At 60.1% G+C, this 110,353-nt stretch carries 111 protein-coding genes, 1 tRNA gene and 1 riboswitch (1 of these 113 running past the window's edge); of the genes, 63 read left to right on the forward strand and 49 right to left on the reverse strand.

The window, feature by feature from the left end:
- Window positions 1-38, forward strand: partial view of a hypothetical protein gene (locus J7394_RS06360; RefSeq protein WP_209251692.1) — the end only. The gene continues 328 nt to the left of window position 1, outside the view; the window shows 38 of its 366 coding nt (coding positions 329-366); its start codon lies beyond the left edge, outside the window; its stop codon occupies window positions 36-38.
- A 251-nt stretch (window positions 39-289) separates the two neighbouring features.
- Window positions 290-478 (forward strand): hypothetical protein, encoded by a 189-nt coding sequence (locus tag J7394_RS06365; RefSeq protein ID WP_209251694.1) that lies wholly within the window; start codon window positions 290-292, stop codon window positions 476-478.
- On the opposite strand, the gene cobO is transcribed toward J7394_RS06365, so the two are convergent.
- From cobO to J7394_RS06390, 5 genes are all read right to left on the reverse strand, one after another.
- Window positions 472-1,071 carry a cob(I)yrinic acid a,c-diamide adenosyltransferase gene (gene cobO / locus J7394_RS06370; RefSeq protein WP_209251696.1) on the reverse strand — a complete coding sequence of 200 codons (600 nt, stop codon included), beginning with the start codon at window positions 1,069-1,071 and terminating at the stop codon, window positions 472-474. The genes J7394_RS06365 and cobO overlap by 7 nt on opposite strands.
- Window positions 1,072-1,127: 56 nt before the next feature.
- The gene (locus J7394_RS06375; RefSeq protein WP_209251698.1) at window positions 1,128-2,063 is read right to left on the reverse strand and encodes a DMT family transporter; all 936 of its coding nucleotides are present in this window, start codon (window positions 2,061-2,063) and stop codon (window positions 1,128-1,130) included.
- A 54-nt stretch (window positions 2,064-2,117) separates the two neighbouring features.
- Window positions 2,118-2,780, reverse strand: coding sequence for an HD domain-containing protein (locus J7394_RS06380; RefSeq protein WP_209251700.1), 663 nt, complete (start codon window positions 2,778-2,780; stop codon window positions 2,118-2,120).
- Window positions 2,764-3,864 carry a chorismate synthase gene (aroC, locus tag J7394_RS06385; RefSeq protein ID WP_209251702.1) on the reverse strand — a complete coding sequence of 367 codons (1,101 nt, stop codon included), beginning with the start codon at window positions 3,862-3,864 and terminating at the stop codon, window positions 2,764-2,766. Before aroC ends, J7394_RS06380 begins: the two co-directional genes overlap by 17 nt.
- A gap of 140 nt (window positions 3,865-4,004) precedes the next feature.
- Complete coding sequence (locus J7394_RS06390) at window positions 4,005-4,442, reverse strand: 6,7-dimethyl-8-ribityllumazine synthase (protein ID WP_209251704.1); 438 nt, start codon at window positions 4,440-4,442, stop codon at window positions 4,005-4,007.
- A gap of 75 nt (window positions 4,443-4,517) precedes the next feature.
- Window positions 4,518-4,672, reverse strand: a riboswitch (FMN riboswitch).
- 54 nt (window positions 4,673-4,726) lie between these two features.
- On the opposite strand from J7394_RS06390, the gene J7394_RS06395 reads away from it, so the two are divergent.
- A complete protein-coding gene (locus J7394_RS06395) occupies window positions 4,727-5,356 on the forward strand; it encodes an FMN-binding negative transcriptional regulator (protein WP_209251706.1) in 630 nt (209 codons plus the stop codon).
- Between the two features lie 56 nt (window positions 5,357-5,412).
- Window positions 5,413-6,021, forward strand: a complete 609-nt coding sequence (locus J7394_RS06400) for a glutathione S-transferase (RefSeq protein ID WP_209251708.1) — start codon at window positions 5,413-5,415, stop codon at window positions 6,019-6,021.
- A gap of 3 nt (window positions 6,022-6,024) precedes the next feature.
- Here the strand turns inward: J7394_RS06400 and J7394_RS06405 are convergent, their stop codons facing one another.
- Window positions 6,025-6,468 carry a c-type cytochrome gene (locus J7394_RS06405; RefSeq protein ID WP_209251710.1) on the reverse strand — a complete coding sequence of 148 codons (444 nt, stop codon included), beginning with the start codon at window positions 6,466-6,468 and terminating at the stop codon, window positions 6,025-6,027.
- A 461-nt stretch (window positions 6,469-6,929) separates the two neighbouring features.
- On the opposite strand from J7394_RS06405, the gene petA reads away from it, so the two are divergent.
- Genes petA through J7394_RS06420 form a run of 3 tightly spaced genes read left to right on the forward strand, consistent with a single transcriptional unit; the run spans window position 6,930 to window position 9,666 of the window.
- A complete protein-coding gene (gene petA / locus J7394_RS06410) occupies window positions 6,930-7,514 on the forward strand; it encodes a ubiquinol-cytochrome c reductase iron-sulfur subunit (protein ID WP_170555266.1) in 585 nt (194 codons plus the stop codon).
- Window positions 7,515-7,528: 14 nt separating this feature from the next.
- A complete protein-coding gene (gene petB, locus J7394_RS06415) occupies window positions 7,529-8,860 on the forward strand; it encodes a cytochrome b (RefSeq protein WP_209251711.1) in 1,332 nt (443 codons plus the stop codon).
- A 17-nt stretch (window positions 8,861-8,877) separates the two neighbouring features.
- On the forward strand, window positions 8,878-9,666 hold the full coding sequence (locus tag J7394_RS06420) for a cytochrome c1 (RefSeq protein WP_209251712.1): 789 nt from the start codon (window positions 8,878-8,880) through the stop codon (window positions 9,664-9,666).
- A 140-nt stretch (window positions 9,667-9,806) separates the two neighbouring features.
- On the opposite strand, the gene mtaB is transcribed toward J7394_RS06420, so the two are convergent.
- Entirely contained in the window at window positions 9,807-11,063 is a 1,257-nt protein-coding gene (gene mtaB / locus J7394_RS06425) for a tRNA (N(6)-L-threonylcarbamoyladenosine(37)-C(2))-methylthiotransferase MtaB (protein ID WP_209251713.1), read from the reverse strand.
- Window positions 11,060-11,902 carry a diaminopimelate epimerase gene (gene dapF / locus J7394_RS06430; protein WP_209251714.1) on the reverse strand — a complete coding sequence of 281 codons (843 nt, stop codon included), beginning with the start codon at window positions 11,900-11,902 and terminating at the stop codon, window positions 11,060-11,062. Before dapF ends, mtaB begins: the two co-directional genes overlap by 4 nt.
- Window positions 11,903-12,114: 212 nt before the next feature.
- Between dapF and J7394_RS06435 the strand changes: the two genes are divergently transcribed.
- Window positions 12,115-12,190 (forward strand) — tRNA-Lys (locus tag J7394_RS06435).
- A 574-nt stretch (window positions 12,191-12,764) separates the two neighbouring features.
- Here the strand turns inward: J7394_RS06435 and J7394_RS06440 are convergent.
- Genes J7394_RS06440 through J7394_RS06460 form a run of 5 tightly spaced genes read right to left on the reverse strand, consistent with a single transcriptional unit; the run spans window position 12,765 to window position 16,971 of the window.
- Window positions 12,765-13,307, reverse strand: a complete 543-nt coding sequence (locus J7394_RS06440; RefSeq protein WP_209251715.1) for a DUF3833 domain-containing protein — start codon at window positions 13,305-13,307, stop codon at window positions 12,765-12,767.
- Window positions 13,304-13,921: a DUF3833 domain-containing protein gene (locus J7394_RS06445; RefSeq protein WP_209251716.1), complete on the reverse strand. Its 618-nt coding sequence runs from the start codon at window positions 13,919-13,921 to the stop codon at window positions 13,304-13,306. Before J7394_RS06445 ends, J7394_RS06440 begins: the two co-directional genes overlap by 4 nt.
- A complete protein-coding gene (locus J7394_RS06450) occupies window positions 13,918-15,141 on the reverse strand; it encodes an MFS transporter (protein ID WP_209251718.1) in 1,224 nt (407 codons plus the stop codon). Before J7394_RS06450 ends, J7394_RS06445 begins: the two co-directional genes overlap by 4 nt.
- Window positions 15,141-15,686 carry a hypothetical protein gene (locus J7394_RS06455; RefSeq protein ID WP_209251720.1) on the reverse strand — a complete coding sequence of 182 codons (546 nt, stop codon included), beginning with the start codon at window positions 15,684-15,686 and terminating at the stop codon, window positions 15,141-15,143. The genes J7394_RS06450 and J7394_RS06455 overlap by 1 nt, the downstream gene beginning before the upstream one ends.
- Window positions 15,640-16,971 (reverse strand): NAD(P)/FAD-dependent oxidoreductase, encoded by a 1,332-nt coding sequence (locus J7394_RS06460; protein WP_209251722.1) that lies wholly within the window; start codon window positions 16,969-16,971, stop codon window positions 15,640-15,642. Before J7394_RS06460 ends, J7394_RS06455 begins: the two co-directional genes overlap by 47 nt.
- A 228-nt stretch (window positions 16,972-17,199) precedes the next feature.
- Between J7394_RS06460 and J7394_RS06465 the strand changes: the two genes are divergently transcribed.
- The gene (locus J7394_RS06465; protein WP_209251724.1) at window positions 17,200-17,925 is read left to right on the forward strand and encodes an SDR family oxidoreductase; all 726 of its coding nucleotides are present in this window, start codon (window positions 17,200-17,202) and stop codon (window positions 17,923-17,925) included.
- Between the two features lie 16 nt (window positions 17,926-17,941).
- Here J7394_RS06465 and J7394_RS06470 read toward each other — a convergent pair whose 3' ends face one another.
- The gene (locus tag J7394_RS06470) at window positions 17,942-19,594 is read right to left on the reverse strand and encodes a DUF6504 family protein (RefSeq protein WP_209251726.1); all 1,653 of its coding nucleotides are present in this window, start codon (window positions 19,592-19,594) and stop codon (window positions 17,942-17,944) included.
- Window positions 19,595-19,655: 61 nt separating this feature from the next.
- Complete coding sequence (locus J7394_RS06475; protein ID WP_209251728.1) at window positions 19,656-19,943, reverse strand: I78 family peptidase inhibitor; 288 nt, start codon at window positions 19,941-19,943, stop codon at window positions 19,656-19,658.
- 130 nt (window positions 19,944-20,073) lie between these two features.
- Between J7394_RS06475 and J7394_RS06480 the strand changes: the two genes are divergently transcribed.
- Window positions 20,074-21,186, forward strand: a complete 1,113-nt coding sequence (locus tag J7394_RS06480; protein WP_170379545.1) for an S-(hydroxymethyl)glutathione dehydrogenase/class III alcohol dehydrogenase — start codon at window positions 20,074-20,076, stop codon at window positions 21,184-21,186.
- 54 nt (window positions 21,187-21,240) lie between these two features.
- On the opposite strand, the gene J7394_RS06485 is transcribed toward J7394_RS06480, so the two are convergent.
- From J7394_RS06485 to J7394_RS06495, 3 genes are all read right to left on the reverse strand, one after another.
- Entirely contained in the window at window positions 21,241-22,179 is a 939-nt protein-coding gene (locus J7394_RS06485) for a DMT family transporter (protein ID WP_209251729.1), read from the reverse strand.
- 142 nt (window positions 22,180-22,321) lie between these two features.
- Entirely contained in the window at window positions 22,322-22,735 is a 414-nt protein-coding gene (locus tag J7394_RS06490) for a group III truncated hemoglobin (RefSeq protein ID WP_209251730.1), read from the reverse strand.
- A 48-nt stretch (window positions 22,736-22,783) separates the two neighbouring features.
- A complete protein-coding gene (locus tag J7394_RS06495) occupies window positions 22,784-25,702 on the reverse strand; it encodes an error-prone DNA polymerase (protein WP_209251731.1) in 2,919 nt (972 codons plus the stop codon).
- Between the two features lie 110 nt (window positions 25,703-25,812).
- Here J7394_RS06495 and J7394_RS06500 point away from each other — a divergent pair, with 110 nt between their 5' ends.
- Window positions 25,813-26,277 carry a DUF1203 domain-containing protein gene (locus J7394_RS06500; RefSeq protein ID WP_209251732.1) on the forward strand — a complete coding sequence of 155 codons (465 nt, stop codon included), beginning with the start codon at window positions 25,813-25,815 and terminating at the stop codon, window positions 26,275-26,277.
- Here J7394_RS06500 and J7394_RS06505 read toward each other — a convergent pair.
- Complete coding sequence (locus J7394_RS06505; protein ID WP_209252058.1) at window positions 26,274-27,266, reverse strand: ABC transporter ATP-binding protein; 993 nt, start codon at window positions 27,264-27,266, stop codon at window positions 26,274-26,276. The two genes, J7394_RS06500 and J7394_RS06505, sit on opposite strands and share 4 nt — an antisense overlap.
- A gap of 87 nt (window positions 27,267-27,353) precedes the next feature.
- On the opposite strand from J7394_RS06505, the gene J7394_RS06510 reads away from it, so the two are divergent.
- The 3 genes from J7394_RS06510 (at window position 27,354) to polA (ending at window position 30,948) form a co-directional block, all read left to right on the forward strand.
- The gene (locus J7394_RS06510) at window positions 27,354-27,530 is read left to right on the forward strand and encodes a zinc-finger domain-containing protein (protein WP_170459503.1); all 177 of its coding nucleotides are present in this window, start codon (window positions 27,354-27,356) and stop codon (window positions 27,528-27,530) included.
- Window positions 27,531-27,611: 81 nt separating this feature from the next.
- Entirely contained in the window at window positions 27,612-28,082 is a 471-nt protein-coding gene (locus J7394_RS06515; protein WP_209251733.1) for a hypothetical protein, read from the forward strand.
- Between the two features lie 70 nt (window positions 28,083-28,152).
- On the forward strand, window positions 28,153-30,948 hold the full coding sequence (polA, locus tag J7394_RS06520) for a DNA polymerase I (protein ID WP_209251734.1): 2,796 nt from the start codon (window positions 28,153-28,155) through the stop codon (window positions 30,946-30,948).
- 43 nt (window positions 30,949-30,991) lie between these two features.
- Here polA and J7394_RS06525 read toward each other — a convergent pair whose 3' ends face one another.
- Together J7394_RS06525 and J7394_RS06530 are read right to left on the reverse strand one after the other, a co-directional pair.
- Window positions 30,992-31,222 (reverse strand): DUF2798 domain-containing protein, encoded by a 231-nt coding sequence (locus J7394_RS06525; protein WP_170472889.1) that lies wholly within the window; start codon window positions 31,220-31,222, stop codon window positions 30,992-30,994.
- 49 nt (window positions 31,223-31,271) lie between these two features.
- Window positions 31,272-32,051 carry a hydroxypyruvate isomerase family protein gene (locus tag J7394_RS06530; protein ID WP_209251736.1) on the reverse strand — a complete coding sequence of 260 codons (780 nt, stop codon included), beginning with the start codon at window positions 32,049-32,051 and terminating at the stop codon, window positions 31,272-31,274.
- 217 nt (window positions 32,052-32,268) lie between these two features.
- Between J7394_RS06530 and J7394_RS06535 the strand changes: the two genes are divergently transcribed.
- Window positions 32,269-33,168 carry a DMT family transporter gene (locus J7394_RS06535; RefSeq protein WP_247748097.1) on the forward strand — a complete coding sequence of 300 codons (900 nt, stop codon included), beginning with the start codon at window positions 32,269-32,271 and terminating at the stop codon, window positions 33,166-33,168.
- Here J7394_RS06535 and J7394_RS06540 read toward each other — a convergent pair.
- Complete coding sequence (locus J7394_RS06540; RefSeq protein WP_209251738.1) at window positions 33,165-33,743, reverse strand: DUF1285 domain-containing protein; 579 nt, start codon at window positions 33,741-33,743, stop codon at window positions 33,165-33,167. The genes J7394_RS06535 and J7394_RS06540 overlap by 4 nt on opposite strands.
- Window positions 33,744-33,807: 64 nt before the next feature.
- On the opposite strand from J7394_RS06540, the gene J7394_RS06545 reads away from it, so the two are divergent.
- From J7394_RS06545 to J7394_RS06560, 4 genes are read left to right on the forward strand one after another with little or no spacing between them, the layout of a single operon-like run.
- The gene (locus tag J7394_RS06545) at window positions 33,808-34,815 is read left to right on the forward strand and encodes a MoxR family ATPase (RefSeq protein WP_170667281.1); all 1,008 of its coding nucleotides are present in this window, start codon (window positions 33,808-33,810) and stop codon (window positions 34,813-34,815) included.
- The gene (locus J7394_RS06550) at window positions 34,812-35,687 is read left to right on the forward strand and encodes a DUF58 domain-containing protein (protein ID WP_209251739.1); all 876 of its coding nucleotides are present in this window, start codon (window positions 34,812-34,814) and stop codon (window positions 35,685-35,687) included. Before J7394_RS06545 ends, J7394_RS06550 begins: the two co-directional genes overlap by 4 nt.
- On the forward strand, window positions 35,684-38,446 hold the full coding sequence (locus J7394_RS06555) for a DUF4159 domain-containing protein (protein ID WP_209251740.1): 2,763 nt from the start codon (window positions 35,684-35,686) through the stop codon (window positions 38,444-38,446). Before J7394_RS06550 ends, J7394_RS06555 begins: the two co-directional genes overlap by 4 nt.
- Entirely contained in the window at window positions 38,443-40,485 is a 2,043-nt protein-coding gene (locus J7394_RS06560) for a hypothetical protein (protein WP_209251741.1), read from the forward strand. Before J7394_RS06555 ends, J7394_RS06560 begins: the two co-directional genes overlap by 4 nt.
- A 43-nt stretch (window positions 40,486-40,528) precedes the next feature.
- Here J7394_RS06560 and pbpC read toward each other — a convergent pair whose 3' ends face one another.
- Both pbpC and J7394_RS06570 read right to left on the reverse strand, forming a co-directional pair.
- Window positions 40,529-42,589, reverse strand: coding sequence for a penicillin-binding protein 1C (gene pbpC, locus J7394_RS06565; protein WP_371811962.1), 2,061 nt, complete (start codon window positions 42,587-42,589; stop codon window positions 40,529-40,531).
- Window positions 42,586-48,009, reverse strand: a complete 5,424-nt coding sequence (locus tag J7394_RS06570; RefSeq protein WP_209251742.1) for an alpha-2-macroglobulin family protein — start codon at window positions 48,007-48,009, stop codon at window positions 42,586-42,588. The genes pbpC and J7394_RS06570 overlap by 4 nt, the downstream gene beginning before the upstream one ends.
- Window positions 48,010-48,125: 116 nt before the next feature.
- Here J7394_RS06570 and J7394_RS06575 point away from each other — a divergent pair, with 116 nt between their 5' ends.
- Window positions 48,126-50,315: a response regulator gene (locus J7394_RS06575; protein ID WP_209251743.1), complete on the forward strand. Its 2,190-nt coding sequence runs from the start codon at window positions 48,126-48,128 to the stop codon at window positions 50,313-50,315.
- Between the two features lie 126 nt (window positions 50,316-50,441).
- On the opposite strand, the gene yaaA is transcribed toward J7394_RS06575, so the two are convergent.
- From yaaA to J7394_RS06590, 3 genes are all read right to left on the reverse strand, one after another.
- Window positions 50,442-51,212, reverse strand: coding sequence for a peroxide stress protein YaaA (yaaA, locus tag J7394_RS06580; protein WP_209251745.1), 771 nt, complete (start codon window positions 51,210-51,212; stop codon window positions 50,442-50,444).
- Window positions 51,213-51,345: 133 nt separating this feature from the next.
- Window positions 51,346-53,385: a DNA helicase RecQ gene (recQ, locus tag J7394_RS06585; RefSeq protein WP_209251747.1), complete on the reverse strand. Its 2,040-nt coding sequence runs from the start codon at window positions 53,383-53,385 to the stop codon at window positions 51,346-51,348.
- Window positions 53,386-53,463: 78 nt separating this feature from the next.
- Window positions 53,464-53,751, reverse strand: a complete 288-nt coding sequence (locus J7394_RS06590) for a YggT family protein (RefSeq protein WP_170472916.1) — start codon at window positions 53,749-53,751, stop codon at window positions 53,464-53,466.
- Between the two features lie 130 nt (window positions 53,752-53,881).
- Between J7394_RS06590 and J7394_RS06595 the strand changes: the two genes are divergently transcribed.
- From J7394_RS06595 to smpB, 10 genes are all read left to right on the forward strand, one after another.
- The gene (locus J7394_RS06595) at window positions 53,882-55,249 is read left to right on the forward strand and encodes an MFS transporter (protein WP_209251749.1); all 1,368 of its coding nucleotides are present in this window, start codon (window positions 53,882-53,884) and stop codon (window positions 55,247-55,249) included.
- The gene (gene mepA, locus J7394_RS06600; protein ID WP_209251751.1) at window positions 55,246-56,109 is read left to right on the forward strand and encodes a penicillin-insensitive murein endopeptidase; all 864 of its coding nucleotides are present in this window, start codon (window positions 55,246-55,248) and stop codon (window positions 56,107-56,109) included. The genes J7394_RS06595 and mepA overlap by 4 nt, the downstream gene beginning before the upstream one ends.
- Window positions 56,082-56,966 carry an esterase-like activity of phytase family protein gene (locus tag J7394_RS06605; protein WP_209251753.1) on the forward strand — a complete coding sequence of 295 codons (885 nt, stop codon included), beginning with the start codon at window positions 56,082-56,084 and terminating at the stop codon, window positions 56,964-56,966. The genes mepA and J7394_RS06605 overlap by 28 nt, the downstream gene beginning before the upstream one ends.
- A 91-nt stretch (window positions 56,967-57,057) precedes the next feature.
- On the forward strand, window positions 57,058-57,705 hold the full coding sequence (locus J7394_RS06610; protein ID WP_209251755.1) for a queuosine precursor transporter: 648 nt from the start codon (window positions 57,058-57,060) through the stop codon (window positions 57,703-57,705).
- A 263-nt stretch (window positions 57,706-57,968) separates the two neighbouring features.
- On the forward strand, window positions 57,969-58,388 hold the full coding sequence (arfB, locus tag J7394_RS06615; protein WP_209251757.1) for an alternative ribosome rescue aminoacyl-tRNA hydrolase ArfB: 420 nt from the start codon (window positions 57,969-57,971) through the stop codon (window positions 58,386-58,388).
- Window positions 58,389-58,448: 60 nt separating this feature from the next.
- Window positions 58,449-59,195 carry an SDR family oxidoreductase gene (locus J7394_RS06620; protein ID WP_209251759.1) on the forward strand — a complete coding sequence of 249 codons (747 nt, stop codon included), beginning with the start codon at window positions 58,449-58,451 and terminating at the stop codon, window positions 59,193-59,195.
- A gap of 81 nt (window positions 59,196-59,276) precedes the next feature.
- Window positions 59,277-60,290: a P1 family peptidase gene (locus tag J7394_RS06625; RefSeq protein WP_209251761.1), complete on the forward strand. Its 1,014-nt coding sequence runs from the start codon at window positions 59,277-59,279 to the stop codon at window positions 60,288-60,290.
- Between the two features lie 109 nt (window positions 60,291-60,399).
- Window positions 60,400-60,813: a cytochrome c family protein gene (locus J7394_RS06630; protein WP_170472935.1), complete on the forward strand. Its 414-nt coding sequence runs from the start codon at window positions 60,400-60,402 to the stop codon at window positions 60,811-60,813.
- Window positions 60,814-61,017: 204 nt separating this feature from the next.
- A complete protein-coding gene (idi, locus tag J7394_RS06635; RefSeq protein WP_209251763.1) occupies window positions 61,018-61,560 on the forward strand; it encodes an isopentenyl-diphosphate Delta-isomerase in 543 nt (180 codons plus the stop codon).
- Between the two features lie 47 nt (window positions 61,561-61,607).
- A complete protein-coding gene (gene smpB / locus J7394_RS06640; protein ID WP_170379480.1) occupies window positions 61,608-62,084 on the forward strand; it encodes an SsrA-binding protein SmpB in 477 nt (158 codons plus the stop codon).
- Window positions 62,085-62,147: 63 nt separating this feature from the next.
- Here the strand turns inward: smpB and glpK are convergent, their stop codons facing one another.
- The 3 genes from glpK to panB all read right to left on the reverse strand — a co-directional run bounded on the left by glpK (window position 62,148) and on the right by panB (window position 65,383).
- Entirely contained in the window at window positions 62,148-63,626 is a 1,479-nt protein-coding gene (glpK, locus tag J7394_RS06645; protein WP_209251765.1) for a glycerol kinase GlpK, read from the reverse strand.
- Between the two features lie 72 nt (window positions 63,627-63,698).
- Entirely contained in the window at window positions 63,699-64,550 is an 852-nt protein-coding gene (gene panC, locus J7394_RS06650; RefSeq protein WP_209251767.1) for a pantoate--beta-alanine ligase, read from the reverse strand.
- Window positions 64,547-65,383: a 3-methyl-2-oxobutanoate hydroxymethyltransferase gene (gene panB, locus J7394_RS06655; protein WP_209251769.1), complete on the reverse strand. Its 837-nt coding sequence runs from the start codon at window positions 65,381-65,383 to the stop codon at window positions 64,547-64,549. Before panB ends, panC begins: the two co-directional genes overlap by 4 nt.
- Window positions 65,384-65,554: 171 nt before the next feature.
- Between panB and J7394_RS06660 the strand changes: the two genes are divergently transcribed.
- On the forward strand, window positions 65,555-67,042 hold the full coding sequence (locus tag J7394_RS06660; protein ID WP_209251771.1) for an ABC transporter substrate-binding protein: 1,488 nt from the start codon (window positions 65,555-65,557) through the stop codon (window positions 67,040-67,042).
- Window positions 67,043-67,051: 9 nt separating this feature from the next.
- On the opposite strand, the gene J7394_RS06665 is transcribed toward J7394_RS06660, so the two are convergent.
- The gene (locus tag J7394_RS06665) at window positions 67,052-67,378 is read right to left on the reverse strand and encodes an SH3 domain-containing protein (protein ID WP_209251772.1); all 327 of its coding nucleotides are present in this window, start codon (window positions 67,376-67,378) and stop codon (window positions 67,052-67,054) included.
- 105 nt (window positions 67,379-67,483) lie between these two features.
- Between J7394_RS06665 and J7394_RS06670 the strand changes: the two genes are divergently transcribed.
- Genes J7394_RS06670 through J7394_RS06685 form a run of 4 tightly spaced genes read left to right on the forward strand, consistent with a single transcriptional unit; the run spans window position 67,484 to window position 72,327 of the window.
- Entirely contained in the window at window positions 67,484-68,431 is a 948-nt protein-coding gene (locus J7394_RS06670; protein ID WP_209251773.1) for an ABC transporter permease, read from the forward strand.
- A complete protein-coding gene (locus J7394_RS06675) occupies window positions 68,428-69,243 on the forward strand; it encodes an ABC transporter permease (RefSeq protein ID WP_209251774.1) in 816 nt (271 codons plus the stop codon). The genes J7394_RS06670 and J7394_RS06675 overlap by 4 nt, the downstream gene beginning before the upstream one ends.
- Window positions 69,240-70,838 (forward strand): ABC transporter ATP-binding protein, encoded by a 1,599-nt coding sequence (locus J7394_RS06680; protein ID WP_209251775.1) that lies wholly within the window; start codon window positions 69,240-69,242, stop codon window positions 70,836-70,838. Before J7394_RS06675 ends, J7394_RS06680 begins: the two co-directional genes overlap by 4 nt.
- 37 nt (window positions 70,839-70,875) lie before the next feature.
- The gene (locus J7394_RS06685; RefSeq protein WP_209251776.1) at window positions 70,876-72,327 is read left to right on the forward strand and encodes an aldehyde dehydrogenase family protein; all 1,452 of its coding nucleotides are present in this window, start codon (window positions 70,876-70,878) and stop codon (window positions 72,325-72,327) included.
- Window positions 72,328-72,422: 95 nt separating this feature from the next.
- On the opposite strand, the gene pncB is transcribed toward J7394_RS06685, so the two are convergent.
- Window positions 72,423-73,715, reverse strand: a complete 1,293-nt coding sequence (pncB, locus tag J7394_RS06690; RefSeq protein ID WP_209251777.1) for a nicotinate phosphoribosyltransferase — start codon at window positions 73,713-73,715, stop codon at window positions 72,423-72,425.
- A gap of 165 nt (window positions 73,716-73,880) precedes the next feature.
- Here pncB and J7394_RS06695 point away from each other — a divergent pair, with 165 nt between their 5' ends.
- The gene (locus J7394_RS06695; RefSeq protein WP_209251779.1) at window positions 73,881-74,378 is read left to right on the forward strand and encodes a hypothetical protein; all 498 of its coding nucleotides are present in this window, start codon (window positions 73,881-73,883) and stop codon (window positions 74,376-74,378) included.
- Here the strand turns inward: J7394_RS06695 and pncA are convergent.
- Window positions 74,375-74,971, reverse strand: coding sequence for a bifunctional nicotinamidase/pyrazinamidase (gene pncA / locus J7394_RS06700; protein ID WP_209251781.1), 597 nt, complete (start codon window positions 74,969-74,971; stop codon window positions 74,375-74,377). The two genes, J7394_RS06695 and pncA, sit on opposite strands and share 4 nt — an antisense overlap.
- Window positions 74,972-75,065: 94 nt before the next feature.
- On the opposite strand from pncA, the gene J7394_RS06705 reads away from it, so the two are divergent.
- Both J7394_RS06705 and J7394_RS06710 read left to right on the forward strand, forming a co-directional pair.
- The gene (locus J7394_RS06705) at window positions 75,066-75,971 is read left to right on the forward strand and encodes a rhodanese-related sulfurtransferase (RefSeq protein ID WP_209251783.1); all 906 of its coding nucleotides are present in this window, start codon (window positions 75,066-75,068) and stop codon (window positions 75,969-75,971) included.
- 64 nt (window positions 75,972-76,035) lie between these two features.
- Entirely contained in the window at window positions 76,036-76,536 is a 501-nt protein-coding gene (locus J7394_RS06710; RefSeq protein WP_170379453.1) for a potassium channel family protein, read from the forward strand.
- A 3-nt stretch (window positions 76,537-76,539) separates the two neighbouring features.
- On the opposite strand, the gene J7394_RS06715 is transcribed toward J7394_RS06710, so the two are convergent.
- Window positions 76,540-76,869 carry a hypothetical protein gene (locus tag J7394_RS06715; protein WP_170555375.1) on the reverse strand — a complete coding sequence of 110 codons (330 nt, stop codon included), beginning with the start codon at window positions 76,867-76,869 and terminating at the stop codon, window positions 76,540-76,542.
- A 164-nt stretch (window positions 76,870-77,033) separates the two neighbouring features.
- Between J7394_RS06715 and betB the strand changes: the two genes are divergently transcribed.
- On the forward strand, window positions 77,034-78,488 hold the full coding sequence (betB, locus tag J7394_RS06720; protein ID WP_209251785.1) for a betaine-aldehyde dehydrogenase: 1,455 nt from the start codon (window positions 77,034-77,036) through the stop codon (window positions 78,486-78,488).
- Between the two features lie 198 nt (window positions 78,489-78,686).
- On the opposite strand, the gene J7394_RS06725 is transcribed toward betB, so the two are convergent.
- Genes J7394_RS06725 through fliL form a run of 5 tightly spaced genes read right to left on the reverse strand, consistent with a single transcriptional unit; the run spans window position 78,687 to window position 83,340 of the window.
- Window positions 78,687-80,837 carry a hypothetical protein gene (locus J7394_RS06725; RefSeq protein ID WP_209251787.1) on the reverse strand — a complete coding sequence of 717 codons (2,151 nt, stop codon included), beginning with the start codon at window positions 80,835-80,837 and terminating at the stop codon, window positions 78,687-78,689.
- Window positions 80,834-81,703 carry a flagellar motor stator protein MotA gene (motA, locus tag J7394_RS06730; protein WP_170472986.1) on the reverse strand — a complete coding sequence of 290 codons (870 nt, stop codon included), beginning with the start codon at window positions 81,701-81,703 and terminating at the stop codon, window positions 80,834-80,836. The genes J7394_RS06725 and motA overlap by 4 nt, the downstream gene beginning before the upstream one ends.
- Before the next feature lie 45 nt (window positions 81,704-81,748).
- Entirely contained in the window at window positions 81,749-82,333 is a 585-nt protein-coding gene (locus J7394_RS06735) for a MotE family protein (RefSeq protein ID WP_209251788.1), read from the reverse strand.
- Window positions 82,330-82,833 carry a DUF6468 domain-containing protein gene (locus J7394_RS06740; RefSeq protein ID WP_209251789.1) on the reverse strand — a complete coding sequence of 168 codons (504 nt, stop codon included), beginning with the start codon at window positions 82,831-82,833 and terminating at the stop codon, window positions 82,330-82,332. Before J7394_RS06740 ends, J7394_RS06735 begins: the two co-directional genes overlap by 4 nt.
- 9 nt (window positions 82,834-82,842) lie before the next feature.
- Window positions 82,843-83,340: a flagellar basal body-associated protein FliL gene (fliL, locus tag J7394_RS06745; protein WP_209251790.1), complete on the reverse strand. Its 498-nt coding sequence runs from the start codon at window positions 83,338-83,340 to the stop codon at window positions 82,843-82,845.
- A 119-nt stretch (window positions 83,341-83,459) separates the two neighbouring features.
- Between fliL and fliF the strand changes: the two genes are divergently transcribed.
- From fliF to fliP, 4 genes are read left to right on the forward strand one after another with little or no spacing between them, the layout of a single operon-like run.
- Entirely contained in the window at window positions 83,460-85,052 is a 1,593-nt protein-coding gene (gene fliF / locus J7394_RS06750) for a flagellar basal-body MS-ring/collar protein FliF (RefSeq protein WP_209251791.1), read from the forward strand.
- Window positions 85,052-85,648 carry an ABC transporter ATP-binding protein gene (locus tag J7394_RS06755; protein ID WP_209251792.1) on the forward strand — a complete coding sequence of 199 codons (597 nt, stop codon included), beginning with the start codon at window positions 85,052-85,054 and terminating at the stop codon, window positions 85,646-85,648. The genes fliF and J7394_RS06755 overlap by 1 nt, the downstream gene beginning before the upstream one ends.
- Window positions 85,641-85,919 (forward strand): FliM/FliN family flagellar motor C-terminal domain-containing protein, encoded by a 279-nt coding sequence (locus tag J7394_RS06760; RefSeq protein ID WP_209251793.1) that lies wholly within the window; start codon window positions 85,641-85,643, stop codon window positions 85,917-85,919. Before J7394_RS06755 ends, J7394_RS06760 begins: the two co-directional genes overlap by 8 nt.
- Entirely contained in the window at window positions 85,919-86,650 is a 732-nt protein-coding gene (gene fliP, locus J7394_RS06765) for a flagellar type III secretion system pore protein FliP (RefSeq protein ID WP_209251795.1), read from the forward strand. The genes J7394_RS06760 and fliP overlap by 1 nt, the downstream gene beginning before the upstream one ends.
- A 181-nt stretch (window positions 86,651-86,831) precedes the next feature.
- On the opposite strand, the gene J7394_RS06770 is transcribed toward fliP, so the two are convergent.
- Together J7394_RS06770 and J7394_RS06775 are read right to left on the reverse strand one after the other, a co-directional pair.
- Window positions 86,832-87,440, reverse strand: a complete 609-nt coding sequence (locus J7394_RS06770) for a phospholipid-binding protein MlaC (protein WP_209251797.1) — start codon at window positions 87,438-87,440, stop codon at window positions 86,832-86,834.
- Entirely contained in the window at window positions 87,430-88,200 is a 771-nt protein-coding gene (locus tag J7394_RS06775) for a VacJ family lipoprotein (protein ID WP_209252062.1), read from the reverse strand. The genes J7394_RS06770 and J7394_RS06775 overlap by 11 nt, the downstream gene beginning before the upstream one ends.
- Before the next feature lie 333 nt (window positions 88,201-88,533).
- Here J7394_RS06775 and J7394_RS06780 point away from each other — a divergent pair, with 333 nt between their 5' ends.
- The 4 genes from J7394_RS06780 to J7394_RS06795 are packed head-to-tail and all read left to right on the forward strand — an operon-like array spanning window position 88,534 to window position 91,276.
- On the forward strand, window positions 88,534-88,989 hold the full coding sequence (locus J7394_RS06780) for a RidA family protein (protein WP_170459597.1): 456 nt from the start codon (window positions 88,534-88,536) through the stop codon (window positions 88,987-88,989).
- Window positions 88,986-89,753, forward strand: coding sequence for a glycerophosphodiester phosphodiesterase family protein (locus J7394_RS06785; protein ID WP_209251798.1), 768 nt, complete (start codon window positions 88,986-88,988; stop codon window positions 89,751-89,753). The genes J7394_RS06780 and J7394_RS06785 overlap by 4 nt, the downstream gene beginning before the upstream one ends.
- Window positions 89,754-89,798: 45 nt before the next feature.
- Window positions 89,799-90,986: a GNAT family N-acetyltransferase gene (locus J7394_RS06790; RefSeq protein WP_209251799.1), complete on the forward strand. Its 1,188-nt coding sequence runs from the start codon at window positions 89,799-89,801 to the stop codon at window positions 90,984-90,986.
- Window positions 90,983-91,276, forward strand: a complete 294-nt coding sequence (locus J7394_RS06795) for a 4a-hydroxytetrahydrobiopterin dehydratase (protein ID WP_170379422.1) — start codon at window positions 90,983-90,985, stop codon at window positions 91,274-91,276. Before J7394_RS06790 ends, J7394_RS06795 begins: the two co-directional genes overlap by 4 nt.
- 155 nt (window positions 91,277-91,431) lie before the next feature.
- Here the strand turns inward: J7394_RS06795 and J7394_RS06800 are convergent, their stop codons facing one another.
- The 4 genes from J7394_RS06800 to J7394_RS06815 all read right to left on the reverse strand — a co-directional run bounded on the left by J7394_RS06800 (window position 91,432) and on the right by J7394_RS06815 (window position 92,913).
- The gene (locus J7394_RS06800) at window positions 91,432-91,641 is read right to left on the reverse strand and encodes a hypothetical protein (RefSeq protein WP_247748098.1); all 210 of its coding nucleotides are present in this window, start codon (window positions 91,639-91,641) and stop codon (window positions 91,432-91,434) included.
- Between the two features lie 83 nt (window positions 91,642-91,724).
- A complete protein-coding gene (locus J7394_RS06805) occupies window positions 91,725-92,069 on the reverse strand; it encodes a hypothetical protein (protein ID WP_247748099.1) in 345 nt (114 codons plus the stop codon).
- Window positions 92,070-92,080: 11 nt separating this feature from the next.
- Window positions 92,081-92,326 carry a hypothetical protein gene (locus J7394_RS06810; RefSeq protein ID WP_209251801.1) on the reverse strand — a complete coding sequence of 82 codons (246 nt, stop codon included), beginning with the start codon at window positions 92,324-92,326 and terminating at the stop codon, window positions 92,081-92,083.
- A 101-nt stretch (window positions 92,327-92,427) separates the two neighbouring features.
- Entirely contained in the window at window positions 92,428-92,913 is a 486-nt protein-coding gene (locus tag J7394_RS06815) for a peroxiredoxin (RefSeq protein ID WP_170379412.1), read from the reverse strand.
- Between the two features lie 99 nt (window positions 92,914-93,012).
- Here J7394_RS06815 and J7394_RS06820 point away from each other — a divergent pair, with 99 nt between their 5' ends.
- The 4 genes from J7394_RS06820 (at window position 93,013) to J7394_RS06835 (ending at window position 95,487) form a co-directional block, all read left to right on the forward strand.
- On the forward strand, window positions 93,013-94,224 hold the full coding sequence (locus J7394_RS06820) for an NAD(P)/FAD-dependent oxidoreductase (protein ID WP_209251802.1): 1,212 nt from the start codon (window positions 93,013-93,015) through the stop codon (window positions 94,222-94,224).
- On the forward strand, window positions 94,221-94,787 hold the full coding sequence (gene rsmD, locus J7394_RS06825) for a 16S rRNA (guanine(966)-N(2))-methyltransferase RsmD (RefSeq protein WP_209251803.1): 567 nt from the start codon (window positions 94,221-94,223) through the stop codon (window positions 94,785-94,787). The genes J7394_RS06820 and rsmD overlap by 4 nt, the downstream gene beginning before the upstream one ends.
- A gap of 130 nt (window positions 94,788-94,917) precedes the next feature.
- Entirely contained in the window at window positions 94,918-95,265 is a 348-nt protein-coding gene (locus J7394_RS06830; protein WP_209251804.1) for a hypothetical protein, read from the forward strand.
- Window positions 95,266-95,307: 42 nt separating this feature from the next.
- The gene (locus J7394_RS06835; protein WP_209251806.1) at window positions 95,308-95,487 is read left to right on the forward strand and encodes a hypothetical protein; all 180 of its coding nucleotides are present in this window, start codon (window positions 95,308-95,310) and stop codon (window positions 95,485-95,487) included.
- On the opposite strand, the gene map is transcribed toward J7394_RS06835, so the two are convergent.
- Complete coding sequence (gene map / locus J7394_RS06840) at window positions 95,475-96,287, reverse strand: type I methionyl aminopeptidase (protein ID WP_209251808.1); 813 nt, start codon at window positions 96,285-96,287, stop codon at window positions 95,475-95,477. The genes J7394_RS06835 and map overlap by 13 nt on opposite strands.
- 508 nt (window positions 96,288-96,795) lie before the next feature.
- Between map and J7394_RS06845 the strand changes: the two genes are divergently transcribed.
- Together J7394_RS06845 and J7394_RS06850 are read left to right on the forward strand one after the other, a co-directional pair.
- Window positions 96,796-97,458, forward strand: coding sequence for a sulfotransferase (locus J7394_RS06845; protein WP_209251810.1), 663 nt, complete (start codon window positions 96,796-96,798; stop codon window positions 97,456-97,458).
- A 161-nt stretch (window positions 97,459-97,619) separates the two neighbouring features.
- Window positions 97,620-97,985 (forward strand): hypothetical protein, encoded by a 366-nt coding sequence (locus tag J7394_RS06850; protein ID WP_209251813.1) that lies wholly within the window; start codon window positions 97,620-97,622, stop codon window positions 97,983-97,985.
- Here J7394_RS06850 and sfsA read toward each other — a convergent pair.
- On the reverse strand, window positions 97,982-98,689 hold the full coding sequence (gene sfsA / locus J7394_RS06855; RefSeq protein WP_209251816.1) for a DNA/RNA nuclease SfsA: 708 nt from the start codon (window positions 98,687-98,689) through the stop codon (window positions 97,982-97,984). The genes J7394_RS06850 and sfsA overlap by 4 nt on opposite strands.
- Window positions 98,690-98,740: 51 nt before the next feature.
- On the opposite strand from sfsA, the gene J7394_RS06860 reads away from it, so the two are divergent.
- The 4 genes from J7394_RS06860 to J7394_RS06875 are packed head-to-tail and all read left to right on the forward strand — an operon-like array spanning window position 98,741 to window position 101,658.
- Window positions 98,741-99,463, forward strand: coding sequence for a molybdopterin-binding protein (locus J7394_RS06860; protein WP_209251818.1), 723 nt, complete (start codon window positions 98,741-98,743; stop codon window positions 99,461-99,463).
- A complete protein-coding gene (locus J7394_RS06865; protein WP_209251820.1) occupies window positions 99,460-100,170 on the forward strand; it encodes a GNAT family N-acetyltransferase in 711 nt (236 codons plus the stop codon). Before J7394_RS06860 ends, J7394_RS06865 begins: the two co-directional genes overlap by 4 nt.
- A gap of 16 nt (window positions 100,171-100,186) precedes the next feature.
- On the forward strand, window positions 100,187-100,759 hold the full coding sequence (locus tag J7394_RS06870; protein WP_371811967.1) for a peroxidase-related enzyme: 573 nt from the start codon (window positions 100,187-100,189) through the stop codon (window positions 100,757-100,759).
- On the forward strand, window positions 100,756-101,658 hold the full coding sequence (locus tag J7394_RS06875) for an OmpA family protein (protein WP_209251823.1): 903 nt from the start codon (window positions 100,756-100,758) through the stop codon (window positions 101,656-101,658). The genes J7394_RS06870 and J7394_RS06875 overlap by 4 nt, the downstream gene beginning before the upstream one ends.
- Window positions 101,659-101,719: 61 nt before the next feature.
- On the opposite strand, the gene J7394_RS06880 is transcribed toward J7394_RS06875, so the two are convergent.
- The gene (locus J7394_RS06880) at window positions 101,720-102,625 is read right to left on the reverse strand and encodes a LysR family transcriptional regulator (RefSeq protein ID WP_170473069.1); all 906 of its coding nucleotides are present in this window, start codon (window positions 102,623-102,625) and stop codon (window positions 101,720-101,722) included.
- A gap of 227 nt (window positions 102,626-102,852) precedes the next feature.
- Here J7394_RS06880 and J7394_RS06885 point away from each other — a divergent pair, with 227 nt between their 5' ends.
- Both J7394_RS06885 and J7394_RS06890 read left to right on the forward strand, forming a co-directional pair.
- The gene (locus J7394_RS06885; RefSeq protein ID WP_209251825.1) at window positions 102,853-103,293 is read left to right on the forward strand and encodes a DUF4399 domain-containing protein; all 441 of its coding nucleotides are present in this window, start codon (window positions 102,853-102,855) and stop codon (window positions 103,291-103,293) included.
- A 113-nt stretch (window positions 103,294-103,406) separates the two neighbouring features.
- Window positions 103,407-104,339 (forward strand): glycosyltransferase, encoded by a 933-nt coding sequence (locus J7394_RS06890; protein WP_209251827.1) that lies wholly within the window; start codon window positions 103,407-103,409, stop codon window positions 104,337-104,339.
- Between the two features lie 12 nt (window positions 104,340-104,351).
- Here the strand turns inward: J7394_RS06890 and J7394_RS06895 are convergent, their stop codons facing one another.
- A complete protein-coding gene (locus J7394_RS06895) occupies window positions 104,352-106,379 on the reverse strand; it encodes an NADPH-dependent 2,4-dienoyl-CoA reductase (RefSeq protein ID WP_209251829.1) in 2,028 nt (675 codons plus the stop codon).
- 137 nt (window positions 106,380-106,516) lie between these two features.
- Here J7394_RS06895 and J7394_RS06900 point away from each other — a divergent pair, with 137 nt between their 5' ends.
- The 4 genes from J7394_RS06900 to J7394_RS06915 all read left to right on the forward strand — a co-directional run bounded on the left by J7394_RS06900 (window position 106,517) and on the right by J7394_RS06915 (window position 110,344).
- On the forward strand, window positions 106,517-107,002 hold the full coding sequence (locus J7394_RS06900; protein ID WP_209251831.1) for an RNA pyrophosphohydrolase: 486 nt from the start codon (window positions 106,517-106,519) through the stop codon (window positions 107,000-107,002).
- Window positions 107,003-107,115: 113 nt separating this feature from the next.
- Window positions 107,116-108,042: a glycosyltransferase family 2 protein gene (locus tag J7394_RS06905; RefSeq protein ID WP_209251836.1), complete on the forward strand. Its 927-nt coding sequence runs from the start codon at window positions 107,116-107,118 to the stop codon at window positions 108,040-108,042.
- Between the two features lie 92 nt (window positions 108,043-108,134).
- On the forward strand, window positions 108,135-109,508 hold the full coding sequence (locus tag J7394_RS06910; protein WP_209251838.1) for a radical SAM protein: 1,374 nt from the start codon (window positions 108,135-108,137) through the stop codon (window positions 109,506-109,508).
- Window positions 109,505-110,344: a DUF547 domain-containing protein gene (locus J7394_RS06915; protein WP_209251840.1), complete on the forward strand. Its 840-nt coding sequence runs from the start codon at window positions 109,505-109,507 to the stop codon at window positions 110,342-110,344. Before J7394_RS06910 ends, J7394_RS06915 begins: the two co-directional genes overlap by 4 nt.
- Window positions 110,345-110,353 lie beyond the last annotated feature (9 nt).

Here is a 110,353-nt window from a genome sequence, read left to right on the forward strand (position 1 = left end):
TCTCGCTCAGCGCGCCGGAACAGACCGCAGCAGCCTGAGTTCTGTCTATCCCTCGCTACTGAAAGCCGCGCTGTCCTGCGCGGCTTTTCCTTTATTAGGGTCTGTTTTGTTGGGCAAAACAGGCTCACTGGCTTGCCCGGACGTTTTACCTTGCAAAAACCGACAAAAACAGTCAGAAAATAGCAACGCCAGATGAACCGATCAAGCACATGGTTCCGGGGCGGTCAGTGGGCTCAGCAAGTTCAGTCGTGATGGCCTGCCACCGTTCCGGGAACGACCGAGGGAACCGATGCGTACCAGATTTGAAGAGCTGCTATCCGACCCGTGTTGCGCGTCCTGCGATTGCGACGCGCTGGCCTCGGATGTCGAGGCCTATCTAGATCGCAAAACCTGCGACGCAGAAAAATGCCGAGAGCTGAACCAACAGCCCTCGGACGATGTTGTCAGAGAAACACCCAAAAGGGCGCGCGATCAGTAGTCCACGCCGCGCTGGGCTTTGATCCCGGCTTGGAACGGGTGCTTTTCTTCGGTCATCTCGGTGACCAGATCGGCATAATCCCGCAGCTCTTGCGGGGCATCGCGGCCCGTCAGGAATACGCTGGTCTTGTCCGAACGGCCATTCAGCCCCTCGATCACACGCTCAACCGACAGGTATTCGTAGCGCAGCGCGATGTTGATCTCATCAAGCACAACCAGATCGTAGTCCCCGCTGGCCATCAGGTCGCAGGCCTTGTCGAACGCGGCGGTTGCGGCGGCGATGTCGCGTTCCCGATCCTGAGTGTCCCAAGTGAAGCCTTCACCCATTGTGTGCCATCTCACGAGGTCGCGTTCTTCGAAAAAGCGCCGCTCGCCGGTTTTCCACTTGCCCTTGATGAACTGTACAACGGCCACCTTCTGGCCCCAGCCAAGCGCACGGATGACCACACCAAAAGCGGCAGAGGATTTGCCCTTACCCTTGCCGGTATTGATCAGCACCAGGCCACGATCAGGGTCGACCGCTTCGGACACTTTCTTGCGGTGCTTGGCCTGCACCTCTTGCATCTTTTCCTTGTGGTCTTGTGCGTCACTCATGTTGGGCCCTCATTGATTGTTGCGCTCAAACTAAGCGAAGTTGGCGAAAGGTAAAGTCACGGTTTGTGGTCGGTCAGAGACCGCGCCTTGCCGCGCTCCAACCCCAGCTGATGTTCGCGCCAGACCACGACCACATTGCCTGCAATCACCAGCGCAGCCCCCAGCAAGATTGCCAGCGTCGGCAGCTCATCGAACCAGAAATAGCTGATCGCAATGGCGAACAGCATGGTTGTGTAGTCATAAGGCGCCAGCATCGACGCCTGACCAAACCGATAGGACGAGGTGACAAGGATCTGCGCAACCCCACCGATCAGACCCAAAACGACCAATAACAGAGCCTGATCCAGTGTTGGCATGGTCCAACCCCAAAACACGGTCAGCGATGACAGGAGCGTTGCCGTGATCGAGAAATAGAACACGATGGCGGCGGGGTGGTCGACCTTGACCAATTGCCGGATATGGATCTGCACAAAGGCCCGCGCGATGGTTGCAGCCAGAACGCACAACGCTCCAATCGTTGCCGCCACCTCCATTTCAGTGCTGCCGAGCCGGGGCCAGAGCATGATCAGAACCCCCACCAGCCCCAGCATCACCGCACCGATGCGGATCATGCGAATGCGCTCACCCAACAGCAGGGCGGCCAGGACGAGGGTGAAAATCGGGGTCGCATAGCCTATGGCGGTGACCTCGGGCAAAGGCAGCAGGCTGAGGCCAGTAAAGGTCAGGCCCATTGCGCTGGTGCCCAGAACGCCGCGCCAGAAATGGCCCATGGGTTTCTTGACGACAAAACCCTGCGACAGCTCTCCGCGCCAGATCAGCCAGGCGATGATGACGGGAATCGCCAGGAGAGACCGGAAAAAGACCAGCTCACCCGGTGGAAAATCTTCGGACAACGCTTTGACCAAGGCCGACATCGAGGTGAACAGCATCAAGGCTGTCAATTTCAGGCCCACAGCAAGAGCGGGGCGGTGCGATGTCAAGGGTTGTGCCATTGGCCGGGAACCTGCGCTTTTGGCGCGGAAAGATCAACGACGGGATTGTACCAATCAGGGGGTTTCCCATGACGCGGGCACGGGGTGGCCGATTTCATCCGCGAAGGCCCTGAGGAATTCGAGCATCTGCGCCCGGCGTGTTTGCGCCAGAGCATGGCCCGCTTCGGTCAGCATATCGTCGGGCAAGCTCAGCAGCTTTACTTTCCAGTGGTCGATCGAAAAATTCAGGTCGTCCAGATCGCGCGCCTTGGCAAAGGGATCCTCGGGGTCGTAGAGATCCCGGCCCAACGCACCCGCGACCGCAAAGGTGCGCGCAATACCGATGGCCCCCAATGCATCAAGCCGGTCCGCATCTCGCAGGATGCGCGCTTCGGATGTGCGGGGCGGGATGTTGGCCGAGAAGCTGTGGGCCTCGATCGCATGTTGGGTGGCTTGGATCTGTCCGTCAGAAAAGCCCAATTCCTCCAGAATAGGCTCTGATTCCTGCGCGGATCGGCGTGAGGCCAAGTGGCGGTTCGGGTCGTTCTTTGGCAGGTTGATCAGGTCATGCAGATAGCTGGCAGCCAGCAACACAGCCATGTCCGCCTGATCATCTGCAATCGCCTGAGCATTCCGCCAAACCCGATCCAGATGGGCCAGATCATGTGCGGGATCGGTTTGCATACGCTGCGCGACGATGCCGCGCAGGTGTGTGCGCAGATCAGCCAATTTGTCCACGGTTTTCACCGATCTGACCCCGGTGCAGCAGCAGATGGTCAAGGATCACGCAAGCCATCATCGCCTCGCCCACCGGCACCGCGCGGATACCAACGCAAGGGTCGTGGCGGCCTTTGGTGATGATCTCAGTTTCCTCGCCGGATTTGGTGATCGTCTTGCGCGTGGTCAGAATTGACGAAGTCGGTTTGACGGCAAAGCGCACCACGACATCCTGCCCCGTGGAGATCCCGCCAAGGATGCCACCGGCGTGGTTCGAGCTGTATTGCGGGCCGTTCTGACCCATGAAGATCTCATCCGCATTGGCTTCACCGGTCAGTTCAGCGGCGGCCATGCCTTCGCCGATCTCGACGCCTTTGACCGCGTTGATCGACATCATCGCGGCGGCCAGATCAGTATCTAACTTGGCGTAAATCGGTGCGCCAAGCCCGGCGGGGACGCCACGCGCGACGACTTCAATGATCGCACCGACCGAGTTGCCGGATTTGCGCAGGTCATCCAAATAGGCGGCCCAGTCCTCGGCGGCTTGGGCATCGGGTGTCCAGAACGGGTTCTGTTCGATCTGCGACCAGTCGAAATTGGCGCGGTCGAATTTGTGCGGGCCGATCTGGGTCATGTAGCCGGTGATCTGCACATTGGATGCGATTTGTTTGATCGCTTCACGCGCCAGCCCTCCTGCCGCAACGCGCGACGCGGTTTCACGGGCCGAGCTACGCCCTCCGCCGCGATAGTCGCGGATGCCGTATTTCTGCCAGTAGGTGATATCGGCATGTCCCGGACGGAACTTCTCCATGATATCACCGTAGTCTTTCGAGCGCTGATCGGTGTTCTCGATCATCAGCTGAACCGGCGTGCCGGTGGTCTGGCCTTCGAACACGCCCGAGAGGATTTTGACCTGATCAGGTTCGCGCCGCTGCGTGGTGAACTTGTTCTGCCCCGGTTTGCGCTTGTCCAGCCAGTGCTGGATCATCGCCTCGTCGATCTGTACGCCCGGAGGGCAGCCGTCGACCGTCGCGCCCAAGGCGGGCCCGTGGCTTTCGCCCCAGGTGGTGACGCGGAAGAGGTGTCCAAAGCTGTTCATCGACATGGGGCGGGCTCCTTTGCGGGTTGTGATTAGCGGGGAGAGCCTTTGGCCTCAAGTGGATTTGCGTTTGAAATGGGGGAAGGGGGCTCTGCCCCCGTCGCGCAAGCGCGCCTCCCCCGAGGTATTTTCAAACAGAAGAAGGATCAGGTTGCCTTGATCGCTTGGCGGGTTTTCGTGATGTTGAGGGCGGCGTTGGCAGCCTCGCGCCCTTTTTGCACGAAGTGGTCGCGGTAGATGGCGTTGTGGTGGTCGGTTTCCTGATACTGATGCGGGGTGAGCGAAATCGACAGGACCGGAACGCCGGTGTCGAGGCTTGCGCGCATCAGGCCGTCAACCACGGCCTGGGCTACGAAATCGTGCCGGTAGATGCCTCCATCAACCACGAAGGCTGCACAAGCGACGGCTGCGTATTGGCCGGTTTGGGCCAGATCACGTGCGATCAGGGGCATTTCAAACGCGCCGGGGACGTCGAACACGTCAACCTGATCGGCGGGGATGAGTTCCAGAAACCCTTCGAGCGCGCGGTCGACGATATCGGAATGCCAGTTGGCTTTGATAAAAGCATAGCGGGTGTGTGTCATCGTGATCTCCTTAGCAAAACAGACACTTCACCCAAGGCGATCACGAGCAGACACGCCGTATCACCGACGCATCTGGCACGTTCTCTTTCATCCGGACTTTAACCGTCGGCTCTGGCCTCTCACCAGATCTGCTGACACCCCTTCGTGAACACGGCGAGGCCGCTCGCGGGCTTACGGATCATCGCCCGTATACCGCCGGTGGGGAATTTCACCCCGCCCTGAGAACGAGGCGGACCTTGCATAGAATGGACCTCCTCTGCAAGAGATTTGGCAGGAGGAATCTCATGCACCCGAATCCCGCCTTCCGCGCTGAGGAGATCAGCCGACATATCGCCTTTGCCCGCGACCGCGGTTTTGGCGTTTTGGCCGTGTCGACTGATGCCGCGCCTTTGATCAGCCACGTGCCGTTTCTGCTGTCTGAAGATGGCGTGGTGGCTGAGTTGCATCTTGTCCGGTCGAATCCGATTGTTCGGCTGCTGAAGGCGCCGCAGGCGGCCCGGATCGCGGTTTTGGGGCCTGACAGTTATGTCTCGCCCGATTGGTATGAGGTGAGCGATCAGGTGCCGACATGGAACTATGTCGCCGTTCATCTGATCGGCGTTCTGGAACTGCGCCTGGCGGAGGAAATGCGGGACCTGTTGGACCGGCAGTCGGCGTTTTTCGAAGAAAGGCTGCGCCCGAAGCCGCCCTGGCACAGCAGCAAGATGGAGGGCGACGCGCTTGAGCGGATGATGCGGATGATTCTGCCCTGCCGGATGCAGGTTGAGGATATTCAGGGCACGTGGAAGCTGAACCAGAACAAACCTGATGACGTTCGGATGCGGGCGGCGGAGCAGGTCGGGACGTTTGGAATCGGCTCGGAGGTGCAGGCCCTGCAGGCGCTGATGCGCGCTGTGGAGCCCTCAGGCAAATGACGGCTTTTGTTTTCTGCACCCTGCTGTAAGGTCGGCTCAAACAAAGGAGTGCGCGCATGAAACTCTATCACAGTCTGACTTCGCCCTATGTCCGTAAAGTCATGGTTTTGTTGCATGAAACAGAGCAGCTAGAGGATGTTGAGTTGGAAACGGTGGCGGGTACGCCAGTGGCGCCAGCCGCGCCCTTGATCGGCAAGGCACCTTTGACCAAGGTTCCTGCGTTGGAGCGCCCCGATGGCCCGACCCTGTTCGACAGTCGTGTGATCTGCGCCTTTCTGGATGACCGTGCCGGGGGACGGCTCTACCCCGAAGGTGCGCGGCGCTGGGATGTTCTGACGCTTGAAGCGCTGGCCGATGGCGTTCTGGATGCCGCGCTGTTGATGACCTATGAAAGCCGGCTGCGTCCCGAAGACAAGCAATGGGATGAATGGGTGGATTCGCAATGGGTCAAGGTTGAGCGCGCCTGTGCCGTGTTAAACCAGCGCTGGATGGCACATCTGTCGGGTCCGCTGGACATGGGACAAGTGGCCGTGGCTTGCGCGCTGGGCTATCTGGATCTGCGCCACGACGCACGTGGCTGGCGCAAGGGCAATGATGCCCTCGCAACCTGGTTTGCCGAGTTTGACGCGCGTCCGAGCATGGTTGCCACGCGCCCTGTGACGTAAACCTTACTGGCTGAACGTCGCCAGATAGGCGGCGATGTCGTCCGCACCTTTCTTGAGCTTCACGCTCATATTCGGGCGGGCGGTATCGTCTTGCAGGAACTCTTTGATGAACCCGATCGGGTCCTCGGAGTATGCGGCGATGTTTTCCTCGGTCCAGACCAGACCTGCGTCACCGGCGCGGATCATGTCGTCGGTGAACATGCCGATGGGCAGGCGTTCGCTGCCATTGCGATAGTCGTTCTCGGATCCGGCGGTGCGGCCCACGACCCCGTATAGGTTGGGGCCTGTGATGCCGCCTTTGACCAGAACCTCGCCATCCTTGATGATAGCGTGGCAGGCCGAGCAGCGGTTGTAGAGTTTTTCGCCTTTGGCGGGGTCTCCGGCCGCGGCGGCTTGAGTCGACACAGAAATCGTTAACAGAATGGCGGCCAAGTGGGTCTTTGACATGGGGGTCTCCTGATCGGCGTTCGCGCGAAACCGGGCATCAGGTATTCGCGCAATAAGTGCAACAGGAAACAGGCCCGTTCGCGGCGCGAGAAATCGTCTATTTCAGGCATATGATTTGTTGCTGAACAAACCCGGTTTTGTATGTCGGATTTTCCAGATTTTCGCACCAATGAGACCCGCTTGTGCTTTCGGCCCGGGTTCGCTGGTCCCGGTCAGATTGGGGTCACAGGGTGCGAATCAAGCGGGGCTGATTCGACGCGTCATCGAAACATGAGGGCGAGAAACATCAAAAAGACTGCCCCGCGCGATGATAAATTACGCAGATGCGGCGTATTGCGCATTCAACACCGCTGGACGAATACTATTCTGCTCGGTAGAGAATTCCGCTAAGACCCGGCATCCGTGCCGGGTTCCAGCTATTGGCCCGTTCGCACGGGCGCTAGACAATCGGAGAAAACCTCGTGTCCCACGTAGAAGACCACGAAGGCACCCGCAGAGATTTCCTGTACTACGTCGCGGGCGGCGCAGGGGTCGTAGCGACCGGTGCTGCGGTATGGCCTATGATCAATCAGATGAACCCGTCGGCGGATGTGCAGGCTCTGTCCTCGATCCGTACGGATGTAAGCGGGGTTGAGCCGGGTACACAGCTGACGGTCAAGTGGCTGGGTAAACCGGTCTTCATCCGTCACCGCACCGGCGCTGAAATCGCCGAAGCGCAGCAGCAGGACGAAGAAGCGGTGGGCAACCTGCCTGACCCGCTGGCCCGGAACTTCAACATCAACGCAGATGCACCCGCGACCGACGCCAACCGCGTCATGCCATCGCCCGAAGGTGAGGCAGCAGGCGCGTGGATCGTTCAGATGGGCGTTTGTACCCACCTGGGCTGCGTGCCTCTGGGTGATGCAGGAGACTTTGGCGGCTGGTTCTGCCCCTGCCACGGCTCGCACTACGATCTGGCAGGCCGGATCCGTAAAGGCCCCGCGCCTGAGAACCTGCCGATCCCACCGGTTGAGTGGGTCGACGCTTCAACCATCAAACTCGGCTAAGGGAGACCCAACTTATGTCCGGCATTCCCCACGATCACTACGAGCCGAAGTCAAACGGCGAAAAGTGGCTGCACAGCCGCCTTCCCATTGTCGGCCTTCTGTACGACACCCTGATGATCCCAACCCCCAAGAACCTGAACTGGTGGTGGATCTGGGGCATCGTTCTGGCCTTCTGCCTGGCGCTGCAAATCATCACCGGCATTATGCTGGTTATGCACTACACGCCGCATGTCGATCTGGCCTTCGCCAGCGTCGAACACATCATGCGTAACGTGAATGGTGGTTATTTCATCCGCTACCTGCACATGAACGGCGCGTCGCTGTTCTTTGTCGCGGTCTACATTCACATGTTCCGTGGTCTCTACTACGGCTCATACAAGGCCCCGCGTGAGATCACGTGGATCATCGGTATGCTGATCTACCTGATGATGATGGGCACCGCCTTCATGGGCTATGTTCTGCCTTGGGGTCAGATGTCCTTCTGGGGTGCGACCGTGATCACCGGCCTGTTTGGTGCGATCCCGTTTGTGGGTGATGCGCTGCAGACATGGCTGCTGGGCGGACCCGCCGTGGATAACGCCACGCTGAACCGCTTCTTCTCGCTGCACTATCTGCTGCCGTTCATCATTGCGGCACTGGTTATCGTGCATATCTGGGCCTTCCACACCACCGGCAACAACAACCCCACGGGTGTTGAGGTGCGTCGTGGTTCAAAGGCCGAGGCTGAGAAAGACACGCTGCCCTTCTGGCCGTATTTCGTGATCAAGGATCTGTTCGCTCTGGCGGTCATCCTGGTCGTGTTCTGGGCCATCGTGGGCTTCATGCCGAACTATCTGGGTCACCCCGATAACTATATCGAGGCCAACCCGCTTGTGACGCCTGCACATATCGTGCCCGAATGGTACTTCCTGCCGTTCTACGCGATCCTGCGTGCCTTCACCGGCGAGGTCTGGGTTGTTCAGTTCGCCAGCTTCATCACCGGCGGTATCGTTGACGCGAAGTTCTTCGGTGTTCTGGCGATGTTTGGTGCGATCATTGCCATGGCGCTTGCGCCCTGGCTGGACACGTCGACTGTACGTTCGGGTCGGTATCGTCCGATGTTCAAATGGTGGTTCTACCTGCTGATCATCGACTTCTTTGCCCTGATGTGGCTGGGGGCGATGCCTGCGGAAGAGCCCTATGCGACCTTCTCGTTGATCGCATCTGCGTACTGGTTTGCGTATTTCTTCGTGATCCTGCCGCTGCTTGGCGTGATCGAGAAACCTCTGACCCCGCCCGAAACGATCGAAGACGACTTCAACGCGCATTATGGCAAGGCTGACGCCGACGCCACGCCGGCCGAGTAAGAAGAGGGACCGGAAACATGTTCAAGAAACTTGCAATCGGTGCCGCGTTTGCTCTGGCCCTTGCGCCCGCCTCGACCTTTGCGGCAGGTGGCGGTGAGCAGCACATCGAAGACTTCCAGTTCTCGTTCGAAGGGCCGTTTGGCACCTGGGATCAGAACCAGCTTCAGCGCGGCCTTCAGATCTACACCGAGGTCTGCGCGGCCTGTCACGGCCTGAAATACGTCCCCCTGCGCGATCTCGAAGCGCTGGGCTATTCGGAAGAGCAGGTCATCACCTACGCGGCCGACAATTTCGAGGTCTTCGACCCCGAGCTTGACGACTTCCGCCCGGCGATCCCGACCGACCATTTCCCCGAAAACAACGGGGTTGGCGCACCTGACCTGAGCCTGATGGCCAAGGCACGTGCGGGTTTCCACGGCCCTTACGGTCTGGGGATCAACCAGCTGGTCAAAGGTATGGGTGGCGCGGAATACATCGCCTCTCTGCTGGACGGCTACACCGGTAAGGAAAAGACCGAAGCCGGCGCGACACTGTACGAAAACACAGCTTTCCCCGGAGGCTGGCTCTCAATGGCGCCGCCTCTGGCGGATGAGCAGGTCGAGTTCGCCGATGGCCACTCGAACAGCGTCGAGCATATGTCCGAAGACATTTCGGCCTTCCTGATGTGGGCGGCTGAACCCAAGCTGACAGACCGCAAGAACGGTGGTTTTGTTGGGGTGATCTTCTTGATCGTCCTGTCGGTGCTGCTGTATCTGGTCAACAAGCGTCTGTGGGCGCCGCATAAGGGCAAGCTGCGCGAGCAGTGAAGCTTTTGAGCTATTGAAATTGGAGACCCCCGCGCCTTTCAGGATGCGGGGGTTTTTCTTTTTGAAGGGGCAGAGGGGCCAGCCCCTCTTGGGCTGCGGCCAATTCACCCCGAGATATTTTTGGCCAGATGAAGAGCGGATCAGGCTCGCAGTAGGGTTGCTGTTTGCCCTGTGATCGTCGCGGTGACGATCTGGCCTTCGGGATGGGGGGTGTCGAAACTGACCTCAGTGAATTGTTCGGTGCGGCCCATATGCGGGTTTTCCATCAGGATGTGATGGGTTTGGCCGATCTGGGCTGAGAGGTGTTTGGCAACCTGCGCCTCTCCGGCTGTGCGCAGGCGGGCGGCGCGATCCTTGATGATCTTGCCGTTGACCTGCTGTGGGATTCGCGCTGCTGGCGTGCCTTCGCGTTTGGAGTAGGGGAAGACGTGCAGCCAGGTCAGGTTGCACTCCGTGACCAGTTTGAGGGAGTTCTCGAAATGCGACTCGGTTTCCGTGGGGAAGCCAGCGATGATGTCGGCGCCAAAGGTCATGTCGGGGCGCAGGCTGCGCGCCTCTTCTGTGAAACGGATGGCGTCATCGCGCAGGTGGCGGCGTTTCATCCGTTTCAGGATCAGGTCGTCGCCATGCTGCAGGGACAGGTGCAGGTGCGGCATCAGGCGCGGCTCGGTCGCGATGGCCTGCATCAGGTTTTCGTCCACCTCGATAGAATCGATCGAACTGATGCGCAGGCGCGGCAGATCCGGCACGAGTTTCAGAATGCGCATGACCAGATCGCCCAGCTTGGGCTGTGCGGGCAGATCCGCGCCCCATGAGGTCAGGTCAACGCCGGTCAGGACGACCTCGTTATAGCCTTTGTCGACCAGCCGTTTGATCTGATCCACGACCACACCAGCGGGCACGCTGCGTGAGTTCCCGCGGCCATAGGGGATGATGCAGAAGGTACAACGGTGATCACAGCCATTCTGGACCTGCACATAGGCGCGTGAGCGGGTTCCGAACCCGTCGATCAGGTGCCCTGCCGTTTCAGTGACCGACATGATGTCATCGACCTGAACGCTTTCGGTTTCGCCGATGAAGTCCGCCGCCATGCCTTTCCAGGTATCAGGCTGCATCTTCTCGGTATTGCCGATCACCGCATCAACCTCGTCCATGGCCGTGAAGGTCTGCGGTTCCGTCTGCGCAGCGCATCCTGTAACGATCAGGCGCGCTTTGGGGTTTTCGCGGCGCAGCTTGCGAATCTCTTGTCGGGCCTTGCGAACCGCCTCTGCCGTCACGGCGCAGGTGTTCACGATCACCGCATCTTGCAGACCCGCTTGCTGAGACAGCTCTTTCATTGCCTCAGTCTCATAGGCGTTCAGGCGACAGCCCAGAGTGGTAAATTTCGGGGCGCTCATCCCAGTGACCTCAGGAATTCCGGGGTCAGAGTGCCCGAGAACACATGGCAGGTCGGTCCGGTCATCCAGACGCCATCATCGCGCCAATCGATCCAGATTGTGCCGCCGTCCAGCTCGATCTGCACTTTGCGCCCCGTCAGGCCGCGTCGGGCCGCAGCGACGGCTGTGGCGCAGGACGAGGACCCTGAGGCCAGCGTGATACCCACGCCACGCTCCCAGACGCGCATACGGATGTGGTCCGGCCCGATCACCTGCGCCACCTGCACATTGGTGCGTTCGGGGTAGAGGGGATGGTGTTCGTACCGCGCGCCGAACTCGGCCAGTGGAATCGCCTCGGCGTCCTCCACGAAAAACGTGCAATGGGGGTTGCCCATGCCGGTTGCCGAGGGCGCGCCCTCAATCGGCAGTTCCAGCGTGTCCATCTCTTCAGCCAGCGGTACGTCCTGCCAGTCCAGTTGGGGCTGCCCCATATTGACCGAGGTCAGGCCGTTGCCTGCATCCTGCGCGTATAACGTGCCGCGTTCGGTCGTCAGGGTCAGGTTTGTTTTGCCGCTCTCTTCCATCAGGAAATGGGCGATACACCGTGTGGCATTCCCGCAAGCTGCCGAGGTCGACCCGTCCGCGTTGTAGAACACGAGATGCGCGTCGGCCGCTCCGTTTTCGATCACGGCCAACTGATCGAATCCCACACCAAACTGCCGGTGTCCGATTCCCTTCGCCAATGCAGCGCTGATCGGCGTCGCCTGCGCACGCGCGTCGACAATAACGAAGTCATTGCCCAGCCCGTGCATCTTCATGAAGGGCAAACCGGTATCGAGTCTCTGTTGCATGGCGGGCATATAACGTTGGTCCTGCGATGAATCCACCCTGTGGCGTCGATTCCTGAAAAAAGGGCTTGACCCCCCTGCGCCACCTGCCTAATTAGGCCGCCTATCGGGTCGCCAGAAACACTGATTATTCTGGCGAAACGAGGTGCAAAATAAGGTCTTGAACCCGGTCGGGAAAATGCCTTAAAGAGCGCCACGGATCGTAAGGATCCAGACAAAAGAGTGGGCCGTTAGCTCAGTTGGTAGAGCAACTGACTTTTAATCAGTGGGTCGCAGGTTCGAATCCTGCACGGCTCACCACTTTTTTCAGAGAGATCGAAGGACTGGATGAGAGTGCTTTTCGCCTATCGCGGAAGGCTTGTATCCAGGCGAAACTTTTGTGCGTCCATGCCGGTTTTTTGTGGATCGGCATTTACTCCTCTAAAACGGAAAGCACCTAGGTGGCGGTGCCCGTCAGCAGCACCACCTTTGGTTGCTTGCGAGAATTTCACTTATATTCAAACGTGTTAATTGGCGACTTTCTAGTGGATTTCCGCCTGCGCGCTTCGAAAAAATTGGCAGATTCACCTAGATTTGCTATCGTTTAGCTAAAGGGCGTTAGAAACCCGGGGGCTAAAATCGAGCAGAAATCCGGAAAATCCTCACAGGTGGTGTGGGTCAAAATACCCGAGGATCTCAACGGCACGCGGCGTGGGTTGTTCTTCTTGTGGGCCGAGGTCGAGCGGGCGCAGGTGAAAGCCAAAGCTGCGCCTCCGCCCTCTGAGGCGCGTCAGCCCGAGTCGAACAAGACGTTCGGTTGGGTTGATGAGTTTATCTTCTATGAACGCGACAGAGCAGAGCAGCCGGATCAGCGCGCCGAGGCCCCGTCGGGCCGTCACAGTTTTTCGAAGAACAGGATGACCTCGCCTATACGGACGCCAAAACGCGAAACATAGGCGCGGTTCAGCAGGCGGTCATCTTCCAGAAGCCACATCCAATCGTCGAAGTTTACACGCATGGTGCCCTCTTTGATCGGCAAGTCGATCTTGTATTTCCAGTTGAAGGTATCGCCGCGCTCGATCCCTTCGGCCACACCAAGAACACCCGGAGCGGTGCCGGTCCAGGTGTCTTCGCCGGTTTTGGTCAGGGTCCAGATGCGCTGTTCGGTTGCGCCGTCATCGTAGACGAAATCCTCGACCAGGGTCAGGGTTTCGCCGTCCCATGTGCCGTCAATCTCAACCGTGAAACGGCGCGGCACATTGCCCAGAATGTCCTGGAATTGACCATAGGCCACGGTCTTGCCTTCGAAGAACTCCTCGAGGTTCAGTTGCCGGTCGGACAGAAAGCTCTTGGGCACCCGTGGCTTGGCCGAGCAGGCCGCAAGCAGTGTCAGGCTGGCGATTGCGACCAGTGAGATCAGAAAACGCAACCGGGTCATTGCAGCGGCCTGTTTTCAGCGTCCGCATCATACCCGTTTGCGCCTGGTACATGAGCGGTCTGCACCTCAGGCGCTGGGCGCATGGTTGCCACCAGTTCCGCCACCTTGAGGCCGAATTTGCGCATCTCTGAGCGGTTCATGATCGCTCCGTTTTCGGTCAGGTACATCCAGTCGGTCACGTCCAGCGTGTGCCCTCCGGCGTCTTCGGGCAGGATGATCCGGTAGGTCAGCTTGACGGTCGAGCCCGAGATCACGCCCTTGCCCTCACCGACGATATCGTCTGCTTTGGCCGTGAATGTGTTGCCGGTGCCCAGTGTCAGATACCATTTGCGGGTCATTTGTTTGCCGTTGGAATAGGTGAAATACTCGGCCAGAGTGCCGGTGTTGCCGTCCCATTCACCGACCATGCGCGCAACAAAGCTGTTCGACATCTTGCCGTTGGGGCCATAGATCAGCCCCTCGGACAGGATATCTCCGTTCAGGTGTTTGGTCAGGGAAAACTCCGGCCCCGTTCCCGAATAGTCAGCCGGGGATTGTGAGCGAAAGCTCAGGAACCGTCTTTTGATCGCCACGATAACGAGGATGGCGAGCAGAATCACAACAAGCGTATTCATTTGGCTGGGACCTCCGTCGGCAGGGTCAAGACCATCCCGAATGCGCCCAGCTTTAGGATGCAGGGCAGCAGGGCATAGGCGAATGTGAGCGTGTTTAGCGCCTGTGCTGAGTTGGCTTGACCGGGTGAAAAGCCGCTGCGTTCCAGCAGGGGCAGGGTGAAAAAGGCAGCGAGCGCGAGGCCCAGTTTGCCAGCGAAAGACCAGATGCCAAACGCGGCCGAGGCATTCAGCCCCGCGCGTGTCAGAACCACGGAAAACATGGCGGGCAGGATGACGATATCGGCTCCTGCTGCTGCGCCCGAGGCCAGGCAGATCAGGGCAAAGGCGGTCAGCTCTCCGGCCGAGAGGGTGGCCGCGCCGATGAAGGAAGCGATGCCAAGCGGCATGGCGATCATCAGGGTCTGTTTCGGGCCGATCCGATTGCTGAGCCGCGCCCAGAGGGGCACGCTGGCCCCGGCGCTGAGGAAGAACAGGATCAGCAATGGGCCGGCCATGCCGGAAAGCTGCAGTTTGTCCTCGACAAAGAACAGAAACAGCGTGGCGGTCAGGGCGACCGGCAGGCTGTTGATCAGCGCCAGAACCAAAAGGCGGAGGGCGCCTGATTGTCCGAGCGCGGTGAACGAGATGCCTTCGCCCGTGATCGGTGTGCGTCGCCAGATCGGGGTGGTGACGATCAGGGTTAGGAGCGCCAGCGCGCCCAGAAACAGGCCAAAAGCGGGATAGCCCTGTCCCTGCGCACCGAAGGCAACGAACAGAGCCGGGGCACTGGCAGCCAGAACGACTCCGGTCAGTTGCCCGCCTTCGCGGAAGGCGGCAAGGCGCATCAGCTCTTGCGGGTCGGCCTGTTTGGCCAAAGTTGCGCTGCGGCCGTACAGCAGGATGGTGCCCAGGCTGTAGGCCGAAAACAGCAGGACTAGGATGGCGACCAGCGCGCCGACGCTGGCCCCCTCCGGCAGGCCGAACAGCAGCGGAAACCCAACAGCCAGCCCAAGCGCCGCCAGAGCGGCAAACATCAGCTGCGCGCCGGGCCAGCGGTCGATGGCCCAGCCGATCAGCGGGTCTTGCACCAGATCGACCAGCCGGATCACCAGCAGCACGGTTCCGATCACCCCAAGGCCAATGCCCAAATTCACCGCCGCAAAGCGCGGCAGATGAATATAGAGCGGGATACCCGCCGCAGCGAGCATCAGCGCATAGAGGCTGACCCGGGGATACAGCATCACTGCCCCTTCAACTGCCGTGTAAAGCTGGCTGATCGCGTGTTGTCGCCCAGAAAGACCGACATGAAGGCCCGCTTGATGCCCGGATACTTGATAGTGCAGGCCTTCTGGCCGTTGCGCCAAAAGGCGACCTGATCCGGCCCCTGCGATATCGCCAGATATTTGTCACCATTGCCGACGCCCTCGAAGCATTTGTTCAGCTCGGGGCCAATGGGCAACGGGTTGCCCTGACGCGACATCTCCTCCAGCGTCGAGTCGACGATGGCCTTTTTCTTGATATTGCGACGGTAGGTGAGTTCCAGACCGAAATCCTGCGACCAGTTGAAGGGCGCACCGCCGGGTGTATAAAGCCGTGCGTCATACATCGCTAACCCCAGAAAACGGAAGGTCGCGGTGCCGCGCAGCTGAGGGTCGCTCAGGCTGGCGGATTGCGGCAGGGCCTCGGCCCCGCCCGGCATCAGCAGGGCGAGGGACAGCAGGGCTGCGGATACGGTTGTTCTATTCGGCGGCCACATGGATGGCCGGATCTTTTTCAAGAATGCCATTGTCAGCTCCGGTAATGTGCGGGGCGCCGCGCAAGCGGTCAACGACATGCATCGCGCTGGCGATCCCGTCTTCGTGAAACCCGTGCCGGTTATAAGCTCCGGCGTACCAGGTGTGATTCTGTCCCTGCATATCGCGGATTTGCCCCTGGGCTTTCAGCGCGGCCTTGTCGAAAACCGGGTGGGCAAATTCGACCTGATCGTAGATCTTGTCCTCGGCAATTTGCGAAGACGCGTTCAACGATACAAAAAGCGGATCGCTGTCCGGGATGTTCTGCAAGCGGTTCATCCAATAGGTCACGCCGACATCCCCGGCTTGTGAGCGATAGGTCCAGCTGGACCAGCAGGCGCGCCGCTTTGGCATCTGGCTTTCGTCACAATGCAGGATCGCGTGATTGGGCTGATAGCGGATCGCGCCAAGGGCCGCGGCCTCATCCGCCGTGGCGTTGTCGCCCAGAATGGCCAGCGACTGATCCGAGTGGGTCGCTAGAATGATCTCGTCAAACTGATCGGCATGGCCCTGGCTGGTGACCGTGACGCCGGTCTCATGACGCTGTACGTGATCTACCGGAGCCGCCAGACGGATGTCGCATCCGCGCGATCGCAGCGCGGCATCAATTCGGCGCACATACTCGATACTGCCGCCTTTAACCGTGTACCACTGATGCTGGTTGGCGCGGCCGCTGGCCAGCAGGGCATGGTTGCGGAAGAACTGCACCAGCGAGCGGGCTGGGAATTGATCCACAAACTCAACCGGCGTGGACCAGATCGCGCCGCACATCGGCATGAGGTAGTTGTGGCGGAACCAATGACCAAGACGCATTTGATCCACCAGTTCTCCGATGGTTGTGTCGTCATCCTTCGCCGCATCCGGGGCTTCTTTACTAAAGCGCAGGATATCCGAGATCATCTTGTAATAAGACGGGCGCAGCAGGTTGCGTTTCTGAGCTGTCAGGGTGCGCAGCGTGTTCAACCCGTATTCAATGCGGCCATTATCGATGGTCGCGCCAAAGCTCATCTCGCTTTTCTCAACGGGGACGTTCAGCTCATCAAACAGCTTGGTCAGGTGGGGGTAGGTCGCGTAGTTGAAGACGATAAAGCCGGTATCGACCGGTTGGTCTCCGTTCGTACCCGCCATCACTGTTCGGGCATGCCCGCCTAGGCGCGGTTCAGCCTCGTAAACGGTAATATCGTGCTGTTCTGAAAGGTAGTAAGCTGCGGAAAGTCCTGAAATGCCTGCACCTATGACTGCGATTTTCTTGCGCTCGCCTCGCGTTTCGTCGAACATGTGATCCCCTTAAGTGCGACATTTATCTAGGGATACGTAGCAGGTTCTGACGCGGATCAATCAGGTTAGATTATATTTCCCAACGCACTATATTGTGACTTCGTGGCAAAATTCACTCAGCTGGGGATGATCCGACCGGTTGGCTTGGTCGTAAAATACACATGATGGCAAAAGCAGAACCGAAACCGCGCATGGGGCGTTGTGCCATGGTTCCACGATAGGGCAGGCATGACCGGTTTCGAAGGAAAGACTTATTGGATTGTTGGCGCGAGCGAAGGTCTCGGGCGCGCTTTGGCCCAAGGGCTAAGCGAGCGCGGTGCGCATCTTGTCCTGTCGGCGCGCAATGCGGATCGGCTGGCCGAGATCTGCGCAACCCTTCCCAATGCGCGTGCGGTACCTTTTGACGTGACCGACCTTGAGGCCGTGCGCCGCGCCCTGGCTGAAGTTGGAGAGGTTGATGGTCTTGTCTACAACGCCGGAGCCTATGAGCCGATGCGCACCGGTGATTGGGATACCGAGGCGGTCTTGTCGATGACCGACGTGAACTACACCGGTGCCCTTCGGGTGTTGGGTGAAACCGTGCCTGGCTTCGTTGGTGCCGGACGTGGGGATATCACTCTGATCGGTTCTCTGTCCGGCTATCGCGGTTTGCCTGCGGCGGTGGGCTATGCGGCCAGCAAGGCGGCCTTGGTCTCGCTGGCCGAGACCATGCGGTTTGATCTGGCGGGTACGGGCGTGACGGTTCGGATCGTCAATCCCGGCTTTATCAAAACCCGCCTTACCGAGAAGAACAACTTCAAGATGCCCATGCTGATGTCGGCTGAAGACGCGGCAGAGCGCGTGATCAAAGCGATGTCGCGCCGCCGGTTCCGTACTGATTTCCCGGCCCCGTTTTCCTGGGTGATCCGGTTGCTGGACTATCTGCCGGATATCCTGATTTATCGCGGAAAATAGACCCTAATTAGGGCTTCTAGCCAAATTGCCCCTGGCAGAACCAGCCTGCAGACATGGTGCCTCCGTGGCCATAAAACAGCCAGAGCCTCTCGCCCTGTTCGGTCACCACAACCCAGTAGTCGCGCACGCCGCTGCGCCAGTTGGGGTCATCCAGCCACCATTCCGGCGCGATCCGTTCGGGGCCGGTGGCTTGTGCCAATTGCCAATCCCGCCCGCGCCAGCGAAAGGCGGAGGGCACATCCGGGGTTTCCGGGGCCATCACCGGCTCGGGCTGCCACATCTGCAGGGGGCGCGGGCGTGGCGGCGCAGGCCAGTCTCGCGCCGGTTCGGACCACGCCGCCGCGAGCACCTGCGCGGTTTTCTCGGGGATATGCGATGCCGCAGGGTGACGCCGAGTGATGACCTCTAGCCCCACCCGTGCGCCCAGTTTGGCCATAAGGTCTTCGACAGCGGTGTTGCCCTCAAGCCGGTTGCGGGCCACACGGCGGGCCTCGGCATGACCGGCGATGGTGCGGGCGTGGATGGGTTCCGTCTGCACCGCCTCCAGCCGCAGCATGTCAATGCCATAGCCCGCGTCGATCTTGTCGATTTTCATCTCTAACAACGGGCGAATGCGGTGTTTGTCATGAGTTGGCCGGGCCAGCCCAACCTCGATGACCTCGGCCGCCTGATCGGCACGATGAGCCTCAAGCCGCAGGGTTCGGACGCCGCGCCCCTTTTCTTCCAGCTTGGCACACAGCGTCGGCAGAACCCGGTCGATGGCGGCCATCACATCTTCGACCAACCCAATCGGATTGGGCAGAGTCATCCGCACCGCGAAGTGATGTGGCGGACGGGCCGGAGAAACCGGCTCGGGCGCGCTGCCCATCGCCTGATCCAGCCGCAAGACCAGCCCACGTCCGAACCTGCGGGCGAGGGAGGCGCGGGGCTGCCCCAGCAGATCCCCGATCCGGCGCAGGCCCAGACGGTTCAGCTGCGCGACCACCTGATCCTCTAGCCGCAGCGCCGCGATGGGCAGCGGGCTGAGCGCCCCATAAGACTGCCCCGGCGCGGCGATCCGCGCCCCGCCACCCAAGGCCACCACCTGCGGCGCGGCCCCGCCCTTGGTCCAGTGTCGTCGCTTGCTGGCCCGGGCACGGGTGGCGCGGGCCTCTTGACTGATGGCGTCGCCGTTGCGGTCTGATATGGCCTCTTGCCCGGCATAGCGCGCCAGTGCCCAGGCCGCGCCCAACGTGTCGGCAATGCCCATCTGCACGCTCAGGCCCATATCGGAGCAGTCGACCTCAAGCACGCGCAGCAACGCCTCTTCCCCACCAAACAGATGCGCGCAACCCGAGAGGTCAACGATCAGCCCGTCCGGAGCCTCTTCGGCGACCCAAGGGCTGAACTTGCCTGCCCAGCGGCGCAACGCGGTCAGGAACGCGGCCTCGGCCGGGGCATTGCGGTGACGCGTGATCAAGGACGCACACATGGCATGGGCATCGCGCACTGGCTGACCCACCTGCAGCCCGGCGGCCTGAGCCTCAGCGTTCAGAGAGGTGATCACCTGCATGTTCGACTGCTCGGCCACTACAGCCAAAGGCCCGACATGCAGCCCCCGCGCGGCGCGGATCAGCCGTTCAGCCCCCAGACGGGGGAACCAGAGTGAGAGTATTCGGCGTTTTGGCATCGGCAGATATCAAAATGTTCCCATTTTGTTCTTGCCCGAGAATCAGCGCCCGAGTCCACCCCTACCCGCAAGTCAGGCGCTGAATGATGCCCGCCTCGTTCACGAAGACATTCAGCCGGTCGATGCGGTAATCCTGAGTCGCAATGTCATTGGGTCCCAATACCCGCGCGCGCTCGGGCAGGCTGGCCTGAATGGTCGAAACCGGCTGGCCGATGGCCTCTGCAAACGGATCGCCTTTGCAGAAGGCCAGATCGACAGGCGCGGCCTCGGGCGACAGGCGCGCCTCTTCCGGGGGAGGGGTCTCGGCGCAGGCGGCCAGAAGGATCAGGATCGGGATAAATCGGTGCATTGGCGTTCCCCAGTATGACAATGTCGTTTCTGCAATATCAAATGTTTAGCCAATCTGCCATGAAAGTGCAGTTGAAAACACCCTGCATTTGACGCAGGGTCGGGTCAAACAAGACTGGGAGACAAGCACCATGCGCACCCGTGCAGCCGTCGCCGTTCAGGCTGGCAAACCTTTGGAAGTGATGGAGGTGAACCTCGAAGGCCCCAAGGCGGGCGAGGTTTTGGTCGAAGTGAAGGCCACCGGCATCTGCCATACCGATGAATTCACCCTATCCGGCGCAGATCCCGAAGGCCTGTTCCCGGCCATTCTGGGCCACGAAGGCGCAGGCGTTGTGGTCGAGGTCGGCCCGGGCGTCACCAGCCTGAAGCCGGGCGACCATGTGATCCCGCTCTACACACCCGAATGTCGTGAGTGTGAGTACTGTCTGCATCCAAAGACCAATCTGTGTCAGGCGATCCGTGAGACACAGGGCAAGGGCTTGATGCCCGATGGCACCTCGCGCTTCTCGACTTTGGATGGCGACCCGATCCTGCACTACATGGGCTGCTCGACCTTCGCCAACCACACTGTCCTGCCTGAGATCGCGCTGGCGAAAGTGCGTGAGGACGCACCCTTCGATAAGATCTGCTACATCGGCTGTGGCGTCACCACCGGCATCGGCGCTGTGATCAACACCGCCAAGGTGGAAATCGGCAGCCGCGCCATCGTGTTCGGTCTGGGTGGTATCGGTCTGAACGTGATCCAGGGCCTGCGCCTTGCCGGAGCCGATCAGATCGTTGGTGTCGACCTGAACCCATCGAAGGTCGAAATGGCCACTAAGTTCGGGATGACCGATTTCGTGAACCCGAAAGAGGTTGAAGGCGATCTGGTGCCCTATCTGGTCAACCTGACCAAAGGCGGCGCGGACTATACGTTTGACGCGACTGGCAATGTCGGGGTGATGCGCGACGCACTGGAATCAGCGCATAAGGGCTGGGGTGAGTCGATCATCATCGGCGTTGCACCTGCCGGCGCCGAGATCTCGACCCGTCCGTTCCAGCTGGTCACCGGACGTTCCTGGCGCGGCACCGCCTTTGGCGGCGCGCGGGGCCGGACCGATGTACCCAAGATCGTCGACTGGTACATGGAAGGCAAAATCGAGATCGACCCGATGATCACCCACACCATGGGTCTGGACGACATCAACCACGGTTTCGATCTGATGCATAAAGGCGAGAGCATCCGCTCGGTGGTGGTCTACTAAGGCTCTAAACCAATTGAATTCGCTTAAGCGGCGCGCTGTATGGCGCGCCGTTTTTCATTCGCCGGGTCGCGATGCGCCCGTATCCGATCGTGGTGACCGCACTCGCAGCACCGGCGTGTTGACCGAGGTGGTGTTCGACCGGCTTTCGCGCCAGACGACGAAGATGCCCGAGGCGATGATGACGCTTGCGCCGACCGCGACCCAGCCGTCGGGTCGTTCGCCAAAGAAGATCATGCCGAACAAGGTGGCCCAGATGATCTGGCTGTATTGGCTCGGGGCCACGACACCCGCCGGGGCCGCGCGATAGGCCAGAATGATCAGATGTTGTGCGATGACCGAGAACACGCCGACCAGCGCCATCATCGCCAGATGCAGCAGTGATGGCGGTTGATAGACTGCCGGTTGCATCAAGCTCATGACCACGATGGCCAGCAGCATCGGGTATAGGATCAGCACGGCCGAGCGTTCCTCATTCCCGATCTTGCGCACCAGAACAGAGCCTAACGCGCTGCAAAACGCGGCTGTCAGGGCGGCCATGTGGCCGAGCGTGATATCCGTCGCGCCGGGGCGAAGAACGATCAGAACACCGATCAAGCCAACGCCGACCGCGGCCCAACGTTGGAAACGCACGACCTCTCCTAGAATCGGAATCGATAGCACTGTGACGAACAGGGGGAAGGCAAACAGCAGCGAGTAGACCTCGGCCAGAGGCAGAACCGAAAAGGCATAGAAAGCGCAGACCATGGATGTGACCATCAGCGCGGACCGGAGCAGGACCAGCCATGGGTGGTGTGGCAGGAAATTCCCGGTTGTGCGGTCTGTCAGGATCGTCACTGCCATGGGTACAAAGGAAAACAACGTGGCGAAGAAGATGATCTGCATCACCGAATAGGTCCCGCCCAGCACTTTGATCAGCGCGTCATGGCTGGCAAAGACCGCGAATCCCAGAAACGCGAAACCAAGTCCCCTGAGGGTGGTGTTTTGAGTGCTCATGATCTGGCCTCAGGCGATGTCGGTGTGGTGGCTTTAAGCCGGCGCAGCCAAATGGGCTGTCTTTTCCCTGAGTAGACGCATTTTCCCGGACCGTATAGCCCCTATTTTACCGCTAACACGGCAAAGCCGCCATGTTGTGAGGTCAACGCAGGATCGGCGGCGTGTCCTTGGGCTGTCGGGCGGATTGCACGCCCGCTTTCATCCCCACACCGATCCGCCGTGCCAGCGCGACCCAAGGGGTGGCGATCTCAGCGGGTAGGGTTTGGGTGGCGACCTCCTCGAACAGGTCCAGCCAGTGCGCGAACATCTCGGGCTGCACGTCGGGCCTTTCGCTGTGGACGCGCTGCGGATTGCCGTTGTAGCTGCGCTCATAAAGGATGGCGTTGCGCCAGAAGGCGGCGATCTTGTCCTCATGCGCGGGCCAGTCGTGGACGTGCTTGTTGAAGACGGGTCCCAAAACAGCATCCTCGCGCACGCGGGCATAGAAAGCGTGGACCTGCGCGTTGATCTGGTCCGGCGTCGCGGGAAAGCGCGGGGGCAAGATGGGTCTGGTCATGGCGGTCTCGGATTTCGACTCTAGCCCGGGACATATCTAGGGCGGAGGTCAGGCAACAGGTGTGGTTTTGTCGCGCGGCTCGGGCGTCAGCAGATGCCGGATCAGGGCCACAGGATGCGCCTTCAGGCTGAGGCGTGTGGCGACGTAATCCTCGACCACTTGTTCGCCCAATGTCATCTGCGGCAGGTAGGCTTCGGGTTCATCCAACGTCTCGCCTTCCAGATCCTGTGAAAACAGCGGCAGAGGCTTCGCGGTCGCAATCGCCTTGGCCTGCCACAGAGCCTCGCGCCGGGTCAGATCGCAGGCAGCGAAGGCATCGGCCTCGGCCAAACGTTCGATCACCGATGGCCCCAACCCTGCGCGACGCCAGACGTCATCCACTTGGGTGTAGCCGTTGCCCCGTGCGGCGGTCAGCCAACTGGCGTCTTCCTCGCTGAGGCCCTTGATCTGGCGGAACCCCAGCCGTAGGGCCAGCCCACCATGGCCATCAGGTTCCATCACATTGTCCCAGAAACTCGCATTGATGCAGACTGGCCGCACCTGAACCCCGTGTTCGCGGGCATCCCGCACGATCTGGGCCGGAGCATAGAACCCCATCGGCTGCGAGTTCAGCAGCGCGCAGGCGAAGATGCCCGGATGGTGACATTTGATCCAAGCCGAGGCATAGACCAGCAGCGCAAAGCTGGCCGCGTGGCTTTCGGGAAAACCATAAGATCCGAACCCTTCGATCTGGGAAAAACAGCGCTCCGCGAAATCCTGTTCGTAACCGTTGCGTTTCATCCCGCGTAAAAAGAGAGCGCGGAACTCGCTGACATTGCCGTGCTTTTTGAAGGTCGCCAGGGAGCGTCGCAGCCGGTCCGCCTGTTCCGGGGTGAAGCCCGCGCCGACAATGGCGATCTGCATCGCCTGCTCCTGAAACAGCGGTACGCCCAGTGTCTTGCCCAGCACATCCCCCAATGCGTCCGAGGGGAAGCTGACCTCCTCCTCTCCGTTCCGGCGGCGGATGTAAGGGTGGACCATATCACCCTGAATCGGGCCGGGGCGGATGATGGCGACCTCGATCACCAGATCGTAGAAATTGCGCGGCCGCATCCGGGGGAGGAAGTTCATCTGCGCCCGGCTTTCCACCTGAAATACCCCAATAGAGTCTGCTTTGCACAGCATATCATAGACCTCGGGATCCTCGGGCGGCAGGGTGGCGAGGGTATAGCCGGTCTGATGATGCTGTCCGATCAGGTCGAACGCCTTGCGAATACAGGTGAGCATCCCGAGGCTGAGGACATCGACCTTCAGTATACCAAGGCTGTCGATGTCATCCTTGTCCCAGCAGATGACCGTGCGCCCCTCCATCGTGGCGTTTTCGATGGGGACAAGCTCGTCCAGCCGCCCCTCGGTGATGATGAAGCCGCCCACGTGCTGTGACAGATGGCGGGGGAAGCCATCGATCTCATAGACCAACATTAGAGTCTGTTTTAGCCGTCGATCTTCAGGATCGAGGCCGATTTCGCGCATCCGGTGCGCCTCAAGCCCTTTGGTCGAGAAGAAGCCCCAGAGCTGTGAGGACAGGGCCGAGATCGTGTCCTCGGTCAGACCCATGGCGCGGCCGACCTCACGAATGGCACGCTTGCCGCGATAGTGAACAACCGTGGCGCAGAGGCCCGCGCGTTCGCGGCTGTAGCGGTCATAGATATGCTGGATCACCTCCTCGCGGCGTTCGTGTTCGAAATCGACGTCGATATCGGGCGGCTCGTCGCGGGCCTCGGAAACGAAGCGCTCAAAAACCATCGTGCCCATCTCGGGGCTGACCTCGGTGATGCCGAGGCAGAAGCAGACCACCGAATTGGCCGCCGAGCCACGCCCCTGACACAGGATGTCGCGCGAGCGGGCGAAATGGACGATATCTCGGACGGTCAGGAAATAAGGTTCATATTTCAGCTTACCGATCAGCCTCAGCTCATGGGCCAGCATCTTTTTGGCTTTGTCCGAAGCACCTGCAGGATAGCGCCATTTCAACCCCTCATGCGCCAGGCGGTGCAGGCGTTGGGTCGGGGTTTCCTGTTCGCTACCTTCGCTGGGGTATTCATAACGCAGCTCATCCAGCGAGAAGGTGAGCTGTTCGCTGAGGTCATGGGCGCGGGTGACGGCCCCTTCATGACCCTTGAAGATCCGCAACATCTCACCCTCGGAGCGCAGCCGCTGTTCGCCATTGGCCAGCGCGTCGCGGCCCAGCTCATCCACCTTGCGGCGCAGGCGGATGGCGGTCAGCACATCGGCCAACTTGCGGCGCGCGCCGTGGTGGATCATAGGCGCGGCACTGGCGAGGGTGGGGATATCGAGTTGCTTGGATTCAGTCTCTAATAATGAGAAATACGTACCATCTGCGCCATCATAGCGAGGGTGCATTAGCAGATGTATCCGCCCACCAAAGCGGCGCGTCAGCTGTTGCGCCTGTGTCCGCCACGCGCTCGCGCCGCCCTTTGACCGGTCTGCTTGTGGCCAGAGCAGAAGATGGAGACCGTCGGAGAATTCAAGCAAGTCGGACAGGTGCAGGATGCAATCGCCTTTTTCCGCACGCAGGCGGCCTGCCGATAGAATGCGGCACAGGTTCGCCCAGCCCTGCCGGTTCAGGGGCAGAGCGGTGACGGTGGGCGCGTCGGTGAAGATCAGCCGCGCTGCCGGGATCAGGCGCGGCACCGCGTGGATCGGATAGGACGGCGGTTTGGGAATGTGATCGGGGCAGGGCGGGCCCAGGCGCGTGTTCTGCGCCTCCCACTCCAGCCGTTCATGCACCTTGCGTGCGATCTCGCGCGCTTGGGTATGGGCGCGAACGATCCCGGCGACCGAGTTGTCATCGGCAATCGCGATTGCGGGCAGGCCCAGGGTCACGGCACGCTCCATATACTCCTCGGGGTGAGAGGCCCCGGTGAGGAAGGTGAAGTTTGATGTGATCGACAGCTCGGCATACATGGCGATTCCTCATTATATTCACGTTTTGTTCTTTTTCGAGTCCTTTGCGCAGGAACCGGGTCGCTTGTGGCTGATTGGGCGGGCATGGTCGGGAAAAAAGGAGACCTGAAATGTTCAAGATCACCGCACTCCCCACTGAGGAAGTCCGCGCCTTGCAGTCGGGAGAGCCAGATGCCTACGGTGCCACGCCTGAGCGGGCTGTTTCCACCGGCGCAGGCAATCCCTGTCGTCACTGCTTGCAGAACATCCCAGAGGGGCAGGACATGCTGATTTTGGCGCACAGACCCTTTTTAGAGCCACATCCCTATGCAGAAACCGGCCCAATCTTCCTGTGCGCCAAACCATGCGAGCGGTACGAAGGCGATGCATTGCCTGAGATCCTGACCTCTTCCCCCGACTACCTGATCAAGGGCTATGGTGAGGATGATCGGATCGTCTACGGCACGGGTGCCATCACGCCAACGGACCAGATTGGGGCCAAAATCGCTGATATCTTTGCCAGACCGGACATCGCTTATATTCACGTTCGATCAGCGCGGAACAATTGCTATCAGGCGCGGATCGACCGGGCCTAGAGCTTGACGCGATGCATGCCCCGGCGCGGCTGATCCTGATCCTCGGCCGGGGTATCATCCGCACGTGATGAAGTCAGCGCAAGGAACACATCCTCGAGGTCCGCTTCTTCGGTTCGAACGTCGCGGATGCGGATATTGGCGGCGCGTACCGATTCCAGAACCTGCTCGGCACTGGTCTGGGCGCTGCGGTACTGCAACACAAGGCTGCCATCGTCCCGCAAAGTGGCCTCGACACCATCCGTCATGGGCAAATCGGTGACGGGGCTGTCAGGGGCGATCACCATCGTCCGGCTGTCCATGCGGCCCAGCAGGTTGGCCGTGCTTTCCTGGGTGATTTTTTCGCCGTGATTGATGATAGCGATCTCGTCGCACATCTCTTGCGCTTCTTCCAGGTAATGCGTGGTGAGGATGATGGTCATGCCTTGCTCGTTCAGCTTGCGCACATTGGCCCAGAGCATCTGGCGGAGCTCGATATCAACGCCGGCGGTGGGTTCGTCCAGCACCAGGATCTTTGGGTGATGCACCAGTGCCTTGGCCAGCAACAGCCGACGCCGCATTCCGCCGGACAGCGTGCGGGCATAGGCCTCGGCCTTGTCGCTGAGGCCCACCAGTTCCAGAATCTCATCACTGCGGCGTTCAGCCTTTGGCACACCGTAGAGACCGGCCTGAACCTCCAACGCGCCACGCGGGGAGAAAAAGGGATCAAGGTTCAGCTCTTGCGGCATGACACCGATGGCGGCGCGGGATGAGCGGGGGTTCTTGTCCTGATCATATCCCCAGATCGAAACATGGCCCGAGGATTTCACCACCAACCCGGCAAGGATGTTGATCAGGGTCGACTTCCCCGCCCCGTTGGGACCCAGCAAACCAAAGACCGACCCGCGCGGCACGGTCAGGTCGACGCCCTTCAAAGCGTGTTTCTCGGGCTGGCCTTTGCCGCCGCGATAGGTCTTACGCAGCCCTTCGATCCTGATTGCCGCATCGCTCATGTGGCTCTTGCCCCCGGTTTGCTCATCGCTCATAAACGCACCTAATGCATGCCCGCGAGGCCGACAACCAGTGAAGGATCGCCAGCCGTGACAATCGAAGCGCCGGAAACGAAGATCGTGGAAACTTCTCGTGTTGCCTGTGATGGCGGCGAAGGCGCGTTGGGGCACCCGCGGGTGTGGCTGCAGATTCCGGAAGACACCGGTTGGGTCGAGTGCCCCTATTGCGATTGCAAATATGTCCTGAAGGGCACAGAGCAAAACTGATTGCCAGCCCAAACGGGTGCCGCCCCAATCTCGCCGCGTTTATCATGGTAACTCTCGCTGAGACCAACGCAGGTGAGTGTGATGACCGACATGACTGCAACAGAGACGGCCAATCCCGTGTTCGGCTGGATCGGATTTTGCCTTGCAGCGATGGCCCTGTTCGCGGCGCTGTTCGTGTTCTGGGCTGGGCCTTTCGCGCCGCAGCAATCCACCGGCGTGTCACTGGGGGAGCTGGCGGCCGAGCTTGGTAAATCCACCCTGCGCGCCGCTGCTGGGCTAGAGCAGCCCGAACCCGTCGCCCAAACTCGTGATCTGGACGACTTCCTGCAAATCGGTGTCGCCATGCTGGGCGGATTAGCCATTGTTGTTTCTGTTATTGGCATCTTGCGTCATGAACGGATGCGGCCTGCTATCGCCGGGGTGACCATTGGCGTCGGCGCAATCCTGTTTCAGTTCTTCGCGATGGCCTTCTTTGCCTTCCTCGGCGCGCTGATTATCATGGCGCTGCTTCACAGTTTCTCGGATGTGTTTGGCGGCCTCTTTGGCGGTTAACTGACGTTCCTCACTGGTCAGTCGCGCGGCCCTGTGGCAGAACCGTCCCTGACCGACAGGGAGCACGCGCATGAGCAATTTCGGAAAAGGATGTCACCTGCATCTGATCGACGGATCGGCCTTTATTTTTCGGGCCTATCACGCGCTGCCTCCACTGACGCGCAAGTCGGATGGTCTGCCGATTGGCGCTGTTTCGGGCTTCTGCAATATGCTGCAGAAATATGTCGAAGGAAATGCTGGGCCGGACGCGCCGACCCATGTCGCTGTGATTTTCGACAAGGGCTCGCATACGTTCCGCAACGATCTCTATGACCTCTACAAAGCCAACCGCGAGGCGATGCCCGAGGATTTGCGCCCGCAGATGCCGCTGACCCGTGAGGCGACGAAGGCCTTCAACATCGCCTGCAAAGAGCTTGAGGGCTATGAGGCCGACGACATCATTGCCACGCTGGCCGTGCAGGCGCGCGATGCGGGTGGGCGCGTGACCATCGTCAGCTCGGACAAGGACCTAATGCAGCTGGTTGGCGGCGGCGTTGAGATGCTGGACGCGATGAAGAACAAGCGCATCGACACGGATGGCGTGGTCGAGAAGTTCGGCGTCGGGCCAGATCGCGTGGTCGATGTGCAGGCTTTGGCTGGAGACAGCGTTGATAACGTGCCGGGGGCTCCGGGGATTGGCATCAAGACGGCGGCCTTACTGATCAACGAATATGGCGATCTGGAAACGCTGCTGGACCGCGCGGAAGAGATCAAACAGCCTAAGCGCCGCCAGACCCTGATCGAAAAGCGCGACCAGATCGAGCTGTCGAAGAAGCTGGTGCAGTTGGATGAGAACACGCCGCTGGATTTCACTCTCGACGACCTTGAGGTTCAGGACCCTGACCCCGACACCTTGCTGGGCTTTCTGGCGAATATGGAGTTCCGCACCCTCACCAAGCGGATCGCTGACAAGCTAGGGGCTGAGGCCCCGGTCATCGCCGATGCGCCCGCTCCGGTCGAGACGGAAGAGGTCGAGGCGATCCCGTTTGACGCGTCGAAATACGAATGCTTGCGGGACGCGGGCGCACTGCAGAAGTGGATTGATCAGGCCTATGAGCGTGGTTGGGTTGCGGTAGATACCGAGACCACGGGGCTGAACGAAATGATCGCTGATCTGGTCGGCATTTCGCTTTGTATCGAAGCAGGAGAGGCCTGCTATATTCCGCTGACCCACCGCGACGGATCGACGGATGATCTGTTTGGCTCCGATGCGCTGGCCGAGGGGCAGATGCCGCTGGATGAGGCTCTAACACTGCTGAAGCCGCTGTTTGAGGACCCCTCGATCCTCAAGATCGGGCAGAATATGAAATACGATGCCAAGATCTTTGCGCGCTATGGCATCGAGATCGCTCCGATCGATGACACGATGCTGATGTCCTACGCCATGCATGGCGGTGAGCATGGGCATGGAATGGATACTCTGTCCGAGCGCTATCTGAGCCACACGCCGATCCCGATCAAACCGTTGCTGGGGTCGGGCAAGTCGGCGATCACCTTCGACAAGGTCGCAATTGATGAGGCCACGGCCTATGCGGCTGAGGATGCGGATATCACGCTGCGCCTATGGCAGTTGTTCAAGCCGCAGCTGCATCAGGTTCAGGTGACGACGGTTTATGAAACGCTCGAACGCCCGCTGGTGCCGGTTCTCAAAGAAATGGAGATGCATGGCATCAAGGTGGATCGCGATGTCCTCAGCCGGATGTCGAATGCCTTTGCGCAGAAAATGGCCGGTTTAGAGGCTGAAATTCACGAATTGGCCGGTGAGAACTTCAACGTCGGTTCGCCCGCGCAGTTGGGCGAGATCCTGTTCGACAAGATGGGCCTGGAAGGCGGCAAGAAGGGGAAAACCGGGAAGTACTCGACCGGAGCGGATATTCTTGAGGACCTCGCGACCGAGCATGAATTGCCGCGCCGGGTGCTGGACTGGCGGCAATTGTCCAAGCTGAAATCGACCTACACGGATGCGCTGCAGACACATATCAACCCTGATACGGGCCGCGTGCATACGTCTTATTCGATCACTGGGGCGAACACGGGCCGTTTGGCCTCGACCGATCCGAATCTGCAGAACATTCCCGTCCGGACCGAGGAAGGCCGCCGCATTCGTGAGGCGTTCATCGCTGAGCCGGGCAATGTGATGGTGAGCCTCGACTACAGCCAGATCGAGTTGCGGATTCTGGCCCATATCGCCGAAATACCGGCGTTGAAACAGGCCTTTGCAGACGGGCTGGACATCCACGCGATGACCGCCTCCGAGATGTTTGATGTGCCGCTGGATGAGATGACGCCGGATATCCGCCGTCAGGCCAAGGCGATCAACTTTGGTGTGATTTATGGCATCTCGGGCTTTGGTCTGGCGCGCAATCTGCGCATTCCGCGCGCAGAGGCACAAGGGTTTATCGACCGGTATTTCGAGCGTTTCCCGGCTATTAGAGCCTATATGGACGACACGGTCGCCTTCGCCAAAGAGAATGGCTATGTGCAGACCTTGTTCGGACGCAAGATCCATACGCCTGAGATCAACGCGAAGGGGCCTCATGCCGGGTTCTCGCGTCGGGCGGCGATCAATGCTCCGATTCAGGGAACGGCGGCGGATGTTATCAGACGCGCAATGGTGCGGATGCCGGAGGCGATCAAGGGGTTGCCGGCCAAAATGCTGCTGCAGGTTCACGATGAATTGCTGTTCGAAGTCGCCGAAGATGCGGTGGATGAGGTGATCGGCGTTGCGCGGGACGTGATGGAGGGCGCCTCGGACCCTGCCGTGAAGCTGGACGTGAAGCTGGTTGTGGATGCCGGTCAGGGGGCGAACTGGGCCGAAGCGCACTAAAGGGCGCTGCTCATCAGGCCCGGCGGGCCCTCTTCGCAGCGGGTCAGTCCTGCGGCCTGACCATGCGGTTGACGAACCGTTGCACACTGGGGCCAAACAGCAGGATTACGGTGAAGGCGATGGGCCAACAAAAGGCCCACGAGGCCATCCAATCGCCAAGGGTGGAGGGGCCAAAGCCGATGGCTTTGACTGTTGCGATCCCGGTGACGATGCAGGACATCAGCCCAGACATGATCAGGCTGAACACGGCGCGGGCATAGCGGGCAGGGATCATGAGGCGGTTCCTTGATATCTATAGTACGACGGACGGCGTTGTTTGCGGATCAGAGATCTGCATTGGCAAGAACTGCCTTATGCATCCAATCCAGGGACGAGGTCGTCAACGGTGTTGAGGGAGTATATTCCGCGCTGACCCATCCTTCATAGCCAGAGACCTCCATCGCCTTGAACAGGGTCTGAAAATCCAGTTCGCTGCTACCCGGTTCGGACCTGTGGGGTGCTGCGCCGATCTGGGCGTGGATGACGCGATTGTGAAAGCGGTCCCAAATCTCCAGCGGATCCGAGTGGATCATCTGTGCGTGAAAGCTGTCATATTGCAGGCCCAGGTTGGGGCGATCCACGCGGTCCAAAACCTCCGCGGCCAAATCGTAGTCGTTGAGGAAATAGCCGGGTTGGGACACGGGGTTCAAAGGTTCGATGGTGAAGGCCTGATTGGGGGCTGTATCGGCGGCCCATTGCAGGTTGCGAACAAAGCAATCCAGCGCCTCAGGCCCCGATGCATAGCCGGACATGATATGGATCAGGCCGGGTTTGAGCACATCGGCATAGCGCAAGACGCGGCGGATATCGGATTGGAACCGCGCCTCACCGCCTGGAACAGCGGCATAGCCCGGCTCACCCCCTGTGTAGTTTGGCGGAGGCGCGTTGATCAGCACAAGCTCCAGCCCGTTGGCCAGAAGAGCACGGCGGGTCTCTTTCGCGGCCAGCTCATAAGGAAAAAGGATTTCAACGGCTTTGAAGCCCGCCTCGGCCGCGGCCTGGAACCGCTCCAGATACGGGAGTTCGGCAAAGAGCAGGGAGATATTGGCGGCAAATTTGGGCATGAGAGGCCTTTGGGTCGGTGATCCGCCCAAGTTTAGTCTCCACCGATTTTCGAGGAAAGGGATTGAAAACGACAGATTGTCGAAAATCGACAAGAAGGCAGGCCGAAGTCCAGAGATGTTTGGGCTAACACGGCGAATCATTTTTCTGCGCCGTTCCAACAGAAGGTCCGATCCCATGGCGATGAGCCCTGATCCTGTGCGCGGGAACACTCTTCCTATGTCCACTGGCCGCAGCTCGGCCTTGTCTGGAAACGGTTTGGCTGTGGCGTCCATGCTGACCTGGGCAGCGGGGTTTCCTGCGGCCGAAGTGTTGCTGCAGACCTGGCCTCCGGTCGCGCTGTTCGTGGCGCGTCTGGCCCTCGCCGTGGCAGTCATGGTGCCTCTGTGGTTCCTGATCGACGGGCCAAGCCGGGTTTTGCGCGCCCGTTGGGGTCATGCGATGCTTGTTGGCGGGACACTCGGGGCCGGTATGTTCCTGATCATCGTGGCGCAAAAACTGACAGATCCTGTGACCGTCGCCATCATTGCCTCCTGCGCGCCATTGTTTGCCACTCTGATCGAACTGGCAACCGGGGCACGACGGTTGCGCTGGAATTTCGCGCTGGGCGTTGTGGTGTCCATCATTGGCGGTCTGATCGCGACCAGTGCAGTGGCGCCCGCGCAATTGGGTTTGGGCGCGATCTGCGCCATCGTGTCCACCGGGTTGTTTTGCTGGGCGACTATGGCAACGGCGAGGGATTTCCCCGAGCTGAGCCAAACTGGGCGCAGCACCATCACCTTCTTCGGCGGCTTGGTTGTCGCTTTGCTGCTGTTCTTCGGGGCACGCCAAGTGGGTATGGACGTCATGCCAACGGCGCAGATTGATGTTCAACAGATTGGAATGCTTGGGATCTATGCTCTGGTGTCTATGGGCCTCAGTCAGGTTTTGTTTGTCGGATCCGTTGGCAAACTGGGCGTTGCATTGGCTTCGTTCCACATCAACATCGCACCGTTCTACGTGATGCTGATCATGCTGGTGCTGGGGGAAGAGTGGAACTGGACCCGCGCTTTGGGCGCAGGTGTCGTTGCGGTGGCCGTCGTGCTGGCGCAGGATCGCAAAGTTGTAAAAGCGGCCTAGTCCGGCAGGTCTTCTGACTTGATCAACGGAAAGAAACACTTTTCGGACCAAACTCCGAACCAGCCCTCATGGTGGGTTCCCATCTCGACCAACCGGTAAAAGCTCTTGCGGTCAATCCGGGCCTCCAGACCGTCGCGGATCAGAATGTATGGAGAGGGTTCCTGGGTCTGCGGGTCCATGACAACGCGGATCGGATGATCCGGCCCGGCCACCGCGACATCGCCAACTTTGGTGGTGAAAGTCAGAGACTGCGACTGCCCCTCGCGCGAGGCATCAACGTCCACCGCGATGAACGGCGCATCTTCGACGGTGATTCCCACCTTCTCGACCGGGGTCACCAGGTAGTATTTCCCGTCCTCCAGCTTAAGAATTGAGGAAAAAAGCTTCACAAGCTCGAAACGGGTGATGGGCGAGCCTAAATAACTCCAGGTGCCATCTTTGGCGATCCGGATGTCCAGATCACCGCAAAAAGGGGGATTCCAGAGGTGAACGGGGGGTAAACCCTTGGTTTTGGTCGCTTTGATTGAAGCCGCAAGACCGTCAGGGGAAGGTTTCACAGGTTTTTGTCCGCTCATTGCTTTTGCCATTTCCTCTCAGCGCGATAGACTTCATCTATAATAGTCCACGGAAGGGAAAGTCATGTCCGAACCTGCCGACCTCGTGTCCGAGATCGAAGCGTTGGAAAACAAGCTGCAAGAGGCGAAATCCTCGATCACCCGCCGCTTCATCGGGCAGGAAAGGGTCGTGGACCTGACCCTGACGGCGCTGCTGTGCGGGGGGCATGCCCTGCTGATCGGTCTGCCGGGTCTGGGTAAAACCCGACTGGTTGAGACGCTGTCGACCGTGATGGGCCTGCATGGCAACCGTATTCAATTCACGCCCGACCTGATGCCCGCCGATATTCTGGGGTCCGAGGTTCTTGATACAGCCGATGACGGCACGCGCCATTTCCGGTTTATTTCGGGGCCGATCTTTTGCGAGCTGCTGATGGCGGATGAGATCAACCGCGCCAGCCCTCGGACGCAGTCGGCACTGCTGCAGGCGATGCAGGAGCGCACAGTGACAGTGGCGGGCGAAGACCGCGTGCTGGGTACGCCGTTCCACGTGTTGGCAACGCAAAACCCGATTGAGCAAGAGGGCACCTATCCGCTGCCCGAAGCTCAGCTAGACCGTTTCCTTGTGCAGATCGACGTGGAATACCCTGATCGCCAGACCGAGCGGGATATCCTGCTGGCCACTACCGGCGTGGCCGAGGACGAGGCGCATCAGATTTTTAGCAAAGAAGAGCTGTTGGCCGCTCAGGTCCTGTTGCGCCGGATGCCTGTGGGGGATTCGGTTGTGGAACTGATCCTCGATCTTGTCCGAGCGTTCCGTCCCGAGGAAGCGGGCGTTTCGGATCGCGTCGCTGAAACCGTTGCTTGGGGTCCCGGTCCGCGTGCGGCGCAGGCGCTGATGATGACTGTTCGGGCGCGTGCGATGCTGCAGGGGCGCCTGGCCCCGAATGCCGAGGACGTTCTGGATATGGCCCGCCCGGTTCTCAGCCACCGGATGGCGCTGAACTTTGCGGCACGTGCACGGGGCGACAGCTTGGCCGACCTGATCGATAGCACAGCGGCTGGCCTGATCCGCACTGAGGCTGCGGCGTGAATGCTGCGCTGACCCTTCGTCAACGTTCCGAGGCCGAGGCGTCCCGGCTGCCGCCTCTATTGGCGCGCGCCGAACATCTGGCAGGCACAGTTCTGTTGGGTGACCATGGTCGGCGACGATCCGGCATGGGGGACGACTTCTGGCAATACCGCCCCGCTCAGATCGGAGACAGCCGCCGGATGATCGACCACCGCCGCTCGGCTCGCGGGGATCAGCAATTTGTGCGTGAACGCGAGTGGCAGATCGCGCAGTCGGTCATGCTGTGGGTCGATCAGGGGGCCTCAATGCGCTTTGCGTCGGATAAGGCGCTGCCCTCCAAGGCGGATCGCGCCCGACTGCTGGGCCTGGCGACTGCGATCCTTCTGGTGCGCGGGGGCGAGCGCGTTGGCCTGACGGGTACAACCCTGCCGCCCAGACGTGGGAATGCGCAGATCATTCGTCTGGCCGAGGCGTGGTCCGAGGACTCGGAGGTCGACTACGCCCCGCCGGAACACCGCGCCATGATCCCTCATGCCCGCGCTGTGTTCATCTCGGATTTTCTTGGCCCGATGGATGAGGTTGAGCTGGCCCTGACCAAAGCCGCAGATCGCGGCGTTCGGGGCGTTTTGTTGCAAGTTCTCGATCCGGGGGAAGAGACGTTTCCCTTCGCGGGCCGCACCATTTTTGAAAGCGTTGGTGGCACTGTTCGGCATGAAACGCTGAAGGCCGGAGAGCTGCGCGACCGGTATCTGGAACGCCTTGCCGCGCGCAAGGATGCGCTGACGCATCTGTGTCGCGCGACCGGCTGGCAGTTGGGTCTGCACCACACCGGAGATAGTGCGCCATCGGCTCTATTGTGGCTCTATCGTGCGCTGGACGGGGGTGTTCAATGACCGTTTTGGCGGGCATCGGTTTCACCGCGCCATGGGTGTTGTTGGGTCTGCTGACCCTGCCGATCCTGTGGCTGATCCTGCGCGCGGTCCCACCCGCGCCGATCCGTCGGATGTTCCCGGCGGTCACACTTCTACTCGGCCTCAAAGATGATGAGAGCGTATCGGACCGGACACCTTGGTGGTTGCTTTTGCTGCGGATGCTGGCGGCAGCAGCGATCATCATCGGGTTGGCCGGCCCAGTGCTGAATCCGTCGCGTGATCAGGCGGGCACGGGGCCCCTAATGTTGGTGCTGGATGCAAGCTGGGCCGGGGCGACGCGCTGGTCGTCGACGTTGGACCAGATCGATGCGCAATTGACCGAAGCCGGACGCGCGGGCCGCCCCGTCTCGATCCTGCGCCTGACCGAGCCGGAACCGCCGGTGTTCCAGGCGGCAGAGGCGTGGCGCAACCGTTTGCCGGGCCTTGTTCCGAACCCGTGGCAGCCGACCGAGGATCAGGTTGATCAGGTCATCGCCGCGCTGGATCAGGTCGAAGGTGGGTTTGATACGCATTGGTTCAGCGACCGCTTGGGTTATGAAAACCACCCTGAGTTAGTGTCTGAATTGCAGTCCCGCGGGCAGGTCACCGTCTACCGCTCGAACGCGGCTGCGCTGGCGCTTTTGCCTGCCGTTTATCAGGACGGCGTCATTCAATTGACCGCATTGCGGGCCGAACCGGGCCCGGAGGAGAGTGTGACCGTTCTGGCGCATGGCCGTGACCCGGCGGGCACGGCGCGGATATTGCAATCGGCCGAGATGACGTTCGCAGCTGGCGAGACCCAGGCCCAAATCGACCTCGCCCTGCCGTCGGAGCTGCGTGCCCGGATCACACGGTTTGAGCTGCAGGGCCAGCGCTCGGCCGGAGCCGTGACGCTGACTGATGACAGCCTGCGGAGGCGCGAGGTTGCGCTGATTGCGGGAACCCTCAACCGCGAGGGGTTGGAGCTGTTGTCGCCGCTGCACTACCTGACGCAGGTTCTGATCCCGACCGCCGATTTTGTTGAGGGCGGCCTGCCCGAGGTTCTGCCCGCCAATCCCGATGTGATTGTGCTGTCGGACGTCGCCCAGATCTCGGGCCCGGAAGAGGTTGCTCTGATCGAGTGGGTTGAACAGGGCGGTCTGTTGCTGCGGTTTGCAGGGCCCCGCATGGCGGCGAGCGATCTGGGGCGAGATGAAGAGGATACGCTGCTGCCCGTTCGCCTGCGCAGCGGCGGGCGCACCGTAGGCGGCGCGATGAGTTGGGGGGAATCCAAGACACTGGCACCGTTCCCTGAGGACTCACCTTTCTATGGGTTGCCGATACCGAAGGACGTGACCGTATCCACTCAGGTCATGGCGCAACCAGACCCTAACCTGGCTGATCGCGTGATTGCGTCGCTGTCGGACGGTACACCTCTGGTCACGCGCAAGGCGCTGGGCTTGGGGCAGGTTGTCCTGTTCCACGTGACCGCAGATGCGGAATGGTCTAGCCTGCCGCTGTCTGGCCTGTTCGTGGAAATGCTGGACCGTCTGGCCGTTGCCTCGGCCGCGAAATCGCGTCAGGTCGCGCAATTGGAGGGCACCACGTGGGAGCCGGTCCAGATCATGGATGGGTTCGGCGCGTTGTCCGATGCCGGTACGCTGGCGGGTGTGGATGGGGTTGAGCTGGTGTCAGGACAGATTGGGCCCGACCTTCGTCCTGGCCTCTATGAAAGTGGGAAGCAAAAGCTGGCGCGTAATGTGCTGTCCGAGGAGACAACGCTCAGCCTTGTTGCATGGCCCGCAGATGTGCCGATCCGCGGGCAGGAGGTCTCAACCGAGACACCTCTCGGGGGAATACTGCTGAGCTTCGCATTGATTCTGCTGACCGTGGATGTAATCGCGTCTCTGGCCTTGTCGGGCCGTTTGGGTCTGGCAAAGGCGACAGCGGTTGCCATGGGGGCCGTGTTGCTCGTGCCCGAGGCGCAGGCGCAGTCGCCCGATGAGACTGACTTTGCCCTCGCCGCGACCCATGAACTGGTTCTGGCGCATGTGCTGACCGGGGACAGCCAGGTGGACGACATCGCACAGGCTGGGTTGCGAGGATTGGCTCAGACGTTGAACTACCGCACCTCGGTCGAACCCGCTGCGCCGATTGGCGTCGATCTGGAACGGGATGAGCTGGCCTTTTTCCCGTTGCTCTACTGGCCCATCACGCAGGATCAGCCGCGCCCCTCGGATGAGGCCTATGCCAAGCTGAATGCCTATCTGCGCTCGGGCGGTATGATCCTGTTTGACACGCGCGATGCGGATATCGCAGGGTTCGGTGCCTCCAGCCCCAATGGGCGCAAGCTGCAGCAACTGGCCGCGCCGCTAAATATCCCCGCGTTAGAGCCGATTCCGAACGATCACGTCCTGACGCGGACCTTCTATCTTCTGCAAGATTTCCCTGGCCGCTACGCCGGAACCGATGTCTGGGTTGAGGCCGCTCCGCTGGATGCGGAACAGATCGAAGGGATGCCCTTCCGCAACCTCAACGACAACGTGACGCCGGTGGTGATCGGTGGCAATGACTGGGCTGGGGCCTGGGCGGTGGATCGCAACGGACAGGCCCTCCTCCCCGTCGGGCGTGGCTATGCGGGGGAACGTCAGCGCGAGTTGGCCAATCGCTTTGGTGTCAATCTGGTGATGCATGTGCTGACCGGGAACTACAAATCCGATCAGGTCCATGTGCCTGCTCTGCTGGACAGGTTGGGACAATGACCGGAACCGTTATCTTTGATCCGCTGATCCCGTGGCCTGTTCTGCTCGTGGTCGCCTCGATCGCCGTTGCGGGCGTGGTCTTGGCGGTCTGGCGGGGATTGTCGGGATGGGCGTTGCGTGGGTTGGCCGCTTTGGTCGTGATCGCCGCGCTTGCAGGTCCGGTCTATCAGGTCGAAGACCGCGCGCCGCTGACAGATATCGTCCTGATGATCGAGGATGAAAGCGCCAGCCAGACGCTCTCGGACCGGGCCGATCAAACCGCCCAAGCGGCCGAGGCCCTGGCGGCCGAGATCGAGTCGCGTGACAATACCGAACTGCGCCGCATCCGCGTGGGCGACGGCGATGGCGACGAAGGCACACAGGTGATGGCCGCGGTGAATGCGGCCCTGGCCGAGGAGCCGCGCGCGCGGGTGGCCGGTATCCTCGTGGTCTCGGACGGGATCGTGCATGACGTTGACCAAGCGCCAGACCTGCCCGCGCCGCTGCACCTTTTGCAGACCGGTCGTGAGAGCGACTGGGACCGCAGGCTCATCGTCCGCAACGCGCCTGCCTTTGCCATCATTGGTGAACCCGTAACCCTGACTCTGCGCGTTGAAGACAGCGGCGCGGCTCCGGGCGGGGCCACCAGCGCGCCGCTTGAGATCTCGGTTGATGGGGGCGAGCCGGAGGAATTCCGTATACCCATTGGCGTGGATGTCGAACTGCCGATTTCTCTGCCGCATGGGGGGCGGAATGTCATCCAATTCACGGTCCCAGAGGCCGAAGGTGAGCTGACCGATCGCAACAATACCGCATTGATCCAGATGAACGGCGTACGCGACCGTCTGCGCGTTCTGTTGGTGTCGGGCGAGCCGCATCCCGGCGGGCGCACCTGGCGCAACCTGCTGAAATCCGACAGCTCGGTCGATCTGGTGCATTTCACCATTTTGCGCCCTCCCGAGAAGCAGGACGGTGTCCCGGTGGATGAATTGTCTCTGATCGCCTTCCCAACGCGCGAGCTGTTTCTGGAGAAGATCAACGATTTCGACCTGATCATCTTTGACCGTTACAAACGGCGGGGCATCCTGCCTGCGATCTATCTGGATAACGTGGCTGACTATATCGACAGCGGCGGCGCTGTTCTGATTGCAGCAGGCCCTGATTTCGCCACCGCTGACAGCATCTTCCGCTCGCCGCTCGCGGGCAGTCTGCCAGCGCAACCGACGGCACGGGTGATCGAAGAGCGCTATGTTCCCATGGTCAGCGATCTGGGGCATCGGCACCCTGTGACCACCAATCTTGGCGATTCCGAGGATTGGGGCGCGTGGCTGCGCCAGATCGATGTGAATGAGCGCTCGGGCCAGGTGCTGATGACCGGCCTTGAGGACCGGCCGCTGTTGGTATTGGACCGGGTGGGTGAAGGGCGGGTCGCCCTGTTGGCGTCAGACCACGCCTGGCTGTGGAGCCGTGGTTTTGAAGGCGGCGGGCCTCAGTTGGAATTGCTGCGCCGACTGGCCCATTGGATGATGAAAGAGCCCGAACTTGAGGAAGAAGCGCTCTGGGCCGAGGCGAACGGCCAGTCGATGCGCATCATTCGTCAGACCCTCGAAGAAGAGGTCGGACCGGTCACGATCACCCGACCCAATGGCGAAACGTTTGAGATCACTTTGGAGGAGGTCTCGCCCGGACGGTTCGAGACGCAGTATTTCGGCCCCGAGATTGGCCTCTATCGTCTGCAGGAAGGTGATTTGATGGCAGTGATCGGACTGGGGCCCGCTGCCCCGAAAGAATTTGAGCGTACCATCGCAACAGGGAACGTGCTGGAACCTGTGATCGCCGCCATGCGCGGTGGTGTGATCCGGCTGGAAGAGGGTTTGCCCTCAATCCGCAACGTCCGCGCTGGGCGTCCGGCTGCAGGGCGCGGCTGGATTGGTCTTACCCCACGCGAAGCTTATGAGACGCGGGACGTTACGCAAGCCGGGCTGCTGCCACCATGGCTGGTTCTGTTGCTGGCTGGTGGCTTCCTGTTGGGCGGTTGGCTGCGCGAAGGCCGTCGCTAGATCGCCTCGGGTTAAACCTACGACACGAATACTCTGCCACGCTTTAGTCGATCCGAACTGACACCCGATCCGACGCGCCACGGGCGTCTACCACCACGAGTGCGGAATAACCGCGACCCGGGTTCGGAATTTCGAACTCGCGATGCCGTTGCCCCGTCAACACCGGAACGCCATCCGCCAAAAGCGAGAATGGTCCAACACCGCCGCGCAGTTTTATGGTCATAGGGCCTCCATCCGTCTCTAACACAGAGTTATTGGGCGGAAAGATCAGGTCCGGGGCGCTTGGGTCATCGTCGAACGCTGCCCCTCGGGGCTGAAAGCGTTGCAAGGGTTGCGGCAGTTCGGCGGCCCCCACAATCAAGGTCGATGGAGGCGGTGGGCGCAATGGCGTGGCAGTCGGTTTCAGGTGACCGAAGGCTTCGAACAGCAGTGGGGCCGACAGCTCTCCGCCGAACGCACCGGGGACCGGAGTGCCATCCGCGCGCCCCAGCCAGACGCCGATCACGTGCTGACCGTCAAAGCCAATCGCCCAGGCATCCCGGTGCCCGTAAGACGTGCCGGTCTTATACGCCAAGCCAAATGCGGCGGCCCCTGGTGGAGGGGTAAGACCGGCCAGAATATCGCTCACCTGCCATGCCGCGACATCGGACAGAACCCGAGGCGTCTCCGTGCGGTCCGCCAAGGCCTCGTGGCGCAACCTTGGCCCTTGCCCACCTGCGGCCAGCGTGGCGTAGAGTTGCACCAGATCGTGCAGGCTCAGCCCGACACCCCCCAGTGAGATGGCAAGGCCTGGGGTGCCTCCGTTCAATTGTGGGGATGCGCCGGCTTGCTGCAGGGCGGCCATCACGCGGGCAGGCCCAAGCTCATCCGTCAGCCGAACAACCGGGATATTGAGCGACAATTGCAAAGCGTCCCGCACCCGTACATCGCCACGAAAGAGGCCATCGAAGTTGCGTGGCGCGTAGCGGCCAAACATCACCGGGCTGTCGCTGATCAACGTTTCGGGATGGGCCAATCCCTGATCGAAGGCCAGCCCATAGACGAGAGGTTTCAGCGTCGACCCCGGCGAGCGCAGCGCCCGCGTCATATCCACGAACCCTTGCCGCGCCCCCGCGTAGCCCGAAGAACCGACCGAGGCCAGGATCTCTCCGCTGCGGTGATCAGCTACGATAAGCGCCCCAGAAATACGCGGCCCCGCTCGCGCCGCTGCCTGCGCCACGAGAGGTTCCAGCCGTTCCTGCAGTCCGGCATCCAGTGTCAGATCCAAAGCCTCTGATCCCGGGTTTTCGCGCCGCGCTCGGTCTGTCAGGTGAGGGGCTAAACGGGGGAATGGCCGCATCTGATCCGGGATATCTTCGGTCAGCGCGCTGTGCGTCTCGGACGCGGTCAGAACCCCGTAAGACTGCATCCGCTTCAGAACCCGGTCACGCGCGTTTCGGGCGGCCAAGGGGGCACGGTCCGGGCGTCGGACTTCGGGCGATTGGGGAAGGGCAATCAGCAGGGCTGCCTGTGCGGGGGTCAGGCGGCCTGGGTCTTTTCCAAACCACGCACGGCTGCCTGCGCGGAGGCTTTCCAGATTGCCGCCATACGGGGCGTGGGTCAGATAGAGGTCAAGGATCTGCTGCTTGCTCAGCCGCCGTTCCAGCGCCAATGAGACCCTAACTTGGCGAATTTTGCCCCTCCAGCGCCCGGTTGAGCCGTCTTCGATCAGCCGCGCGACCTGCATGGTCAGGGTTGACCCACCCGAAACGGTGCGCCCATTCCATAAGGCTTGCCCAGCAGCGCGGAGGAACGCGAGAGCGTCGACACCGGAATGTGACCAGAACCGTTTATCCTCATACCGCACCAGCATTTCGATGAACGCCGGATCCACCGGGCCGGGGTGCATGCGCCAGATGCCGTCCTCGACGGGGAAGGCCCGCAGAAGCGCTCCATCTCGGTCCCTTATTTCGACCGAGGTTTCGGCCAGAACAGGTGGCAGGACGGTTGCATCTATCCACGCATCCAACCGGTCCCGCGCAAAGGCGGTCAGGTAGAGCGCAGAGGCCAGCGCCAGCAGCGCCGGGGCGACCCCCTTACGCCGATATGGGTGGCGCGGGATCACTGCACCTCAACCCGCCCAGTATCCGTACGCGCGCGGTTTTGTGGGCGATACATATCCTCGACCGAGGCGGCCGGATGGTGGAACGTACCGGGCGTGACCGCGCGGGCCACATAGGCCAGCGTCACCGTTTCGCCCCCGGACAGATCGACCGCCGCGAGGAAGCGGTCCGAGCGGAACTCGGTATGCGTCGCGTCGGACAGGTCCAGCCAGTCCAACGCGCGCACATCGCCTGATCGCAACAGGTTGGGGTTGTCGATCTCGATCCCCGCTGCCAGAGGGTCATCGATCATCAACCGCGCGCCGCCGCTCTCGAATGGTGTGACGGTCAGGACGGTTACAAAGCGGTCACCGGCGGTGAAGGTGGACGGGTCCAGAGGGTCGCCTTCCAGCGAATAATAGGCTCTGTTTATTGCGTACCCGGTGCCTCCGGCTTCGGGTGGGGTGGTTGGGATGCCCGTCACTGTCAGCGTGATATCGGTTGGGTTGGCTGCGGTAGCCGAGATGTTCAGGTCATCCGTAAACCCTGCCTCACGCAATTGAACGAAGGGGCCCGAGACCGGCGCGCCGTTCATCATCAACCCCGAGTCGGATGGGTCGGATACAAGCGCATGCGCGGCCAGTAGGGACCACGAAGCCTCCTGCGTCGACAGATGCGCGCGGCTTGAGGTGACACGCTGGATCAGCGCGTCGCGATCCACCGCCTGACTGCCCGCATCGACGGCAAGGGTTAGCAGCCCGGCGGCATCCCGCAGGTCTGTGCCGTAGTCGACCCGCCACAGGTATCGCTCCTGCGCGGGTCGGCGCTGCAGTAGCTGGGCCGCGCGGGCGAACATGGCATCGGCGCGGGTCTGATCTCCGTAGGACGCCAGGGCCGCCCCAAGTTGCGCGGCGGCCAGAGGGGTGTCGAAAGCGTCACCCTTGGTATCCGCGTAATAGCGCAGATCGCCCATCGAGGCTGCGCCTTCGCGGGCAAGCACCATCAGAGCATAGGCGATATCTTCACCGCCTTCGTCAAAATCCGGGGCATAGTTCACGCGGTTTCGCAGGTTATCCATGGCCTGCGCGAAAGCGCGGTCCGACACCGGGTGGCCTTGCGCTCGGGCGCGCGAGAGGAAGTCGGTGACATAGGCGTCCAACCAGAAATCCCCGCTTTCTGCGCGCCAGAGGCCGAACGCTCCGTTCGGGGCCTGTCGGGTCAGGATGCTGCGGATCGAGTCGCTGATGCGTTGATCCACAATCGGCCCGTCACCCAGCCCCGACGCTTGGGCCACGGAGGACAGGTACAGCAGCGGCAGGGCCTTGCTGGTGATCTGCTCGGTGCAGCCGTAGGGGTAGCGGTTCAACTGATCCAGAAGGGCGGGCGTGTCGAATTTTGCCAAAGCGCCTGCAGACAGGATCGCCTTTGCGGTGCCGGGCTGGAAGCCATCGAACACGTCCTGGGTGAACAGGAAATTGTCGCCCGCACCCAGCGAAAACCGACGTGTTTGAGCCACGATAGGGTCGTTTGCGCGCACTGGCATCCGGAGGGTTTGTGACAAGTCACGGCCATCCGGTGTCGTGATCGCCACGCTGATTTCCGGGTCTCCGACGGCAAGCGCGCGAAGAGGGATTTCGAATACCGCCTTACCGCCGTCTTCAAGTACAAAGCTGGCGGGCGCTGTTCCCAATTCCAACCCGGATGAGGCGGTCAGCCCCAGTCCCATCTCACCTGATGGGCCATCGGCATGGACGATCTCAAGCAACATCCGGCTTTGGTCGTCGGGGGCCAGAAAACGGGGCAGGCTGGCGGTGACGACCACGGGGTCGCGCACGATCATCTCGGCCTCGGCCTGTCCGACGGCGGCCGCCGACCAGGCGACCGCCATCAGCCGCACGGTTCCGTTGAAGGCGGGCAGAGGGATGTCGACCTCGACCTCTCCGATTGCATCCACCTGAACCGGGCCGCTGAAAACGGCCATCAGGTCTTGTGTGGGCGGAGGGGATTGCCTCTGCATTCCCGAATTGTCTCCACCGGAACGGACCGTGCCCATTGCACCGTTCATGCCGTCGATCAGGCGGCCATAGACATCACGCAGGTCCACACCCAGACGGCGCTGGCCGAAATAGTAACCCTGCGGGTCGGGGCTTTCGAAACCGGTCAGATTCAGGATGCCGACATCCACGGCGGCCAGGGTCAGCCAAACAGGCTCTCCTTCCGGCATATTTTCGACCCTAATTAAGGTCTTGTGCGTCTCTCTTGGAGAGGTCACCTGCGGCACATCAATGCTCACATCCAGTGTGCGCCCGACAGGCTCAACTGTTGCATGGGCCACGCCCATTGAACGTGCCGGGTTCTGGCCGGCTGCGACATCCATGGGGCGGATCACGGTGGCGGTGACGTAGGCCCCCGCACCCCAATCCTCGGTCACGTCGATCGGGATCACGGTTTCGCCTTCTGGCACGTCGACCATCTGGCGGTGGATCAGCCGGTTCGAGAGGACCTCGATCTGCGCAACGCCTGCCATACGCGGCACGATCCGCAGTTGCGCCGTGTCACCCGGGCGATAGCTGTTGCGGTCCAGCGATATTTTCAGCCGGTCGGGCGAGGTTGAGGCGTCTGCCGCCTGATACCAGCCCGCGCTGAACTCCACGGCGGTCTCCGCGTAAGTGCCATCGAGGCGTTCGACCACCAGTTCGTATTGTCCCCAGTCAACCGGCTGCGACAGGTTCAGTGGGTCTGCACCTGTCTCAACCTCACCTGTGGCAATACGGGTACGTCGCGTGGTCGGCTCCCAATTCCAATCGCCATAGAGCTGATACCATTGATAGCGGGTTTCCAGCCTGTTCAACGTCCAACGCAGGCGCATGGGTTCAGCGGTCAGGTCCGGGGACAGGCCGATGATTTGGAACGCGGCCTCAGTGCCTTCGGGTATCACATCCTCGAACAGGGGGCGGATACCGATCATCGCCTGTGCGGATCGGACCGGAGCCGTCAGGCGGCGTTCGACAGGGCGGCCTGATCCGTCCGTCAATCGGGCGATTACTTCGGCTTCAAGAGGTTTGCCATTCGTCTCTAACACAGGGATTTCGACGGCAATTGAGGCCTGTCCAGAAGCATCTGTCTGCGCATCGCCGAAATAGGTGCTTTTAGTTGAGGTCTCGGCGTCATAGCGGCCGAAACGATAGGTTTCAAAGCCCAGAACGGCGCCGGTCGGGCGGGCGATGACCTGGCCGTCAATGCTCAGATCCGACCCCGGCGCGCCGAACAGATATCGCGCGTCGATCTGCAAGGGCGGCGTATCGCCGGGGCGCAGAGGGGCGTCCGGCAGGCTGAGGTCAAAGTCGATGCGCTCGGGCAGGAAATCCTCGACCAGCACGGTTTGACGGGCCAGAGCGTCGGCTTTGGGGTCGGACTTGATCTCAATCTTCCATGTCCCGCGCGGCACATCCGGGGCGACCGGCAGGCTGAAGACATGGCCGCCCGCAACACCGCCATCCGAGACCGCGCGGCGATACTCCACCCCATCGGGGCGATAGAGAACGGCAGTCAGGGGCAGGCCTTTGATGGCCTGAGATGTGTTGTCGCGCGACAGGGCTGTGACGTGGATAACCTCTCCGGCGCGATATGCACCCCTGTCGGTGGTCAGGAACACATCCACAGGACCCGCAGGCGCGCGCCCTTCGACCCCGCGATCCGACAGGTCAAAAGCAGGGTCGGTCAGAGAGAGGAAGCTGAAATCGGAATCCCCGTCAGCCACCATCACCAAAGCCGGTGCGCTGGCCCCTTTGCCTCGGGTCAGGCCCGCTTCGAACTGCGCATAGCCGCTGGCATCTGTCTGCGCCTTGGCAATCACCGCGTTGGCGTTTGAAACCAGCGAGACCTCGATCCCCGCGCGCGGGGTAGCGTCGTGCAGACCGCGTACTGTGACATGCAGCCCGTCGGTGCCAAGAGCAGTGCTGATCCCCAGATCGGTCAGCACAAACCACTGTGTCGCGCCCGGATCATCATAGGGATCTGCCCCGGGGACGCGCGCAGTTAGGGCGTAGATCCCAGCGGGTTGATCGGCAATCGCCTCGGCCATGGGTAGACGGGCGGTCATGCTCTGGTTCAATTCGTTTGCGATCTCGGCGGTGCCGGTCCAGACATCCTCGGCAATCTCGTCGGAGAACTCACGTTCCTGCCATTCGCTGAGGGGGCGGCCAAAGAAATCCTGCTGGACGGCCCGGATCAGGTTGCGGTCGCTGACGCGTCGCAGGGTCAGGTCCAGAGAGCCGGTATTGACCGTCTCGACCGGCAGGGCCGCATCCGCCGATTTCGGCAGCACATAGCTGCGCCCCGGAAACCGGACCAACGGAGCACGGTCACGGACGTAATGCGTCAGCTCGACAGTGCGGTTCAGGGCCTCACCCGAGGCCGCCGGAAGCCCGTCGCGCAGGGCAAAGCGATAGCGTTGACCATGCGCAACACCGTCCAGACAAAGGCTTTTGCCGTCGACCTGCACCACCAGCCCATCGTCACTGCGTTGCACAAACGGGTCATAGTCGACCCCCGCCTTGACCAAGGGTTCCGAGAACTCAACGCAGATACGCGGTGCGGCGGCGTTGCTTTCCACCGTGCTGTCGATGATGCGGAAGCCGTATTTTCCGATAGCTTCGTCCAAAGCCGCCAGGACATCCTCACGCGGTTGGACCTGTTCGGCCAGCCGCAGTGCCGACACCATATCTCGCCCGCGTGCGACCGCTTCCAGCGCGTCCGACATCACCATCAGCGCCGCGATTTGCGCCCCCTGTGTGTCCGCGCGCAGATATCCGTTGATGGCGGCGTTCAACGCGCGGGTGCGGAAGTCCTGCCGCTCCTGATATCCGTTCGGGTTCAGGCGCAGCAGCAGGCGGGCGTATTCAACCCATAGGTCGGGTGCATCGCTGAGGGTCACGGCCGCCCCAGTCCACAACATCGCAAGCCGGTCCGTATCTGCGTTCAGTGCTGACTCCAGCAAAGTCTGTAGGTCACGCCCTCCGGCAGAGTGACGAAACCCAAGATCGCGGGCCTGCTGAAACGCTTCGCTCAGGTCTTTCTGGCTAAGGAATGTGAGGGCCTCTGCACGCGTTTTCCCCAATATTAGGGTCTGTTCTGACGTGAGTACTTTCTGTGCCGACACCGCGCCCTGATAGGGCTCCTGCCGGTTCACACCGCTTTTGGGAAAACAGGCATCCGACCGAGTGTTATAGGTAAAGGCCGTGCAGCTTTGATTGGCCGAACACGCGCGGATACAGGACTTCAGATCCGTATCGAACAGCGCATCCAGATCCGAGCCGTAAAAATCCGCGTCTCGGGTCGTGATATAGCGGAACTCGGGCACGGTCGTCTGGGCCAGAGCGCCCAAGGCCAGGGCGAAAGTGGAAAGGATGTAAGTTATTGAAAAAAATACAAAGCGGTGCATTGTGACCTCCTGTTTGGGGTCAATTTGACACGTGCGGTGCCCCTCAGGCAACGGCTTAAACACTTTTTCACCGATTGCCCGGATGCTGACGGCAGAGCAGACCGGAATCACGCATCATGAGCCTTGCACAAAAACTGGCACAGGAACGGCGCGCGCGCCTGGCGGCGGAACGGATGTTGGCGTTGAAACAGGCCGAGTTGTCCTCGGCCAACCGCAAACTGGGCCGCCACGCGATGGCCCTTACCAAACGCATTGGTGAAACCCAGGCTGAGGTTGAGACCGTCCGGGACGAGAATGAAAAGGTCAAATCCGACCTGACCGAGGCCCATGCCAAGGTCGAAGTGGCCGAGCGTCGCCTGTGGCATTCGATCCAGACCATTCAGGACGGCTTTGCCTTTTTCGACGATGACAGCTGTCTGATCGGGGCCAATACCGCCTATCTGAGCGTGTTCGAAGGTCTGGATGAGGTCGCGCCGGGTATCCCTTACACGCGCATTCTCGAACTTCTGACCAACGAAGGCATCGTCGACACTGGCGCGGAGCAGGCCGGGGACTGGCAGGCCCGCATGCAAAGACGCTGGGCACGGGCCAATCCGCCACCCGAAGTGATCCAACTGTGGAATGGTCAATATATCCGCCTGATCGACCAGCGTGGCAGCGGCGGAGATGTGGTCAGTCTTGCCCTGAACATCACAGCCTCCGTCCGGCATGAGGCTGAATTGCAGGCCGCACGCGACCGCGCCGAGGCTGCGAACCGCGCCAAATCGGCCTTTCTGGCGAATATGAGCCATGAAATCCGCACGCCCATGAACGGCATCGTCGGCATGACCGAGTTACTGTCCGAAACGCCGATGGACGAAGAACAGCGCCTTTATGTCAACACGATCCGCAACTCGGGTGAGGCTTTGCTGGTCATCATCAACGACGTGCTGGATTATTCCAAAATCGAAGCGGACAAGCTGATCCTGCACCCCGAGCAATTCGATCTCGAACGTTGCATCCTTGAGGTTGCGATGCTGCTGCAGCCCAGCGTGCGCGACAAGGGCCTGACGCTGCTGGTGGATTATGATCTCTTCCTGCCGACGCTGTTCGTGGGTGATCCGGGGCGCGTGCGGCAGGTTTTGACCAACCTAGTGGGCAATGCCGTCAAGTTCACCAGCGAAGGTCATGTGCTGATCCGGGTGACTGGTGTCCCCCATCCGGACCGGCAGGATTGCGATGTCCACATCGCCATCGAAGACACCGGCATCGGGATTGAGGACGACAAGAGCAACCACATCTTTGGTGAGTTCAATCAGGTCGAAGATGAACGCAACCGTCAATTCGAAGGAACCGGTCTGGGCCTTGCCATCACCAAACGCCTGATCACCATGATGGGGGGCAATGTCTGGGTCGAAAGCGAAATTGGGCAAGGGTCGTGTTTTGGCTTCCGGGTGACTCTGCCCACTGCCGAGGGGCCACAACCCTCTCCGCCCGACCTGCAAGGGTGCCTGAAACACGTGATGCTGGTCGAGGATATGGCCGCCAACCGAGCCATTCTCGCCAAGCAGCTGGGGCGCCTTGGGGCAAAGGTCACCCTCTGCGCTTCCGGAGGCGAAGCGCTGTCGAAACTGGACCCCTCGATTGATCTGTTGCTATGCGATCATGACCTGCCCGACATGGACGGGATGGAGCTTGCGACCATCCTGCACGACCGCGGCTGGACTGAATTGCCGGTGGTCATCATGTCCACCAATCCGGGGGTCATTCACGCCAGCCCTGCACGGCATTTGATCGAAGGCGTCTTGCAAAAACCCATCCCCCGATCTGAGCTTTACAGCCGACTGATCGCCTTGGGGGATACCGCGTCCCAACCGGATTCTTCGCCTCAACCTACGCCTGAGACCCATCCAATCGGGAACCGCCTGATGCGCGTTCTGGCGGCCGAGGATAATCGGACCAACCAGCTGATCCTGAAGAAAATGGTTAAGGATTTGAACATCGACCTGTGTTTCGCAGGTAACGGGCAAGAGGCTGTTGATCTCTATCAGGAGTTTTCACCCGATTTGATCTTCATGGACATTTCGATGCCCCGCATGGATGGCAAACAAGCCACTGCCGAAATCCGCCGCCGCGAGGTCGAAACCGGTCGTCACGTGCCAATCGTCGCTCTGACAGCGCACGCCATGGCGGGGGATGATCAAGGCATTCTGGAGGCCGGTCTGGATCACTACCTGACCAAACCGTTGCACAAGACCCTCATCCAGCAAATGATCAGGGACCACTGCCCCGAGGACGCTGAACCTGTCACGCCCAAGCATGATTAATCGGCGGCAAAGACCCAAAAAAGGGATCCCAACTTCATCTGGCTAAAAATACCTCGGGGAGCCGCCATTGGTGCGCCATTGGTTCAAGCCCAAATGGCGGCGGGCTGGCCCCTCGCTTCCTACCCTTCACGCTGAGTAAGCACGCACGAAAACGGGCTTGTCGTCCTCGGACAGATCGGGGCGGTATTCATAGCCGCCGCTGTCAAAATCCAGCAAACCGGCCAGATCGGTCAGGCGATGCTGAATGATGTACCGTGCCATCGCGCCGCGCGCTTTCTTGGCGAAAAAGCTGACGATTTTCGGCGTACCTGCTTTGTCCTCCATGAAGACCGGAGTGATGACTTTCAGGTTAAGCGCTTTCAGGTCGACTGCCCCGAAATACTCTTGACTGGCACAGTTCACTAGGACCTCGCTGCCAACCTCGGCCCCTTGCGCGTTCAGTGCTTTGCTCAACTGATCGCGCCAATACTCATACAGGTTCTTGCCGCGCCGGGTTTTCAGCTTGCTGCCCATTTCCAACCGATAGGGCTGAATCGCGTCCAGAGGTCGCAGAACACCGTAGAGTCCGGACAGGATTCGCAGATGGTCCTGCGCCCATGCCATCTCATCAGTGTCCAGTGAGCTTGCCTCTAACCCCTGATAAGTGTCACCGGCAAAGGCCAATGCGGCGGGGCGGGTCGCCTCAAGCTCGGGCGCGTCGGCGAAAGCGCGATAGCGGTCGCGGTTCAGCCGAGCCAGATCATCGCTGAGGTCCATCAGTTTCTTGAGGTCGCCCAGTGTCAGGTTGCGCGCGGTCTTGGACAGACGGATCGCATCGTCCTGAAAGTCGGGCTGCGTGGCCTCAACATCCCGCTCTGCCCAGTCCAGCCGCTTGGCCGGGGAAATCACTACCAGCATATCCGCCCTCGTTCCTTGCCTGATAGGGCGTATTTAGGTCGTTTTGCGTTTCATCAAAAGTGCTTTTGTCGAAAGGCGCGTTCGACCGAAGAGAGAGGCAGCGTCTTTTGACGCCTTTCAAACGCGAAACGACCTAGCCCTCTTGCCGCAGCACGTCCAGAAAGGCCGCTCCAAACCTTTCGTGACGACGATCGCCCAACACCTGTTCGACCCCGCGCAGATCATCGGGTCGCATCTGCGCCACCTTCGCCAGTTGCGAGGCCGTGCAGCTGAGCGGCTTGTCGATCCCCTCTGGCCCGCGGGACAATTGTGACTGCACCTCAAGCAGGCGGTCGTAAATCTCGCCCTGCTCGCGCCCGGCCAGCTTGCGCCGCGCAGGGTGGACCGCTTCGACGGCCCCGGCGATGACCTCAAGGAAGGTGTCGCCATAACGTTCAAGCTTCTTGGCCCCGACCCCTCCGATCCGGGCCATGTCGTCCAGTGTTTGCGGGCGCTTCTCGGCCATTTCGATCAGGGTGCGGTCGGGGAAGATGACATAGGCCGGAACGCGCTGGGCTTCGGCCAGCGCCCGGCGCTTGGCTTTGAGGGCAGAGAGCAGCGGAGCGTCTTCTTCGGCCACCATCGCCTTGACCGCAGGGCGGCGCGTGGCTTTGCGGATGGTATCCTTGCGCAGGTTGATCTGCGCCTCGCCTTTGAGGATCGGTTTGGCGGCCTCGGTCATGCGCAGGGCGCCGTGGCGTTCGGGGTCGGGGCGGACCAGATCATGGCCCATCATTTGCCGAAAGATCGCCTGCCATTGCGGGCGCGACCAGTCCTTACCGATACCCCAGGTCGACAGCGTATCGTGGCGGCGCGCGCGGATCTTGTCGGTTTCATTGGCCAGCAGGATGTCGATCAGATGGCCGCTGCCAAACCATTCCTCGGTCCGTAGGATCGCCGACAGCGCCATACGGACGGGGGTTGTGCCATCAAATACCTCGGGTGGGGTGTCGCAGAGATCGCATTTCCCGCAGGGTTCGGCCGTTTCGCCGAAATAGCCCAGCAGAGTCTGACGACGGCACACCAGTGCCTCGGCCAGACCCAGCAGAGCGTTCAGGCGTGCATGATCCGCCATGCGCCGTTCGGGCGGGGCGAGGCCCTCATCCACCTGCGATCGACGCAAGCGAATGTCATCAGGGCCAAACAGTGTCAGGGTTTCAGCCGGGCCGCCGTCGCGCCCGGCGCGGCCGATCTCTTGGTAATAGGCCTCGATGGATTTGGGCAGGTCCGCATGGGCGACCCAGCGGATATCGGGTTTGTCGATGCCCATCCCGAAAGCCACAGTGGCGACGACGATCAGTCCGTCCTCGCGCGCAAAACGGGTTTCGACAATACGCCGGTCCTCGGGGTCCATGCCGCCGTGATAGTGACAGGCTGAATGCCCTTCGTCGCGCAGAGCCTTGGCCAGCACCTCGGTCTTGTTTCGGGTACCGCAATAGACGATGCCGGATTGGGTTTTGCGCGCGGCGGCGAAATCGAGGATCTGTTTGCGCGGACCATCCTTGGCGGCAAAGGCCAGATGGATGTTGGGCCGATCAAACCCCCGCAGAAACTTGCGCGGGGCGGTGCCGTCGAACAGTTTCTCGACGATCTCGTCCTGCGTTTCGGCATCCGCCGTGGCGGTGAACGCGGCCAGAGGCACGTTCAGGGCACGCCGCAGCTCTCCGATCCGCAGATAGTCGGGGCGAAAATCATGACCCCATTGGCTGACGCAATGCGCCTCATCGACGGCGATCAGGCTGACATTGATCCGGCGCAACATGCCCAGCGCGGATCCAGCGGCCAGACGCTCGGGCGCCATGTACAGCAGCTTGAGCCGCCCGGCCTCGAGCGCCTCCCATACCGCATCGGTTTCCTCAGGCGTGTTGCCCGAGGTCAGCGCACCGGCTTCAACCCCGGCCTCTTGCAGGCCTCGGACCTGATCGCGCATCAAAGCGATCAAAGGGGAGACTACTACCGTCACACCGTCACGCAGCAGTGCAGGTAGTTGATAACACAGGGATTTGCCGCCGCCCGTTGGCATAATGGCCAACACGTTTTCACCTGCAGTCACGGCATCGACGATCTCTTCCTGACCGGGGCGGAAGTCGTCGAATCCAAAGACATCTCGCAGCAGGGGTGCGGCGTCGAACATGTGTGGGGTTGCCCTGTTTTAAGGTTTATCTGCTCTTAAGACAGGACAATCACACACTAAGATTCGGTGAACAAGAGGTCAGACGAAATAGCCCGCATTGTTGATCAGGATGATCCGCGCCGCATAGACCCCGATCAGCACGACCAGAGGGGTCAGATCCAGCCCGCCCATATTGGGCAGGATACGGCGGATCGGGCCGTAAATCGGTTCGAGAATACGGTTCAGGCCGTACCAGATCTGCGCGACCAGCTGTTGGTGCAGATTCAGCACCTGGAAATTGATCAGCCAGCTCATGATCACGTGGGCGAGGATGATGAACCAGACAATGTCCAGGATCAGCAGCAGGATTTGGATCAGCGACAGCATGGGTACTCCGTATCTTTCACCGAAAAAGACCTAAGCACACACGCCGGAAAGAGCAAGCCTGCGCCAACTGAAAGCTTGCGAAATGGGCCAAACACCCGTCTTATTGGACAAAAGAATAACTGGGGCAGTCATGGCAGAGATTTCCAATCGCAAGCGCATCTGGGGCTGGTGGTTTTTTGATTGGGCGTCGCAGCCTTATCACACGCTGCTGGTCACTTTTGTTTTCGGCCCCTATTTCGCCGGGGTCGCCGCAGGGTATTTCACCGATGCCGGGCTGGACCCGCAAGCCGCCGCCGCGCGGGCGCAGACGGTCTGGGCCAATTGCCTGACCATCACCGGGCTGATCATCGCCTTTGGCGCGCCTCTGCTTGGGGCGATGGCAGATGTTTCGGGTCGCCGCATACCGTGGATTTTTGCGTTTTCGGTGATGTATGTGGTGGGGTCCGCCGCACTTTGGTACACGATGCCCGACGGTTCAAACATGTGGCTGATGCTGTCGGCCTTCGGGCTGGGCTTTGTCGGGGCAGAGTATGCACTGATCTTCATCAACTCGCAGCTGCCTGAACTGGGCGACGATAATCAGGTGGGTGAAATCTCCGGCTCGGGTTTTGCCTTCGGGTATTTTGGCGGTCTGATTTCTCTGGCGATCATGCTGGCGCTGTTTGTCGAGCAGCCCAACGGCAAGACATTGATCGGAATGGAGCCTGCGCTTGGCCTTGATGCCGCCACGCGTGAGGGCACGCGTTTTGTTGGGCCTTTCACCGCCGCGTGGTTCGTTTTGTTCATGGTGCCCTATTTCCTGTGGGTGCGTGACGATCCAAAAGCCGAGAAAACCGGCAGTTTCGCCGAGGCGCTGCGCCTGCTGGGGCACTCAATCTCGAACCTGCGGCATCGGGTCAGTCTGGCGACCTATCTCGGGTCGTCGATGTTTTACCGCGACGCGTTGAACGGGCTTTACAGCTTTGGCGGGGTCTACGCGCGGCTGGTTCTGGAGTGGGATCTGATCAAGATCGGTGTCTTTGGGATTGTCAGCGTTCTGGCCTCGGCCATTTTTGCGTGGATTGGGGGCAAGTTGGATCGGAAATACGGCCCTAAACCGGTCATTCTGGTTGCAATCTGGGTGCTGATCTTTGTCTGTATCACCGTCGTTTCGATGGACCGGACGCAGATCTACGGCATTGCACTGCCCGAAGGGTCCGGACTGCCCGACATAGTGTTTTTCGGCTGTGGCATCCTGATCGGCGGGATGGGAGGGGTTTTGCAATCCGCCAGCCGCTCAATGATGGTGCGCCATACCGATCCCGCGGCTCCGGTAGAAAGCTTCGGGCTTTATGGCTTGTCCGGCCGTGCGACCGCCTTTGCCGCGCCGCTCTTGATCGGGGTAGCAACAACTGTGACTGGTAGTGCAAGACTAGGGGTGTCACCAATCATTCTGTTGTTTATTCTGGGTCTATTCCTGATGCGCTGGGTAAAGCCGGAAGGGGATCAGAGCAGATGATTTTACTACGTTTTTTGGCATTATTGGCCACGATCACATGGGCAGGCACGGCGGGGGCGCAGCCTCTGGCCAAGCAATTGTTCGGGGCGCAAAAGCAAAGCTCACAACAAAAACCGGCCGCTTTCGGCAGTTATTCGCGCGGATGCGCCGCCGGGTCGGTGCAACTGCCCGAAACCGGGCCGACATGGCAGGCAATGCGCCTGTCGCGTAACCGCAACTGGGGTCATCCTGAGGCGATCGACTATGTACAAGACCTCAGCCGATTTGCAGCCAAGCAGCCGGGCTGGAATGGTCTCTATGTCGGGGATATCAGCCAGCCGCGGGGCGGGCCGATGACCTCGGGCCATCGCTCGCACCAGTTGGGGCTGGATATCGACATCTGGATGCTGCCCGGAGACAACATGCGGCTGTCGCGTAACGCGCGTGAGAATATCTCGTCCATTTCCCTGCGTCGCGCGAACGGAGCCTTCGTCAACGGAAACTGGACCAAACAGCACCATGCGGTTCTGCGCGAGGCCGCAAAGGACAAGCGCGTCGCGCGGATTTTCGTGTTCCCCGGTGCCAAGGTTCAGATGTGCAAGGATGAGAAAGGAAACCGGGCTTATCTGCGCAAGATCCGGCCTTGGTGGGGGCATCACTACCACTTCCACGTGCGCCTGAAATGTCCGCGTGGGTCGAAAGGTTGCGTCAATCAGGACCCGCCGCCAAAGGGTGATGGATGCGCGCAGGCACAGGAATGGGTGAACAATATCCTCAACCCTCCGCCACCCGATCCGAACGCACCTGCGCCAAAGAAACGTCGCGAATATGTTTTGGCCGATCTGCCCCAGCAATGCGCTGCCGTCTTGTCGTCCAACTGATTGCCGCTGCTTTGTGGGCCGGTCAGGTCGCAGCGGTTGAGGTCAAGAGCGCCACATATCTGGGCAGCTACACATGGATCGAGGCCACCGATTGGTTCGGTGGCTTCTCGGCCATTCACCTGAGCAACGACGGAACCTACGCCACCTTCCTGAGTGACCGGGCAACCCTGGCTACGGCCCGGATCACGCGTGATGGAGATGCGATATCGGGTGTCGAAGTGCAAAACCGTGGGCCAATTCTGTCCAGCATGGGGCGTAGGCTGAGCGGTCGGGCGGGGGATTCCGAGGGCATCGCCCTTGCGCCGGGCGGCGGTTTCTTCGTGTCCTTCGAAGGTGTTCATCGCGTGGCTTACTATAGCTCTCCGGAGGCCAACGCGCAGGTTCTGCCGCGCCCTCACGCCTTCAGAGCGCTGGATCACAATGGCTCGTTCGAAGGGTTGGCGATTGACGGGCACGGGCACCTCTATACCCTGCCGGAAAAAACCCGCACGGCGCGCGGCGATATTCCGGTTTTTCGCTGGGACGGGACCAACTGGTCCACCCCTTTTAACCTGCCGCAGCGGGATCGCTTCCTGCCCGTTGCCGCTGATTTCGGCCCAGATGGGCGTTTCTATGTGCTAGAGCGTTCGGTCGCATTCATCGGATTTCGGACCCGCCTGCGCCGATGGGACGTCTCAAATGACACACCACGCGCCGAGGAGGTTCTGCTGGAAACTGAAACCGGGACACATGACAACCTCGAAGGTCTGTCGGTCTGGCGCGATGATCAGAACCGCCTGCGCGCCACGATGATTTCGGACGACAACTTTCTGGCGCTGCAGCGGACTGAACTGGTGGAATACCTCCTGCCCGATTGACAGAACCAGACCAAGGGTCTAAACGCACGGCTTGCCTTGGGATGAGCCCTTGGCCAAGTCGCCGCTACCTTGTCAAAACGGGCATCAGAAAATGCAACGCTCTTATATTCCCGGCATCCTTGCCATGGCCGCCATTGTCGTGGCCTCGAACATTCTGGTTCAGTTCCTGATCCTTGACGGATTGCTGACCTGGGGTGCTTTCACCTATCCGCTGGCCTTTCTGGTCACTGACATCATGAACCGCGTCTATGGCGTGGGTCCGGCCCGCAAGGTCGTGTTCGCCGGGTTTGTCACCGGTATCATCTGCTCGCTGATCGGTAGCCAGATCATGCTGCAGGGCGATGGTTTCACCTATGCCGCCGTGCCGCTGCGGATCGCTGTTGCCTCGGGCACCGCCTTCCTGATCGCGCAGCTGACCGATGTCACTGTGTTCAACGCCATGCGTGGTGGTCGCTGGTGGCGCGCGCCGCTGGTTTCGACTTTTGTCGGATCCGCGCTGGACACCGCGATTTTCTTTACGCTGGCCTTCTCGGCCTCGGTCACCTTCTTCGGCGCAAACGCTGACGCTGCGATCAACTGGGCGTGGGAGCCTGTGCCGTTCATGCTGTCCGGCCCGATGGCTCCGCTGTGGGTTACGCTGGCCTTTGCCGACTGGCTGGTAAAGCTGTCATTGGCCCTGATTGCCCTGATCCCGTTCAAGGTGATCGTTGCGCGCCTGACCGCCGTACAGCCTGCGTAAAAAAGTGCTTTGAGAATGGCGCATCTTGTGTCAGGCTCAAAACTAACCGCAACAGATAGAAAAGGAGGTGATCCAGTGTCAAGAAAGAGATTGGAGAGAGGTGTCGGAACAACCGGGGGGAAAGCCTGCTAGGGCAGCCCTTGGCGGAGCGCTCGCTCCGGCTGGTCGATTGATCTAACCGACCCGTCCTCCTGAACTTTCGAAGGGCCGTCCCACCGGGGCGGCCCTTTCTGTTTCCACCGGCGCCTTGTAAGGTCTGACCCATGTTGCGCATCACTGACGATATCATTCTGCAGGATTGGGAGATGACCGAGAGCTTTGTCCGCTCCTCCGGTCCCGGTGGGCAGAACGTCAACAAGGTTTCGACCGCTGTCGAGCTTCGGTTTGAGGCCGCACGCTCGCCATCCCTGCCAGATCCGGTGAAGAACCGCCTGAAACGTCTGGCCGGGCGGCGCTGGACCAAGGATGGCGCAATCATCATCCAATGCGAAGAAACCCGCTCTCAGGCCCGCAACCGCGAGATCGCGCGCACCCGATTGGCTGAGCTGATCGCTCGAGCGCTGGTCAAACCCAAGCGGCGGATTGCTACCAAGCCCACCTACGGCTCGGTCAAACGCCGCCTCGCCGCGAAAAAGGCCCGTGGCGACGTCAAGGCGCTGCGCGGCAAAGTCTCTGAAGATTGATCTGGTATCTTGCCGACCCGTTGATACTCTGACCCGCAAAAGCGGCAGGAGGGTAACGACATGAGGCTGGATGGGAAAACGGCAATCGTCACCGGAGGGGCGTCTGGATTCGGGGCAGGGATCGTACAGACGTTTCTGGCCGAGGGCGCGCGTGTGATGATCGCCGATATAAACGGCGACGCGGCGCAGGACCTGGCGGCGCAACTGAGCTCCGCAGCCATAGCGCAGCAGGTGGATGTCAGTGATGGCGCGTCGGTTCAGGCGATGGCCGACGCGGCTCAGGCCACCTTTGGGCAAATCGACATTCTGGTCAACAACGCTGGCGTCACCCATCTGCCAACCCCGCTGGAAGACGTCAGCGAAGAGGATTTTGATCGCGTCTTCAACGTGAACATGAAGTCTGTCTACCTGACCGCCCGCGCCTTTGTCCCGGCGATGAAGTCGCGCGGTGCTGGGGCGATCCTCAACGTCGCCTCAACCGCCGGGCTGTCGCCGCGCCCCAATCTGAACTGGTACAACGCCTCCAAGGGCTGGATGATCACCGCGACGAAAACTATGGCGGTCGAACTGGCCCCCTCCGGCGTGCGGGTCAACGCCATCTGCCCGGTTGCGGGGGAAACGCCGCTGCTGAAATCCTTCATGGGCGAAGACACGCCTGAGATCCGCGCCAAGTTCCTCTCAACTATCCCCATTGGCCGCTTCTCCACCCCGGAAGACATGGCCAACGCCGCCCTGTTCCTCTGCTCGGACGAGGCCAGCATGATCACCGGCACAGCGCTAGAGGTCGACGGTGGCCGCTGCATCTGATCCGCTCTTCATCTGGTCAAAAATACCTCCGCCGGAGGCAGCGCGCGCCAGCGCGCTTTCGGCCCAAAATCATAGGCGAAAATGACACCCGGACCCCGAAACCTGATCACCGATGTCGCTGGCCTGAAAGTAGGCAATGCGCAGGACGCTGCGCTGAAGTCCGGCACAACGGTTCTGACAGCCGACACGCCATTCACCGCCTCGGTCCACGTGATGGGCGGGGCCCCCGGCACGCGCGAAACCGACCTGCTGGCCCCCGACAAATCCGTCACCCATGTCGATGCCATCGCTTTGTCCGGTGGATCGGCCTTTGGTCTGGATGCCTGCTCGGGCGTCTCGGACGCGCTGCGGGCACAAGACCGGGGATTTTCTGTCGGCGATATCAAGGTCCCAATCGTTCCCGGCGCAATCCTGTTCGACCTGTTGAACGGCGGTGACAAGTCATGGGACGAAAACCCTTACCGCGCTTTGGGACGCAAGGCTTTCGAATCCGCCAGCGAGGATTTCACCCTGGGCACACACGGCGCAGGGACCGGAGCCTTGGCGGCGATGCACAAGGGCGGGCTGGGTTCGGCCTCATTCGTTTTGGACAGCGGAGCGACCGTTGGCGCTTTGGTGGCGGCGAACCCGCTGGGAAGTGCGACAACGCCAGGTGATCGCCATTTCTGGGCCGCGCCGTTCGAGATTGGCGATGAATTCGGCGGTTTAGGGCCTGATCTCAGCGCCGGACTGGGCCAGCCGCAAATCAGCCGCAAGTCGCAGGCCATGCGTGCCGATCCGCAAAAAGCCAACACGACGATAGCAATCGTTGCCACCGACGCGGCCTTGTCCAAACCTCAATGTCAGAGACTGGCGGTCGCCGCCCATGATGGGATCGCGCGCGCAATCATTCCCGCGCATACGCCGGGCGATGGCGATCTTGTGTTTGGTGTCAGCACCGGGGCAAAGCTCATGACCTCCGAGGCCGAGCTTGGGCAGATCGGCCACGCGGCCTCTCTCTGCCTGGCGCGGGCGATTGCGCGGGCGATTTATCTTGCGACACCGGTCTACGACGATTTGCTACCTTGCTGGTCCACGCTAAACGCACCAGATTAGAAACGCCCGTACAGGCGCTGAGAGGCGCGCATGCGCGGCAATCTGCGCGTTGACTCTGGGCCGTTCAAAAGCACCATCTGCGCAAGCCACCAAGTATCGGAGCCAAAATATGAATCGCATCCTAGCTACAGCAATCATCGGCCTGTTGGCCCTGCCAGCCTATGCGGAAGGCGACGCCGAAGCAGGCAAGAAAGCCTTTAACAAGTGCAAATCCTGCCACATGATCGCGGATCCCGAGGGTGAAGTGATCGTCAAGGGCGGCAAGACCGGGCCGAACCTCTATGGCATCGCAGGTCGGACTGCAGGCACCTATGAGGGGTTCAAATACGGCGACAGCATCGTTGCTGCTGGCGAGAACGGTCTGGTCTGGGACGAAGAGACCTTTGTTGCCTATTCGCAAGATCCCAAAGCGTTCCTGAAGGATTACCTGGGCGAGACCTCGGCCAAATCCAAGATGTCGTTCCGTCTGAAAAAAGGCGGCGAGGATGTCTATGCTTACATCGTGAGCGTTTCCGGCGAATAAAACCGGCCGAAAATCCTGTTGGACATGACGAAAGGCCGCACACCTGCGGCCTTTCGTGCGATTGATAACCTGACCAATCCTTGCCACCTTCGTTCCAAGCGGTGCCCGTGCTTAGCCTTATGACACCGAACCGCCACGCCGATCTGGCCATTGCATAACCCCAAATTCCCGCCGTTCCGGCGGATCGGCATCAGGAGATGACAGATGGGATTGATGATTCCGGCCTGGGTTGATGGCCAATTGACCCCCGTCGACAAGCTGGAGGCGCATGAAAAGGGCCTTAGGCACAAGGCCGTGTCTGTCTTTGTCGTGCGGGGCACCGAAATTCTGCTGCAGCGCCGTGCCTTGGGCAAATATCACACGCCGGGTCTTTGGGCGAATACCTGCTGTACGCATCCTGACTGGAACGAAAGCGCCTCGGCCTGCGCAGTGCGTCGCCTGCGTGAGGAATTGGGGATCACCGGCCTCTACCCGGAATACAGGCACCGGCTGGAATATCACGCTGATGTCGGCAACAGCATGGTGGAACATGAGGTCGTCGATGTCTTCCTCGCCCACGTACGCGGACCGTTGAAGATCGAGCCTAATCCGGACGAAGTGATGGATATCCGCTGGATCGACTATCACGATCTGCTGGCCGAAGTGCGTCGCCATCCCACCCGTTTCACGCCGTGGCTCAAGATCTACCTCGCCAACCATGCCGACACGATTTTTGGCCCAGATCTGATCATCTCGGCCAAGAGGTAGGCACTGCGCCTTGCAAGGACGGCCCAAGCCGCCTACATCATCGCGTCATGGCCAAGCAGAAGACAGACCCGAATTACAAAGTCATCGCCGAGAACCGGCGCGCCCGCTTCGATTACGCAATCGAAGAGGATATCGAGTGCGGCATCATGCTGGAGGGCTCTGAGGTCAAATCCCTGCGGGCGGGCGGATCGAACATCGCCGAAAGCTATGCCTCGGTCGACGACGGTGAGCTATGGCTGATCAACAGCTACATTGCCCCTTATGAGCAAGCCAAGGTTTTCAAGCATGAAGAACGCCGCCGCCGCAAGCTGTTGGTGTCGCGCAAAGAGCTGTCGAACCTTTGGAATGCAACCCAGCGCAAGGGCATGACGCTGGTGCCACTGGTGCTGTATTTCAACCACAAGGGCCGGGCGAAGCTGAAGATCGGGATCGCCAAGGGTAAAAAGCTGCATGACAAGCGCGAAACCCAGGCCAAGCGGGATTGGTCGCGGCAGAAGCAGCGGCTGATGAAAGATCACAGTTAGCGCGAAACGTTGTTGAGGGCGGTGCCGGGCTGAAGCCCGGCCTACTTGGGGTTTGGAGACCGATCAGAATGCCATGGCCGCCTGAACGGCGCGTTGCCAACGGGTATAGGCGGCGTCGCGGTCCTCTTGCGGCATGTCAGGCTCGAATCTTTGATCCAACTGCCATGTCTCGGCGAAACCATCCTGATCGGGATATATCCCGGCCTTCATGCCCGCCAGCCAAGCCGCGCCCAAGGCGGTTGTTTCCTGCATCACGGGCCGATCGACTGGTGCGCCAAGAATGTTCGAGAGGCCCTGCATGGCCCAGTCAGATGCACTCATCCCGCCATCGACGCGCAGGATCACCTCTGCCTCGGCCCCCCAGTCGCCCTGCATGGCGTGCCACAGGTCTCGGGTCTGGAAGGCGATGCTTTCCAGTGTGGCACGGGTGACTTCGGCCCGGCCCGAGTTGCGGGTCAGCCCGAACATTGCGCCACGGCAGTCCGGCTTCCAATAGGGCGCACCCAGGCCGGTGAAGGCGGGCACCAGCACCACGTGCTGGTTCGGATCGGCCTGCTTGGCCAGATCGCCGCTCTGCGGGGCCGATTCGATGATCTGGAGCGCGTCGCGCAGCCACTGAACTGCGGCCCCGGCGATAAAGATCGAGCCTTCCAGCGCATAGGTCCGTTGCCCATCCAGCTGAAATCCGATCGTGGTGAGTAGACGGTTCTTCGAGGCGACAGGCTGCGTGCCTGTGTTCAACAGAGCGAAACAGCCAGTGCCATAGGTCGATTTCATCATGCCGGGCTGGAAGCAAGCCTGTCCTATAGTGGCGGCCTGCTGGTCCCCGGCCACGCCCAGAATAGGGATGTTGCCGCCGAGCAGCGTGGTTGTGCCGAAATCGGCGGCGCAATCCAGCACCTCTGGCAGCATCGCCATCGGGACATCCAGCAGATCGCAGATCTCAGCGCTCCATGCGCCTTTGTGGATGTCGAACAACAGGGTCCGGGCGGCGTTGGTGGCATCGGTGACGTGGTTGCGCCCTTCGGTCAGCCGCCAGATCAGGAAACTGTCGATGGTGCCGAATAGCAACTCTCCCGCTTCGGCCTTTTCGCGCGCGCCGGGAACGGTATCCAGCAGCCATTTGACCTTGGTGCCCGAGAAATACGGGTCCAGCAGAAGCCCAGTTTGCAGGGTCACATCATCCTCGCACCCGGCTTGTTTGTAGCGGGCGCAGATATCGGCGGTGCGGCGGTCCTGCCAGACAATGGCATTGTGGATCGCTTTGCCGGTGGTCTTGTCCCAGACCACGGTGGTTTCACGCTGGTTGGTTATTCCAATCCCGGCGATCTGCGCGTGCGTTGTGCCCGTGGTCTCCATCACCTCCTGACAAACGCTCAGAACGCTGTTCCAGATATCCTCAACATCATGTTCGACCCAGCCTTCCTGCGGGAAATGCTGGGGAAATTCCTGTTGGGCCGTGCCCACACGCTGCATCTGAGCGTCAAACAAAATGGCGCGCGATGATGTCGTGCCCTGATCAATAGCCAGAATATATGTCATGCCCGCGTTCCTCCCCCGGTGGTGTTTTGCGGGACTTTAGCGCAAACACTCGCGCAGGGGCCAGAGCAGAAATCAGGCCGCAGCGACCGGGATATTGTCGATCAGCCGAACGCCATCCGCCCAGGCGGTGACGAACAGGCGGGCCGGGCGGTCTGCGCGGGAAAGGGTCTGCAAGGTTTCGGCACAGCGGAGGTCGATATATTCGACCTCGGTGAAGCCCGCCGCAATCAGAGAATCCCGTGCAGCTTGCGAAAGCGGTGCGAAATCCGCGCCCTGTGACAACGCCTCTGCCATCCCGCGCATGATCTGGTTCTTTTGCGCCGCGATATGTAGCCCTCCCGCTGATAGGCGCAGATTGCGCGATGACATCGCCAAGCCTGATGGCTCACGCACGGTCGGGCAGCCGACGACCTCAATCGGGATATCCAAATCGCGGGCCATGCGCCGCACGACCAACAGCTGTTGATAGTCTTTTTCGCCGAAATAGGCTCGATCCGCTTGGGTTTGCAGGAACAGCTTGGCGACCACGGTGGCGACGCCTTCGAAGTGACCGGGGCGGAAGGGCCCCTCCATCACATCGGTCAGGCCTGCGACTGCTACGGTTGTCGAAAACCCCTCCGGATAAATCTGATCCGGGTCCGGCACATAGATCGCGTCAACGCCATAGGGAGCCAGTTTTTCGGCATCCTCATGTTCGGTGCGCGGGTAGTTCGCCAGATCCTCGGGGTTGTTGAATTGTTTGGGGTTCACAAAGATCGTGACAATCACGCGGTCGCATGCAGCCTTGGCCGCCTCGACCAGTGACAAATGCCCCTGATGCAGCGCGCCCATTGTGGGGACAACGCCGATGACCTCTCCGTCACGGTGCCATTGCGTGGTCAAGGCCCGCAGGTCCGCCAATCGGCGCAGAATTGGCGCGGTCATGTGCTAGCGCCCTTGGGGGCCTGATCCGCAAACACATGCTCATCCGCCGGGAAGGTGCGGGCGCGTACTTCGGCGGCGTATTCGGCAATGGCGGCTTCGGCCAAGGGGCCAAGCTCGGCATAGCGTTTGACGAATTTCGGTTTGAACGCAGTGAAAAAGCCAACCATGTCATCGACCACAAGGATCTGTCCATCACAGCCGGCCGAAGCCCCGATGCCGATGGTTGGGATTGCCACTTCAGCTGTGATCCGATCGGCCAAACCTTGCGGAACCTTCTCTAACACGACCGAAAACGCACCTGCCTGTGCCACGGCGGCGGCATCAGCCAGCACCGCTTCGGCCTGTTCGTCCCGGCCTTGCACCTTGTAGCCACCCAACGTGTTGATGGATTGCGGCGTCAGGCCTATATGAGCCATGACCGGGATGCCGCGCTTGACCAGAAAGCGGATGGTCTCCGTTATCTCGACCCCACCTTCCAGTTTGACCGCGCCTGCACCGGTTTCCGCCATCAGGCGGGCGGCGTTGCGGAAGGCTTGCGCGGGGCTTTCCTCGTAGCTGCCAAACGGCATGTCGATCACCATCATCGCGCGGTCCAGCCCGCGCGCGACGGCCTGACCGTGCAGGATCATCATCTCCATCGTCACGCCAAGGGTCGATTCCAACCCGTGCAGCACCATTCCGACGCTGTCGCCAACAAGGACAAAGTCGCAATGCGCGTCCATCAGTCGGGCCATCGGTGTGGTGTAGGCCGTCAGACTGACCAAAGGATCGCCGCCTTTACGCGCGCGGATATCCTCGGCGTTGGGGGCTTTTTTGCGGGCTGTGGCGCTCATGCTCGGCTCCGGCACGGTTCATGTTGCAGCGCGGCATAACAGATCGGACCGGGCCCGCGAAACCCCGGTTGCGCGAACATTTCCTTGAATGACCCTAGGTTTAAGGGAACACTGGCCTCCGATAGGCCCGAAAACACGCGGCTACGTTGACATCAACGGGGAGAGATTTTCATGACAAAGCAGATGTTTCGAACCTTCGGTTCCATATTGGCGCTAAGCGCCAGTGTGCTGGCGACGCAGGCATTGGCGAAATCCGACATCACCATCGCCATGCAGCTGGAGCCACCGCATCTGGACCCGACCAGTGCCGCCGCGCAGGCCATTGATTCGGTTGTTTACACCAATGTTTTCGAAGGTCTGACCCGTTTCATGGGCGACGGCTCGGTCGTGCCGGGGCTGGCGGAAAGCTGGGAGATCTCAGACGACGGCACCGTCTATACGTTCAAGCTGCGCGATGGCGTGACCTTCCACGATGGCACCACGATGGATGCCGAGGACGTCAAGTTCAGCCTGGATCGCGCTATGGCCGAGGACAGTGCGAATGCGCAAAAGGCGCTGTTCGCTGGCATCGAAAGCGTCGTAGCGGTGGACCCGACGACCGTCAAAGTGACCCTGTCCGAGCCAAACGGGAACTTCCTGTTCAACATGGCCTGGGGCGACGCCGTGATCGTGGCCTCAGACAGCATCGACGACATCAAGACCAACCCGGTCGGAACCGGGGCGTTCACCTTTGGCGAATGGGTGCAGGGCGACAGCATCACGCTGAACCGCAATCCCGACTATTGGGGCGATCAGCCCGCGTTAGAGACGGCGACGTTCAAGTTTATCTCGGATCCGACCGCCGCTTTTGCCGCCATGATGGCCGAGGATGTGGATGTGTTCGACAACTTCCCCGCGCCCGAGAACCTGCCTCAGTTCGAGGCCGATCCACGCTTTCAAGTGCTTGTCGGCTCCACCGAGGGGGAGACGATCCTGTCCACGAACAACAAGCAAGCGCCCTTTGACGATATCCTCGTTCGGCAGGCGCTGGCCCACGCGATCGACCGTCAGGCGATCATTGACGGAGCCATGTTCGGCTATGGCACCCCCATCGGCACCCATTTCGCGCCGCATCACCCGGCCTATGTCGATCTGACCGGGCAATCCGCCTATGATCCGGAAAAAGCCAAATCCCTGCTGGCCGAGGCCGGATTGGCAGACGGGTTCGAAACCACGCTGCATCTGCCGCCCCCGTCCTATGCGCGCCGGGGTGGCGAGATCATCGCCGCTCAATTGGCCGAGGTCGGAATCACGGCCGAGATCATCAATGTCGAATGGGCGCAGTGGTTGGAATCGGTCTTCAAAGGCAAGGATTTCGGCTTGACCATCGTCAGCCATACCGAGCCCATGGATATCGGCATCTACGCCCGGCCCGATTACTATTTCCAGTATGAAAGCTCGGATTTTCAGGCGCTTATGGAGCTTCTAAACACCACAACTGACCCGGATGAGCGCACCCGCCTGATGGGTGAGGCACAGCGGCTGATCTCCAGCGACTATGTCAACGGATACTTGTTCCAATTGGCCAAGCTCGGCGTGGCCAAGGCAGGCGTGCAAGGGCTGTGGCAGAATGCGCCAACAGCCGCTATTGATCTGACTGCGATCAGCTGGGCTGAATAACTGTCGGGGCTAACCCGCCCCGTCAATCAGCCAATTGCTATGAACCCAGCCCTTGCGACGGGGTTGGCCATAGTAGACGCCGATCCACTCCCCTTGTTGTGCACAGGTGCGGACTGTGTCGCCGTTGCGCAGTTGGTCGACCTGGAAATAGTTCGACCCCGGTCCCGTGCGCACAGCCAGAAAGCCATCACCGTTCGGATCCAGACCCGAGACGATACTGGCCGCGCATCCCGCGGCTTGCCCGTCTTCGGTGATCACGAAATCCACATCCAGTTGCTGAGCGGGCGCCGCGCCCGCTGCGGCTAATAACATAGCCGCAAGTACAGGTATTCTCATCATCAATTTCCTTTCAAACAATGGTCTCACGATAAGACCCACGCTGATTCTCGACAATGGAACTGGTGCTGGACCCAAAGCGCGGCCCGGCCTAACGTGGCGCTGATGCTTCGCTATGCCTTCAAACGTCTGATTTCGCTGGTGATCAGCCTGGCGGTTGCCTCGGTGGTGATCTTCGCTGTGATCGAGATCGCACCGGGCGATCCGGCCTCATTCATGCTGGGCGTCAACGCGCAGCCCGATACGCTGGCCGCTCTGAGGGCCGAGTTGGGGTTGGATATGTCCAAACTTGATCGGTACTTTAATTGGATTGGTGGCATGCTGGGCGGCGATTTTGGTACCTCCTACACCTATCGCACGCCGGTGTCGCAGATGATCGCGGATCGGCTATGGGTGTCATTGCCGCTGGCGCTCTATGCGCTGACCCTGTCCACCCTGATCGCCTTTCCAGCGGGCATCTACGCCGCCGCCCGTCGCGGTAAACCGGGCGATCTGACGGTCATGGGGGCTACGCAATTGGGCATTGCGGTGCCGAATTTCTGGTTCGCGATGATGCTGGTGCTGATCTTCGCCATCAACCTCCGCTGGTTCAACGCCGGAGGGTTCGCCGGTTGGGACAAAGGGTTCTGGACCGGGCTGCATTCCCTGACCCTGCCCGCCATCGCTTTGGCGCTGCCGCAAGCGGCCATTCTGGCGCGGGTGATGCGGTCGTCGCTGCTCGACATACTTGGTGAGGATTTCATGCGCACAGCCCGTGCTAAGGGGCTTTCCCGCCGTCAGGCGCTGTGGAGACACGGGGTGCGCAACGCGCTGATTCCGGTGCTGACGATCATCGGGCTGCAGTTTTCCTTCCTTCTGGCCGGGTCGATCATCATCGAGCAGGTCTTCTACCTGCCCGGCCTCGGGCGGTTGGTGTTTCAGGCAATCTCGGCCCGCGATCTGATTGTGGTGGAATCCGTGGTGATGCTGTTGGTCTTCGCCGTCATCGCCGTAAACTTTCTGGTCGATCTGGCCTATGCCGCCGTTGATCCACGGCTGAGGAGCCGGACATGAGCCGAAGCCTGATCCTCGGCGCAGTGCTGTCGTCTCTGGTTCTGCTGGCGGCGCTGATCTCGTTTGTCTGGACGCCCTATGACCACGCCGCTCTGGACATTCCCGCGAAACTGCAGCCACCCAATGCGCAGCATTGGTTCGGCACCGATCACTTCGGGCGCGACATGTTCTCGATGATCATGGTCGGCGCGCGTACGTCCATTGCAGTGGCGCTGGTGGCGGTCGGGATCGGTATGGCGCTGGGCGTGCCCCTGGGCCTGACGGCGGCAGCGCGCAAGGGGTCTTGGCTGGATGAGGTCATCATGCGCGGCAATGATCTGGTCTTTGCCTTCCCCTCTCTGGTCATCGCCATCCTGATCACCGCCGTCTTCGGCGCGGGTGCGATCAACGCGATCATCGCCATCGGCATTTTCAACATCCCCGTCTTCGCCCGTATCACCCGCGGCGCGGCCCTGTCCCTGTGGGAGCGAGAGTTCATCCTCGCCGCCCGCGTTTCCGGTAAAGGCGCGGCTCGGATTTCGGCGGAACATATCCTGCCCAATGTCGCCAACCTGCTGATCGTTCAGGGGACCATCCAGTTTTCGCTGGGCATTCTGGCCGAGGCGGGGCTGAGCTACGTCGGTCTCGGCGCGCAACCACCCACGCCAAGCTGGGGCCGAATGCTGGCTGATGCGCAGACAATGGTCAGTTTTGCCCCGCATTTGGCTCTGATTCCGGGTTTGGCAATCATTGTGACGGTGCTGGGTCTGAACCTACTGGGCGACGGTCTGCGCGACTGGCTCGATCCACGTATCAGGGTGGCGCGGGCATGAACCTGTTGCGGATCGAAAACCTGTCTCTGGCCATCCACGGGGCCGAGATCCTGAAACAAGTCAGCCTGTCCATCGCGCCCGGCCAGATCGTGGCGGTCACGGGAGAGAGCGGCTCGGGCAAGTCCATGACTGCGTTGGCCGTCATGCAACTGATGCCAAACGGAACGCGCACCGACGGGTCGATACATCTGGACGGGCAGGAGGTTCTAAACCTACCCGAGACCGAAATGTGCGCCCTGCGCGGTGCGTCGATTGGAATGGTGTTTCAGGAGCCGATGACCGCCCTGAACCCGGTCAAAACCATCGGTGATCAGGTGATGGAGACCATCCTGATCCACAAAGCGATGCCCCGCGCGCAAGCTGAGGCCCGCGTGCAAGAGGTTCTCAGCCGTGTTGGCCTGCCTCCTAACCGTTTCCCTCTGTCCCGATACCCGCATGAGCTGTCGGGCGGTCAGCGTCAGCGTGTGGTCATAGCGATGGCGATCGCACTCAGGCCCAGGTTGCTGATTGCGGATGAACCGACAACAGCGCTGGATGTAACCACTCAGGCCCAGATTCTGGACCTTCTGAAGGGGCTGGTGCGAGAATATGACATGGGGCTGCTGATGATCACTCATGATCTGGCTGTCGTGGCCGATATGGCGGATCAGATCGTGGTCATGCGTCGGGGCGAAGTGGTCGAGAGCGGGGCAACCGATCATCTGCTCAAGAACATGCAGCACCCCTATACACGGATGCTGTTTGACGCCTCGAACCATCAAGTTGCTCTGCCCGAGATGCAGGAGCAAACGCCCTTGCTTGAGGTCACCGACGTGGTCCGTGACTATCGCCTGCCGCGCACGGGGCTGTTCACAAAGCCCGCCCACATGCGGGCGGTGGACACGGTCAGCTTTACCCTCAACCGTGGGGAGCGTCTGGGTCTGGTCGGAGAGTCAGGGTGCGGAAAATCGACCCTAACTCGGGCTATTCTTGGCCTTGAGGAGGTCCAATCCGGCGAAATCCGGCTGGATGGCGCGCCCGTTTTCTCGGGCCACAAGCCAAATCTCGACGTCCGCCGCAAGATGCAGGTCGTGTTCCAAGACCCCTATGGCAGCTTCAACCCGCGCCACCGCGTCGCGCGGTTGATCACGGAACCGTTTCACTTGCTGGAAACACCTCCGACCGGGTCCGAGCGTCAGGACAGGATCGCCGAAATGCTGCGCGCTGTCGGCCTCAGCACCGATGATGCCGGGAAATACATCCACGAATTCTCGGGCGGGCAGCGGCAACGTATCGCCATTGCCCGCGCATTGATCATCCGCCCAGAACTGATCTTGTTTGATGAGGCGGTCTCGGCCCTTGATGTGTCGGTCCGGGCGCAGATCCTCGATCTACTGGCCGAGCTTTGTGCGGCCTACGATCTGACCTACCTGTTCATTAGCCACGATCTGAGCGTCGTGCGTACGATCACGGATCGGGTGATGGTGATGCAGGCTGGGAAAATCGTCGAACAGGGCGAGACCGAGGATGTCTTTGCCAATCCCCGCCATCCTTATACCCGCGAGCTGATCTCTGCCGCGCCCCAGTTGCCCGAGATCGGGCGCAAAATCGCATGATATTCTCTATGTTAGAGCCTATGTACAGGAGTTCCCGATGACCCATCCGATTTGGTTCGACCCCAGCCAATGCCTGATCGGCGGGGAATGGCAAAGACCGGAAGCAGGGGAATACTTGCCGCTTGTGAACCCTTCGGACGGGTCGGAACTCTGCCAGATTGCCCGAGGTCAGCAGGCCGATATCGATGCGGCTGTTGTTGCGGCGCGATCTGCGTTGGATGGAGACTGGGGCCGGATGCCCGCATTCGAGAGGGGGCGCATCCTGAGCAGACTGGGGCAATTGGTTCTGGACCGGGTGGACGACCTCGCCCGGCTTGAGGCCATGGATGTCGGCAAACCGCTGACCCAGGCCCGCGCCGATGCCATCGCTTTGGCGCGGTATTGCGAATTCTACGGAGGTGCGGCGGATAAGGTGATGGGTGAGACCATTCCCTATCTCGACGGCTATACCGTCTACACCCTGCGCGAGCCGCATGGGGTCACGGGGCATATCGTGCCGTGGAACTACCCGATGCAGATTATTGGACGCTCGGTCGGGGCGGCGCTGGCCATGGGCAATGCCTGCGTCTTGAAGCCCGCCGAAGAGGCCTGCCTGACCGCGCTCGCCTTCGCCCATCTGGCGGTTGAGGCCGGACTGCCGGCCGGGGCGCTGAACGTCGTTCCCGGTCTGGGGGCTGAGGCTGGCGCGGCGCTGTCCGGGCACGCGGGCGTTGACCATATCTCGTTCACCGGGTCGGTTGCGACGGGGGCCTTGGTGCAGCAAGCGGCTGGGAAAAATGTGGTTCCGGTGACGCTGGAACTGGGCGGGAAGTCTCCGCAATTGGTGTTCGACGACGCCGATCTGGAGGCGGCCCTTCCGTTTCTGGTCAATGCGGGCGTTCAGAACGCGGGACAAACCTGCTCGGCCTCGTCGCGCATTCTGGTGCAGCGCGGTTTGTATGAACAGGTCAAGGAGCGGATGGCTGAGGCCTACGCGCAACTGACCGTCGGGCCCGCGTTGGACGACCTGCGCGTTGGGCCGCTGATCTCGGACCGGCAGAAGGCAATTGTTTCAGAGTTCTTGTCCAAAGGCGCGGATTTGACGATTGCCGGGCAGGGCCAGATCGTTCCGAAGGCACCAGACGCGGGGGCCTACGTACGCCCAACCTTGTTCGCCGACGTGCCCGCAGATCACGCTCTGGCCCGGGAGGAGATCTTTGGCCCAGTGCAGGTCTTGATCCCGTTTGAGACCGAAAAACAGGCTCTAACCATAGCCAATAACACCGACTATGGATTGGTCGCCAGTATCTGGACGCGTGACGGGGCGCGGCAGATGCGATTGGCCAGGCGCCTGCGTTCGGGGCAGGTGTTCATCAACAATTTCGGCGCGGGCGGCGGCGTAGAGCTTCCATTCGGAGGGGTCGGGAAATCCGGCCACGGTCGCGAAAAAGGGTTCGAGGCGCTCTATGGTTTTTCACAACTCAAGACGGTGGCCGCCCTACACGGCTAGAGCGTTTGCGTTTAATTTGAATCGAAATGCGCTGCCTCTCCCTGCGGTCGAACGCGCATTTCGATGGTTTTTTTTAGGATAAAACGCAAAGCGATCTAAACGATCACCTCGATCGGCTTCTGCGCGCCAACGCCGAACACGCGCTTGTAGCGCTCGATTTCCTCGGTAGGTCCCATGGCCTTTTCCGGGTTGTCCGACAGTTTGACCGTCGGGCGCCCGTTGGCCGAGACCGCCTTGCAAACCAGCGAGAACGGCGCCAGCGCGTCATCCGGCACCAGGCCGCGAAAGTCGTTGGTCAGCAAAGTGCCCCAGCCGAAGGAGATATTGGTGCGCCCTGCGAACTGACTGTGCAGTTCTTTGATCTTGTCGACGTCCAGCCCGTCCGAGAAGATGATCCGCTTCTGCTTAGGGTCCTCGCCTCGCGACGTCCACCAGTCGATCGCGACCTCGGCACCGGCGGCGGGATCGCCGCTGTCGATGCGAATGCCCGTCCATCCGGCCAGCCAGTCCGGGGCGTGATCCAGAAACCCTTTGGTGCCATAGGTGTCGGGCAGGATGATGCGCAGATTGCCCTCATGTTCGTCATGCCAGTCGCTGAGGACGTCGTAGGGGGCCTGCGCTAGCGCCTCATCTGAGTCTGCGAGCGCGGAATAGACCATGGGCAGCTCATGCGCGTTGGTGCCGATGGCCTCAACCTCGCGCCGCATGGCGATCAGACAGTTTGAGGTGCCGGTGAACGACTCGCCCAGCCCCTCGATCATGGCTTGCACGCACCAATCCTGCCAAAGGAAGGAATGCCGCCTACGGGTGCCGAAATCCGCGATCCCCAGCCCGTCTATGGAACCCAGCTGTTCGATCTTTTCCCACACACGCGTCATCGCACGGGCATAGAGCACCTGAAGCTCGAACCGGCGCATCTCGTTCAACACCGCGCGCGAGCGTAGCTCCATCAGCACCGCGAGCGCCGGGATTTCCCACAGCATGACCTCATGCCATTTGCCCTCAAATGTCAGTTCGTATTGGTCGCCTTTGCGCTCCAGATGGTAGGGCGGCAGGCGCATATTCTCGAACCATTCCATGAAGTCCGAGCGGAACATCTGCCGTTTGCCGTAGAACATATTGCCCCGCAGCCACGTGCTTTCCCCCCGGCTGAGGCTGAGCGAACGGATGTGATCCAGCTGTTCTCGCAGCTCACCTTCGTCGATCAGACGGGCCAGCGGCACGTGATTCGAGCGGTTGATCAGGGAAAACGCGACATCTGTTTGGGGCTTGTTGCGAAACACTGACTGGCACATCAGCAGTTTGTAGAAATCCGTGTCGATCAAAGACCGCACAATCGGGTCGATCTTCCATTTGTGATTGTAGACACGGGTCGCGATGTCGACCATGGGGAACTCCTGCAATTTCCGTTGTTAGATCAATCAGCACGGCGAATGGCAAGAGTCGCTGATTCGGTGACAATGCCCGTTTGACGTCACAATGCGGGCTTATTGTCCGGTGTTTTCACCGATTAGTGATGGGGTGGGATGGAAAGACAAGATTGATGGTTGTTAATGAGTCTGTTGTACGATTTTGATATCGTTGAAAGACCGGCGGAAGGGGATGTTCCGGCTCAGGTCTGTGCGCGGTTCAGGGATGTGAAGACCTCTGACGCTTTGCGGGGGGCATCGCCCGGGATTCGCATGATGTTTCAGGATGCGGGGTTCGATCTCGACTCGCACGTCAGTGGCATCGTGCCGGACAAGTTTCCAACCGAAGATCTACCCGACCGTACCCGGATACTGCGTACCCTGTTCGACAACATCAAAACCCGCGGTGTGCGGGGGGAATATTGTGGTGAGTTCGATCTACGGCACTTCCTCGGCCATATTCGCCGGGCCGAGGCGGTTGATGGGCTTGTCCGGATTATTCCTGTTCAGCACCCTCCGACCCCACAGCCTGACAGGCCCAAACGCAGGACCGCAAAGGGGCGAATTGGCGTTGGTCTTGGAGTGGCGGTGATTCTGTTCGCAGTGCTTAAGTATTTCGCAGAGGCGGGTGCCACACCTTAGTCGGCCAGAGTAACCCCGGCGGCCTGCATGGCCTGTTGCGCCGCAGCCAGTGAACCCTCCATGTCAATCGCACGGCAGGCGCTTTGCACAACGGTGACGTCAAAGCCCAGCTTCGCGGCATCAACGGCTGAATAGTGAACACAGAAATCGGTCGCGAGCCCCACGAGGGTCAGTTTCGAAATGCCGCGCGTGTCCAGGTACCCTTTCAATCCGGTCGGCGTCGCCCGATCATTCTCGAAAAACGCCGAATAACTGTCGATGGCGCTGCGGAACCCTTTGCGGATGATCAGGTCCCCATCCGTGCGCAAGTCCGGGTGAAAACCCGCGCCATCAGTGCCCTGCACGCAATGGTCGGGCCACAGAACCTGCGGGCCATAGGGCATCTCGGTCATTTCAAAGGGGGCCTTGTCCGGATGCGAACTGGCGAATGAGGAATGCCCCGCTGGGTGCCAGTCCTGCGTCAGGATGACGGCATCAAACCTGCCCATCATGGCGTTGATCGGGGCGACGATCTGATCCCCGCCGGCTACGGCCAGCGCTCCGCCGGGGCAGAAATCGTTCTGGACGTCGATGACAAGCAGGGCATGGGTCATGGCAATCTCTCCTTTGGTCTATCGGTACGGCGCGGTGCAGGACGCGTCAATCCGATCCCTTGCGACTCTGCGCTGTCAGGTTTAGACCGCGCGCATGTACACGATCGCTGCCCTCTACCACTTCACCCGTTTCGCTGATCACGCCGCCCTGCGCGCGCCGTTGCTGGACCTGTGCCGTGCGCAATCGGTCAAGGGCACCCTGTTGCTGGCGCAAGAGGGGATCAACGGCACGATTGCTGGCCCGCGCTCCGGGATCGACGCCGTTCTGGCGCATATCAAGGCCCTGCCGGGCTGTTCTGATCTAGAGTGGAAAGAGGCCACCGCCGACCATCCGCCCTTTGGCAAGATGAAAGTGCGTCTGAAGAAAGAGATCGTGACCATGGGTCAGCCGGATGTCGATCCACGCGCCCGCGTTGGCAACTATGTCGAACCCGAGGAATGGAATGATCTGATCCGCTCGGACGATGTGGTCGTGATCGACACGCGCAACGACTATGAAGTGGCGATTGGCACGTTTGAGGGCGCAATAGACCCTGAAACCGCCAGCTTCCGCGAATTTCCCGATTGGTGGGAGCAGAACAAGGAGCGGTTCCACAACAAACGTGTCGCGATGTTCTGCACCGGTGGTATCCGCTGCGAGAAATCCACCAATTTCCTGCTGGGGCAGGGGGTCGAGGATGTCTATCACCTCAAAGGTGGCATCCTGCGCTATCTCGAAGAAATGCCCGCCGAGGACAGCACCTGGCAGGGCGAGTGTTTCGTCTTCGACAATCGCGTGTCGGTTGGTCACGGTCTGGTCGAGGGGCCGCATAACCTGTGCCACGGATGCCGCCGCCCGATCCTGCCCGAAGATGTGAAGCGCCTGGAATATGAACATGGCGTGTCCTGCCATCTCTGCGTGGATGAGACGTCGGAGGCCGACAAGATGCGGTTCCGCGAACGTCAGAAACAGATCCTTCTAGCCCGCGCGCGCGGCGATGAGCATCTTGGCAGCGTCTGAATTCCGCTTGCAGGTCGGAGGGGAATCCCGATGATTATCGCCGGATTGCTGTGATGGAGATTCAATGACCCGCAAACCGACAACTTTGGCGGAATGGAAATCGACCTTTCTGGCCGCTGCCGGGTTGGTGCTGGCCAGTTTTCTGGCATGGTTCGGCCTGTCGCGGTTGAGTGAGACCACCGCTGGGGACACGATCGGGACGATTGCATCGGTCGCGTTGCTGATTTGGCTGGTGTCGCAGTCGTGGTACTACATGACCCAGGTGAAGTCGCCGCGCAGGTTGTTGTTCCTGATGGGTGTTTCTTTCATTCAGGTCGTGCCGTTCCTGTTTGCGGCCGTTTACGGTGCCTTTGGCTACAACGACAATTGCGTTCTCGGGGCGGAAGGCCCTGCCGATATCCTGTATTTCTCATATGTCACCTTCACCACGGTTGGGTATGGCGACATGAGCCCCACAGGCCTGTGCCGCGGCTTGGCCGTGTCCGAGGCTGTCACAGGCTATATCCTCTTGGGCATGTTTGTTGCGGCAGCCGTGTCGCTTTATTCGCGAAACCACGCGCACTAGGCTCTATTTGTTCTGGTCAATCCAACGCGACATCAGCTGCTTGTCTCGAAAGCACTCGGACGGAATGGGGCGACGTTTGCTGCGGGATATGCGTTCAGCAAAGGCGACCTGTTTGCCGGTCGGGTAGTTGGCAAAGGGCGATGGATCCTCGGGCTTGTGAGCCGAGATCCAAGCAGACATGGACTTGCGGTCCCGCTGCGCCTCAACCGGGATTTCCAGTGCGGTCTGCTCAGCGATGGCGCGGGCATAGCGCATCTGCCGATCCGTGACGGGCAGCAGGTGATAGTCGTTCGAAGGGCCGTTTAGGGCCTGATTTCGGGCGTGGTAAGACATCGGATTGTTCCTCTGACTATGTGGAACATAAGTAGAACATTAACTCTTTTTTTCAAGGGCACGGCGATTCACATCAGCGGGAGTTTGCCGTGATTCAGTTTTATTGACTGGCCAATCAACAAAAGATACACGCTTTGGAAATTGCTTCGGAAAAGGAACCCGGCATGAAATTTCAGCCCAAGGCGAGCCATTTCATCAATGGCGCATATGTCGAAGACACCAACGGCGCGCCGATTGATGTGATCTATCCTGCAACGGGTGAGGTCATTGCCCGGCTGCATTCAGCCACGCCCGAAATCGTTGATCAGGCTCTGAACAGTGCGAAAGCAGCGCAAGCCGAGTGGGCTGCGATGTCGGGCACCGAAAGGGGCCGCGTGCTGCGCCGCGCCGCAGATATCATGCGCGACCGCAATCGCGACCTCTCGGTGCTGGAAACACATGACACCGGCAAACCCCTGCAAGAGACGCTGGTGGCCGACGCGACCTCGGGCGCGGATGCGCTGGAGTATTTCGGAGGTCTGGCCGCATCCCTGACAGGAGAACACATCCCTCTGGGCGGTGGAGACTTTGTTTACACTATCCGCGAGGCGCTGGGCGTATGCGTTGGGATCGGCGCATGGAACTACCCGACCCAGATTGCCTGCTGGAAGGGTGCGCCGGCGTTGGCCTGCGGCAATACGATGGTGTTCAAGCCGTCCGAGACGACCCCTCTGTCCGCGCTGAAAGTGGCCGAGATTCTCATTGAGGCAGGCGCACCCAAAGGCATTTACAACGTGATTCAGGGCTATGGCGATGTGGGCGCATCGCTGGTGACTGATGCGCGCGTTGCCAAAGTATCGCTGACCGGCTCGGTGCCGACCGGCCGCAAGGTCTATGCCGCGGCCGCCGATGGCATGAAACACGTGACCATGGAGCTGGGCGGCAAATCCCCCATGATCGTGTTCAATGACGCAGATATCGAGAACGCGGTCTCGGGCGCAATTCTGGGCAATTTCTATTCCTCGGGTCAGGTCTGTTCGAACGGCACCCGCGTGTTCGTTCAGAAAGGGATCAAAGAGGCGTTTCTGACCCGCCTGTCCGAACGTCTGGCGACCGCCAAGATTGGCGATCCGCTGGATGAAGAGGTCAACTTTGGCCCCATGGTCAGCGAAAATCAGATGAACATCGCGCTGGACTACGTGGAAAAGGGCAAGGCCGAAGGCGCGCGTCTCGTTTATGGCGGCGCGCGCATTGAGGGCGAAGGGTTCTACATGCAACCCACCGTATTCGCGGACGTGACCGACGGCATGACCATCGCCCGCGAAGAGATCTTTGGCCCGGTCATGTCCGTTCTGGACTTCGACACCGAACAAGAAGTCATGGCCCGCGCCAATGACACCGAATTCGGCCTCGCGGCCGGGGTGTTCACCAACGACCTGACCCGCGCCCATCGCATCGTCGCCGGGTTCGAGGCCGGGACTTGCTACATCAACACCTACAACCTCGCCCCGGTTGAGGCGCCGTTCGGCGGCTCCAAGATGTCGGGTGTCGGTCGCGAGAACTCAAAGCTCGCTATCAACCATTTCAGCGAGATGAAAACCGTCTACGTCTCGATGAACGACGTCGAGGCGCCTTACTAGTCAACCATCTTGTTGGCGCTCTGCCCGCCGTTTAGAACGAGGGGCGGAGCGTCGTTCCATTGTGAGTGGTACACGGTCGAACGAACACACGAAGCCTCACTATAGATTTTATTGAGGTCTTTGTTCAGCACCGCGCGAAATTAAACACGCTAGCAGAATGGATATGAGCTTTTTGAATCAAGCCTTGGATGGTTGGTATTATTGGTTGGGATCTGCTCCTTCATCGAAAGCGATCTCTGGATCGAGGAGAAGAGCGAACATTCCCGCAATATTGGTTCGGAGCTCCTCGCTGTCGGTCAGTAGGCTATTGGCATCGGCCAGTGGCGTCTCAAGAAGACGACGAGGCGGTAAGGCAAGCTTATCCGAGATCTCGGACAGGTCTGCAAATCGCCCTTCGGGTTCAATATTTTCTGGCAATCCGGCCAACCAGAAATACCGATTTGCAACCTCGGATTCGCCAAGGTCTCGGTAGAGTTTAGCCGTCGCAGCCAGATTGCCGGTCGCCGCCAGTGCCTGAGCGCGCAGGGTATCGGCAGCCTTTGATGTATCATCGGACAGTTCCAGCATCGCTTTGTGCGGTTTTTCCTCCAACAGCGCCGCGCGCGCACGCAATCGGGCGCGTTGGGATCGGTCCGTCGTGTCGTGTGTCCGATTTGCAAAGGCAGAACTTTGAGCCGCAAACCCCAAAGTTCCCAAGCGGTCAGAAACAGCAATAGCGGCTTGCGTGGTCAACGCCATCGAGTCGCTATCGGACATGGACAGCACCTGTCTAAGGAAGGTCACATCGTTTGACCGTTCTTCCAGCAGATGTATATGGTGGTTTAGAACATCCGCGCGATCAACACCCTCAGGCAGGGCTTGGATCAGATCATAGGCCGTATGGAACTCGTTGTTCAAACTCAGCGCAACGATATGCGCGTGTTGCATCATGGGGCCGGTCTCGGATCCACGAAACTCCAGCGCGTAGGCTGCAGCAAGGGCAACGTCCTGAGGGGATATGGCCCCCCGTTCTGCCCAGCGTTTTTCGACCAATCGCGCCAAGGCCAGAGGGGCGTCAGTTGCGGTTTCCGGCGTAGAAATGACCTCTTCCAAGATGGCGTCGGCCATCTCAGCGTCACCTTCGGCCTGAGCGATCTGAGCTTTGGCAACGCTGGGCTGTTCCTCCGTTTCAACGCGATCAACGGAACGCATCACCCGCCGCGCCGCCTCCAACTGATCGGCTTCGACCAGAATCGATGACAGTCTTGGGCCCAAACTGCGGCGCAAATGTTTTGGAAGGCTGGAGAAAGACTGCTCTATCGCGTCCAGATCGGCATCTGGCCTCAACGACTGCTCGCTGAGCAGTGACCAGAAAGCCGCATCGCTACTGCAACGCTGAAGACCCCGAAAAGGGTTTTCTTCTGAAGACTCACGGTGATCCACAAACCCGGCTATGGCTTGAACCCAGCTTTTCTCTTCGGAGTGGTCTTTAACCAGAGCAAGCGCGGAGACAGCTTCGGCACCGAAACCGAAATACGCGTAGAGTTTTGCCAGCTTGAAGGCCTGGTCGGCGTCGACGCGATCGAATTCCTGAAACAGGCCAGAACGCAGGTCAGCGATCTGTTCGTCAAACGGGCGAGCGTCGGTCCATGTGTCGAACCCCAACCGAGCGCTGCTGATACAGGCAGGACGTTTTTCTATTTGGGGGATATCGGGGCCAAAAAGACCTTCCAACTCGTCCACAATCGTTGAGACGTTCAAATTCGCTGCAAAATTCGGCAGCATGTCCGTGTCGTTCGGAGGTGTGGACGTGCGAGGTCCAATAGCAGCTAGGTCCAAGTCGAGAACCTCTCGGTCCGCACCTTGCAGCAGCCTGGCTGAGAGTTGATCTTTGAATCCCTGTTGGTTCAGCGTCAAAAGCGGCAAAGCCAAGGGTTCAGGCGGGTCTTCTACTTCCAACGGCGGCAGGGACGGTGGCAGAGGGATGTTGGCCGTCAAAGGCGGAGGCAAAGTACCCTGCGAAATGTCCACAACGATCATCGACTGTTGAAACAGAAAGGCCGTGGCCACGCAGTCGCAGCCAAATTCCAAATCAAGTGCGGCACCCGGTTCCGATTGAGACAGGGCGGAGAGGCGGTTGGATGTCAGCCTTCCAAACACGCCTTCTGTCTGAAAGAGGACGTCGTCGATTGAAACGGTCAGCCTCGCCCCGTTTTTTCGGCGCGCAAGAACCCACCTGGTGCCCGGCGGAACCTTTACGACGAGGCGGGTATGGCTGTCATGTTCTCCTGACCGGACAACCAGCGTTTCAGCAGTGGCCGAGGTTGCCACTGCGATCAGGATCGATGTGAAGAGAGCTATGCCTTTCATGCCGCCGCCTGTTTGAGTTCCTTGAGAGCATCCTCAAGTTCCGAGAAACCAGGCCGGTTGTGGGTTGGTGTGTTCTGGCGGCCGACCTCGATACACATTGCGGCATTGTGGTTGTGCAGGTTGGCGACCAAAACCTCTTTGATCAGCTGGTAGAAGTGATTGTCTTCTTCCACGACGGTTTTCAGCTTGCCCGCAAAGGGCCCCACCAGACCATAGGCCAGAAACACCCCTAGAAATGTCCCGACCAGAGCTCCCCCGATCAGCTTGCCCAGAACCTCGGGCGGCTGGTCAATTGATCCCATCGTTTTGATCACGCCGAGAACGGCAGCGACAATACCGAGGGCGGGCAAGCCGTCGGCGACGGTTTGCAGTGCATGGCTGGAATGCATGGCGTGATGAAAATTGGCCTCCATCCGCTTTTCCAGAACTTCTTCGACCTGATGGGGGTCATCATAGTTCATCGCGGCCGAGCGCATCGTGTCGCAGATAAGGTCCACAGCTTCCTTGTCGGATTGGATTTTCGGGTAGGCGGAAAACAGGCTCGAGTTTTCGGGGTCTTCTATGTGCTGTTCAACCTCGACCGGGTTTGCGCGTGCGATGCGGATCAAAGAGAATAGAAGGCACAGAAGGTCACGGTAGTCTTCGGGTTTCCATTTTGCCCCCTTGAAGACTTTACCCATGTCTTTGATCGTGTGTTTGATCCCACCCATATCGTTGCTGATCAGAAAGGCACCAACAGCGGCACCGCCGATCATCATCATCTCAAACGGCAGGGATTTCATGATAATCGTCATCTTGCCGCCCGCAGCCAGATAGCCACCGAACACCATTACAAAGATGACGACAATTCCAACAATTCCAATCATTTGCGATCTCCGACAAGTGTCCAAATAGCTTTGAAAAGCATGCGATTATTCCTGTGGCGCATTGGCATTTCGACCTGCCATGACGACACTGATCGTATAGGCGGCTTCAGGGCTTAGACCGGCCAGCACGCCCGCTGCGGCATCGGCGGGCATGCGGGACAGGAAACCGGCCGCAAAGCTGGGATCCATCGTCTCAAACAGGGCGGCGGCATCTTTGGGTTTCATGTTTTGGTAGACGTCCGTCAGCCGGGTCAGATCCGTTTCAGCGGCCTTGTTCGCCAGCGCCAGCGTTTCCCGCAGGTCTTCCTCGGCTTGCTGTAGTGCAGCCAAGCGCGTTTCGATGGCCGTACGGGCAATCTCAACCGCCTTTGCCTGTTCTTCCAAGGCTTCTTCCCGCTGTTTCAGGCGTTTTTCACGGCGCAGAAGTTCGGTCAGAAGCACCTGCAGATCCGGAGCGGGTTTTGACATTGGCGGCTCTTCAGCCTTTGTTGGCTCAACTGTCTTGGCCAATGCAGGCCCGGCTTCCAGCCCAAGGCGAATCGCGGCGGAACCGATCATCAGCAGAGCAATCACCGCCAACACGCCGCCGCGGGGTCGCGCCCTGCCTTTCTGCGTGCCAGAGCGTTTCATTCCGCGGCCTCCACACCCTGCCGATTGTGCCGGAAGAACATCAAACCTTCAGGTGCCTTGTTTGGTTGGTCGGCCTTGCTCTCGTCGGCGGGTGTGTCGACCACATCCGATTCCTGAGTGTCAGAGGTCTCCTCAGGCTCGGCCTTGCCCTCAGCCACTTCATTCGGCTCTGACGATACGTCCGGCGAGGGCGGTTCAGGCGCGGCCTTTTCTTCTGGGATGACGTCATGCATTGAGGCCATCATCAGTTCGAGCCGCTGCGCAACCGATTGCGCGCGCTCTGTCAGCTCTTTCAGTTCATGCCCGGATTGGTCCGAGGCAGCCCGCGCGCTATCCAGCGACTTTTTCAACTCTTCCGCCTGGGTGGACAGCACAGCAACAGCCCCACCCACGCCTTGTTCCAGATCCGTGAACCGTTTCAGGCGGCGTGACAGAACAAAGCAATACAGACCGGCGCCCAGCGCGCCTGCGACCAGCAAAATATCTGCAATAAGCTCCAATTTCGCCTCCTAATTCAAAACAAATTCCATCACCAGAACGTCGCGCACACGACCCTCTCCGACGACGATTTCAATGCGCCGCAGCAGATGCCCCCGGATACGGACAAGCGCTAAGGAGTCTTCAAGATCCGAAACCTCCAGCGCGCGAAGATATCCGTTCAGCACATCCATGATTCGCGGCTGCATTTTTTCCACATCACTGATGTAGGCCGAGTTAACTTCGAGCTGCGCGTGGAATTTCAGATGTCGCGACTCACCCGCATTCACCGACAGAATCACGGGCGGAAGATCGACGAATCCCACATCCGGCAGGGCTTTGGCCGGCTTGTCCTTGTCTGCGTCCAGAGATTCCGCCTTTTCGGGTTTTGCCCCAAAGGGCAACAGTCCGGACGTAGTCGCATAGTAGCCTCCGCCCGCCCCGACGAGCGCCAGAATCACCCCGACGATCAGACCCATTTTCCCTGATTTCTTAGGGGCTTCTGCCTCTTCTGCTGTAGCGTCAGTCATGACGTCCTCATTCATTCGATCTGAAGCTTTCATAACCCGGCAGGGACTAACCGATTGTTAAGGGCAATCGTTCAAACAAGGGATGCGCCGGGCAGAATGTCGGCGAGTCGGAGGTGACCGTGCAGCAGATCGGAACTGTCTGGGCAAGTTTGGACAGGCGAAAGCAAATCATAGTTGTCGGCGCTGTTGCGCTGGTGTTTCTGGGGGTTCTCGGGATGTCCCGTCTTGTGACGGCACCCTCTATGACTCTTCTTTATGCAGGGCTGGAAAGCGGGGCTGCGGGCGATATCGTGCGTGCGCTCGATCAGCGCGGCGTCACGTATGAGATCAGGGGCGGCTCGATTTACGTGCCCGGCTCGCAGCGGGATGAGCTGCGCATGACCCTGGCCAGCGAAGGCCTGCCTGCTAATGGCAATCGCGGCTACGAGCTGCTCGATTCGCTGAGCGGGTTTGGCACAACATCGCAGATGTTCGATGCCGCCTATTGGCGCGCAAAAGAAGGTGAGCTGGCGCGCACCATCGTCGGAAGTCCTCATGTCAGTCAGGCGCGGGTGCATATCGCGAATGGCTCGGCCAACCCGTTTCAGCGTAGCGTTGCGCCCACGGCTTCGGTGTATCTGGTTCCATCGGGCGCGCAGATAACTGGCGATCAGGCCAAGGCGATTCGCTTTCTGGTCGCCTCGGCGGTCAGCGGGCTAGCGCCGGAAAACGTAACGGTTGTGGATTCGAACGGCGCCGTGATTGGCGGTCAGGACACGGCGGTTGCAGCTGACACAGCGGATGACAAATCCCGTCAGTTACGCGAACGCGTGTTGCGCCTTGTCGAGGCGCGCGTGGGTACTGGCAACGCGGTGGTTGAGGTCAGTGTGGACACGGTAACCAAAACCGAATCCATCCGCGAACGCCGCTTTGACCCCAAAGGCCGGGTCGCGATCAGCACGGATGTCGAGGAACGCTCGGACAGTGCGCGCAATCAGTCCGGCGATGTGACGGTCGCCTCCAACCTGCCGGATGGTGACGGTGCAGGCGGGGACGAATCGAATTCAAACGCGACGCAGACCCGCGAGCGCGTGAACTATGAGGTCTCGGAAACGGAGCTTGAGGTTCACAACGCACCCGGAGCCATCAAGCGCTTGACCGTTGCCGTGCTGGTCAATGGTATCCGGTCCGTAGATGAAGCGGGGGCGGAGAGCTTTGAACCCTTGCCTCAGACCGAGCTTGACGCGCTTGAGGAGCTTGTGGCCTCAGCCGTTGGCTTCGATGCAGCTCGGGGCGATGTGATCACGTTGAAATCGCTTGATCTACCGGTGGTAGAGCCGCAGGGAACGCTGGTTTCATCCTCCCTGTGGCAGAATATTCATCTGGACGCGATGTCTCTGATCCAGATGGCGGTGCTTGCACTTGTTTCGCTGGTTCTGGCCTTGTTCGTCATTCGCCCGATCCTGATGAAACCGGCTGCCGCCCCCGCCTTATTGCCTGCAGGTGGTGGTGACGCACAGGATGCCCAGGTTCTGGTTGGTGAGATCGCGCCAGATGAGTCGGCTGAGTTCACGGCTCTGCCGGGACAGGCTCAGTCGGCCGGCGTACCTGCGCTTGGGTCGGACAGTAGCGCAGATCCCGTGGATCGGTTGCGGGCGATGATCGGTGACAAGCAGGAAGAAACGGTCGAGATTCTGCGCAGTTGGCTTGAAGAAGGCGAGGAGCGGGTCTGATGTCTATTGCTCACCTTCTTGAGGATTTTACCGCGCAGGTCGAAGGCGGCAAGCTGCATCTTCTGGACGAAGACGCGCTGGAGGAACAGCGCCTGGCTGCCTTCGAACAAGGTTACGGGGCCGGATGGGAAGACGCCGTTCAAGCGCAGGAGCAGAACCGGGGACAGGTCTCGGCAGAGCTGGCCAAGGCGTTGGAAGATATGTCCTTTACCTATCACGAAGCGCTGACACGTATGACCCTGTCGCTGGAGCCGATGTTCCAAAGCCTGGTGAACCTGGTACTGCCGGATTGTATCGACCGCAGCTTTGCTCACCGTCTGTCGGAACAGCTGCAAGACATGGCGCGAACTCAGATCGACCAACCCATACAGATACTTGTACCCGAAGGGCGCGCAGCCGAGGTCGAAGATTTGCTGTCCTCGGACATGCCGCCGCCTCCGCGCGTGATCGAAGATTCCTCGCTGCAACCCGGACAAGCGCGGCTGCAGGTCGGTATCTCGCGGTGCGAGGTGGATTGCATGGATCTGCTGTCGTCGGTGCAGCAGGCATTTGACTCCTACGTGTTTGAGGCGAAAGAGGCTTTGACCCATGACTGATACCCAATCCCCAAAAACCAACCCTTTTGATACTGTCCCGATCGAAGTCACAGTGTCCGTCGGCCGCGCCCGTCCGTTGATCCGGGACCTACTGAATATGGGTGAAAACGCGGTGCTGACGTTGGACAAACGGATCGAAGACCCCGTGGACCTCTATGTCGGTGACCAACTGGTTGCCCGTGGCCTTCTGGAGGAGATGGAGGGTGATCAGGCTGGTCAACTGGCCGTACGTCTGACGGAAATCGCGGATTTAAAGAACGGGATCGGCTGATGCGCCTGTGGCTTTGGCTGATTGTGGCGGTGGTGGCAATGCTGCCCTCGCTGGCTGCGGCTCAAGACGTGACCCTGTCGCTTGGGGAGGGCGGGTCCATCTCGGCCCGGACGATCCAGTTGATCTTGCTGATCACCGTTCTCAGCCTTGCGCCCGGGCTGGCGATCATGATCACCTGTTTTCCCTTCCTGATCACGGTTCTCGCGATCCTGCGGCAGGGCATCGGGTTGCAGCAATCTCCGCCAAACATGCTGATCGTCAGCCTTGCGCTGTTCCTGACCTATTTCATCATGGAGCCGGTTTTCACCGAAGCCTGGACCGTTGGTATTGAGCCTTTGATCAATGAAGCGCTTGAGGTTGAAACGGCTCTGGAACGCGCCCTGAACCCGTTCCGAGAGTTCATGGCCGCGCGACTGGATGTTGAGACGTTTCAATCCATGGCTGCTCTGCGTCCTGGAGGCGAGGGGATGCTCCTGTCTCCGGATGCTCCGCTTTCGGTTCTGATGCCGTCATTCATGTTGTCAGAAATCGCTCGGGCGTTTCAGATCGGGTTCCTGATTTTCCTACCTTTTCTGATCATTGACCTGGTTGTGGCTGCCGTTTTGATGTCGATGGGCATGATGATGGTGCCGCCTGCAATCGTCTCGCTGCCGTTCAAGCTGGCGTTTTTCGTGATCGCAGATGGATGGGCTTTGATCGCCAGCGCGTTGGTCCGAAGTTATATGCCTTAGGGGATCAAGGCTGGGCGTTGAACGGACGAAAGCTTGTGTGGAATGAGAGCTTTGGAAAGCGGCGTATCAACTTCGGCGCGTGTGAGGTCACAAGGTAAAATGACCCTCTCGCGGCTGTAGAAACGAAGACGCCTCCGACGCACAGAGCGCGGAGGCGTCTTCGTAAAACAGAAAGGCAGTGTTACCCGGTTTTGTTGAGGTCTTTGATCAGCTGGTTCAGGTTTCCCTTGCGCGCATCCAGCATCGCCCCGATTTCGGTGCGTTCGGTCAGCAGCAAGTTCACGCCCTCAATGAACATGTTGTAAAACTTGTCGCGACCGGATTTGTCAGAAACCAGGAAGGTCACGTCAAAGGGCGACGATCCCTGCAGCTTGACCGAGGTGCGCACTTCATACCCGGCTTTGATTCTGCGCGCGTTTCGCACATCCACCTGGCCGCCAATGAATTCGCGGAACCGGCGTCCGTATTTGCGCGAGATATAGCCTTGGAACGCCTTGGTAAACTGTCTCAGCTGCGCCGGAGAGGCAGAACGGGCATCCGCCCCAAGCGCGTAGCGCGCCATGATGGGAACATCAGCGTATTGTACGAAGATCTTCTCGAAGTCGCGCAGCATGGCTTTTTCGGACTTACCCGAGGCGATCACGCGGTTGATATCCGCGACAACACTGTTGACCAGTTGTTTGGCTCCCGCTTCGGTCAGGGCCAGAGCGGGCAATGGCAGGGCAACAATGGCTGCTCCGGCCACAGTGGTTTTCAGGAAGTGTCTTCGGTTTAAAGCGTTACTCAGCATAAGGGTCCTCGTAGGGGTCGAGAAATGGGTCCCTGACAGGGTCGGTTCCGGTGTCGGCATATGGATCGTTGTAGAGATCCAGGAAGGCGTCCTCGTCGTCGCGTGCCAATTCGAAGCGGCGGTTTTGCAGGTAGATCAATCGGGCCTGCGCATAGCTATCGGCACTCTCGTAGAGAATCGAGTCCACTGTATCAGAAAAACGTCCCCGATCCCCCATCCGACGTACGACCTCGGCATAGACGCCTATATTTTCCGCAGGCCGCACCGGTGTGAAGTTGATCGGGTTGGAGAAAAGATTGAATACAACACCCACAGCGTCTCGGGTGGTTGACGGGCCGTAGAAAGGCAACTCTACATATGCCCCTTCTCCAAAACCCCACACATGCAGAGTTTCGCCGAAATCAGTGTCGACGGGGGGCATGTTCAGTTCAGCCGCAGGGTCAAACAAGCCAAAAGCACCTGCGGTCATGTTGATCACGAACCGCAGTAGCGCGTTGCCCGTTTGTTTGGGGTTACCTTGCAGCAGGTAATCCACCGCCTGCCCAGGCAGCGTGATGTTTTCAGCAAAGGTACTGAAGCTTGTCACGACCGGATCTGGTACAATCCTCACATAGCTTTTCGAGGCGGGACGAAACAAAAAGCGGTCGACGCCAAGGTTGAACTTGTGAATGCCCCTGTTAGCGTTTTCGAAAGGGTCGAAAACCTCACCCCGGGCAGCCTGTTCCGGGGGTTGTGACGCGCAGGCCGACAAGAGGACCATAAGTGACAGAACAACAAGATGTTTGAAGCCAAATTTGCTCAACACGGTCTTAGCTACTCCAATACGGCCCGGCTCGACGCTTGGGCGATCAATCAATACCTGCGTGTCCGACAGACACAAGTTGTTGTCACATAGAGGTTTCAGCGCATGAATGAAACACATAGCGTTAAACCCGGTAAATCAACGAAGGTAAAGTGATACGACTTCAACAGTTCGAAATAGGACAGGATATGCCCACTGGACGCGACGGTCAGAAAAATCGGTTTCCGGCTTTCCCAGCGGCATCATCCCGGTTAGCGTCCGCCCGAGTCGATTTTGGGTGAGGACAATCACATGAGCATCTCGGAAAAACTGCAAAGCCTGGGCGTATCGCTGCCAGACGCACCAGCCCCTGCCGCCAACTATGTGCCTTTCGTGCGCGTGGGCAATATCGTCTATGTCTCGGGTCAGATTTCCAAAGCGGACGACCTGATCACCGGTAAACTGGGCGATGACATGGATGTCGATGCGGGTGCCGCTGCAGCCAAGGTCTGTGCGATCAACTTGCTGGCTCAGGTCAAAGCGGCCTGTGACGGGGATATCGAGAAGCTGGTGCGGGTGATCAAGCTGACCGGTTTTGTGAACTCGACCGCTGATTTCACCGCGCAGCCGCAGGTTATCAACGGTGCGTCCGATTTCCTGGTTGAGGCGCTGGGCGAGGCAGGTCGTCATTCCCGCTCGGCGGTTAGCGCTGCATCGCTGCCGCTGGGTGTTGCTGTCGAAATCGAAGGTATTTTCGAAGTCCAATGACACCTGCTCTGCCGCCCGCGTTTCTTGAGGCCCCGATCTCGCACCGGGCGCTGCATGACAAAACAGATAACCGCCCGGAAAACAGCCGGGCGGCCATTCGCGCCGCGATCGAAGCCGGCTACGGGATCGAGATTGACCTGCAGCGGACCTCGGACAACCGGGCGATGGTGTTTCATGACTACGACATGGCGCGTCTGACCGGGCAGTCTGGACCGATCCAGCAGGTCTCGGCCGCGCAGGCGCAGGCCACGCAGCTGTTGCATGCCGAGGATGGTATTCCCACCCTCGACGAGGTGCTTGAGATGGTCGCGGGCAAAGTCCCTCTGCTGATCGAGTTCAAGGATCAGGATGGCGCCATGGGCACCAATGTCGGCCCGCTCGAGGCGGACGCTGTGCGGGCGCTAGAGGGCTATGACGGTCCCGTGGCCTTGATGTCGTTCAACCCCAACAGCGTGGCCGAGCTGGCCCGTCTGGCCCCGCATCTGCCGCGCGGGATCGTGACTTGTTCCTACAAGCCGAGTGTCGAGCTGCTGCCGCAATCGGTGTGCGATCACCTGCGCGATATCCCCGATTTCGACCGGGTTGGGGCGAGCTTCATCAGCCATGAGGTTCATGATCTGGACCGTCCGCGCGTGGCCGAGTTGAAAGCGCGCGGTGTGCCGATCCTGTGCTGGACGGTAAAGTCGCCTGAACAAGAGGCAGAGGCCCGCGCCGTTGCCGACAATGTGACCTTTGAGGGGTATCTGGCCAAGCATCCGGGTTGAACCTGCCGCACCTCGTCACAGATAAAGACCAGACGCGGAGGGCACATGGATCAGGCGCAGATCGAAATTCAGGTACTTGGATCACTCTCGCAAATCTCTGCGGCCGAGTGGGATGCCTGCGCCTGCCCTGAGGCGGCGGATGGCGGGCGTCCGCTGGATCCCTTTACCACGCACCGGTTTTTGCTGGCCTTGGAAAACAGCGGCTCGGTTGGGCGGGGCACCGGCTGGCAGCCGCAATACCTGACGGCCTATCTGGATGGGATGCTGATCGCGGCGGCCCCGATGTATGCCAAGTCGCACAGTCAGGGAGAATATATCTTCGACCACAGCTGGGCCCATGCGTACGAAAGCGCGGGCGGGCGGTACTATCCCAAACTACAGATTGCGGCCCCTTTCACGCCCGCCACCGGACGGCGCTTTCTGGTGCGTCCGGGATATGAAGGGATTGGGATGTCCGCGCTGGTGCAGGGCGCTGTGCAACTGGCGGCGGACAATCAGGTCTCGTCGCTGCACGCGACCTTCTGCACCGAGGACGAGGCGCTGGCGGGTGAGCAGATGGGCCTGATGCTGCGCAGCTCACAACAGTTTCATTGGCTGAATGACGACTACGCGGAGTTCGGCGGTTTTCTGGCAGCGTTGTCCTCACGCAAGCGCAAGAACATTCGCAAGGAGCGTGCTCAGGCCAATGCATTCGGTGGTGAGATCCGCACCCTGACCGGCGATGACCTGCGGCCCGAGCATTGGGATGCCTTCTGGCGGTTCTATCAGGACACCGGCGCGCGCAAATGGGGCTCACCTTACCTGACGCGCCAGTTCTTTGATATCGCGCAGGAGACGATGACCGGTGATATGGCTTTGGTGCTGGCAGAACGCGATGGGTATCCCATTGCGGGGGCACTGAATTTCATCGGGCGTGAGACGCTCTATGGTCGCTATTGGGGCTGTGTGGAACATCATGCCTGCCTGCACTTCGAGCTGTGCTATTATAGGGCCATCGACTTTGCCATCGCGCATGGCATGCAAAGGGTCGAAGCCGGAGCGCAAGGCGAACACAAGCTTGCACGTGGCTACCTGCCAACACGCACGCACAGCCTTCATTGGATTGCCGATCCGGGATTCGCCGATGCCGTCAAAAAATATCTGGACGCCGAAGGCCGCGCGGTGGGAGAAGAGATTGAGATTCTGACGGATTACGGCCCGTTCAGAAAATCGAACCCGGAGGAACAGCAATGACCGAGCTTTTGTCGACCGAGACCCGTGGCCCCCTTCTTGATCCGCTGTTCAACAATGGCTGGACGATGGTTGAGGGCCGGGATGCGATCACCAAGACGTTCATCTTTGACAATTTCGTCGCGGCCTTTGGATGGATGACTCAAGTGGCGATCTGGGCCGAAAAATGGAACCACCACCCCGAATGGTCCAACGTCTACCGCACGGTCGAAGTGGTGCTGTCCACCCATGACGTCGGCGGGTTGTCTTCGCTGGACGCGAAACTGGCCCGCAAGATGGACGGCCTGGTCTAAAGCGTTTTGCGTTTTACCTGAGGCAAAGCCATCGAAATGCGCGTTCGCCTCTCGTCGCTCGCATGAGCGACTGTCGGCAACACATCGCGACCGCGATGTGTGAGAGACCGAAGGGATAGGCAGCGTATTTCGATTCAAATCAAACGCAAAGCGATCTAGTCGCGATCTTGTCCGGACCCGATACCGCCAGCCAAGGATGCCGTGATCACCATCTGGCGGAACTCATCCGGCGTGACCGTGCCACTACCAACGTCGATATTGCCCGGAATGCGGGTCGTTTGGTTGATCTCAAGACAGCTTGTGTCATAGCAGGTCAACCCACTAGTATTGATCCAAATGCGGATCTGCCCGTTCGGGCCGGTCACAATCGGGGCCCGTGGTACATCACAAGCCGCCGATACTGCCAGCGCACCGATTCACATTCCTCAGTTCCCTTCACCCTCCGGGGTCAGTCCAACTGTCCGTTTCCATTCTTGTCCGCAGAGTCGAAATCGTTGCTCATCTGCGCATCGTATTCCGCCCTTGAGATAAAGTTGTCGCCGTTTCGATCAACGTCCTGAAATTGCTTTATGTCCAGGAAGGGTTTGGCCTCGGACAGGCCGAGCGTGCCGTTCTTGTCTTCGTCCATTGCCTGAAAGGCGTAGTCCGAAAAGGCATTGAATTCGTCCTTGGACAGGAAGCCATCGTTGTTCGAGTCGATGGCCGCCAGCTCTTTTTCATTCAGCTCTGCCACGTCGTCCGCAGCTGCGGCACTGGCCATCACAAGCGCGGCGATACAGATTATTCGTTTCATAGCTGTCCCCCTCAACATGCGAATCTTGCGCCGCTGATGCCACCGGCAGCCGCACCTGCGCCGGTCAGAATGGACTTGCCTGAACCGCCTCCGAACTGATTGCCAATTGCGCCTCCGATCAACGCACCACCCAAGGTGCCGCTCAGGCAGGCGATTTCATGTTGCCGTGCCGCTTGTTGCTGCGGTGTCGGGGCCGGACCGCAAGCCGCCAGAAGGCCGGCGCCGCCCAGAATAAGTGAAAAGACTTTGATATTCATAAAAGCTCCCCAGCTATATGCCTTGGATATTGGCACAACGGGGCGCTGCATCAAGTTAAATTGGGTTTGCGCGGCCCCGGTTTAGCCGGGGCCGAACAGCATCAGATGACTTCGAGCAAGCCTTCACCGGCCGAAATCTCGCAAGCGCCGGGGCTTTCTTCCAGGTTCAGCGCAGTGACCTTGCCGTCTTCGACCAGCATTGCGTAGCGCTGTGAACGTGCCAGCAGCCCGGCAGGTGGGGCGTCGAAATCCATGCCGATGGCCTTTGTGAACTCGGACGCGGCGTCGCCCAGCAGGGTCAGACCGGCCTCGGTTGCGCCGGTCGCTTCGCCCCAGGCTTTCATCACGAAGGGGTCGTTGACGGAGATGCAGATGATCTCATCCACACCTTTGGCTTCGAACTGATCCTTGGTGCGCATGAAGCTGGGCACATGGGCCGAATGACAAGTTGGCGTGAACGCGCCAGGAACAGCAAAGATCACCACTTTGCGGCCCGCGGTTTTGTCCGAAATCCGAACCTCTTCTGGGCCTTCCGCACCCATTTGGGTCAGTGTGGCGTCGGGCAGCATCTCACCTGTCGTAATCATTTATCAGCTCCTGTCGTTTGGATTTGCAGAGTCGGGCTATGCCGCAATATAGGTGGTCGGACAAAAGTAACCATGAGAATTCGACAGGGTGTAACGAACATGAGCCATATTGTCGTGATCGGCGCCGGGCAGGCCGGATCGTCGCTTGTTGCGAAACTGCGCAAGGATGGGTTTGAAGGGGATATCACCCTCATCGGGGCCGAGCCGCATCTGCCCTATCAGCGCCCGCCCTTGTCCAAGGCCTATCTGCTGGGCGATATGGAGCTGGAGCGTCTATTTTTGCGCCCCGAAAGCTTCTACGCCGACAACAACATCACCCTGCGTCTGGGGCAGCGTGTCACTGCGATTGACCCCAAGGCCAAGACCGTAACCGTGGGGGATGAGGTCATCTCCTATGACGAACTGGCGCTGACCACCGGGTCGGACCCGCGCTATCTGCCTGCCTCTATCGGCGGCGATCTTCAGGGTGTTCATGTGGTGCGTGATCTGGCTCATATCGACGAGATGGAGCCTCGGGTCACCGAAAGCGCGCGCGCGCTGATCGTCGGGGGCGGCTATATCGGGCTTGAGGCCGCAGCCGTCTGCGCCAAGCGCGGGGTTAAGGTAACGCTGGTAGAAATGGCCGAGCGTATCCTGCAACGCGTCGCCGCCAAGGAAACCAGCGACTATTTCCGCACGCTGCATACGGGCCATGGAGCGGACATCCGCGAGGGTGTGGGCCTTGATCGTCTGATCGGAGAAAACGGCAAGGTTGTCGGCGCGGTTCTGACGGACGGAACCGAAATCGAGGTCGATTTTGTGGTCGTCGGCGTCGGCATCGCGCCGTCGAGTCAACTGGCAGAGATGGCTGGGCTTGAACTGGACAACGGCATCAAAACCGACGCTCATGGCCGTACATCTGATCCGTCGATCTGGGCGGCAGGGGATTGCGCCTCCTTCCCGCATGGAGAGGGGCGCATTCGTTTGGAAAGCGTGCCCAACGCAATCGATCAGGCCGAGATTGTGGCTCAGAACATGCTGGGTGCGGCTAAGGACTACACTGCAACGCCGTGGTTCTGGTCGGATCAGTATGACGTCAAACTGCAAATCGCGGGCCTGAACACGGGTTATGATCGGGTTGTGACCCGTCAGGGCGATGGTCAGACCGTGTCGTTCTGGTACTACAAGGGCGACCAGTTGATTGCGGTTGATGCGATGAATGACCCGCGCGCCTATATGGTCGGTAAACGCCTCATCGACTCGGGCAAAACCGCGGATCCCGCTGTGGTGGCCGATCCGGCTGCGGATCTGAAACCGCTGCTCAAAGCGTGAGGATCATCGCCGGAGAGTTTCGGGGCCGTGCCTTGGCCTCGGTCGGCAAAGGGGATGCAGGTGCCCATCTGCGTCCCACCACCGACCGAGTACGCGAAAGCCTGTTCAACGTCCTGAGCCATCAGATCGACTTTGAGGGCCTGCGCGTCTTGGACCTGTTCGCAGGCACTGGCGCGGTGGGGCTCGAGGCGCTGTCGCGCGGTGCTGACCACGTCACCTTTGTCGACGACGGGCGTGTCGCGCAGGGTCTGATCCGCAAAAATATCGACCTCATCCGCAGCGCTGACCGGACCGATCTGATCCGCCGGGATGCGACGCGCTTAGGTGAAAACCCGAACGCGCCCTACGACCTGATCTTTCTGGACCCGCCTTACGGCAAATCTCTGGGCCAAAAAGCGCTGGCTAGGGCGGCTCAGGCTGGATGGATCGCCGAGGGGGCGCTTATCGTGTGGGAAGAAAACGCCCCGATGCAGGCACCGGATGGATTCCAGTTTTTGGACAGTCGAAAATACGGCGACACGCATATCTCGTTGATGCTTCAATCACTTGATCATGAGGGTTGATCCTGACTGCCCCAATTCGTTTTAAAATTGAATTTGGGCGGCCAGCAATTTGACGTATCTCCGCCAAAATTGCGGCCAATTTCGCCTCTACGCGCCGTAGAAACGCGGAACAACCCTCAAAGGAAACTCTATGCTTCTCAGAGCTGCCCTGACCTCGGCCTTCGTGCTGAGCTCCTCCCCTGTTGTTGCAGGGCAAACTAAACTCGATGCGAATGATTTTATGGCCAATTGCACCTCGTCTGTGGATCAATCAAGCGTGACGTTGGCCCGTTCGGGAGGGTCCAACAAAGGGCACATCACTGTCGGAGATCTGCAGGGTGAGGCGGACATCCTGCCGGGTTTGGACAACCTGACGTTTTTGCTGATTCAGGATGGTCAGGTCGTCAACTTTGCCGTTGATCTTGTAAGTCTCGAATATGACATGATGATCAAAGGCACTTCGCAGCGTTTTGACAGAGGCAGCTGTACGCCATCGTGATCCGGTTTTGAGGCGCGGGCCGGTTTGTGCTAGGCTTCTGGCATGGACCGCGCCCTACCGCCCTTGTTCTGGGGTTTGGCTCAGGACACTGACACAGAAACCGGCCCGCCGCGCAAACCTGCACGCGCGCCGGTGTTCATCCACGACGCGATCACGCCGTGGGGGGCTGAGACGATGCTGTTGAAACTGTTGCGGGATCAGGCTGCCGATCACGAAGAATAGGTCGGATGGAACTTACCGCCGGGTGACAGGGTAAAGATCTCGACCCCATTTGCGGTTACACCGACCGAATGTTCGAACTGTGCCGAGAGCGACTTGTCGCGGGTCACAGCCGTCCAGTCATCGGCCAGCGTTTTGGTCTCAGGGCGGCCCAGATTGACCATTGGTTCGATGGTAAAGAACATCCCTTCTTCCAGTACGGAACCGGTTCCGGGCCGGCCATAGTGAAGCACGTTTGGCGGCGCGTGGAACACCCGACCCAGCCCGTGACCACAGAAATCGCGGACAACGCTCATGCGGTGCGCTTCGACATAGGACTGGATCGCATGGCCGATATCGCCGAACGTGTTGCCCGGCTTGACCATCTCGATGCCCTTGAAAAGCGCGTCATGGGTGACCTGAATCAGACGCTCGGCCTTGCGCGGCAGTTTGCCTGCGACATACATCCGCGAGGTGTCACCGAACCAGCCGTCCACGATGACGGTGACGTCGATGTTCAGGATATCCCCGTCCTTGAGCTTTTTGTCACCGGGAATGCCGTGGCAAACCACGTGGTTAACGCTGATACAGCTGGCGTGTTGATAGCCCTTGTAGCCAATCGTGGCTGAGGTCGCGCCCGCGTCCTCGACCATCTGGGTGATGATCCCGTCGATCGCACCGGTGGTTTGGCCGGGAAAGACATGTTGCGCGATGTCATCCAGTATCTGCGCAGCCAAAGCCCCTGCCGCATGCATGCCGGCAAAGTCACCTTGTTCATAGATGCGGATACCATCCTTGGTCAGACGGCCACGGTGTTCTTTCATGGATGCAAGGCTCCAAATGTTTCGCGCAGTGCTCTATTTACGCTGCTTGTGCAGAAAGTTCCAGAGGGTGCAGCGTCGCAGTGCTGTATCTAGGATGGTTGACGATCCGATCAAAGATGGACGCGTACAGCGAAAAAAACTAGCACTGAAGAGATAGTTCTCGGGTGTTAAATTGGAAGAAGGGCAGTCAGACGCAGAAAGCCGACCAGCTGAGGGCCGAAACTGCCACCATTGGTGAAATGCTCAAAACCGGGCGCTGAAGCGTGCGGTCAAGGCGGGCTGCAAGTGGCCCAAGATGCCCGCGTTGTCGCAGATCGCAGGTTTGCGCGAATTCCCTAGGGGAATTTCAAACAGGTGCAGACCCTTCTTGAGCGCGCCTGGAGGATGGAGCCGGAGAACCCCGACCTGATCCAGAATTTCAGGTTGAGCCTTGTTTAGGGCGGCGATGCTGGCAAGGCGCTGACCCTGATGAATAAAGTTGTGCCAAGGCCCATCAGCACCGCGCCCAGTGTTCGTGGTCGGCCTGCCACGCTCCGGCACCACTCTGATCGAGCGTATTCTGGCCTCACACTCTGCCGTTCAGGGGTTGGGAGAGTTGGCGGGCGTGCATTACTGGGCCCGCAAGGTTGAAAACCAACCGGGGGCTGGAAGTGACGCGCAGGAGCTGGCCGACTACTATGCGGATAACTTGCCTCAGACGGCCGAAGGAACGCGCGCCTTTGTCGACAAGGCGCCGGGGAACTACGCGTTTCTGGGGGCGATTGCGCAGGCCTTCCCGAATGCTGTGATCGTGAATGTCATGCGCGATCCGCGCGATGTGGCGCTGTCGATGTGGCGGACGCATTTCGGAGCGGGCGGCCTGTACTATACGCATGATCTGAGCTGGATGGCAGCCGAGGCGAACCGCTATCGCCGCTATATGCAGCACTGGCATGCCGTACTTCCGGGACGCGTCCATGACATCAGCTACGAACATCTGGTGAATAATCTGGAGGACGGCGCAAAGAAACTGGCCCAGCTCTGTGACCTGTCTTTTGAACAGGCGATGCTGTCGCCCGACAAATCCTCGGATGCGATCAGAACGGCAAGCAACCTTCAGGCCCGCAAACCGGTCAACACCGCCTCGGTCGGGGGGGGCAGGCTGTGGCCGATCACTTTGCACCGTTTGTAAAAGGGTTGGACGCCGATCTTTGGCCCGAAGTCTTCACTGATCAGGCCTGAGCTTCACCCGCCGGGTTCAAATTCCGTTGAACATGCTGCCTGCGCGTGGTCATCCGCGCGGGTTTGCGCCACGGTGCCAAGACAAGTTCGTGGGTGGAAACAGAGGGCGAGATGGTCAGAGCGATTGCTGCGTTTATGATCATGCTAACCTGCGGTTGCCGCCAAGAGGTGACGATGCTGACGCAGGATCAGCTTGCGGCGCTGTTGGAGCAGGATCGCCAGATAACCTTGAACCGCGCCGGCGTCACCGGCACGGCACACGTGAACGCCGACCAGAGCTTTTTCGTTGAGGTTCCTCGGTTGGGTCGGGACACCGGCATCTGGTGGCAGGAGGGCGACAGGATCTGCAGCCGCTGGAAGACGTTCCGCAAAGATCAGAACCTCTGCGCCGTGGTGGGGCAGGTTGAGGATGGCACGTATCGCGGCTACACACCGGGGCGAGGTTCTTATCTCGGAGAGTTCACTCTCCTGCCTTAACCGATTGCCCACCGCTTCGCCGCATCAACCTCGATCCCCTGTGGCGAAATCCGCGTGCCGACCACCAACCGCTCAACCCCCTGCGCTTGCGCTGCCTCAAAGGCCACCGCATAGGTCGGGTCGATATCGGCGGCCAGCGCGAAGCGGTCGCAGTCGGTGCGTTGCACCAGATACAGCATGATCGCGCGGTGGCCCTGCTCGGCCATGGCGGCCAGCTCGCCCAGATGTTTGGTGCCGCGAGCGGTGACGCTGTCGGGGAACTCGGCCAGACCGGGCTGGCGGGAGAGCGTGACGCTTTTGACCTCGACATAGGCATCCGGCAGGCCGGGTTGGGTCAGCAGGAAATCAATGCGGCTGTTCTGGCCGTATTTCACCTCGGCCCGGAGGGTTTCATAGGCGGCCAGTTCGGGGATCTCGCCACTCTCCAATGCCGTACGCAGTGCCCGGTTCGGGACCGAAGTATCAACGCCGGTGAAATGACCATTCTCATGATCGACCAGCCGCCAGCCAAATTTCAGCTTTTTCTTCGGGTCATCATTGGGCTCCAACCAGATTTTCTCACCCGGTTCAGCCAGCCCCATCATCGAGCCCGGATTGGCGCAGTGGGCTGTCACCTCACGCCCATCCTCTAGCGTGCAATCGGCTAGAAAGCGTTTGTAGCGGCGGATCAGGCGGGCGGGGACAAGGGGGGTTTCAAATCTCATGCCCCACGGCCTATACCTGCCCCAACAGCCGATCAAGAGGGGGCGCGCGCCATGGCCAATCCAACCGCTGCAATGCTTGTCATCGGGGATGAGATCCTCTCGGGCCGGACGCGCGATGCGAACATGCACTACCTTGCGGGTGAGTTGACCAAGCATGGCATCGACCTGAAAGAAGTGCGTATTGTCAGCGATGACGCCCCGGCGATCGAGGCGGCGGTCAAGGCGCTGTCGTTGTCCTACGACAATGTCTTCACCAGCGGCGGCATCGGGCCGACACATGACGATATCACCGCAGACTGCATCGCCCGTGCTTTCGACACTCCGATTGACGTGCGCGACGATGCGCGGGCGCTGTTGCAGGCGCATTACGACAAGTCGGGGCTGGAGTTGAACGAGGCCCGCCTGCGTATGGCCCGCATTCCTGATGGGGCCGCGCTGATCGACAATCCGGTCTCAACTGCGCCTGGATTTACCATCGAAAACGTGCATGTGATGGCCGGGGTGCCCTCGGTCTTTCAAGCCATGGTCGCGAGCGTGTTGCCGGGCCTGACGGGCGGTAGCCCGCTGTTGTCGCAGACCTTGCGGGTGGATCGGGGCGAAGGCGACATTGCTGCCACGTTGTCTGCACTGGCTGAGGCGTTCTCGGACCTGTCCATCGGCTGCTATCCGTTTCAGATCAACGGGGTCTTTGGGGCCAACGTGGTGATCCGGGGGACAGAGGGTGCGCGCATCGACGCGGCCATGACCCAATTGGCAAAAGAGCTGGAGTTGTGAGCATCAACTGGCCCGACATCGTTGACGGAACATGGCCCGCTGCGCGCTATGAGGCCCTTGGCCCCTTCCGCCTGCGCGAAGGGCAGGGGGGTGGATCACGCGTATCCGCCTCTAATGCGCTGGGTGACGCGACCGAGGCCGATATCATCGCGGCCGAGGGCGCCATGCAGGCCATGGGCCAGAAACGCATCTTTTGCCTATGGCCCGATGACCACAAGCTCGACGCCCAACTGGAAGCGCGCGGCTACGAGGTTCTGGATCCGGTCAACATCTACGCCTGTCCGCCGGAACACCTCACCGATCAGCCTCTGCCCCGCGTGACCGCGTTCGGCATCTGGCCCCCGCTTGCAGTCATGGAGGAGATCTGGGCCAAGGGCGGTATTGGCCCTGAACGTCTGGCAGTGATGGAGCGTGCTGCGGGCCCCAAGACCGCGTTCCTATTGCGGCATTCTGATCGCCCGGCAGGAACGGTGTTCATGGCGATGCAGGGCGATGTGGCCATGGTGCATGCGCTTGAAATCCTGCCCGATCACCGCCGTCAGGGTCTGGGCCAATGGGCCATGCGGGCAGCAGCCTTCTGGGCGCGGGACAATGGGGCGAAAACGCTCAGCGTGATCTGTACAAAGACCAACGACGGGGCGAATGGCCTCTACCGTGCGCTCGGGATGGAGATTGTCGGGGAATACCATTATCGTCAACGCGTCTAAGGAGTTAAGAAAGCCCGTGACCCAGACTGATCTACCCACCGCGCTGAACCTGCCCATGGCTGACCCTTTGCCGCCCGAGACGCAGAAATACTTTGATGTCTGCCTCGAAAAGCTGGGCATGGTGCCGAATGTGCTGAAGGCCTACGCGTTCGACATCGACAAGCTGAACGCCTTCACGGCTATGTATAACGACCTGATGCTGGCAGATAGCGGGCTGTCCAAGCTCGAACGTGAGATGATCGCGGTCGTCGTCTCCTCGATCAACAAGTGTTTCTATTGTCTGGTCGCTCATGGTGCGGCCGTGCGGCAGATGTCCGGTGATCCGCAATTGGGCGAGATGCTGGTGATGAACTACCGCACCGCCCCTCTGGAAACGCGCCAGCGTGCGATGTTGGATTTTGCGGCCAAGATGACCACCTCAAGCGCCGAGATTGAAGAGGCCGACCGCCAGCATTTGCGCGATCAGGGCTTTAGCGACCGGGATATCTGGGACATCGCCAACGTCACCGGGTTCTTCAATATGTCCAACCGGGTGGCCAGTGCAACCGCCATGGCCCCCAACCCAGAATATCACGCGCAAGCCCGATGATCCGACGCCTCGCCCTTGCCTTTTGTCTGATGTCCGGGCCGGTTCTGGCGCAAGATCTGACCCTGCCCGCCAGCGCCCGTCAGATCAGTGAGAGAACCTCACCGCGGGACAGCTATGAGCTGCCCACAGGGCCCGTTGCAGATGGCATAGTCCCGTCTCGCACCGTCGAGGGTCGGGTCGAGCGGCTGACATGGCGCTTGCAGGCGGGCTCTAGCACGACGCTGCAATTGCTGGCTCCGCTGCGGGATCAGCTCGTGGCGCAAGGCTTTGATATTCTGTTTGAATGTGAGGCCCGGACCTGTGGCGGGTTCGATTTCCGCTTCGGAACCGAAGTGGTTCCAACACCGGACATGTATGTCGCCATTCGCGACTATCGTTTTCTGTCTGCCACCAAAGGCGAAGAGGCGCTTAGCCTCCTGGTCAGCCGCAACCCGCCGGATGGCTATGTGCAACTGATCCGCGTTGCGCCCGTTGATGCTCCGGCTCCAACGCCTGTGGTCGTTGAGCAATCCGCCAGCGGAACCGAAGGCCTTTTGGACGCGTTGCAACAGTCGGGCCATGTGATTCTGGACGATTTGCATTTCCGCACCGGTGAGGTGGCACTGGGCGACGGCCCATTCGCCTCCTTGTCGTTGCTGGCGCAGTTCCTGGCCGACAACCCGTCGACCCGGTTGGCGTTGGTCGGGCATACTGATGATACCGGCACGTTGCAGGCCAATACAAAGGTCAGTACCGAACGGGCGCAGGCCGTGCGCGCCCGCCTGATCGAAACGCATGGCGTCGCGGCGGATCGGATCGAGGCACAGGGTGTGGGATATCTTGCGCCGTTAACCTCGAACTCGACGCCGGAAGGGCGCGACCTGAATCGCAGGGTTGAGGCGGTTTTGCTGGTCAACTGACGCTTGCACAAAAAAAGACCCGCACGAAGAACGCACGGGCCGATCCAGTTCACCGGGAGAATTACCAGTCCATCGCGCCTTTTTCGGAATAAGCGTCAACGAGGAAGTCTATGAAGGCCCGTACCTTGGGCTGAGTGAAACGGCCTGGAGGATAGACCGCGTAGATGCCTTGCACCTCATCCGGCAGGGATGGCATTGCATCCACAACCTCACCTGATTTGAGCGCATCGGCATAGAGGTAACTGGGCAGATAGGCGATCCCGAGGCCCGAGACCGCCGCGTTCAACAGCGATTGCCCGTCGTTCACGCTAAGCCAACCGGCCGTGCGCACCTGACGTTTCTCACCCGATGGGGCCGTCAGGCGCCAGACATTGCCCGAAGATTGGCTGGAATAGTGCAGCAGCTTGTGTTCGTTCAGATCGTCGATCTTCTGCGGCCGTCCGTATTTCTCAATGTAGCTGGGGGCTGCGACCATGCGCTTGACGGTTTCCGTCAGCTTACGGGCGCGCAAAGTGCTGTCTTCCAGCTCTCCGATGCGAACGGCGACGTCAAAGCCTTCAGAAATCAGTTCCACGTAGCGGTTGTTCAGCACCATGTTCACGGTGATGTCGGGATAGGTGGCCAGAAAATCCGACAGGACAGGCGACAGATGATTGACGCCAAAGTCTGTCGCCACGCTGATCCGCAGCAGGCCAGAAGGGGCCGATTGCATCGCGGTGACCAGCGAATCCGCCTCACCCGCGTCGTTCAGCACCCGGCGGGCGCGGTCGTAATAGGCCAAACCAATCTCGGTCGGAGAAACGCGGCGTGTGGTCCGGTTGAGCAGTCGTGCACCCAGCCGCGACTCGAGGCTGGACACGTGCTTGGAAACGGCTGATTTGGAGATACCCATCTTCTTGGCCGCATCGGTGAAGCCACCTTGGTCCACCACATTGGCAAAGGCTTCCATTTCCGTCAGTCGATCCATTCTCGTTCCCCAGGTCTTGCTACTTGATGTGACTTTCGCCTGCAATCTGGGCGGAATCGGGGCAGACATGGGATAATATCGGGGTTTTGAATCGGATCGTTTGCGTATCAGAAACGCGGAAACAGTCGTTTCGCGGGATGGTGATCGCCCTGTAACGGTGTGTTTTCTGGAAAATCTTTCAGATGTGCTAGGTTGAGAATGGCATTTTTGTGACGAGGGAGGAGATCATGAAAGCCATTTTGACAACCATTTCAGTGGCTCTGTTTGCCACAGCTGCTTGGGCGCAGGACCAAACGCCATCCGCGCCGGGCGCGCAGGTCTATTTCGCGAACCTTGCCGACGGCGACACAGTGCAATCGCCGGTCACGGTGGTCTTTGGCCTCAGCGGCATGGGCGTCGCGCCTGCAGGGACCGAAGCGGACAATACCGGCCACCACCACCTGCTGATCAACCGCCCGCCATTAGGTCAGGGCGAAGACGGTGCGGATGAGATGCTTTATGGTCTGCCCGCAGACGACAACCACATGCATTTCGGCGGTGGCCAGACCGAGGTCACTCTGGATCTGCCCGCAGGTCAGCACACACTGCAACTGGTTCTGGGCGATGCGGGTCACGTGCCGCATAGCCCTCCGGTTGTGTCCGAAGTGATTACGATTTCGGTTGAGTAGAGCGACCACCGGACACCCCCACGACCAAGAGTGTTGGGGGGGTCTAAAGGTTTGAAGCACATGCTCTAAGATGCTATTTCTGTGATCACGTTTGCGTGATCATGGGGGTCGCAATGCAGGTTGTGTACGGCGTGAACAGGTCTTTTCTGTTTCCGGCTTTGCTGTCGGCATACTCCGCTGTCAAAAATGCCAGAAAGTCCTTGGGTGTGACGATCTTCGGGCAAGATTTCACAGGCGAAGACATCGCGATCATTGAACAGGCCAATCAATCCCTCACGGGAGGGACGATTTCGTACCGGAAATTCGATCTGGATCAGCTGCAAGGCTTTTCCGAGTACAAATCGAAATACCCAGCGATCACGATGCTGCCGCTGTTCCTGCCCCAGCTTTGCGAAAAGCGCTGCATTTTTGTGGACGCGGACACTCTGGTTGTTTCGGATGTTTGGGAATTGCTGGAGATGGACCTTGAAGGGCAGCCCTTTGCCGCTTGTGTGGATATGGGATTGGTGACGCTTGGCGGAGGGGATTTTCTGCGTCCCTCCCTGCAGCAGATTTTCAGACCGGGGCGCGAGCACAAAAAGTCACTCAGCCGCGTGAGCAAGAGTATTCGGCTGGGGTTCATACCCGGCGAAGGGTATTTCAATGCCGGTATCATGGTGATGGACTGTTCAGCCATTCACGGTGATCGCGAATTGCGCGAGATTAGCGATTTCGAGAAGCTGGTGCCGCACATTCCCTACTTGCCCGAGCAGGACAGAATGAACCAACTGTTTCAGGGGCGCTGGTTTCACCTTCCTATTCAGTGGAACACGCGGCCTCAGATCTGGTTTGACGCGCACAGTCCGAAATACCGCAAAATGTCCAAGGCGTTCCGCCAGAATCTGAGTGATGCAAACAGAACTCCAAAAATCTGGCACTATGTCGGCGGCAAAAAACCGTGGCGGGCGACGCGAATGGCGCGACTGCTGTTCCATCGCGCCTATCGCGACTACGAAACCTACATGGCCCGTTTCGAGAAAGAGACGGGTCTGACCTTCACCATGTAGGCCTCAGTGCCTCTACATGGCTGCGGCCAGACGTGTGCCCTGATTGATCGCCCGTTTCGCATCCAATTCCGCCGCGACATCTGCGCCACCAATCACATGCGGGGTGATCCCGCGCTCGATCAGGGCGTCTGCAAGGCTGCGCTCGGACAGTTGACCGGAACACAGAACGATGGTGTCCACAGCAATCACCGTCGGGTCGGCGCGTTCTTCACCAAAGCTGATATGCAGGCCGTCGTCGTCGATATGCTCATAGTTCACTCCGCCGACGAAGTTGACGTTTTTCATCTTCAACGTCGCGCGGTGAATCCAACCGGTGGTCTTACCCAAGCCTTTGCCATGCGCCTGCTTCTTGCGCTGCAGCAACGTGATCCGACGTGCTGGGGCTGCAGGCTGAGGGCCTTCCGGTGCCAGACCCGAGCGATGCTGCTCCGGGTCGGTTACGCCCCATTCCTTCATCCAAGCTGGCAGGTCGGTGGTGATGCTGTGGCCGTCTTCCAGCAGGAACTCGGACACGTCAAAGCCGATTCCGCCCGCGCCGATCACGGCGACGGATTTGCCGACCTCTGCTTTCTCGCGCAGCACGTCGATGTAACTGATGACGTTGTCGCGGTCCTGACCGGGGATTTCCGGATCACGCGGGATGACGCCGGTGGCGATGACAACCTCGTCAAAGCTGGTCAGGTCGTCGGCGCTGACTTCGCGGTTCAGTTCCACTTTCACGCCCAGATCTTCCATCATGGTGCGGTACCAGTCGACCAGCCCCCAGAATTCCTCTTTCCCCGGCACCTGTTTCGCCATGTTCAACTGCCCACCGATCTCCGACGCGCGGTCGAACAGCGTGACGTCATGGCCGCGCTGGGCGGCGGTCATGGCGGTAGACAGACCGGCCGGGCCAGCGCCCACAATGGCAACGGTCTTGCGCGTCTCGGCCTTGCCAATGACCAGTTCGGTCTCATGGCAGGCACGGGGATTGACCAAGCAAGAGGTCAGCTTGCCGCCGAACGTGTGGTCCAGACAGGCCTGGTTGCAGGCGATACACGGCGCGATCTGCGCGGACTGACCGGCAACCGCCTTGTTGACGAAATCCGCATCCGCCAGCATCGGACGCGCCAGCGAGACCATGTCGGCGCAGCCGGTCGACAGAACCTCTTCTGCGACCTCGGGCGTGTTGATCCGGTTCGAGGTGATCACCGGGATACCAACCTTGCCCATCAGCTTTTTGGTCACCCAGGCAAAAGCCGCGCGCGGAACGCTGGTTGCGATGGTGGGAATCCGTGCCTCGTGCCAGCCGATGCCTGTGTTGATGATCGTAGCGCCGGCTTGTTCGATCCGCTGTGCAAGTTCTACCACCTCTTCATGGGTTGACCCATTCGGGACCAGATCGATCATCGACAGGCGATAGATGATGATGAAATCCCTACCCACAGCCTCACGCGTGCGCCGCACAACCTCGATCGGCAGGCGCATCCGGTTTTCATAGGAGCCGCCCCAGCGATCCTCGCGTTTGTTTGTATGGGTCACGAGGAACTGGTTCAGGAAATACCCCTCGGAGCCCATGATCTCGACCCCGTCATAGCCCGCCTTCTGGGCAAGAACAGCCGCGTTCACGATGTCGCTGATCTGCTTCTCGATCCCGTCTTCGTCCAACTCGTTGGGTGGGAACGGAGAAATCGGGGATTTCACCGGGCTGGGCGCTACGCATTTGGGACCATAGGCATAACGTCCGGCGTGCAGAATTTGCATCGCAATCTTGCCGCCCGCCTCATGCACGCGGTCAGTCACGACCGAGTGGTTCGCCACGTCCTTATCGGTGGTCATCATCGCCGCGCCCGGCAGCACGGACCCTTCGAGGTTCGGGCCAATCCCGCCCGTCACCATCAGCGCCACGCCCCCGCGTGCGCGATCGGCATAGAACTCGGCCACGCGGTTCCAGTCGCCGGTCTCTTCCAACCCGGTATGCATCGAGCCCATCAGCACGCGGTTCTTCAACGTGGTAAAGCCCAGGTCCAGCGGGGCCAGCATGTTTGGGTATGCAGTCATGGCGAACTCTCCCTTCCGAAGTTGAGGAATAGATTGACGTTCGCGTAAACATTGTCACGCGAAACCTAACGTCATCCCCTTTGCGCCTGTCGCGCGGCTTGATAGAGAGGTCGCGAACCCTATCCAAGAGGCCCCGCATGACCCCGGAAGAGATCGCCAAACTGCCCTATCGCCCCTGTGTCGGGCTGATGCTGATGAATGCCGAGGGCAAGATTTTCGTCGGGCAGCGCAATGACCGCCACAAGGACGCCTGGCAGATGCCTCAGGGCGGGGTGGACAAGGGCGAGGACCCCCGCGACGCTGCCCTGCGCGAATTGTGGGAAGAAACCGGCGTGACCGCTGATCTGGTCGAGGTCGTGGCCGAGACTGACGGCTGGCTGCCCTATGATCTGCCCCACGACATCGTTCCGAAAATCTGGAAAGGCCGCTATCGCGGGCAAGAGCAGAAATGGTTTCTGCTGCGCTTCACCGGCCAGGACGACCAGATCAATATTGCAACGGATCATCCCGAATTCACCAGCTGGAAATGGCAGGCCCCGGATCAACTGGTCGAAGAAATCGTGCCGTTCAAACGCGCGGTCTACGAGCAGGTGATTGCAGCGTTTCGATCGGAGCTGGGGTAGTTTGATTGTGAAATCACTGGCAAGACCCTTGGGGCGGGTGAGAACATGAGCGCGCGGACCATGAGAAGGCAGCAACGGGAGCGGGTTTGTTGAGAGTCGCCGTGGTCTCGTGCATGAAGAACGAAGGACCTTTCGTCCTAGAATGGATCGCATACCATAAAGCCATCGGTTTCAGTGATATCTATGTGGTCACAAATGACTGTACGGACGGGACGGACCTGATTTTGCAGCGGCTACACCAATATGGTGTTGTGCATCATCTCGACCAGACCCTGAGCCCTGATGAAAAGCCACAACTGAAGGGTATCAAGACTGTCATGGGGCTTCCCCAAATGGCACAAACGAACTGGTTGCTGCACATTGATGCGGACGAATTCCTGAGAGTCTCGGTTGGCAAAGGTCATGTGCAGGACCTGTTGAAAATCTGCAGTCACGCAGACAACATCGCTCTGCTGTGGCGTCCTTTCGGCAGTGCTGGGCATTCGTTTTGGCGAGGGGGGAGTGTTTTACGTGCGTTTTTATGCTGCCAAAGGCATCCTCGTAGCGCAAATGCTGGGCACAAATCCATGTTTCGTCCCAACAAGTTTGCCTATGCGACCGACCATATGCCCAAAAGCCCATTTGAAGCAGGGGTTCTATCCGTCAATTCCACCGGAACAAAAATCAAGGGGGCAGCCGTCAACCACCCAACGCGGTCCCGCTATCGGCTTCCGTCTGAGCATTTGACTTGGGACGTCGCCTGTATTCACCACTACGCGGTCAGGTCTCAGGATGTGTTTCTAATGAAAAACGACCGGGGCGACGGAATGGCGCGCGGTCACAGAAAATACTTCCTGGGATCAAATTTCTACCGTCGCCACAACCGCAACGCGACTAAGGACGTTGGAATGTTGGATCATGTCGACGCTGTGGACGCGCTTGTTTCCGAATGGCTGCAGGACTCTGAACTACGCCGCCTTGAACAAAATGCTCTGCGGGCCTTTCAGGATCGGCGCGATCAGTTTTTGACACCGCAGCGCATAAAAGACCTGACTATTTAGCAGCTCACGCGGGGGTTTGAGGTCAATCACCTCCCCGCACGTTGCCGTGAGGGGGCGTGGTTCGGGTCAAGGCGTGCCTCTAGCTTGGGGGCATGAAAGACACCCTGCCAGACCCCATCACCATCAAACCCGCCGGACGGCGATTTCAGGGCTCGGACCAGCGCGCGCCTCTGCGTGAGGGATTGCGGGGATGCGGAGAGTTCGGCCCGTCTCAGACCGCGGGGCGTTTCTACCCGATGGCCTGCGTCGCGCTTGAGGTAACGCAGCGCTGCAATCTGGACTGCACGCTCTGCTACCTCTCGGACCGGGCCGAGATGACCTACGATCCCCCGCTTTCGGTCCTGTTTGCGCGGATTACCACGATCCGCAGCCACTACGGCCGGGGTGTTTCCGTTCAATTGACCGGCGGCGATCCGACCTTGCGCAAGGTTGACGACCTTGAGGCGCTTTGCCGCGAGATCAAGCGGCTGGGCATGCGCTCCTGCCTGATGACCAACGGTATCCGCGCCAGCCGGGCGATGCTGACGCGATTGGCCGCAGCGGGGCTGGATGACGTGGCCTTTCACGTGGATATGACGCAAGAGCGCAACGGGTTCGCCTCCGAAATGGAGCTCAACCGCGTGCGCAAAGCCTATATCGACCGGGCGCGCGGTTTGGGGCTGCGTATTCTCTTCAATACGACCGTTTTTGGCGGCAACTTTGCTGAAATCCCGGCTTTGGCCCGGTTCCTGCGGGACCAGCCCGAGGTTGGTTTTGTCTCGTTCCAGATGCAGGCGGATACCGGGCGCGGTGTGTTGCGGGCGCGACCCGATGCAATCACGCAAGACAGCGTCATCCGCGCGGTCGAGCAGGGCTATGGCACGTCTTTGCATTTTGACTCGGCGGCCGTCGGGCATTCCAGTTGCAACCGGTACAGCAGCGTAGTTTCGGCGGGTGGCAAGGCCGTGTCTTTGCTGTCGAACCAGCGCCTGGTGCAGCGAGTGATTGCGGCGCTTGAGGAGGTGGATACAGGCCAAGACGCTCATATCCGCATTCGCCCCAGCGTGGGACGCCTGATCCGCCGCCATCCTTTGCTGGCCCTTTGGGCGCTTGGCCATCTGGCCGGATGCCTTCTGCGGCTGGGGTCGGGGTTGCTCCGCGGGCCGGTGCGGCGGCAGGCCGTGTTCATCCATAATTTCATGGCCGCGGATGCGTTAGAGGAAGACCGCTGCGCCTCCTGCGTGTTCATGGTGGCGACAGCCAACGGACCGCTCTCCATGTGCGTCCACAACGCACAGCGGGATCAGCATCTGGCTGCTCCGGATCGGGTGGACAGCCCGATGGGCACCTATTGGTGGAACGCGGCGACGCGCGGTCTGTCTGCGCGCCCGAATCTGCCCGTGCTGAAAGACCCCGAGGCGGCCCCGCTGAAACGCCTAAAAGGGCAGTTGCGCGCTGCCCGTCAAAGCCGAAAGGACGCTTCATGAGACAGTTTTTGATCCTGATGCTGCTGCCGCTTCTGGCCGCCTGCGCCAGCGTCGAGAGGTTGGCTTTACCCGCCGCGACGCCCTTGCCCGACACGGCCCTGACCCGCGACGCCCCCCCTCCGGGTGAGAGGGTGGATCATGGCGATTGGACCCGCTTTCTGACCCGCTATGTGGCCCCCGATGCGCGAGGTGTGAACCGAGTGGCCTATGGGCAGGTAAGCGCGGCAGATGGCGCTCTGCTGGATGATTATCTGACCGAGCTGCAGACCGTTGATCCGGCCAATCTGACCCGCGATCAACAATTGGCCTATTGGATTAACCTCTATAACGCGCTGACGGTGGATGTGGTGCTTGAGGCCTACCCGGTCCCGTCGATCCGGGACATCAAAGATGGGCCCTTGTCGATCGGCCCGTGGGGTCGCCCGCTGGCCGTGGTGTCGGGTCAGGGCCTGACCCTCAACGACATTGAGCACCGCATCATCCGACCGACTTTCAATGAGCCGCGCATCCACTACGCGCTGAATTGCGCAGCGGTCGGGTGCCCGAACCTGATGGCCCGCGCTTGGGAGGCCAAAACGCTGGAGCGCGACCTCGCCGCAGCCGAGCACGCCTATGTCAACGACCCGCGCGGGGTGCGGTTTGATGATCAGGGGCGGTTGATCCTGTCGAAGATTTACATCTGGTTCCGCGAGGATTTCGGGCCGAATGAACAGGCCGTGATCGCCTATCTTGGAACAGCAGCCGACCCGGAGTTGCAACAGCGCCTCAAACAAGCCCGACGTGTGAATGCTTATGAGTATGATTGGGCTTTGAACGACGCCGCCGCCGGGTCTTGAAGGCGCGGA

The sequence above is a fragment of the Ruegeria sp. R13_0 genome, from assembly GCF_017743995.1.
Lineage (GTDB): Bacteria > Pseudomonadota > Alphaproteobacteria > Rhodobacterales > Rhodobacteraceae > Ruegeria.

What these genes read in the sequence shown, in the direction of transcription:
- map (WP_209251808.1), bottom strand. Translation starts at nt 96,287, where the DNA reads ATGAAAGAACACCGTGGCCGTCTGACCAAGGATGGTATCCGCATCTAT.
- arfB (WP_209251757.1), top strand. Translation starts at nt 57,969, where the DNA reads ATGTTGCGCATCACTGACGATATCATTCTGCAGGATTGGGAGATGACC.
- J7394_RS06915 (WP_209251840.1), top strand. Translation starts at nt 109,505, where the DNA reads ATGAGACAGTTTTTGATCCTGATGCTGCTGCCGCTTCTGGCCGCCTGC.
- J7394_RS06680 (WP_209251775.1), top strand. Translation starts at nt 69,240, where the DNA reads ATGAACCTGTTGCGGATCGAAAACCTGTCTCTGGCCATCCACGGGGCC.
- J7394_RS06670 (WP_209251773.1), top strand. Translation starts at nt 67,484, where the DNA reads ATGCTTCGCTATGCCTTCAAACGTCTGATTTCGCTGGTGATCAGCCTG.
- J7394_RS06390 (WP_209251704.1), bottom strand. Translation starts at nt 4,442, where the DNA reads ATGACACACACCCGCTATGCTTTTATCAAAGCCAACTGGCATTCCGAT.
- J7394_RS06545 (WP_170667281.1), top strand. Translation starts at nt 33,808, where the DNA reads ATGTCCGAACCTGCCGACCTCGTGTCCGAGATCGAAGCGTTGGAAAAC.
- J7394_RS06475 (WP_209251728.1), bottom strand. Translation starts at nt 19,943, where the DNA reads ATGCACCGATTTATCCCGATCCTGATCCTTCTGGCCGCCTGCGCCGAG.
- J7394_RS06500 (WP_209251732.1), top strand. Translation starts at nt 25,813, where the DNA reads ATGTTCAAGATCACCGCACTCCCCACTGAGGAAGTCCGCGCCTTGCAG.
- J7394_RS06570 (WP_209251742.1), bottom strand. Translation starts at nt 48,009, where the DNA reads ATGCACCGCTTTGTATTTTTTTCAATAACTTACATCCTTTCCACTTTC.
- J7394_RS06560 (WP_209251741.1), top strand. Translation starts at nt 38,443, where the DNA reads ATGACCGGAACCGTTATCTTTGATCCGCTGATCCCGTGGCCTGTTCTG.
- cobO (WP_209251696.1), bottom strand. Translation starts at nt 1,071, where the DNA reads ATGAGTGACGCACAAGACCACAAGGAAAAGATGCAAGAGGTGCAGGCC.
- J7394_RS06660 (WP_209251771.1), top strand. Translation starts at nt 65,555, where the DNA reads ATGACAAAGCAGATGTTTCGAACCTTCGGTTCCATATTGGCGCTAAGC.
- J7394_RS06485 (WP_209251729.1), bottom strand. Translation starts at nt 22,179, where the DNA reads ATGAGCACTCAAAACACCACCCTCAGGGGACTTGGTTTCGCGTTTCTG.
- J7394_RS06770 (WP_209251797.1), bottom strand. Translation starts at nt 87,440, where the DNA reads ATGCTGAGTAACGCTTTAAACCGAAGACACTTCCTGAAAACCACTGTG.
- J7394_RS06405 (WP_209251710.1), bottom strand. Translation starts at nt 6,468, where the DNA reads ATGTCAAAGACCCACTTGGCCGCCATTCTGTTAACGATTTCTGTGTCG.
- J7394_RS06835 (WP_209251806.1), top strand. Translation starts at nt 95,308, where the DNA reads ATGGACCGCGCCCTACCGCCCTTGTTCTGGGGTTTGGCTCAGGACACT.
- J7394_RS06900 (WP_209251831.1), top strand. Translation starts at nt 106,517, where the DNA reads ATGACCCCGGAAGAGATCGCCAAACTGCCCTATCGCCCCTGTGTCGGG.
- J7394_RS06790 (WP_209251799.1), top strand. Translation starts at nt 89,799, where the DNA reads ATGGATCAGGCGCAGATCGAAATTCAGGTACTTGGATCACTCTCGCAA.
- J7394_RS06830 (WP_209251804.1), top strand. Translation starts at nt 94,918, where the DNA reads ATGCTTCTCAGAGCTGCCCTGACCTCGGCCTTCGTGCTGAGCTCCTCC.
- J7394_RS06695 (WP_209251779.1), top strand. Translation starts at nt 73,881, where the DNA reads ATGAGTCTGTTGTACGATTTTGATATCGTTGAAAGACCGGCGGAAGGG.
- J7394_RS06625 (WP_209251761.1), top strand. Translation starts at nt 59,277, where the DNA reads ATGACACCCGGACCCCGAAACCTGATCACCGATGTCGCTGGCCTGAAA.
- J7394_RS06540 (WP_209251738.1), bottom strand. Translation starts at nt 33,743, where the DNA reads ATGAGCGGACAAAAACCTGTGAAACCTTCCCCTGACGGTCTTGCGGCT.
- pncB (WP_209251777.1), bottom strand. Translation starts at nt 73,715, where the DNA reads ATGGTCGACATCGCGACCCGTGTCTACAATCACAAATGGAAGATCGAC.
- J7394_RS06775 (WP_209252062.1), bottom strand. Translation starts at nt 88,200, where the DNA reads ATGGTCCTCTTGTCGGCCTGCGCGTCACAACCCCCGGAACAGGCTGCC.
- J7394_RS06375 (WP_209251698.1), bottom strand. Translation starts at nt 2,063, where the DNA reads ATGGCACAACCCTTGACATCGCACCGCCCCGCTCTTGCTGTGGGCCTG.
- aroC (WP_209251702.1), bottom strand. Translation starts at nt 3,864, where the DNA reads ATGTCGATGAACAGCTTTGGACACCTCTTCCGCGTCACCACCTGGGGC.
- sfsA (WP_209251816.1), bottom strand. Translation starts at nt 98,689, where the DNA reads ATGAGATTTGAAACCCCCCTTGTCCCCGCCCGCCTGATCCGCCGCTAC.
- J7394_RS06805 (WP_247748099.1), bottom strand. Translation starts at nt 92,069, where the DNA reads ATGAAACGAATAATCTGTATCGCCGCGCTTGTGATGGCCAGTGCCGCA.
- idi (WP_209251763.1), top strand. Translation starts at nt 61,018, where the DNA reads ATGGGATTGATGATTCCGGCCTGGGTTGATGGCCAATTGACCCCCGTC.
- J7394_RS06895 (WP_209251829.1), bottom strand. Translation starts at nt 106,379, where the DNA reads ATGACTGCATACCCAAACATGCTGGCCCCGCTGGACCTGGGCTTTACC.
- J7394_RS06450 (WP_209251718.1), bottom strand. Translation starts at nt 15,141, where the DNA reads ATGCTGTATCCCCGGGTCAGCCTCTATGCGCTGATGCTCGCTGCGGCG.
- fliL (WP_209251790.1), bottom strand. Translation starts at nt 83,340, where the DNA reads ATGACTGACGCTACAGCAGAAGAGGCAGAAGCCCCTAAGAAATCAGGG.
- J7394_RS06590 (WP_170472916.1), bottom strand. Translation starts at nt 53,751, where the DNA reads ATGCTGTCGCTGATCCAAATCCTGCTGCTGATCCTGGACATTGTCTGG.
- J7394_RS06705 (WP_209251783.1), top strand. Translation starts at nt 75,066, where the DNA reads ATGTACACGATCGCTGCCCTCTACCACTTCACCCGTTTCGCTGATCAC.
- mtaB (WP_209251713.1), bottom strand. Translation starts at nt 11,063, where the DNA reads ATGAGCGCCCCGAAATTTACCACTCTGGGCTGTCGCCTGAACGCCTAT.
- petB (WP_209251711.1), top strand. Translation starts at nt 7,529, where the DNA reads ATGTCCGGCATTCCCCACGATCACTACGAGCCGAAGTCAAACGGCGAA.
- J7394_RS06515 (WP_209251733.1), top strand. Translation starts at nt 27,612, where the DNA reads ATGACCGACATGACTGCAACAGAGACGGCCAATCCCGTGTTCGGCTGG.
- J7394_RS06685 (WP_209251776.1), top strand. Translation starts at nt 70,876, where the DNA reads ATGACCCATCCGATTTGGTTCGACCCCAGCCAATGCCTGATCGGCGGG.
- J7394_RS06815 (WP_170379412.1), bottom strand. Translation starts at nt 92,913, where the DNA reads ATGATTACGACAGGTGAGATGCTGCCCGACGCCACACTGACCCAAATG.
- J7394_RS06525 (WP_170472889.1), bottom strand. Translation starts at nt 31,222, where the DNA reads ATGATCCCTGCCCGCTATGCCCGCGCCGTGTTCAGCCTGATCATGTCT.
- J7394_RS06820 (WP_209251802.1), top strand. Translation starts at nt 93,013, where the DNA reads ATGAGCCATATTGTCGTGATCGGCGCCGGGCAGGCCGGATCGTCGCTT.
- J7394_RS06395 (WP_209251706.1), top strand. Translation starts at nt 4,727, where the DNA reads ATGCACCCGAATCCCGCCTTCCGCGCTGAGGAGATCAGCCGACATATC.
- J7394_RS06880 (WP_170473069.1), bottom strand. Translation starts at nt 102,625, where the DNA reads ATGGATCGACTGACGGAAATGGAAGCCTTTGCCAATGTGGTGGACCAA.
- J7394_RS06495 (WP_209251731.1), bottom strand. Translation starts at nt 25,702, where the DNA reads ATGTATGCCGAGCTGTCGATCACATCAAACTTCACCTTCCTCACCGGG.
- J7394_RS06465 (WP_209251724.1), top strand. Translation starts at nt 17,200, where the DNA reads ATGACCGGTTTCGAAGGAAAGACTTATTGGATTGTTGGCGCGAGCGAA.
- betB (WP_209251785.1), top strand. Translation starts at nt 77,034, where the DNA reads ATGAAATTTCAGCCCAAGGCGAGCCATTTCATCAATGGCGCATATGTC.
- J7394_RS06665 (WP_209251772.1), bottom strand. Translation starts at nt 67,378, where the DNA reads ATGAGAATACCTGTACTTGCGGCTATGTTATTAGCCGCAGCGGGCGCG.
- J7394_RS06810 (WP_209251801.1), bottom strand. Translation starts at nt 92,326, where the DNA reads ATGAATATCAAAGTCTTTTCACTTATTCTGGGCGGCGCCGGCCTTCTG.
- J7394_RS06795 (WP_170379422.1), top strand. Translation starts at nt 90,983, where the DNA reads ATGACCGAGCTTTTGTCGACCGAGACCCGTGGCCCCCTTCTTGATCCG.
- J7394_RS06735 (WP_209251788.1), bottom strand. Translation starts at nt 82,333, where the DNA reads ATGAAACGCTCTGGCACGCAGAAAGGCAGGGCGCGACCCCGCGGCGGC.
- smpB (WP_170379480.1), top strand. Translation starts at nt 61,608, where the DNA reads ATGGCCAAGCAGAAGACAGACCCGAATTACAAAGTCATCGCCGAGAAC.
- pncA (WP_209251781.1), bottom strand. Translation starts at nt 74,971, where the DNA reads ATGACCCATGCCCTGCTTGTCATCGACGTCCAGAACGATTTCTGCCCC.
- J7394_RS06710 (WP_170379453.1), top strand. Translation starts at nt 76,036, where the DNA reads ATGACCCGCAAACCGACAACTTTGGCGGAATGGAAATCGACCTTTCTG.
- J7394_RS06440 (WP_209251715.1), bottom strand. Translation starts at nt 13,307, where the DNA reads ATGACCCGGTTGCGTTTTCTGATCTCACTGGTCGCAATCGCCAGCCTG.
- J7394_RS06365 (WP_209251694.1), top strand. Translation starts at nt 290, where the DNA reads ATGCGTACCAGATTTGAAGAGCTGCTATCCGACCCGTGTTGCGCGTCC.
- J7394_RS06610 (WP_209251755.1), top strand. Translation starts at nt 57,058, where the DNA reads ATGCAACGCTCTTATATTCCCGGCATCCTTGCCATGGCCGCCATTGTC.
- J7394_RS06910 (WP_209251838.1), top strand. Translation starts at nt 108,135, where the DNA reads ATGAAAGACACCCTGCCAGACCCCATCACCATCAAACCCGCCGGACGG.
- J7394_RS06850 (WP_209251813.1), top strand. Translation starts at nt 97,620, where the DNA reads ATGGTCAGAGCGATTGCTGCGTTTATGATCATGCTAACCTGCGGTTGC.
- J7394_RS06905 (WP_209251836.1), top strand. Translation starts at nt 107,116, where the DNA reads ATGAAGAACGAAGGACCTTTCGTCCTAGAATGGATCGCATACCATAAA.
- J7394_RS06530 (WP_209251736.1), bottom strand. Translation starts at nt 32,051, where the DNA reads ATGCCCAAATTTGCCGCCAATATCTCCCTGCTCTTTGCCGAACTCCCG.
- J7394_RS06875 (WP_209251823.1), top strand. Translation starts at nt 100,756, where the DNA reads ATGATCCGACGCCTCGCCCTTGCCTTTTGTCTGATGTCCGGGCCGGTT.
- J7394_RS06460 (WP_209251722.1), bottom strand. Translation starts at nt 16,971, where the DNA reads ATGTTCGACGAAACGCGAGGCGAGCGCAAGAAAATCGCAGTCATAGGT.
- fliP (WP_209251795.1), top strand. Translation starts at nt 85,919, where the DNA reads ATGCGCCTGTGGCTTTGGCTGATTGTGGCGGTGGTGGCAATGCTGCCC.
- J7394_RS06455 (WP_209251720.1), bottom strand. Translation starts at nt 15,686, where the DNA reads ATGGCATTCTTGAAAAAGATCCGGCCATCCATGTGGCCGCCGAATAGA.
- J7394_RS06605 (WP_209251753.1), top strand. Translation starts at nt 56,082, where the DNA reads ATGCGCTGCCGTCTTGTCGTCCAACTGATTGCCGCTGCTTTGTGGGCC.
- recQ (WP_209251747.1), bottom strand. Translation starts at nt 53,385, where the DNA reads ATGTTCGACGCCGCACCCCTGCTGCGAGATGTCTTTGGATTCGACGAC.
- J7394_RS06400 (WP_209251708.1), top strand. Translation starts at nt 5,413, where the DNA reads ATGAAACTCTATCACAGTCTGACTTCGCCCTATGTCCGTAAAGTCATG.
- panC (WP_209251767.1), bottom strand. Translation starts at nt 64,550, where the DNA reads ATGACCGCGCCAATTCTGCGCCGATTGGCGGACCTGCGGGCCTTGACC.
- J7394_RS06480 (WP_170379545.1), top strand. Translation starts at nt 20,074, where the DNA reads ATGCGCACCCGTGCAGCCGTCGCCGTTCAGGCTGGCAAACCTTTGGAA.
- mepA (WP_209251751.1), top strand. Translation starts at nt 55,246, where the DNA reads ATGATTTTACTACGTTTTTTGGCATTATTGGCCACGATCACATGGGCA.
- J7394_RS06470 (WP_209251726.1), bottom strand. Translation starts at nt 19,594, where the DNA reads ATGCCAAAACGCCGAATACTCTCACTCTGGTTCCCCCGTCTGGGGGCT.
- J7394_RS06760 (WP_209251793.1), top strand. Translation starts at nt 85,641, where the DNA reads ATGACTGATACCCAATCCCCAAAAACCAACCCTTTTGATACTGTCCCG.
- J7394_RS06890 (WP_209251827.1), top strand. Translation starts at nt 103,407, where the DNA reads ATGCAGGTTGTGTACGGCGTGAACAGGTCTTTTCTGTTTCCGGCTTTG.
- J7394_RS06620 (WP_209251759.1), top strand. Translation starts at nt 58,449, where the DNA reads ATGAGGCTGGATGGGAAAACGGCAATCGTCACCGGAGGGGCGTCTGGA.
- J7394_RS06860 (WP_209251818.1), top strand. Translation starts at nt 98,741, where the DNA reads ATGGCCAATCCAACCGCTGCAATGCTTGTCATCGGGGATGAGATCCTC.
- J7394_RS06555 (WP_209251740.1), top strand. Translation starts at nt 35,684, where the DNA reads ATGACCGTTTTGGCGGGCATCGGTTTCACCGCGCCATGGGTGTTGTTG.
- J7394_RS06755 (WP_209251792.1), top strand. Translation starts at nt 85,052, where the DNA reads ATGTCTATTGCTCACCTTCTTGAGGATTTTACCGCGCAGGTCGAAGGC.
- J7394_RS06505 (WP_209252058.1), bottom strand. Translation starts at nt 27,266, where the DNA reads ATGAGCGATGCGGCAATCAGGATCGAAGGGCTGCGTAAGACCTATCGC.
- J7394_RS06445 (WP_209251716.1), bottom strand. Translation starts at nt 13,921, where the DNA reads ATGAATACGCTTGTTGTGATTCTGCTCGCCATCCTCGTTATCGTGGCG.
- J7394_RS06490 (WP_209251730.1), bottom strand. Translation starts at nt 22,735, where the DNA reads ATGACCAGACCCATCTTGCCCCCGCGCTTTCCCGCGACGCCGGACCAG.
- J7394_RS06630 (WP_170472935.1), top strand. Translation starts at nt 60,400, where the DNA reads ATGAATCGCATCCTAGCTACAGCAATCATCGGCCTGTTGGCCCTGCCA.
- motA (WP_170472986.1), bottom strand. Translation starts at nt 81,703, where the DNA reads ATGATTGGAATTGTTGGAATTGTCGTCATCTTTGTAATGGTGTTCGGT.
- J7394_RS06780 (WP_170459597.1), top strand. Translation starts at nt 88,534, where the DNA reads ATGAGCATCTCGGAAAAACTGCAAAGCCTGGGCGTATCGCTGCCAGAC.
- panB (WP_209251769.1), bottom strand. Translation starts at nt 65,383, where the DNA reads ATGAGCGCCACAGCCCGCAAAAAAGCCCCCAACGCCGAGGATATCCGC.
- J7394_RS06885 (WP_209251825.1), top strand. Translation starts at nt 102,853, where the DNA reads ATGAAAGCCATTTTGACAACCATTTCAGTGGCTCTGTTTGCCACAGCT.
- yaaA (WP_209251745.1), bottom strand. Translation starts at nt 51,212, where the DNA reads ATGCTGGTAGTGATTTCCCCGGCCAAGCGGCTGGACTGGGCAGAGCGG.
- glpK (WP_209251765.1), bottom strand. Translation starts at nt 63,626, where the DNA reads ATGACATATATTCTGGCTATTGATCAGGGCACGACATCATCGCGCGCC.
- J7394_RS06675 (WP_209251774.1), top strand. Translation starts at nt 68,428, where the DNA reads ATGAGCCGAAGCCTGATCCTCGGCGCAGTGCTGTCGTCTCTGGTTCTG.
- J7394_RS06535 (WP_247748097.1), top strand. Translation starts at nt 32,269, where the DNA reads ATGTCCACTGGCCGCAGCTCGGCCTTGTCTGGAAACGGTTTGGCTGTG.
- J7394_RS06725 (WP_209251787.1), bottom strand. Translation starts at nt 80,837, where the DNA reads ATGAAAGGCATAGCTCTCTTCACATCGATCCTGATCGCAGTGGCAACC.
- J7394_RS06715 (WP_170555375.1), bottom strand. Translation starts at nt 76,869, where the DNA reads ATGTCTTACCACGCCCGAAATCAGGCCCTAAACGGCCCTTCGAACGAC.
- J7394_RS06575 (WP_209251743.1), top strand. Translation starts at nt 48,126, where the DNA reads ATGAGCCTTGCACAAAAACTGGCACAGGAACGGCGCGCGCGCCTGGCG.
- polA (WP_209251734.1), top strand. Translation starts at nt 28,153, where the DNA reads ATGAGCAATTTCGGAAAAGGATGTCACCTGCATCTGATCGACGGATCG.
- dapF (WP_209251714.1), bottom strand. Translation starts at nt 11,902, where the DNA reads ATGCCCGCCATGCAACAGAGACTCGATACCGGTTTGCCCTTCATGAAG.
- J7394_RS06785 (WP_209251798.1), top strand. Translation starts at nt 88,986, where the DNA reads ATGACACCTGCTCTGCCGCCCGCGTTTCTTGAGGCCCCGATCTCGCAC.
- J7394_RS06595 (WP_209251749.1), top strand. Translation starts at nt 53,882, where the DNA reads ATGGCAGAGATTTCCAATCGCAAGCGCATCTGGGGCTGGTGGTTTTTT.
- J7394_RS06420 (WP_209251712.1), top strand. Translation starts at nt 8,878, where the DNA reads ATGTTCAAGAAACTTGCAATCGGTGCCGCGTTTGCTCTGGCCCTTGCG.